The organism is Paenibacillus sp. FSL R5-0473 (genome assembly GCF_038004565.1).
Taxonomy (GTDB): domain Bacteria; phylum Bacillota; class Bacilli; order Paenibacillales; family Paenibacillaceae; genus Paenibacillus; species Paenibacillus amylolyticus.
Window position 1 is genome coordinate 1,326,445 of the sequence record NZ_JBBORL010000001.1, and the last position, 115,343, is coordinate 1,441,787.

At 44.9% G+C, this 115,343-nt stretch carries 91 protein-coding genes and 1 pseudogene (2 of these 92 only partly in view); 72 read left to right on the forward strand and 20 right to left on the reverse strand.

Annotated features, from left to right (window positions below; all coding sequences use genetic code 11):
- The 5 genes from MKY28_RS05790 to MKY28_RS05810 all read left to right on the forward strand — a co-directional run.
- A protein-coding gene (locus tag MKY28_RS05790) for a DAK2 domain-containing protein (protein WP_340935286.1) crosses the window boundary here: on the forward strand, positions 1 to 911 show its 3' portion. The gene continues 901 nt to the left of window position 1, outside the view; only the last 911 of its 1,812 coding nucleotides appear in the window; the start codon falls outside the window, past its left edge; its stop codon occupies positions 909 to 911.
- Positions 912 to 987: 76 nt separating this feature from the next.
- Positions 988 to 1,851, forward strand: coding sequence for a DegV family protein (locus MKY28_RS05795; RefSeq protein ID WP_036674905.1), 864 nt, complete (start codon positions 988 to 990; stop codon positions 1,849 to 1,851).
- 10 nt (positions 1,852 to 1,861) lie between these two features.
- On the forward strand, positions 1,862 to 3,907 hold the full coding sequence (gene recG, locus MKY28_RS05800) for an ATP-dependent DNA helicase RecG (protein ID WP_076250891.1): 2,046 nt from the start codon (positions 1,862 to 1,864) through the stop codon (positions 3,905 to 3,907).
- Positions 3,908 to 4,022: 115 nt separating this feature from the next.
- Positions 4,023 to 4,310 carry a stage VI sporulation protein F gene (locus MKY28_RS05805; protein WP_036614589.1) on the forward strand — a complete coding sequence of 96 codons (288 nt, stop codon included), beginning with the start codon at positions 4,023 to 4,025 and terminating at the stop codon, positions 4,308 to 4,310.
- A 627-nt stretch (positions 4,311 to 4,937) separates the two neighbouring features.
- The gene (locus MKY28_RS05810; RefSeq protein WP_340935287.1) at positions 4,938 to 9,395 is read left to right on the forward strand and encodes a glycoside hydrolase family 3 C-terminal domain-containing protein; all 4,458 of its coding nucleotides are present in this window, start codon (positions 4,938 to 4,940) and stop codon (positions 9,393 to 9,395) included.
- Positions 9,396 to 9,428: 33 nt separating this feature from the next.
- On the opposite strand, the gene MKY28_RS05815 is transcribed toward MKY28_RS05810, so the two are convergent.
- Positions 9,429 to 11,009: a response regulator transcription factor gene (locus MKY28_RS05815; protein WP_340935288.1), complete on the reverse strand. Its 1,581-nt coding sequence runs from the start codon at positions 11,007 to 11,009 to the stop codon at positions 9,429 to 9,431.
- A 7-nt stretch (positions 11,010 to 11,016) separates the two neighbouring features.
- The gene (locus tag MKY28_RS05820; protein ID WP_340935289.1) at positions 11,017 to 12,825 is read right to left on the reverse strand and encodes a sensor histidine kinase; all 1,809 of its coding nucleotides are present in this window, start codon (positions 12,823 to 12,825) and stop codon (positions 11,017 to 11,019) included.
- Between the two features lie 131 nt (positions 12,826 to 12,956).
- Between MKY28_RS05820 and MKY28_RS05825 the strand changes: the two genes are divergently transcribed.
- The 9 genes from MKY28_RS05825 (at position 12,957) to glsA (ending at position 24,142) form a co-directional block, all read left to right on the forward strand.
- Complete coding sequence (locus MKY28_RS05825; RefSeq protein WP_340935290.1) at positions 12,957 to 14,288, forward strand: ABC transporter substrate-binding protein; 1,332 nt, start codon at positions 12,957 to 12,959, stop codon at positions 14,286 to 14,288.
- A gap of 84 nt (positions 14,289 to 14,372) precedes the next feature.
- The gene (locus MKY28_RS05830; protein WP_036614579.1) at positions 14,373 to 15,251 is read left to right on the forward strand and encodes a carbohydrate ABC transporter permease; all 879 of its coding nucleotides are present in this window, start codon (positions 14,373 to 14,375) and stop codon (positions 15,249 to 15,251) included.
- Positions 15,248 to 16,084 carry a carbohydrate ABC transporter permease gene (locus MKY28_RS05835; RefSeq protein ID WP_127545475.1) on the forward strand — a complete coding sequence of 279 codons (837 nt, stop codon included), beginning with the start codon at positions 15,248 to 15,250 and terminating at the stop codon, positions 16,082 to 16,084. The genes MKY28_RS05830 and MKY28_RS05835 overlap by 4 nt, the downstream gene beginning before the upstream one ends.
- A gap of 13 nt (positions 16,085 to 16,097) precedes the next feature.
- On the forward strand, positions 16,098 to 17,651 hold the full coding sequence (locus tag MKY28_RS05840) for an alpha-L-rhamnosidase-related protein (RefSeq protein ID WP_340935292.1): 1,554 nt from the start codon (positions 16,098 to 16,100) through the stop codon (positions 17,649 to 17,651).
- Between the two features lie 784 nt (positions 17,652 to 18,435).
- Entirely contained in the window at positions 18,436 to 20,088 is a 1,653-nt protein-coding gene (locus tag MKY28_RS05845) for a sensor histidine kinase (protein ID WP_036660169.1), read from the forward strand.
- A 10-nt stretch (positions 20,089 to 20,098) separates the two neighbouring features.
- Positions 20,099 to 20,899: a LytR/AlgR family response regulator transcription factor gene (locus MKY28_RS05850; RefSeq protein ID WP_047843671.1), complete on the forward strand. Its 801-nt coding sequence runs from the start codon at positions 20,099 to 20,101 to the stop codon at positions 20,897 to 20,899.
- A 180-nt stretch (positions 20,900 to 21,079) separates the two neighbouring features.
- On the forward strand, positions 21,080 to 22,315 hold the full coding sequence (locus MKY28_RS05855) for an L-lactate MFS transporter (RefSeq protein WP_074096973.1): 1,236 nt from the start codon (positions 21,080 to 21,082) through the stop codon (positions 22,313 to 22,315).
- Positions 22,316 to 22,576: 261 nt separating this feature from the next.
- The gene (locus MKY28_RS05860) at positions 22,577 to 23,059 is read left to right on the forward strand and encodes a GNAT family N-acetyltransferase (RefSeq protein ID WP_091028682.1); all 483 of its coding nucleotides are present in this window, start codon (positions 22,577 to 22,579) and stop codon (positions 23,057 to 23,059) included.
- A 141-nt stretch (positions 23,060 to 23,200) separates the two neighbouring features.
- Complete coding sequence (gene glsA / locus MKY28_RS05865; RefSeq protein WP_017687474.1) at positions 23,201 to 24,142, forward strand: glutaminase A; 942 nt, start codon at positions 23,201 to 23,203, stop codon at positions 24,140 to 24,142.
- A gap of 216 nt (positions 24,143 to 24,358) precedes the next feature.
- Here the strand turns inward: glsA and MKY28_RS05870 are convergent, their stop codons facing one another.
- Positions 24,359 to 24,700 (reverse strand): YolD-like family protein, encoded by a 342-nt coding sequence (locus tag MKY28_RS05870; RefSeq protein WP_340935293.1) that lies wholly within the window; start codon positions 24,698 to 24,700, stop codon positions 24,359 to 24,361.
- Positions 24,697 to 25,941, reverse strand: coding sequence for a DNA polymerase IV (locus MKY28_RS05875; protein ID WP_340935294.1), 1,245 nt, complete (start codon positions 25,939 to 25,941; stop codon positions 24,697 to 24,699). The genes MKY28_RS05870 and MKY28_RS05875 overlap by 4 nt, the downstream gene beginning before the upstream one ends.
- Positions 25,942 to 26,797: 856 nt before the next feature.
- On the opposite strand from MKY28_RS05875, the gene MKY28_RS05880 reads away from it, so the two are divergent.
- The 7 genes from MKY28_RS05880 to MKY28_RS05910 all read left to right on the forward strand — a co-directional run bounded on the left by MKY28_RS05880 (position 26,798) and on the right by MKY28_RS05910 (position 35,889).
- Positions 26,798 to 29,026: a hypothetical protein gene (locus MKY28_RS05880; RefSeq protein ID WP_340935295.1), complete on the forward strand. Its 2,229-nt coding sequence runs from the start codon at positions 26,798 to 26,800 to the stop codon at positions 29,024 to 29,026.
- Between the two features lie 26 nt (positions 29,027 to 29,052).
- On the forward strand, positions 29,053 to 30,261 hold the full coding sequence (locus MKY28_RS05885; RefSeq protein WP_036614555.1) for a HEAT repeat domain-containing protein: 1,209 nt from the start codon (positions 29,053 to 29,055) through the stop codon (positions 30,259 to 30,261).
- A 22-nt stretch (positions 30,262 to 30,283) separates the two neighbouring features.
- On the forward strand, positions 30,284 to 31,684 hold the full coding sequence (locus MKY28_RS05890) for a glycosyltransferase family 2 protein (RefSeq protein WP_179088526.1): 1,401 nt from the start codon (positions 30,284 to 30,286) through the stop codon (positions 31,682 to 31,684).
- A gap of 276 nt (positions 31,685 to 31,960) precedes the next feature.
- Positions 31,961 to 32,764, forward strand: coding sequence for a response regulator transcription factor (locus MKY28_RS05895; RefSeq protein ID WP_340905823.1), 804 nt, complete (start codon positions 31,961 to 31,963; stop codon positions 32,762 to 32,764).
- Between the two features lie 153 nt (positions 32,765 to 32,917).
- Positions 32,918 to 34,285, forward strand: coding sequence for a nucleotide sugar dehydrogenase (locus tag MKY28_RS05900; protein WP_036674926.1), 1,368 nt, complete (start codon positions 32,918 to 32,920; stop codon positions 34,283 to 34,285).
- An 8-nt stretch (positions 34,286 to 34,293) separates the two neighbouring features.
- Positions 34,294 to 35,214 carry a hypothetical protein gene (locus MKY28_RS05905; RefSeq protein WP_340935297.1) on the forward strand — a complete coding sequence of 307 codons (921 nt, stop codon included), beginning with the start codon at positions 34,294 to 34,296 and terminating at the stop codon, positions 35,212 to 35,214.
- Between the two features lie 333 nt (positions 35,215 to 35,547).
- Positions 35,548 to 35,889 (forward strand): DUF3139 domain-containing protein, encoded by a 342-nt coding sequence (locus MKY28_RS05910; RefSeq protein ID WP_340935298.1) that lies wholly within the window; start codon positions 35,548 to 35,550, stop codon positions 35,887 to 35,889.
- A gap of 661 nt (positions 35,890 to 36,550) precedes the next feature.
- On the opposite strand, the gene MKY28_RS05915 is transcribed toward MKY28_RS05910, so the two are convergent.
- Positions 36,551 to 37,423 (reverse strand): helix-turn-helix transcriptional regulator, encoded by an 873-nt coding sequence (locus MKY28_RS05915; RefSeq protein WP_340935301.1) that lies wholly within the window; start codon positions 37,421 to 37,423, stop codon positions 36,551 to 36,553.
- Between the two features lie 734 nt (positions 37,424 to 38,157).
- On the opposite strand from MKY28_RS05915, the gene MKY28_RS05920 reads away from it, so the two are divergent.
- The 6 genes from MKY28_RS05920 to MKY28_RS05945 all read left to right on the forward strand — a co-directional run bounded on the left by MKY28_RS05920 (position 38,158) and on the right by MKY28_RS05945 (position 45,122).
- Positions 38,158 to 39,342, forward strand: coding sequence for an LLM class flavin-dependent oxidoreductase (locus MKY28_RS05920; protein ID WP_340937844.1), 1,185 nt, complete (start codon positions 38,158 to 38,160; stop codon positions 39,340 to 39,342).
- A gap of 266 nt (positions 39,343 to 39,608) precedes the next feature.
- Positions 39,609 to 40,883: an ABC transporter substrate-binding protein gene (locus MKY28_RS05925; protein WP_340935302.1), complete on the forward strand. Its 1,275-nt coding sequence runs from the start codon at positions 39,609 to 39,611 to the stop codon at positions 40,881 to 40,883.
- Positions 40,884 to 40,886: 3 nt separating this feature from the next.
- Positions 40,887 to 41,759: a carbohydrate ABC transporter permease gene (locus tag MKY28_RS05930; RefSeq protein ID WP_017687487.1), complete on the forward strand. Its 873-nt coding sequence runs from the start codon at positions 40,887 to 40,889 to the stop codon at positions 41,757 to 41,759.
- A 49-nt stretch (positions 41,760 to 41,808) separates the two neighbouring features.
- Positions 41,809 to 42,624, forward strand: a complete 816-nt coding sequence (locus tag MKY28_RS05935) for a carbohydrate ABC transporter permease (protein ID WP_036674932.1) — start codon at positions 41,809 to 41,811, stop codon at positions 42,622 to 42,624.
- Between the two features lie 113 nt (positions 42,625 to 42,737).
- Entirely contained in the window at positions 42,738 to 43,955 is a 1,218-nt protein-coding gene (locus MKY28_RS05940; RefSeq protein WP_036614537.1) for an MFS transporter, read from the forward strand.
- Between the two features lie 279 nt (positions 43,956 to 44,234).
- On the forward strand, positions 44,235 to 45,122 hold the full coding sequence (locus MKY28_RS05945; RefSeq protein ID WP_340935304.1) for a cell wall hydrolase: 888 nt from the start codon (positions 44,235 to 44,237) through the stop codon (positions 45,120 to 45,122).
- A gap of 157 nt (positions 45,123 to 45,279) precedes the next feature.
- On the opposite strand, the gene MKY28_RS05950 is transcribed toward MKY28_RS05945, so the two are convergent.
- Entirely contained in the window at positions 45,280 to 46,050 is a 771-nt protein-coding gene (locus MKY28_RS05950; RefSeq protein WP_340935306.1) for a hypothetical protein, read from the reverse strand.
- Positions 46,051 to 46,280: 230 nt separating this feature from the next.
- On the opposite strand from MKY28_RS05950, the gene MKY28_RS05955 reads away from it, so the two are divergent.
- The 11 genes from MKY28_RS05955 (at position 46,281) to MKY28_RS06005 (ending at position 61,913) form a co-directional block, all read left to right on the forward strand.
- Positions 46,281 to 46,565 (forward strand): DUF3139 domain-containing protein, encoded by a 285-nt coding sequence (locus MKY28_RS05955; protein WP_339782812.1) that lies wholly within the window; start codon positions 46,281 to 46,283, stop codon positions 46,563 to 46,565.
- Entirely contained in the window at positions 46,558 to 46,686 is a 129-nt protein-coding gene (locus MKY28_RS05960) for a hypothetical protein (protein WP_340935307.1), read from the forward strand. Before MKY28_RS05955 ends, MKY28_RS05960 begins: the two co-directional genes overlap by 8 nt.
- Positions 46,687 to 46,871: 185 nt before the next feature.
- A complete protein-coding gene (locus MKY28_RS05965; protein WP_340935308.1) occupies positions 46,872 to 47,303 on the forward strand; it encodes a hypothetical protein in 432 nt (143 codons plus the stop codon).
- A 704-nt stretch (positions 47,304 to 48,007) separates the two neighbouring features.
- A complete protein-coding gene (locus tag MKY28_RS05970) occupies positions 48,008 to 48,886 on the forward strand; it encodes a prohibitin family protein (protein ID WP_081746030.1) in 879 nt (292 codons plus the stop codon).
- Positions 48,887 to 49,100: 214 nt separating this feature from the next.
- Complete coding sequence (gene yaaA / locus MKY28_RS05975; protein WP_340935309.1) at positions 49,101 to 49,853, forward strand: peroxide stress protein YaaA; 753 nt, start codon at positions 49,101 to 49,103, stop codon at positions 49,851 to 49,853.
- Between the two features lie 146 nt (positions 49,854 to 49,999).
- Positions 50,000 to 50,320: a transposase gene (locus tag MKY28_RS05980; RefSeq protein ID WP_076319340.1), complete on the forward strand. Its 321-nt coding sequence runs from the start codon at positions 50,000 to 50,002 to the stop codon at positions 50,318 to 50,320.
- 23 nt (positions 50,321 to 50,343) lie between these two features.
- Entirely contained in the window at positions 50,344 to 51,180 is an 837-nt protein-coding gene (locus MKY28_RS05985) for an IS3 family transposase (RefSeq protein ID WP_235193718.1), read from the forward strand.
- A 342-nt stretch (positions 51,181 to 51,522) separates the two neighbouring features.
- Complete coding sequence (locus tag MKY28_RS05990; protein ID WP_340935310.1) at positions 51,523 to 54,819, forward strand: hypothetical protein; 3,297 nt, start codon at positions 51,523 to 51,525, stop codon at positions 54,817 to 54,819.
- A gap of 31 nt (positions 54,820 to 54,850) precedes the next feature.
- The gene (locus tag MKY28_RS05995; protein WP_340935312.1) at positions 54,851 to 60,043 is read left to right on the forward strand and encodes a polymorphic toxin-type HINT domain-containing protein; all 5,193 of its coding nucleotides are present in this window, start codon (positions 54,851 to 54,853) and stop codon (positions 60,041 to 60,043) included.
- Positions 60,044 to 60,063: 20 nt separating this feature from the next.
- Complete coding sequence (locus MKY28_RS06000; protein WP_062835327.1) at positions 60,064 to 60,579, forward strand: hypothetical protein; 516 nt, start codon at positions 60,064 to 60,066, stop codon at positions 60,577 to 60,579.
- A 455-nt stretch (positions 60,580 to 61,034) separates the two neighbouring features.
- Positions 61,035 to 61,913, forward strand: coding sequence for a prohibitin family protein (locus MKY28_RS06005; protein ID WP_340935314.1), 879 nt, complete (start codon positions 61,035 to 61,037; stop codon positions 61,911 to 61,913).
- A 475-nt stretch (positions 61,914 to 62,388) separates the two neighbouring features.
- Here MKY28_RS06005 and MKY28_RS06010 read toward each other — a convergent pair whose 3' ends face one another.
- Positions 62,389 to 62,952 (reverse strand): DUF4879 domain-containing protein, encoded by a 564-nt coding sequence (locus MKY28_RS06010; RefSeq protein ID WP_338706519.1) that lies wholly within the window; start codon positions 62,950 to 62,952, stop codon positions 62,389 to 62,391.
- Positions 62,953 to 63,604: 652 nt separating this feature from the next.
- Here MKY28_RS06010 and MKY28_RS06015 point away from each other — a divergent pair.
- The 3 genes from MKY28_RS06015 (at position 63,605) to MKY28_RS06025 (ending at position 66,014) form a co-directional block, all read left to right on the forward strand.
- Positions 63,605 to 64,927 (forward strand): WXG100 family type VII secretion target, encoded by a 1,323-nt coding sequence (locus tag MKY28_RS06015; protein ID WP_340935316.1) that lies wholly within the window; start codon positions 63,605 to 63,607, stop codon positions 64,925 to 64,927.
- A 22-nt stretch (positions 64,928 to 64,949) separates the two neighbouring features.
- Positions 64,950 to 65,324, forward strand: coding sequence for a ribonuclease toxin immunity protein CdiI (gene cdiI / locus MKY28_RS06020; protein WP_340935318.1), 375 nt, complete (start codon positions 64,950 to 64,952; stop codon positions 65,322 to 65,324).
- Positions 65,325 to 65,654: 330 nt separating this feature from the next.
- Positions 65,655 to 66,014: a hypothetical protein gene (locus MKY28_RS06025; RefSeq protein ID WP_340935319.1), complete on the forward strand. Its 360-nt coding sequence runs from the start codon at positions 65,655 to 65,657 to the stop codon at positions 66,012 to 66,014.
- Positions 66,015 to 66,487: 473 nt separating this feature from the next.
- Here MKY28_RS06025 and MKY28_RS06030 read toward each other — a convergent pair.
- Positions 66,488 to 67,006: pseudogene (locus MKY28_RS06030) on the reverse strand (GNAT family N-acetyltransferase).
- 970 nt (positions 67,007 to 67,976) lie between these two features.
- Between MKY28_RS06030 and MKY28_RS06035 the strand changes: the two are divergent.
- The 9 genes from MKY28_RS06035 (at position 67,977) to MKY28_RS06075 (ending at position 76,154) form a co-directional block, all read left to right on the forward strand.
- A complete protein-coding gene (locus MKY28_RS06035; protein ID WP_340935320.1) occupies positions 67,977 to 69,314 on the forward strand; it encodes a PIN-like domain-containing protein in 1,338 nt (445 codons plus the stop codon).
- Between the two features lie 538 nt (positions 69,315 to 69,852).
- Positions 69,853 to 70,761, forward strand: a complete 909-nt coding sequence (locus MKY28_RS06040) for a DUF6731 family protein (protein ID WP_340935321.1) — start codon at positions 69,853 to 69,855, stop codon at positions 70,759 to 70,761.
- Positions 70,762 to 70,773: 12 nt separating this feature from the next.
- Positions 70,774 to 71,307, forward strand: a complete 534-nt coding sequence (locus MKY28_RS06045) for a hypothetical protein (RefSeq protein ID WP_340935322.1) — start codon at positions 70,774 to 70,776, stop codon at positions 71,305 to 71,307.
- Positions 71,308 to 71,485: 178 nt separating this feature from the next.
- Complete coding sequence (locus MKY28_RS06050) at positions 71,486 to 72,430, forward strand: hypothetical protein (RefSeq protein WP_340935323.1); 945 nt, start codon at positions 71,486 to 71,488, stop codon at positions 72,428 to 72,430.
- A gap of 304 nt (positions 72,431 to 72,734) precedes the next feature.
- A complete protein-coding gene (locus MKY28_RS06055; protein WP_340935324.1) occupies positions 72,735 to 72,968 on the forward strand; it encodes a hypothetical protein in 234 nt (77 codons plus the stop codon).
- A 118-nt stretch (positions 72,969 to 73,086) separates the two neighbouring features.
- A complete protein-coding gene (locus MKY28_RS06060) occupies positions 73,087 to 73,389 on the forward strand; it encodes a hypothetical protein (protein WP_340935325.1) in 303 nt (100 codons plus the stop codon).
- 236 nt (positions 73,390 to 73,625) lie between these two features.
- Positions 73,626 to 74,435: a hypothetical protein gene (locus MKY28_RS06065; protein ID WP_340935326.1), complete on the forward strand. Its 810-nt coding sequence runs from the start codon at positions 73,626 to 73,628 to the stop codon at positions 74,433 to 74,435.
- A gap of 200 nt (positions 74,436 to 74,635) precedes the next feature.
- Complete coding sequence (locus tag MKY28_RS06070; RefSeq protein WP_340935328.1) at positions 74,636 to 75,394, forward strand: hypothetical protein; 759 nt, start codon at positions 74,636 to 74,638, stop codon at positions 75,392 to 75,394.
- A 223-nt stretch (positions 75,395 to 75,617) separates the two neighbouring features.
- Entirely contained in the window at positions 75,618 to 76,154 is a 537-nt protein-coding gene (locus MKY28_RS06075) for a hypothetical protein (protein ID WP_340935329.1), read from the forward strand.
- A 240-nt stretch (positions 76,155 to 76,394) separates the two neighbouring features.
- Here the strand turns inward: MKY28_RS06075 and MKY28_RS06080 are convergent, their stop codons facing one another.
- Positions 76,395 to 76,613: a helix-turn-helix domain-containing protein gene (locus MKY28_RS06080; protein ID WP_315372765.1), complete on the reverse strand. Its 219-nt coding sequence runs from the start codon at positions 76,611 to 76,613 to the stop codon at positions 76,395 to 76,397.
- A 113-nt stretch (positions 76,614 to 76,726) separates the two neighbouring features.
- Here MKY28_RS06080 and MKY28_RS06085 point away from each other — a divergent pair, with 113 nt between their 5' ends.
- A complete protein-coding gene (locus MKY28_RS06085) occupies positions 76,727 to 76,996 on the forward strand; it encodes a DUF6809 family protein (protein ID WP_340935330.1) in 270 nt (89 codons plus the stop codon).
- 142 nt (positions 76,997 to 77,138) lie between these two features.
- Here the strand turns inward: MKY28_RS06085 and MKY28_RS06090 are convergent, their stop codons facing one another.
- Positions 77,139 to 78,518 carry a right-handed parallel beta-helix repeat-containing protein gene (locus tag MKY28_RS06090; RefSeq protein ID WP_340935332.1) on the reverse strand — a complete coding sequence of 460 codons (1,380 nt, stop codon included), beginning with the start codon at positions 78,516 to 78,518 and terminating at the stop codon, positions 77,139 to 77,141.
- 553 nt (positions 78,519 to 79,071) lie between these two features.
- Positions 79,072 to 80,664 carry a catalase gene (locus tag MKY28_RS06095; RefSeq protein ID WP_445670886.1) on the reverse strand — a complete coding sequence of 531 codons (1,593 nt, stop codon included), beginning with the start codon at positions 80,662 to 80,664 and terminating at the stop codon, positions 79,072 to 79,074.
- A gap of 188 nt (positions 80,665 to 80,852) precedes the next feature.
- On the opposite strand from MKY28_RS06095, the gene MKY28_RS06100 reads away from it, so the two are divergent.
- Positions 80,853 to 82,835 (forward strand): ATP-dependent DNA helicase, encoded by a 1,983-nt coding sequence (locus MKY28_RS06100; protein WP_340935334.1) that lies wholly within the window; start codon positions 80,853 to 80,855, stop codon positions 82,833 to 82,835.
- Positions 82,836 to 83,323: 488 nt separating this feature from the next.
- Here MKY28_RS06100 and cysK read toward each other — a convergent pair whose 3' ends face one another.
- The 4 genes from cysK to MKY28_RS06120 form a co-directional block, all read right to left on the reverse strand.
- Positions 83,324 to 84,280: a cysteine synthase A gene (gene cysK / locus MKY28_RS06105; RefSeq protein WP_340935336.1), complete on the reverse strand. Its 957-nt coding sequence runs from the start codon at positions 84,278 to 84,280 to the stop codon at positions 83,324 to 83,326.
- A 163-nt stretch (positions 84,281 to 84,443) separates the two neighbouring features.
- Complete coding sequence (locus MKY28_RS06110; RefSeq protein WP_036674948.1) at positions 84,444 to 84,827, reverse strand: hypothetical protein; 384 nt, start codon at positions 84,825 to 84,827, stop codon at positions 84,444 to 84,446.
- A 479-nt stretch (positions 84,828 to 85,306) separates the two neighbouring features.
- Positions 85,307 to 85,540, reverse strand: coding sequence for a hypothetical protein (locus tag MKY28_RS06115; protein ID WP_017687536.1), 234 nt, complete (start codon positions 85,538 to 85,540; stop codon positions 85,307 to 85,309).
- Positions 85,537 to 86,574, reverse strand: coding sequence for a nucleotide-binding protein (locus MKY28_RS06120; protein WP_051447360.1), 1,038 nt, complete (start codon positions 86,572 to 86,574; stop codon positions 85,537 to 85,539). The genes MKY28_RS06115 and MKY28_RS06120 overlap by 4 nt, the downstream gene beginning before the upstream one ends.
- A gap of 948 nt (positions 86,575 to 87,522) precedes the next feature.
- On the opposite strand from MKY28_RS06120, the gene MKY28_RS06125 reads away from it, so the two are divergent.
- Positions 87,523 to 88,257 carry a YitT family protein gene (locus MKY28_RS06125; RefSeq protein WP_036614465.1) on the forward strand — a complete coding sequence of 245 codons (735 nt, stop codon included), beginning with the start codon at positions 87,523 to 87,525 and terminating at the stop codon, positions 88,255 to 88,257.
- Positions 88,258 to 88,379: 122 nt separating this feature from the next.
- Here MKY28_RS06125 and MKY28_RS06130 read toward each other — a convergent pair whose 3' ends face one another.
- Positions 88,380 to 88,850, reverse strand: a complete 471-nt coding sequence (locus tag MKY28_RS06130; RefSeq protein ID WP_340935337.1) for a DUF2188 domain-containing protein — start codon at positions 88,848 to 88,850, stop codon at positions 88,380 to 88,382.
- A gap of 391 nt (positions 88,851 to 89,241) precedes the next feature.
- Between MKY28_RS06130 and MKY28_RS06135 the strand changes: the two genes are divergently transcribed.
- From MKY28_RS06135 to MKY28_RS06145, 3 genes are all read left to right on the forward strand, one after another.
- Positions 89,242 to 90,042 carry a lipid II flippase Amj family protein gene (locus MKY28_RS06135; RefSeq protein WP_036614460.1) on the forward strand — a complete coding sequence of 267 codons (801 nt, stop codon included), beginning with the start codon at positions 89,242 to 89,244 and terminating at the stop codon, positions 90,040 to 90,042.
- Between the two features lie 136 nt (positions 90,043 to 90,178).
- Positions 90,179 to 90,787 (forward strand): TetR/AcrR family transcriptional regulator, encoded by a 609-nt coding sequence (locus MKY28_RS06140; RefSeq protein WP_340935339.1) that lies wholly within the window; start codon positions 90,179 to 90,181, stop codon positions 90,785 to 90,787.
- 81 nt (positions 90,788 to 90,868) lie between these two features.
- Positions 90,869 to 92,104, forward strand: a complete 1,236-nt coding sequence (locus MKY28_RS06145; RefSeq protein WP_340935340.1) for an MFS transporter — start codon at positions 90,869 to 90,871, stop codon at positions 92,102 to 92,104.
- A gap of 103 nt (positions 92,105 to 92,207) precedes the next feature.
- Here MKY28_RS06145 and msrA read toward each other — a convergent pair whose 3' ends face one another.
- Complete coding sequence (gene msrA / locus MKY28_RS06150; protein ID WP_340935341.1) at positions 92,208 to 93,170, reverse strand: peptide-methionine (S)-S-oxide reductase MsrA; 963 nt, start codon at positions 93,168 to 93,170, stop codon at positions 92,208 to 92,210.
- A 181-nt stretch (positions 93,171 to 93,351) separates the two neighbouring features.
- Positions 93,352 to 94,041 carry a TVP38/TMEM64 family protein gene (locus MKY28_RS06155; RefSeq protein WP_143781418.1) on the reverse strand — a complete coding sequence of 230 codons (690 nt, stop codon included), beginning with the start codon at positions 94,039 to 94,041 and terminating at the stop codon, positions 93,352 to 93,354.
- Positions 94,042 to 94,162: 121 nt separating this feature from the next.
- On the opposite strand from MKY28_RS06155, the gene MKY28_RS06160 reads away from it, so the two are divergent.
- Positions 94,163 to 95,101, forward strand: a complete 939-nt coding sequence (locus MKY28_RS06160) for a Gfo/Idh/MocA family protein (RefSeq protein ID WP_100527167.1) — start codon at positions 94,163 to 94,165, stop codon at positions 95,099 to 95,101.
- 32 nt (positions 95,102 to 95,133) lie between these two features.
- Positions 95,134 to 95,448: a hypothetical protein gene (locus MKY28_RS06165; protein ID WP_036674958.1), complete on the forward strand. Its 315-nt coding sequence runs from the start codon at positions 95,134 to 95,136 to the stop codon at positions 95,446 to 95,448.
- Positions 95,449 to 95,473: 25 nt separating this feature from the next.
- Here MKY28_RS06165 and MKY28_RS06170 read toward each other — a convergent pair whose 3' ends face one another.
- Positions 95,474 to 96,292 carry an AraC family transcriptional regulator gene (locus MKY28_RS06170; RefSeq protein ID WP_017687546.1) on the reverse strand — a complete coding sequence of 273 codons (819 nt, stop codon included), beginning with the start codon at positions 96,290 to 96,292 and terminating at the stop codon, positions 95,474 to 95,476.
- Between the two features lie 190 nt (positions 96,293 to 96,482).
- Here MKY28_RS06170 and MKY28_RS06175 point away from each other — a divergent pair, with 190 nt between their 5' ends.
- The 6 genes from MKY28_RS06175 to MKY28_RS06200 all read left to right on the forward strand — a co-directional run bounded on the left by MKY28_RS06175 (position 96,483) and on the right by MKY28_RS06200 (position 101,983).
- Positions 96,483 to 97,595 (forward strand): Gfo/Idh/MocA family protein, encoded by a 1,113-nt coding sequence (locus tag MKY28_RS06175; RefSeq protein ID WP_036614448.1) that lies wholly within the window; start codon positions 96,483 to 96,485, stop codon positions 97,593 to 97,595.
- Positions 97,596 to 97,796: 201 nt separating this feature from the next.
- Positions 97,797 to 98,765: a sugar phosphate isomerase/epimerase family protein gene (locus tag MKY28_RS06180; protein ID WP_036674961.1), complete on the forward strand. Its 969-nt coding sequence runs from the start codon at positions 97,797 to 97,799 to the stop codon at positions 98,763 to 98,765.
- Positions 98,766 to 98,789: 24 nt separating this feature from the next.
- Positions 98,790 to 99,518 (forward strand): ThuA domain-containing protein, encoded by a 729-nt coding sequence (locus MKY28_RS06185; RefSeq protein WP_017687549.1) that lies wholly within the window; start codon positions 98,790 to 98,792, stop codon positions 99,516 to 99,518.
- Positions 99,519 to 99,849: 331 nt separating this feature from the next.
- A complete protein-coding gene (locus MKY28_RS06190; RefSeq protein ID WP_074096966.1) occupies positions 99,850 to 100,146 on the forward strand; it encodes a winged helix-turn-helix transcriptional regulator in 297 nt (98 codons plus the stop codon).
- A gap of 194 nt (positions 100,147 to 100,340) precedes the next feature.
- The gene (locus MKY28_RS06195; RefSeq protein ID WP_051450045.1) at positions 100,341 to 101,072 is read left to right on the forward strand and encodes a hypothetical protein; all 732 of its coding nucleotides are present in this window, start codon (positions 100,341 to 100,343) and stop codon (positions 101,070 to 101,072) included.
- Between the two features lie 197 nt (positions 101,073 to 101,269).
- Positions 101,270 to 101,983, forward strand: a complete 714-nt coding sequence (locus MKY28_RS06200) for a hypothetical protein (protein WP_017687552.1) — start codon at positions 101,270 to 101,272, stop codon at positions 101,981 to 101,983.
- A gap of 87 nt (positions 101,984 to 102,070) precedes the next feature.
- Here MKY28_RS06200 and MKY28_RS06205 read toward each other — a convergent pair whose 3' ends face one another.
- Complete coding sequence (locus MKY28_RS06205; RefSeq protein WP_101313605.1) at positions 102,071 to 102,787, reverse strand: Crp/Fnr family transcriptional regulator; 717 nt, start codon at positions 102,785 to 102,787, stop codon at positions 102,071 to 102,073.
- A gap of 430 nt (positions 102,788 to 103,217) precedes the next feature.
- Here MKY28_RS06205 and adhE point away from each other — a divergent pair, with 430 nt between their 5' ends.
- The 8 genes from adhE to MKY28_RS06245 form a co-directional block, all read left to right on the forward strand.
- On the forward strand, positions 103,218 to 105,830 hold the full coding sequence (adhE, locus tag MKY28_RS06210; protein WP_074095716.1) for a bifunctional acetaldehyde-CoA/alcohol dehydrogenase: 2,613 nt from the start codon (positions 103,218 to 103,220) through the stop codon (positions 105,828 to 105,830).
- Positions 105,831 to 106,468: 638 nt separating this feature from the next.
- Positions 106,469 to 108,727, forward strand: a complete 2,259-nt coding sequence (gene pflB, locus MKY28_RS06215; RefSeq protein WP_036614438.1) for a formate C-acetyltransferase — start codon at positions 106,469 to 106,471, stop codon at positions 108,725 to 108,727.
- Positions 108,728 to 108,816: 89 nt separating this feature from the next.
- Entirely contained in the window at positions 108,817 to 109,569 is a 753-nt protein-coding gene (pflA, locus tag MKY28_RS06220; RefSeq protein WP_340937847.1) for a pyruvate formate-lyase-activating protein, read from the forward strand.
- A gap of 190 nt (positions 109,570 to 109,759) precedes the next feature.
- Positions 109,760 to 111,127 carry an ABC transporter substrate-binding protein gene (locus tag MKY28_RS06225; protein ID WP_340935345.1) on the forward strand — a complete coding sequence of 456 codons (1,368 nt, stop codon included), beginning with the start codon at positions 109,760 to 109,762 and terminating at the stop codon, positions 111,125 to 111,127.
- A 51-nt stretch (positions 111,128 to 111,178) separates the two neighbouring features.
- On the forward strand, positions 111,179 to 112,063 hold the full coding sequence (locus tag MKY28_RS06230; protein WP_211085311.1) for a carbohydrate ABC transporter permease: 885 nt from the start codon (positions 111,179 to 111,181) through the stop codon (positions 112,061 to 112,063).
- Entirely contained in the window at positions 112,063 to 112,893 is an 831-nt protein-coding gene (locus tag MKY28_RS06235; RefSeq protein ID WP_036674968.1) for a carbohydrate ABC transporter permease, read from the forward strand. Before MKY28_RS06230 ends, MKY28_RS06235 begins: the two co-directional genes overlap by 1 nt.
- A 32-nt stretch (positions 112,894 to 112,925) precedes the next feature.
- The gene (locus MKY28_RS06240; RefSeq protein WP_036674969.1) at positions 112,926 to 114,761 is read left to right on the forward strand and encodes a cache domain-containing sensor histidine kinase; all 1,836 of its coding nucleotides are present in this window, start codon (positions 112,926 to 112,928) and stop codon (positions 114,759 to 114,761) included.
- Positions 114,758 to 115,343, forward strand: partial view of a response regulator transcription factor gene (locus MKY28_RS06245; RefSeq protein WP_047843637.1) — the start only. 1,046 nt of this gene lie beyond the right edge of the window; only the first 586 of its 1,632 coding nucleotides appear in the window; it begins with the start codon at positions 114,758 to 114,760; its stop codon lies off the right edge, out of view. The genes MKY28_RS06240 and MKY28_RS06245 overlap by 4 nt, the downstream gene beginning before the upstream one ends.

Genomic DNA, 115,343 nt, shown 5'->3' on the forward strand with positions numbered 1-115,343 from the left:
TCATCATCATTGCCGACGATGAAGTCATCAAAGTTCATGTCCATTCCAAGACACCAGGCGATGTATTAAACCTGGCGCTGCATTATGGTGAGATTACACAGATTCATATTCTCAATATGCGTGAACAGCATCGGGATCTCCTGACAGCAGGCATGGACATTGCTCCATCACCTGAATTGTTTGCAGAGATTCCACCTGAGGCAGCGCGCAGTATGGAAGAGGCTGTGCTTCCTGCAGATGAGATGGCACCGTATGGTTTTATTGCGGTATCCTCCGGTGACGGTATTGCAGAGATTTTCCAAAGTCTTGGCGTTGATGTTGTTCTGTCCGGTGGACAGACAATGAATCCGAGTACTGAGGATTTTGTAAAAGCCGTTCGTTCCATTGCTGCGGAGCAGGTATTTATACTCCCGAATAACTCGAATATTGTACTGGCTGCGGAGCAGGCTCGTGAATTGCTTGAAGATGAGCGCCGGATTACGGTTATTCCAAGCAAGACCATTCCACAGGGAATGGCTGCTGCTTTTGCTTTCCAGGAAGATGAGTCTGCGGAAACAAACCGTGACCAAATGTTGGAGGCCATCAGCCGGGTACAGTCCGGTCAAGTGACTCATGCGGTTCGTGATACGCAATATGATGAATTGGATATCAAGGCGGGGCACTATATCGGTATTCATAACTCCAAAATTGTAGCGACGGATGAAACCATGCTTCAAGCATGTGAAGGTCTGCTCAAACAGATGATGGAGAGTGGAGATGAAGTGGTGACGATCCTTGAAGGGGAAGAAGCTGACCCTGAGGTTACTGCTGCCCTCGCTGCATGGCTTGAAGTACAGTATCCTGATGCTGAGGTAGAGGTACATCTTGGAGGACAGCCTGTGTATTATTATTTGTTCTCCGTAGAGTCCTAATAAAGGTTGTTCAAAAAGTCTCTAGTTGACTTTTTGAACATGTACTTATAGCACTCTAGCGAAGAGGAGGAGAGTCATGAGCCACAAGGTTACGATAGTAACAGACAGTACGGCAGATATTCCCGAAGAACTCATTCGCAAATACGGGATTCATATTGTTCCGCTACGTGTTCTGTTCGGTGAAGAGACCTATGCAGATGGCGTTGATCTGACTTCGGAACAGTTCTACGAAAAGTTGAAGAAGGTATCTGTGTTGCCTACAACTTCACAGCCATCTCCAACCGATTTCATGGATGTGTACCAATCACTTCTTGATGAGAACCCGGAACGCCCGATTGTATCGATCCACCTGTCATCCGGCATGAGTGGTACCTATCAATCGGCCATGCTTGGCAAGTCTTTGCTTGAGACTGAGGGTGACATCACCGTGCTGGATTCGAAGTCAGCATCTTATGGATACGGTCTAATGGTGGTACAGGCTGCTGAACTTGCCGAACAGGGCAAGTCAGCAGTCGAAATCGCTGCGGCTATTGAAGGGATGCAACAATCTCGCAAGTTGTTCTTTCTTGTAGATACTTTGGAGTATCTGCAAAAGGGCGGTCGGATTGGCAAAGCTTCAGCCATCTTGGGAACGTTGCTTAACATTAAGCCGATCCTGTCTATTGATGAAGAAGGCGTTATCTACGCAGTTGAGAAAGTCAGAGGTCATAAAAAAGCAATGGCACGCATTATTGAGCTGTTTCAGAAGGATCTTGCAGGCAAACGGGTGAACCTGGCGGTAGGTCATACCGCTGACCCGGGATCAGCGATCGCTTGTGCAGAGCAGCTACGGGGTCATTTTACACTGAATGAAGTGATCTATACCAATATTGGAGCCGTAATAGGCAGTCATGTTGGACCTGGTGTCATTGCGATCTTTATGTGGCCTGTTCCGGAATGAGGGATTAGACATGAAATTGGAAGAAATATCAGTTAAGCAAATTAACGGCGTGAGTGCTCTCAAAGAGGGAGAGCTTCACGCCTTTGGCATCTCTACTGTTAAAGACCTGCTTGAATATTATCCGTTCCGTTACGAGGATTATCGTCTGCGTTCACTTAGTGAAGTGAAGGATGGGGACAAGATTACGGTCCAGGGACAGGTGATGGGTATTCCTGTATTACAACGATACGGTAAAAAGTCCCGTCTTACCTGTAAGATCATGACGGAAGAGTGGATGATTACAGCCACCTGGTTCAATCGCCATTTCCTCAAAGAACAACTTACACCCAATCGGGAGATTGTGATTACGGGAAAATGGGAACAAAAACGCATGCAGATGACCGTGACTGACTCGGAGTTCCCTGATAAAGGCGATGGGCGTTCAGGTACACTGCAACCTGTATATTCGGTAACCGGCAAACTGACGCAACAATGGATGCGGAAAACGATCAATCAGGGATTAATTCAATTCGGAGATATGATTCCTGAGATTCTGCCTCAGTCCTTGATGAAGAAATACAGCTTGATGCCTCGTAAACAAGCGATTGCTGGAATTCATCGTCCACAGGACAACCGGGAAGGTCAGCAGGCCAGACAGCGGATGGTGTATGAAGAGCTGTTTCTGTTCCAGTTGAAAATGCAGGCGTATCGTGCGCTCAACCGAAATCGCATGGATGGTGTAGTGCATACCACGGACAATACGACGATTCGTGAGTTTGTACGCAGTTTACCTTTTGAATTGACAGATGCTCAGAAAAAGGTGGAGCTTGAAATTCTGCATGATATGCGTTCCCCCTATGCAATGAATCGGTTATTGCAGGGTGATGTAGGATCGGGCAAAACGGTTATTGCGGCAATTGCACTATACACGACTGTTCGATCTGGATTCCAAGGGGCTCTGATGGTGCCTACGGAGATTCTGGCGGAGCAGCATATGCGGTCACTGCAAAAGCTGTTTGAACCGTTTGGGGTAACCGTAGGGCTGTTAACGGGCAGTGTAAATGGACGCAAACGTAAAGATCTGATCGCCTCATTGCAAATGGGCATGATTGATATCGTGGTGGGTACACACGCCCTGATTCAGGAAGATGTTTTCTTCCGTGATCTGGGTCTTGTGGTGACGGACGAGCAGCATCGCTTCGGGGTGAATCAGCGCAGCGTTTTACGACGCAAAGGATATAATCCGGATGTGTTAACGATGACGGCAACGCCTATTCCGCGGACACTGGCCATTACAGCTTTTGGGGATATTGAGGTATCCACGATCTCAGAGCGTCCGAAAGGGCGGATTCCCATCTCCACGTATTGGGTCAAACACGATATGATGGAGCGGGTGCTCGGTTTTATCTCGAGAGAAGTGGATCAGGGACGTCAGGCTTATCTGATCTGTCCGCTCATTGAAGAGTCGGAGAAGCTGGATGTGCAGAATGCCATTGATCTGCATGTGCAGATGCAGCAGAACTTTCCAAAATATCGTGTAGGTCTGTTGCATGGCCGGATGACGGCTGCGGAGAAAGAAGAGATGATGCGGGACTTTTATAGCAATGATATTCAGTTGCTTGTCTCCACCACCGTTGTCGAGGTTGGGGTCGATGTGCCAAATGCCACGTTGATGGTCATTATGGACGCGGATCGTTTCGGTCTCTCCCAGCTGCATCAGCTTCGTGGTCGGGTCGGTCGTGGTGCGCATGCTTCCTATTGTGTACTCATTGCTGATCCCAAGACGGAGGTTGGACAGGAACGCATGAAGGTCATGACGGAAACTGAGGATGGATTCGAGGTATCCCGGCGGGATCTGGATCTCCGGGGTCCGGGGGATTTCTTTGGTACGAAGCAGAGCGGATTACCCGAGTTCCGTCTTGCCGATATGGTTGCCGATTTTGCTGTGCTCGAACAAGCCAGAGATGACGTGACCCACTTAATTGAGGATGCGACCTTCTGGACCTCTATGGACTATGCACCTCTGCGTGATTTCCTACAGCAACAGCAAGTATTCAAGGGTGATTTGATTGACTAGAGCTTGCCATAATAGCGAGTTTTTCGTATTACCTTTGTAAAAAAAGACAAGTGTACAAGCCCTCCCGACATATGAATAAGAAGTGAGTTCATTCTTTTGGGAGGTGCTATGTGTTTTGGGTTATCAACAATATGGAATTAGTCCGCAGCTGGTGGAGCGGATCAAATTAAAGATGAAAAATCCCGCTGTCAAAGAGCGTATCAAAAAGTTGATTGATGGCGTGACCAAGTCTGATCTGCAAGATAAGGCCAAGGTCAGAAGGTTGGTCAAGTCTTCGGCAGTTATTATGAATGAGAATTTCTCTCCGGCGCAGGAGGAGCAGTTTGTTGCTTTTGTGCTCGCGCAGAAGATTGATCCAAACAATACGTTTCATTTGATTAAGCTGTGGGGGATGTTTAGGTAGGGATTCGATGTAATGTTGGGTGGGGTAAAATGAACTACAGGGTGTTACACGTGGCCACTACGAGTGCAGTACCATCTTTCGATCGCTGTTATCCCCGGATTTTTTTGAATCACCCTTTGAAAGGGTAAAATCCGGGGATAAAGGCGAGCGCTTCGCTTCTTCAGATTGGTTCTGCACTCTCCGTTACTGTGTAGCTGGAGTTCATTTTATAAAAAACCAAATTACATCGAATGTTTATGAAGTAATTTTAGTGGGTGGGGCGTTCTATAAGTCAGGAAGATGACTTATGGAACGCCCTTTTGATTGAATAACCAGGGACAAGCCTTGTGGCAGTACTCGGTTGAATATTCGTTGTAGTTATCGAAATGACCCATGACCTGGCTTGTGTTACCGCAAAAACAAAATTTTTCATTGAGTAGTTTTGTTGGTTAAATCGAGCATCTTAGTACAGTGATGGGTGGAGTATGAGGCTTATATTTAATATGAATCCAAATTTATCCTTTAACGATACATAACCGTAATATCTAAAAATACTGTACCTCAACCCATAAACAAAATGTACCATTCCTCCAACTATAATGAGTGAGTACCAAATTGTAAGCGATTACAAATAGGGGAGGGTTAACATTGACTTTGACTAGAGGTTTCAAGCAGAAGATTGGCGGTAAAGTGATTGCCATCATCACCGTGGTCAGTCTGACATGGGGGTCCTGGGGAGCGACGCCACTATCAGCATCTACGACAAGTACTTTAAAGTTCCAAACTCAGCAGGGAGGTGTCTTTGACGGGATGCCATTATTTGATGGCGTGCCAGCGCATCTGGATGCATACGTAGACACCTATTTCGAATACACTGGCCTCGAAGGTCCAGCCGTTTATGTGACGGGTTCGCGAAACCATTACACATTGAAGCAGGGGAAACATGCGGGCAAGGTCATTCCCGGTGCGTTATCTGCTGCAGATAATGTTCAGGGTGTCTCGACCGATTTTCCTGCTCTGATTGGCATGGGACAGAGCTGGAACAAAGAACTTTTGTCCGATATCGGTGAAGTGATGGGGAACGAGAAAATCAGCAAATTAAAGGTCAAGCAGGGCGAATCCAACATTCATGGGGGCAATGATCCTTCCCTCAGCGTGGCGTTCAGTGTGGTCAGTGATATGCGTATCAATCCGCTTAGCGGTCGCTTCGATGAAGGATTCTCTGAAGATCCCAATATGGCCGGAGTCTTGATCGACAAGATGGCTTCGGGTCTTAGCGGAATTGATCAGTCCACCAGCGAAGATGGATTCTGGATGAGGGCTGCGGTGGGGACAAAGCATTACTCCGTATATAACGCGCAGTGGTTCAGGCAGACAGCGAATAACAGTGCAAGCGCGCGTTCATTGTTTGAGTACCAAACCAGAGCTGCGCTCCCTGGATTTGAATCAGGTGCGCTGGCGGGCACAATGACATCTTATGGCCGGACTAACGGCATTCCAAACATCCTTTCCCCGCTACAATTATTAGCCAATTTGGACGCCAAATATGGCGTATACAGCTCGCCCGATTTCAATGGAGATGCAATTGTATCCAACGCGAACCAACTCGGAAATGGATATGACGACCGCTATGCCGTGGACCGCGGTCATGCAACCGTTCTCATGGCGCTTGCTCAGGCGAATGCGGGTCGGCCGTCAGGGACGACACCTGCGGATGTGACCGATCTGGTGGCGCTTGTAGAGCAAGGGGAATATGGAATCACCGAGGAAGAACTTATAGAAGCAGCCAGACCACATGTAAACCAGCTGGTACGTTTGGGGATTTTTAATGAAACTGATGAGCAGGGCATACCGAAAAACTATCCTTTTGCCCAGGAAGCAAGGGATGTCAGGACGTCTCCGCCTTCCGATTATAACCAAGTGAACCATCAGGAAATAGCACTTCAAGCGGCACAGGAGAGCGTTGTTTTGTTGAAAAATGACGGCACACTTCCGCTGGAAAAAGGAAATGACGCTGCTGTTTCTGGGGTGTATGCCGACGCACGCTTCAAGACGACGTATTCAGTTGGCGCGACACCTACGGTGGAAAACGCCGGTGAATCTCCACTGCTCTCAATCATTAAAATGAATGGCAGCAATAACGTAAACTATGCCCCAGGAAATGAAGTCATTGCACTAACCTCTAAAGCGAATCAACAAACGGTCACAGCGGACGTGTATAGTCCAAATGCAGGCACGGAGGGAGCTCAGCTCATCACAACGTCGGATGCCCCAGATGAGACCAGTTTCTCCCACTTGTTCCGAGTGTACGATTGGGGTCAGGCGGGTTCAAGTTTATTGTCGCTGTATAACCAGCGTTGGGTGACTTCCCCTGCGACCAATCATGCAGCAGTTGGCAATACGGATCGTACCAGCCTCAATCTGACGAACAATGATTGGAACCTTCCTGAGATGATGGGTGATACGAGTGCCATACCCCCAACATTACGAATGGAAACGAACGAGGATGGCTCAATGTCTATTGTTACCAATGGGTACCGTACAGGATTCTCTGGTGACTTTACAAATTGGTATTACGCCAACGGGCGCTTCATCCAGGTAGATGACGCTGGCAAGCTCGTAACAGCATCATCTCCACTGGGAAGCAAGGATAGCGCTGCGAATCGCCCGGACGAGGTGAAGTTTGAGAAGACCGTGGTGAAGAACGTGGGCGAAGAGGCAGTAGCAAGAGCCACGGAAGACGATTATGCCATCGTCTTTGTCGGCGCAATTCCACGACATAGCGCAGGAGAAGGTAACGACCGGTCTACCCTCGATATGGGCGAGTCTGATTATGAACTGGTCGACAAAGTATCTGCTGCCTTTGCAACCCAGGGTAAGAAAACCGTTGTCGTGGTTAAATCGAGCTTCCCTGTAAACATGGAGCGCATTCAGAACAACCCTAACGTCTCGGCGATCGTTTACCAGCCATATGGCGGTCAATACGATTCGTATGCTCTGGCCCAGGTATTGTACGGAGATTACGCGCCGACAGGCCGCCTGACGTCCACATGGTATGCAGGCATGGATGCTTTTCCATCTATTAGTTCTTATGTCGTACCAGAAGGGAATTCTACTGGTCTTGACGACATTGACCCCCGATTTACGGTTGATATGACGAATGCAGACCCCATTGAATCTGAGTTGACTTATATGTATACAGATGCCACAGTGACCTATCCGTTTGGTTACGGGTTATCATATGCTGATTTTACGTACGATTCCCTGACCGTATCGTCTTCTGTAACGGGAGATGAACCATTCACGGTGTCGGTCCGCGTAACCAATACAGGAGACGTAGCCACTTCCGAGGTTGTGCAGCTGTACACCCGTAACAGCAACTCTGCATACGGCGCACATGGGCCTAAAAAGAAGCTGGTTTCATTTGAGAAGATTCATCTCACTCCGGGTGAAACAAAAGAAGTCCTGTTGCAAGTTGATCCACAAACGCTGGCATTATGGGATGTGAATCGGAGTGAATGGATCGTTGAACAGGGCAGTTATGAATTCATGATTGGGACCTCGGCAGCGGATGCAGACGTGCAAGTATCGAAGGCATTAAGCATTGGTGGGAAGTCGATTGCGACCTTACCCCTTACCCAACCCATAAATGTATTTGATCATGCGTTTGCTTCAAATGAAGTCGTTTACCACGAAGTGTCCAAGGAACGCACGGCAGCTCAATTAAAAGCCAAAGCGATTGTTGGAGGTTATTACGCAGTTCGGTCCAAACAAAATGGATCGTGGATCGCGTTGCCTAAGGCTGACCTGACAGGTGCGCAGAAGGTTAGGGCAACTGTCGCATCTAATGTGCAAGGTGGCACGATCTCGTTGCATGCGGATGCGCTCGATACCGCACCGCTTGCTGTATGGAACGTACCAGTGACAGAACCTGTCTCCTACAAGATTAGCAATGCTAACGTAACGGTCAAGGAATTAGGGTACGTTGACGTAGAGGCGGATATTTCTGCTGCCGTGAGCGGCGTACATGATCTGTATCTGGTGTTTCATGAACCGGATCTTCGGATTGACAGTTTGTCATTTACGTTGAAAGAGCCGGGAACAAATCCAGGAAATCCAGGCACAAATCCAGGAACGAATCCTGATTCGCCAAGCACGCCTGGATCAGGTAGTGTTGGAACTCCTGTTAAGCCACCAGCATCCGGGTCCGAGACTGAAGGCGAAACGGATTCGGAGGGCAATGTTTCTACTGTCGTGACCGTGCAAACGGGGGATGTTGCTGATCAAGCTAAGGCAGCAAGTATCCGCTCATCTGGCATCCGGGTCATCGGTGATCCATGGAACGTATCCATCAAAGATAAGCAGAACACGTATGTCATTGCAGCGCTGCCTGTTAACGATGTCGTAGCTGCAAACTCCACAGCAATCGCATATGTTGGAGCAGGAGGCCAACTTACGCCGGTGCCTGGCGTGTTGACCAAAGACACAAACGGAAACAAGGTATGGAAAGTACTGCTAAACCAAGGGGGAACGTACGTTGCAATTCACTCGCTCCGCGAATTTGTTGATGTTAAGCCTTCAGCCTGGTATGCCAAAGATATAGCTAAAGCCAACAGCTTGCTGTTGATCAATGGCGTATCGGAACGCAGCATGCAACCCCAAGGAACGACAACATCAGCCCAAACGTTGATGGCTGCATTGAATGCGTTAGGAATTGAACCGATGGGAGCGGCAGCAAACGAGAAATGGTTTGATCCGATTTTGCGAGCCTCCAAGGAATATGGCCTGATGGAAGAAGGGCAGTACCTGCCAAATGCCCCAATGTCACGTGAGGACATGGCAATGGTGCTCGTTCGTGCGCTGAACTTGTCTGGAGTGGATACGAAACTGCCAGAAGCAGAGGTTGAATCATGGCTGGAAGATTTTAAGGATCAGGTCCAGCTGACACCAAATAACCGGGCAGTCATGGCAACGGCCATTCAGCTTGGTATATTCCAAGGTACGCCGGATAAACTGTTACAACCACAGAGCACCCTTACACGGGCACAACTTGCAACTGTTATTGTCCGTGTGCATGACCGGATAATAGAACGGTTGGATCACTAAGAACCAGAACAACGAAAACAAGGAACTGGGCCATCATACATGGCCTGGTTCCTTGTTGTTTGCGGTGAAGGATTTGTGTTGCTTTCGGTATTCCTCTGGAGTCCAACCGGTCAATTTTTTAAACACCCGAAAAAAATATTTTGGATTGTCGTAACCCAGCTGTTTGGCAACCCGATAGATTTTATCGTCTGTGCTCGTTAAGAGCTGCTTGGCTTGCCTGATCCGTAGTCTGTTTACGTAATCAGTGAAGTTCTCGGATGTCTTTTCTTTAAATAAATGACTGAGGTAACTCGGGTTCAGGTAGAACAGGGACGATACCCAATCCAGCGTTAAATCCTTGGTATAGTGATTATCGATATATGTCCTGACGTTGTCGATCACTTGATCTGATGCGTAGGGGTTGTCTTCCTTAAGCAGAAGAGCTGTTCCCGTCAGCACCTTTACCATGTAATGCCTAATGCACTCCATATCGAACGAGACGTTCAGGACGGCCTCCAAGCTGGAAGAGGCGCTACTGTTACCTCCGTTCTGGATATAGTTACTCAGCAGCCGTTTGGTTTCCGTGATAATGTCTCTGCACTGCTCTTTCAGGTGGGCAAGCAAAGCGTCAGGCTGGCGTATGTAGAAAGCAAAGAAATCGGTGATGAGCTCTTCCACCTTCGGCACATTCCCGCTCTCTATAAAAAATAACAGTTCATATGTTCGAGCCCACTTCAGTTGATGTAAAGGAAATTGCTCCCGTGAAAATACGTAACATTTGCCAAAATCGGTAATGGCTCGTTCGTCCAACGCAAGGATCGTTTGATGATGAGCTTCTCGGACCCCACCAATGCCTGTATGAGGCAAGCTGATCCCCACACAACAATCCGTAGTTTCGGATTTGGTCAAAATGATACTCGCAGTTTGTTCCGCCATTTTCTGCAAATCAAGCTGGCCTGAGCAATCCAGATCATGCATCAGGAAAAACAGTACTTGATCCGTTTGTGGATGAGGAATGTACAGGCCATTCGAAAAGGTAGGTAGTTGCTGTGCTGTAAGCGGTTGAGGACCATAAATCGTCAATAAAATGAACTGGTCAGATGCCATGATGGCGGCAAATTCCGCAGAGCGGAACACAGGTGTTTTGATGGATGAATGGGGAGCCAGCACATAATTCAGGAAGGCTTGCATGTCTGCATCCCTTTTCATCTGCTCCGTTTCTACTTCTCTTAGAACGACTTCCCGCTGAAGAGAGCGCTCCTGTTCGATGGCTTGGATGGCTTGGTGAAGCGTACCGTGGATCTCATCCCGGCTAAAAGGCTTCAGCAGGTAATTTACAACTTTCGCAGAGATGGCCTCCTGCATATAATCAAAATCGGTATGTCCGCTAATGACAATTAACTTGATACGCGGATATTGCTGGCATACTGTCCTGATCAACAGCTTGCCGTCGACCTCAGGCATGCGCATGTCCGTAAAGATAATGTCCGGCTTGAACGATTCAATCAAAGCCAAGGCATCTGCCCCGTTATCTGCTTCGCCTAAGAGTTCAAGCGAGTGCTCAAAATTCCCGATTTTTTTCAACAAACCTTTGCGGATCAAGGGTTCATCGTCCACAACGATATACGTATACATTTCTTGGTCACCTCTTTTCCCAATTGGCCGGAATTTCGAGTGTAATTCGAGTTCCTGTATTCAAATCGGTATGAAACGAAAGGCCGTAACCCTCTCCGTAATACAAAGCAATTCGTGAATGCACGTTTTTGATGCCGATGCTTTGTTTATGCCTTTGACCAACGGCGACGAATTCAGGTGGCTGCTGGAGCAATTGTCGAAGTTCTTCCGCTTGCGTTGAGGACATGCCCACGCCATCGTCCCAGATCTCGAACACGATGCTGTCCCCCTGAAACAACCCGGTAATGGTAACGGAACCCTTCCCACGTTTGTTCTCCAACCCGTGATAGATGGCATTTTCCACGAGTGGTTGCAACAGAAGTTTCAGCATGCGACGACTCCGAATTTCCGGGTCCAAATTCAGGTTGAACGCGAACTTGTCACCATACCGAATCTGCTGGATGGCCATGTAGTTTTCTACATGCTGAATTTCTTCGCTGACCGCGACCAGCTCGCTGTCCGTTTTGATGCTGTAGCGGAACATGTCCCCGAGTGACTTGGTCATCACCACAATACTCTCAACTTCTTCGATCTCGGCAATGCTATTAATCGACTCCAGCGTATTGTAGAGGAAATGGGAGTTGATCTGTGCTTCCAATGCCTTCATCTGGGAGTCCAGCATGAGGATTTTATTCTGGTAACTCTCTCGGATATGCGTATCGATGTCTTTCATCATTTTGTTGAACTCATGGTAAAGGATTCCAATCTCGTCGACTTGCCTCGTTACTTGAGGCTTGATGGTCACAAAACGATGAGATTTGGTTTTGCGCATCAGTTTGGTCAATTCGATGATGGGTTTGGTGATCAGATTGGACAAGAAAAAGGAAAGTAGAAGGAAAATGACGGCACAACTTATGGCCACGTATAACAGCAACTTTTGCGAGATGTTGTACTCCTCATACAGCCGATCCATAGAGATGTTGGCAATCACGTTCCAATTGCGGCCGGGAACCTTTTGAATTACCGTCATCATGTTATCTTGGATGAATTTGTACTGTGAACTGTTGCCGACTTGATGCGTTGCCGCAGCCAGAGTATCGGAGAGAGGCGTGCGAACTCTACTTCCGTCGCTGGAGTACAGGATCTCGCCAGCGTCGTTCGCTAGATATAGATTGGACAAGCTTGGTGCCGGATTACGTTTTAGACCGTCAAAAATGTTCATACTGCAATCCAGCATAAACACGCCTAGGAACTCGTTGTTGTTGGGATCGTAAAGAGCTCTGGAGAAGCCAATGGATTCCTTGGCGTTAATGATGTAAGGTTTGACGCCAACTTCACCAATATACAAATCGCCTTTACGCTGGATCGTATCCAGATACCACTCATCGCGAAGTGCGACATAATCGAGGCGTAGGTCAGTGCCGCTACTGCCATAACTTATCCATTTGCCATCAGGTGTGAAAAGGTACAAACCATTGATGTAATTGTAACCAAGCAGAATGTTTTCAAAGATCAGTTTCAATTTGCTGCGGATCATGAAGATTTCATATTGATCGTTGGTACCATTCAACTTGATTAGTTCATCACTCACAGTGCTGTAAGCGGTTGCATTGGAAGACTGCTGAAGGAGTGTGACAGAGATCCGGTCGATGTTCTGCAAAATTTCCTCCATGCTCTTGACCGAATTGCCTATAGTTGTCGACGTCACGAGAGAGGTCTGCTCATTCACCAGCTTCGTGTAACTGCGATAGGAACTGACAGAAACAACGATAATTGGCACGATCGATACGAGGACGAGAACCAGAAAAAGTTTAGTTTTGATGTTGAACAGAATCATACGTGCTCCTCCCGCCATTTGTCAATTCTAAAAATAGTGCACCATACGAGCCAAAGCAAATGCACTTTTGCCCACCGTATGATGAGAATGTGCACAAAGCAAGAATAAACATGAATCGGGGGAATGACAAGATGAAAAATAGAAAACGATTGTTGCCTTTAACTTTGGTACTCCTCATGATGTTTCTGAGCGCATGCAGCTCCGGTAGTCAGGAGGGGAGCGGTACGGATACTAGCAACGGGAGTTCAGATGAATCAGGAAAGCCGATTACGTTGACGATGATGCTATCGGGAAACAAGGCGTCTGATGGAGAGGATTTCGAGTTGGAAATCTTGCCGCGTCTGGTAAAAGAGAAGTTTCCGAACATTACCCTTGAAGTGCAGAAATTGCCTGATGATCAGTACAATACATCCGTACGTACCAAGCTTGCGGCTGGACAGGGGCCGGATATGTTCTTGATTTTTCCAAAGAATGCAGCTGGCGGCGTCAATGATTTCGCAAAGGCAGGATTTGCTGCTGATCTATCCGATCTGAAGTTCTGGGACAACATCAGCCAAGGTGCGAAGGCAGATATGTCCTATGAGGGAAAACCTTATGGAGTGGCCAAAGGACTAGACTTCCTCGGCGTTTATTACAACAAGGAGTTGTTACAGCAGGCCGGATATTCCGAGTTTCCGAAGGATTGGCCTTCGTTCCTGGACTTATGCCAAAAGTTGCAGGCAGCGGGCGTAACACCAATTGCAATGGGTGACAAGGACCCTTGGATGATCCAATTTGGTATGTATCCGATTGCAGCCAATGTCGTGTATCCGAATGAGCTGGATTTTGATGTCAAACTGCAGAACGGCGAAAAATCGCTGACTGATCCAAAGTGGGTTCAAACGATATCGAAATACAAAGAGCTCTATGATAACAACTACGTCGTTAAAAACTCGCTTGGTATTGGCAGTGCCCAATCTGCACAGTTGTTTATCGACGGGAAAGCAGCCATGACCTTTACGGGAACATGGGATTATGCCTCCATGACGTCCAAAGGCGCTGCCGAATTTACTCGCGGATTCGCTTCATTGCCAGGTAACGAGCCGGAACAGCCGGTGTTTGTATCTGCTGCAACATCTGCCGGATACGCTTTGAACGCCAAATCGGCAAACCTGGATGCAGCCAAGGAAGTACTGAACTACCTGTTCGATGGTGAATCCGATCTGTTCAAAGCATTTGTGGAAGCCAACAGTTCCATCAGCGTGTATAAGGACGTAGAACTTGAAAATGAATTGTTCAAGGAAGTGAATGACAATTATCAACAAACTGGAAATTCCATCTACTTCAGCAACCAGATGTGGCCAGCAGGAGTATCGGACGTCATGCAAGCAAAGTTTGCCGAGATTATTGCTAGACAGAAAACAACACCAGAAGATGTGGCAAACGCCATGGAAACCAAGTTTAGAGAGCTGTGGAAAAACTAGAACAAAACGATGCTGTCTGCTGTAAAGGGGAGAATGATTGTCCTTCTCCCTTGCCGCAGGCCCTCTTGGAAAGGATGGAGCAGGATGAGCTCTACTGTAATGAAAAAGTCCATGTACTGGTTTGCTTTGCCGGCATTGATCTTCTACCTGACCTTCTGGATCTTCCCGATCCTGCGGTTGTTCCAGTACAGTATAACGGACTATAACGGGTACGCCCAAGCCTATAACTATATCGGTTTCGACAACTATAAGGAATTGTTCCGGAGCGACATCCTAGGCATTTCTTTAAAAAATACACTGATCTATACATTCGTCACCGTCATAGCTGGCAATATCATCGGTTTGGCAATGGCTTTGCTGTTAAATATGAAAATAAGAGGAACCGGGATTTACCGTTCCCTGGCGTATATTCCCACATTGTTCAGTGCGATTGTCGTCGGCTTTTTGTGGAGCTACGTCTATATGCCGGATTACGGGCTGATTTCTTCCTTTCTCGATAAACTGGGTATCGCAAATGAACTGAATTTCCTGGGTGACTACTCGACCGCACTGTATTCTATTATCTTCGTGGAGATCTGGAAGACGATCGGAACGACAATGATTATCTTCCTTGCAGGACTACAGACTGTTCCAAGCGACCTTTTGGAAGCAGGACGGATTGATGGCTGCGGCTCATGGAGATTGCTGCGACATGTGAAGATTCCATTACTGGCAACAGCGATTACAATTAACGTGACGTTAAGTTTGATCAATGGACTCAAAGCGTTCGACTTCCCGTTTATCATGACGAATGGCGGTCCCGGCACGGCTACCAACACACTGATTTATACCATCTACAAGATGGCATTTACCGAACAACTCTTTGGTAAAGCTTCGGCTCTTGGCGTTATTTCCTTTGCCGTGATTATCGTCATTACCGCTGTTTTTGTCCTGAAAATGAACAAACGGGAGGTGTCGGCATGACGCTTCGTAAAGTTTTGGGGAAAGGGTCCGTTCAGGTCGTTGTGTTGTTGGTGATGGCGTTAAACCTGATTCCGTTAATTATTGCCTTTTCGACATCACTCCGAGATCCAAGCAACAACACAAATCCGCTGGTCCTGTTCCGGGAGATGTCCTTTGCAAGTTACAAGGCTGCCTTCGACCGCATGCACTTTCCGGAAGCGCTATGGAACAGCGTGGTGTTAACCGGCGTATCAGTCGTGTTCGTTGTCCTGTTTGCGGCGATGGCGGCCTACCCGATGGCCCGTTTGAAAACAAAGCTAAGCAAGTTCATGTATTTGTTTTTTTTGTCCGGACTCGTGGTACCTGCGCAAATGGTATTGATACCGATCGTGCAAATGATCAATGCACTGCATATTCCAACAAATCAATATACGCCTATTTTCATGTTCATTACGTGCAGTTTGCCGTTTTCAACTTTCCTGTACACGGGCTTCATTCGAAGCGGTGTGCCTGAGGAGGTAGAAGAAGCGGCGCACATCGACGGGGCGGGATTATTCCAACGGTTCTGGACCGTCGTGTTCCCCTTACTCATTCCGGTAACGGTTTCGGTCATTATTACACAAGGTGTCTGGATCTGGAACGATTATTTCTTCAATATGATCTTTATTTCCAGCGCAGGAGATTCACCGTTACCACTGGCCATGCTCGGATTTTTGGGCGATCAGCAAAATCCCACGCAGTGGAATGTCCTGTTTGCAGCGTGCTTTCTGTGCGCACTACCGTTGCTGCTGGCGTTCTTGTTCCTGCAAAAATATTTTATCGGTGGTATGACCGTTGGGGCGGTCAAAGGTTAAGGAGGACACTGCAATGAATGAAAAAGTGATAAACAATGCCTGGCTGGAAAAAGCACAGCGTCTAATGCCGGAGCTTCACCAGCAAAAGGTCTATCCGGAACATATCGTGAGCGCAGTTCCGGATGCGTCGGCTTTTCAGGGGTGGCGTATCGAACCACTCGGCTTAGCAGAACAACTATCTGATCAAGTGTTGTGCAAGGGAGACAGTGTTACGCTGGATTTCGGGGAGCATCTCGTCGGTTATCTGACCTTGTCGCTTCTTAACGAACGCAGCAATGCAGATGCACCTCTCAGGTTGAAGCTCACATTTGGAGAAATGCCCTGTGAGGTCGGTGAGAATTTTGCAGAATATTCGGGCTGGCTTAGCCGTTCATGGCTTCAGGACGAGATCGTGACTATGGATGTGTTACCTGGCACGCTAACACTGAACCGTCGATATGCCTTTCGGTATCTGAAAATCGAGGTGGTAGAAACGTCGATCCGTTACGATATTCGAATTAACGATATATATTGCTTGACGGTGACTTCAGCAGACATAGGGGCAGTACCTCAATTGCCTGAAGGTATCGACAAGGAGCTGCTGGAAATAGATCGCGTGTCCGTGAAGACACTCCGGGATTGCATGCAGACGGTATTCGAAGATGGACCGAAGCGCGATCGACGTTTATGGATCGGAGATCTTCGCCTTCAGGCCCTCGTCAATTATGAAACATTCGGCTGTAATGATCTCGTCAAGCGCTGTTTGTATCTCTTTGCCGGAACGAGACTGGAAGGCGGCCAGGTAGGAGCCTGTTTGTACGAACAACCAGAACCGTACGTGGACGACATTTACCTATATGACTATGCGTTGTTCTTTATTGCGACATTATGGGACTATTTTGAAGCTACCAAGGACAGGGAAACGTTGGAAGAACTTTGGCCGGTGGCTAGAGAACAGATTGAGATTGGGCTTAAACGACTTGATGAGCGGGGCATCGTAAGGGATGACGATACATGGTATTGTTTTCTGGACTGGCATGAAGAACTAAATAAACAGGCCGGTGCTCAGGCAGTTCTCATCTATAGTATGAAAAGGGGAAGGTCGATTGCCAAAGAACTAGAGTTGCCGGAGTATGAGCAATGGATTAACGCACACATCAAAGACGCTGAGCAAGCAGCCCACACATATCTGTGGGATGGTGAGCAGGGCTTTTTCGTCAGTGGTGAAAAAAGACAGGTATCCTGGGCATCGCAAGTATGGATGGTACTGGCTGAGGTCATGGATGCTCCAGCTTCCCGGCAATTACTTGATCGGTTAATGAGTAACGAAGAAGCTATTGGCATGACCACGCCGTACATGGTTCATCATTATGTTGATGCATTAATAATGTGTGGGGAAAAGGAGCAGGCACTGGAGCAGATCCGAAGGTATTGGGGCGGTATGCTGAAGGATGGAGCGGACACTTTCTGGGAGCTCTACGACCCGGACGACAAAACGTATTCTCCTTATGGCAGCAATTTGGTCAACAGTTATTGCCATGCTTGGAGCTGCACACCAAGTTATTTTATCAGGCGAAATTTTTCATGAATTTTGGACTTGAGGTCAATCAGGTACGTCTGGTTGGCCTTTTTGGATTAGTTTCAGGATTGAACTATAGAGCCAGCCATGCCTATTGTTTTTATTTATCTGTTTTTGTTCGTACCGTTAAAAGAACGAGTGGCTATTAATGAAGCGATAAATACGAATATTAAAATAAAGTTATATGGGTTTCCTTTAAGGTTGTAGACTTGAACGATGAGTGTCAGAGTTGAGATGCTTAAGATTATTCGCAGGACAATCGCCGATGAGCAATCGAGATGATGGCTTCGTTTGGAGATAAAGTATAGGGTAAACCATAGAAAACTAAAAAGCAGAAGCAAACCTAAAAGTAGAATTGCAAGCATGCATGAACACCTTTCTGTAATTAATTTCACTCAATAATTGGAATAACATGACAACTAATTATAACATAGGTTTTTCTGAAGTCGGATATTTTCATAGAAGTTAAGGTGAACTATGGTGTGCTTGGTGCAATATAGTTGATGTATTTTCACAGGATGGACTTTGCTTTCCTCCGGGGGGAGCGGTAAACTGTTGCATACGAGCATACGAGCATACGAGCATACGAGCATACGAGCATACGAGCATACGAGCATACGAGCATACGAGCATACGAGCATACGAGCATACGAGCATACGAGCATACGAGCATACGAGCATACGAGCCTTATGGATTAATGTCCTGGATTTTAAGTCAAAAAGGCGTGGCTGTGTCGGTATGCATTTTATTTTTCAAACAGATGTGGAGGAAGTACGATTGGAAATGTTTACGATGCTGCTAGGTTTATTTGAACGGGCGGCGCTGTTGATTATATTTTTATTCTTTCTGTCGAGGGTGCCAAGGTTTAGGCAGATTCTGCAAAAGGGGAAATTAAGGTGGCAGGAGTCTATTGCGGTTACCTTGTTATTCTGTGCTTTTGCCATTTTCGGGACATATACGGGCATTAATGTTGAAGGTTCACTGGTGAATGTACGGATCATCGCCGTGTTATCGGGTGGTATTTTGTTCGGAGCGCCTGTGGGTATTATTACGGGGATTGTTTCAGGGGTACATCGGTATTTGATTGATATGGATGGAGTCACAGCTATACCGTGTCTGATCACAAGTATCCTGGCGGGTCTGGTCTCCGGATATATACATAAGTACACGCCCAAGCCCAAGCGATGGATTATCGGTATTGGTGCCGGAATGATCTGTGAAGCGCTCACGATGTTATTAATCCTGCTATTTTCCTATCCCGATCCACTGGGTGCTGATATTGTGTCGCAGATTGCGCTTCCTATGATTCTGGGTGAAGTCAACATTGGGCTGATTGTGCTCTTGGTGCAGAGTGTTGAAGGGGAAAAGGAAATGATTGCAGCTCGTCAGGCGAAGCTGGCACTGGAGATTGCAAACAAAACCTTGCCTTATTTCCGTTCGATTGATGAGGATTCTCTGCGTAAAATCTGCCGGATTATTCAGGAGGATATTCAGGCCGATGCGGTTGCAATTACGGATACCCGGAATGTACTGGCGTATGTAGGATTTGGTGAGGAACGATATCATATCGGTAATGAGATTATAAGTGAGATGACCAAGAAGACGATATCCAGCGGGGAGATTACGATCAGTAATGATGTGATTGATGAAAAAACACCCGATATCCACTCGCTGTTAATCATTCCGCTCAAAGAACGAGGAGACATTACAGGTGCGCTGAAAATTTATTATCGCAAAGCGTACAAAATTACGTATCCATTACAAACAATGGCTGTAGGTCTATCGCAGATCATCTCAACCCAGATGGAAGTATCGCGGGTAGAAGAGATCAAGGCTGCTGCCAACAAAGCGGAGCTACGTGCGTTACAGACAACCATTCATCCTCATTTTCTGTTTAATGCGCTAAATGCGATTGCTTCGTCCATCCGAACCAAACCGGATCGAGCGCGGGAGCTGATTGTGAATCTATCGGGGTACATGCGTTACAATCTGGAGCTGTCGGATGAGTTAATTGATATTCATAAGGAACTGGAGCAGGTCCGTAATTATGTAGAGATTGAGAAAGCTCGCTTTGGTAGCCGACTTAACGTGATCTATGACATTGATGAGGTCGCGGTGCATATTCCGAGTCTTGTTATCCAGCCGCTCGTCGAAAATGCAATTATTCATGGCATTCTCAAGGTCAAAGGACCTGGGACTGTTCGAATTCGGGTACAGGATTATCCGGAGTTTGTGCGAATCAGTGTCAGTGATACAGGAGCAGGAATCAGTGCAGATATAATTGAACGTGTTTACCATGACCGCATGCCTGGTAACCAGATCGGGCTATATAATGTGCATCGCCGGGTCAAGCTTATCTACGGACAAGGTGTAACCATTACAAGGCTGGAACAAGGAACGGATATTTTATTTGATGTGCCCAAAGGAGATGTCGTAACAAGGTGATGATGGATCAATGAGAGCTCTTATTGTGGAAGACGAGATTCTGGCAAGTGAGGAATTGAATTATTTAATCCAGGAACATAGTCAGATTGAAGTTGTGGACCGCCTTGAAGACGGGCTGGATGTACTGAAATTTTTGCAGGAACAAGAAGTAGATGTCATTTTCCTTGATATCAATATTCCCTCGCTGGACGGTATGATGCTGGCCCATCATATTGGGAAGTTTGCAACGAAACCCTACATTGTATTTACGACGGCGTATAAGGAACATGCAGCGGAAGCCTTTGAGTTGGAGGCATTTGATTATATTCTGAAGCCGTATGACGAGAAACGAATTGCTGCAATGCTCCATAAGCTGGAGCTCGCATTCAAACGTGATCATGCGCCGGTGGAGCAACATGTTGAGGATGGACCAGCCCCTACGGCGGACGGATCTGCTGCGCATGGTGAACTGGTACGAGAACGAGATACGAATTCCCATACAGATAGAAGAATTAATTTGCTGCGGAATGACAATATTATTGTTACGGATACGGCAGATATCTACTATGCGGAAGCACAAGAGAAAGTGACGAAGGTATATACCAAAAATGGGGAGTTCACCATGCCAGTGAGCATATCGGATTTTCACAGCCGTCTGCCACAGGATACGTTCTTTCGCTGCCACCGTTCGTACGTCGTAAATCTGTCGCAAATCCGTGAAATTGTACCTTGGTTCAACAATACGTATCTGCTCCGTCTGCGCGATTTGGAAGCTGAAGTGCCCGTGAGTCGTGGCAAGGTCAAAGAATTCAGGCAACTCATGCGCATCTAGAAGCATTTCATTCCGCATCTGATGCAACTCATGCTCAAAACGGTGTAATGAATCCCCTTTCATGTATGATTAGCTTGTGAACGCATTCATGTATATGACATCGGCAAAGGGGAGATCACGATGAAAGCAACAATTTCATCCGTTTCATCAACACCTGAATCAACATCTGCACCTACAAAAATGAACCGCTGGCTTATTGTGTTGGGGACCATCATTGTACAAATGGGTCTTGGAACCATCTATACTTGGAGTTTATTTAATCAACCGCTGTCTGATCGTTTCGGATGGGACGTCAGCTCGGTCGCGATAACTTTTTCAATTACCAGTTTTGCTTTGGCTTTTGCCACATTGTTTGCAGGAAGATTGCAGGAACGTTGGGGTCTTCAGCGCCTGATCCGTGTAGCCGGGGTTGTGCTTGGGCTGGGTCTTATTCTGAGTTCCCAAGTCACCTCGTTAACACTGCTGTACATTTTGGCTGGATTTGTCGTTGGTTTTGCAGACGGTACGGCGTACATTACGTCGCTGTCTAATCTGATCAAATGGTTCCCGGAGCGTAAAGGTCTGATCTCGGGGATCTCGGTCGGCGCCTTTGGTACCGGTAGTTTATTGTTCAAATATGTGAATTCGGCATTGATTGGTGCTGTTGGTCCTGCTCAGGCATTTATGTACTGGGGTATTATCGTTCTGGTTCTGGTCGTTGCGGGATCATTCCTGATCCGTGAAGCGGTTGTTCGTGAACAGGCTCCGGCAAGCAAGGAAGGATCCAAACAAGTCGTAGCACGTCATGATTACACGGTGAAAGAGATGCTGCGTACAAAAGAAGCGTACATGCTGTTTGTTATTTTCTTCACGGCGTGTATGAGCGGTCTGTACCTGATCGGTATTGTCAAAGATATCGGTGTACAGCTTGCAGGTCTTGATGTAGCTACCGCTGCGAACGCAGTGGCCATGGTTGCAATCTTTAACACGGCAGGACGTATTATTCTCGGTGCGCTGTCGGATAAAGTAGGACGAATGAAAGTCATCGCTGGTGCGCTGCTGGTTACAGCCGTAGCTGTCATGACACTTAGTCTGGTTCCACTGACCTTCGGGATCTTCTTCGCCTGTGTGGCGGCCGTTGCATTCTGCTTTGGCGGTAACATTACGGTATTCCCAGCGATTGTGGCCGATTACTTCGGATTGAAAAATCAGAGCAAAAACTATGGCGTCATCTATCAGGGATTTGGATTTGGTGCTTTGGCTGGATCATTCATCAGCGCCCTGCTGGGCGGATTCCATCTAACCTTCATCGTGATTGCTGTACTCTGCGCTGTCTCGCTGTTGCTCGCACTGATCATTACCCCTCCAGGTGAAGGTCGTCGTGCACGTCAACGTGAAAAACAGATGAACCTTAACCCTTCATCACGGGCAAGCTAACAACATGTACTGGAAGTACGGAACTGAGGATATTTCTTCATCTTAAAAAGTAAATTAAAAAACAAAGTAAACAAAGCGGTCTCCAGTTGAGGCCGCTTTTTGGTATCTACAGTGGTCAGATTGCTGACTTAGTTGGCCTATCGGATCATCTGGCTGCCTGCAAGCGTGTTGCCTTGTGTGCATTCCATCATTCGCATCTGTTATACTCTAGGTGAATTCAACAAGACCAAGATAAGTTATGTACCCCAGAGGAGGCACATCATGAAGTTCATTAAATACACACAACCTGATTTTGATGATTATTATGCATTGGTTTCCAATATGGAAGTAATGAAACAGATTACAGAACGTGCAATACCTGAGCAAGAGGCGAGAACGCAATTTGAGTCCATGCTGGAGTTTAATGAGCGTTCCACTTGCGGACATTACCGGGTATTTAGTGAAGATGGTGCCGGTGTGGCATATGCCAAATTGATTCCGGATCAGGAGGACCCGACCAAGGCTGAGATAGGTTACATGATCCTGCCTGAACATTGGGGCAAAGGTCAAGGCACATCCATAGCGTCACGGTTGATTATTCAGGCACAAGCCGCAGGGATTGGATCCCTCTATGCAGTTATCGATCCGGGTAACGCTGCTTCCCGCCGGATCTTGACCAGACAGAACTTTGTATCCACCTGGACAGGTGATTACGATGGTCTTCCTGGTGAGATTTTGGAGTTAAATCTTCAAACGAAGCGGTAAAGGAACTGTTCTGAGGGTAATCAGATAACATAGGGCATCTTGCATGAGAGGGCTAGAACTCATTATCATCATGTACATGGGTTCACCATGCACATTTCATGCAAGATGCTTGCTTATATAGAGATGTGGAGGAGATGACATATGAGCAATTCAACCATGGAACGTCTGAATGCATTACTGCCGGAGTGGCTGGAGACCAGTCGTTTGCACACCGGGCAAGGTAAGGTGGCTTCTTATATCCCGGAGCTTGTCAAAGCCTCTCAGGATGAGCTTGGTATACATATCATGGACGCCGAAGGGAACCATGTGTCGGCAGGGGATTGCGGTGTCCCATTTACGATGCAAAGTATCTCCAAAGTATTTACCCTTATTCTGGCCCTGATGGATCATGGGGAAGAAGCAGTTTTCTTTAATGTAGGAAAAGAACCTACAGGCGACGATTACGATTCGATGATCAAGCTTGAATTGGTTGAACCCGGTATTCCATTTAATCCACTGATTAATGCGGGTGCGATTACGGTGTCCTCGCTTGTTGGAGGAGACTGTAAGGAAGAGAAATCACGCCGCATTCTGGAGTTTTTCCGCAAACTGGCGAATAATGATCAGCTGGGCTATAACGAAGAGGTATTCCAGTCCGAATCGGAGAGCGGTCATATGAATCGTTCACTTGGCTACTTTTTGAAGCACAACGGGGTCATTAAGGATGACGTTGAAGACGTGCTTGCCGTGTATTTCCGTCATTGCTCCATTGAAGTGACGTGTGCAGATCTGTCTCGAATGTCACTCGTTCTGGCCTATAATGGAACAGATCCAATTACGGGAGAAGAACTCATCCCTCGTCGCTATGTTCAGATTGCCAAAACCTTCATGACCACCTGTGGTATGTATAATGCATCGGGCGAATTTGCCATCGAGGTTGGTTTGCCCGCTAAAAGTGGAGTATCCGGAGGGATATTGACCCTTGTACCGGGACAATTCGGCATAGGTCTTGTTGGCCCGGCTCTGAATCGCAAAGGCAATAGTATTGCCGGCGTGCATCTGCTGGAGCGTCTGTCCAAGGAATTCGACTGGAGCTTTTTCTAAGAAGTTTTTCAGAAAAAAAAGTCATACCCTTATATGTAGCCGATGAATCACATATCTGATATTTTGCTTCTTTAGAACGAAGTGAATGGTCTGGATATGTCTCGTCGGCTGCTTTTGGTATTCACCTGGAAGTGTAGGAAGACAGTCCTGCATGGCAAATGGCTATGCTGCATCTATCATGGAATATCCACAACATCGGGGTGGGTATATCTCCCTTCAGTCATTGGCTAGGGACACATTTGTAATGAGGTTCATCTGAATATCCCGGGCCCGATCTTCCATCAGCAGTCTGAGGGTACGGGCCGGACGGTCCATTCGAAGCACTTGCCCCGTGTAACGGATATCGTCATGTTCGTGAAACACGGTAATGGTGACCCTATCTCCAAGCATCATCGAGTTGCTGAGCAAACGGGACATTTCTTCCGCGGCCTGGGCATCCAGAGATGGGCGGGTACGAGGAGCAAGTTGTTCCTGATGAAGGATGTAGGCTTCCCGGTGTTCGGGGAGCATCATACGTGAGGACTCGAAGATACCGTTTTGCTGCAATTTTTTACTCATTTATAATGACCTCCAATTTTATGAGAACGTTCATGGGCTTGCGCGGACGAGCAGAGGGAAGATGCCCGCATAATGGCGGTATCTCCGTACCTGCGCTTGATATCATCCGTGGCACGTTCCAGTTCTCTTTTGCGTTCACGATCATCGAACCAGGACAGCTGCACTTCGGAATCGGGTACAAGTCCGGTCAATGACACGCTGATGCGGCGGATGGGTAATCCGTCCCAATGGCGCAGGAACAGAGCTGCTGCCGCATCGTATACTTCATCCGTAATGTTGGTGGGTTCATTCACCTTCATCTGGCGGGAGAAACCGGTTGGTCGATCATAATCCTGTCCGCGACATCCAACCGAGACCACATGGCCCATGAGTGATTTGTCCCGGGAACGTCGACTGACGAGTTCCGCCAGTTCAAGCAGTACCACTTTGATATCTTCCCAGGAGTCATAGTCCCGGGGCAGCGTCATTTGATGTCCGATCCCCTGCTGCTGCTGAGCATAGGTCCCAGGTTTGACCGGGGAATCGTCAATACCACGGGCGATACGCCACAGTACCTCGCCATTCACACCCCAACGTTCTCTCAGTCGGGACAGAGGGGTCTGGGCCAGATCACCAATCGTATGGACCCCCATTTTATAGAGATGCTGCGCCATGCGGGAACCTACCATGAACATGTCTCGTACAGGCTTCTGCCAGATGGTGGACGGCAGATCTTTGCGAGGCAACGTGCAGATGCCGCCAGGGACTTTTTTGGCATATAGATCACAGGCCATCTTGCTAACGACCTTGGTATCACTGATACCGATTCGAATATACACACCCGTCTCATCCATCACCCTCGATTGAATGCTGCGCGCAATCGTCTCGGGACTGCCGAACAGATCCAGGCTTCCGGTGACATCGAGAAACTGTTCATCAATACTATAGGGTTCCACCAGATCGGTGTAAGACTGAAGGATACGCGTAATATGAAGGGACACCCGAATGTACTCGGCCATCCGGGGGCGAACAACAACAACATCCGGACATTTGGCGAGCGCTTCGCCCAGTCGTTCTGCTGTCGTAATTCCATAGGACTTGGCGAGTGGACAGGCCGCAAGAATAATACCCGAACGGCGCGCCGGATCTCCCGCGACTACGAGGGGGCGGTCCTTGTATTCGGGATGTGCAGACTTCTCCACACTGGCATAGAATGACTGGCAGTCTGCCAGCATGATGACACGTCTGTCTTGGCGGGGCATAAGACTTCTCTCCTTATTCGTGATGCTAAGCTCTTATGTTAAGAAGCAATTATTTTCATTTGAACATCGATAATTAACAGTTTATTTACAGTATGGAACAAGTGTTCTTGTTTTATAAGCATATCCGACAATTCGAAATGCGGCAACCGGAATTATTTTGCAAATTGGACACAATTATGGGTTAGCCATATTAGAGGCAGAAATTAGGAAATAAGATGTGCTTTTTTACATTTAATGTGAGAGATCCATGACTTCCGGGTGATGACCGGGCGTTCATTTGGGTTTTTGTAAAAGGGTTATAAATGGGCACAGTCCTATAGAGGGGGACTGATGTCCTTTTTTGATTTTCTGCATTTTTCAGAAAACCTTGATGTGACGCGGAATATCGCTGATGCGTTATCGGACTATAGTATCAATTTTGTAATCTTTATGGTTAATACTGTAAAAAGGTCCGCAACTTTAACATATGACTCGCGTTTAATGGGGTATGTGTTCAAACGGCAAACGTTGCCTGTACCCGCGTTGCACATAACAATAAAGGTTCCAGAAGTGCAAGATCAGCAGGCATCTAATCCATGCAATTCGAGCAATTATTAGTGTTTGGGAATCAGAGGTATCCCAGAGGCTTCCGAGTAGTAGTTGACGGACCTTTTTACGAATCATGGGCAGAATGTTCCATTTCATGTTTGCTTCCATCAGCCTAGATACAAATGCAGAGTCTTAGCGCTATAGTGAGAACTACACCGCTGACATCTCTACCAAGCGGACATCCGAAGCGGAATGATTCGTAAACTTCATGTTGGACCATTCGATGTTGAAGCAGGATGCATATTAGAGAGGTGAGCAATCTAAAGACATGAGCAGACAAAGACGAAGACGCTGGCTATTAACGGTGTTGACAGGAGCAGTGGTGGTGACCGGTGGGATATTTGCCGGATGGCACTATATGCAACCCAAGCTCGTTACGTACACAGCGGAGAACGGCACGGAGATGAAATTCAAGACCGATGGAGACCGGTTCATGGAATACGGGCCAGATGGAACGTGGAGGGAGATGTTCGTCAAAGGTGTCAACCTGGGCGCAACTTCACCGGGGCATTACCCGGGAGAATTCCCGCTGACCAAAGAGGATTACTTGCGGTGGTTCCAGCAGATCGAGGATCTGGGAGCCAATGTAATCCGGGTATACACGGTTCACGAACCGATTTTCTACTCCGCATTAGTCGAATATAACCGCGGCCGGGAGCAACCGTTATATTTTATACAGGGCATATGGTCACCTGAAGAAGAGCTGATTGAGAAACAGGATGCCTATGCATCCCATATTGAGCAGACGTTCAAGCAGGAGATTGAAAAGGCCGTATCTGCTGTCTATGGCGATGCGGACATTCCTGCCAAGCAGGGAGAGTCCAGCGGCAAATACAAAACGAATGCTGGAAAATACCTGATGGCCTGGCATGTGGGGACGGAATGGGACCCGGCGATGGTAGACAACACAAACGCAAAACATGCGGACGTACCGCAATACAAGGGAGTTCATTTCTCGGCGAGTCCAGAAGCATCACCGTTCGAGAACTGGCTCGCAGAGCTGCTGGATCATACGGCGGTCCTGGAGAAGAAGTATGGGTGGGAACATCCGATGACCTTCACCAACTGGGTAACGACCGATGTGCTGGATCATCCCGGCGAGCCGCTGTATGAAGAGGATCTCGTCAGTGTGGATGCCCGACATATTCAGCCGGAGGCGTGGCAGGGAGGTTATTTTGTAGCCTACCATGTGTACCCGTATTACCCGGATCTGTTCCATATTGATAAAACGCTCCAAACCATCAAGGATGAGAACGGTGAGTACAACACGTACAAAAGTTATCTGCGCAAGCTGAAAGCCGAGTTTTCCGATATGCCTGTAATGATTACAGAGTATGGCGTACCCTCTTCTCTTGGTATTTCCCATCTGGGTATGGGAGGACGGAATCAGGGTGGACATAACGAAGTAGAGCAGGGAGATATCGACGCGTCACTGACGCAGGATATCTATGATGAAGGATACTCGGGAGCAATTGTGTTCATGTGGCAGGATGAATGGTTCAAAAAAACATGGAACACGATGCCACTGGAAATCCCGGCTGATCGCCGTGCATATTGGTTGAACGTGCTGACAAACGAGAAGATGTTTGGTCTGCTTGCCATGGACCCGGGTAAACAGGAACAGTTGACCATCGACGGATCACTGGATGACTGGGATGATCTGAAGGTTGAAGAGGTCACGACCTGGCAGGGCCAAGTGGACGGCATTCAGGAAATGAAGATGACTCATGATGAAGCCTATCTGTATATTGGGCTGACCTTGGATCAACCGTTTGACTCGGAGAAGACAGTGCTGCGAATTGGCACAGATACACTTGCTGGAGGCAGTCAGCCTGACAAGTTACTCCCGGGCCGGACACTCAGTGATGGTCTTGAGACAGTGATTACACTGGGGCAGGATGAAGAATCACAGGTGGAGATTGCCAAGGATTATGACTTTAATCAGCGTCTGTACGGCAAAGAAGGATACGATATGCTGCCAGATCAGCAGTCAGATTCCGCAGATAATCCGTTCCACCCATGGAATCTGGCAGTCAGCCTGAGGATGACACCGCCGGATACCCGATCTGCTCAACCGTTCATGAATGAAAAGGTCGGAACATTGAAGCGAGGAACGACGGCTCCCGGCCAACCTGATACGGATTCATTAACGGCATGGCAGTATAATGGCAATCAAGTGGAGATGCGAATTCCCTGGATGCTGCTTGGGTTCGGTGATCCGAGTTCGCTGCAAGCGATCGACTATGGACCGCTCAAGAATGGACGTGAGTTCTCCACAGTTGCTGTGGAAGGCGTTACCCTCATTCCGTGGTTAACGGACCGCGCCACGAAGAAAGTATCTTGGCCTGGGGGTGAACAGACGACTCTGGATCTGAATACATTGCCGGTATATAGCTGGCAGCCTTGGGAGCAGGTGCAGTATAGTGAACGCCTGAAGCTAAGCTACGAAAAAATGAAGAAGAGTTATGAAGAAATTCCTAGTTTTCAGATCGAATAAATGAGTATAAAGGAGGACCTTTTCACATGTTTCCAAGTTTGGCTTTGGCCTATCTGTTTTTGTACATCTGTATCGCACTTGTTGTTGTAGGCGTCATCGTATTGTTTGCCATGAAAATGTCCCACAATGGCAAACGACGTAAGACGGCATTTTATGAATTGAAGCAGCGTGACTATTTCACCTATCTGCAAACAGCCTTGACTGAGAATAGTCCACTCAGATTGCCACCAGGCAAACTGGCTCCGCTGGAACGCAGAGTCATTCAGGACAGACTGATTGAATGGATCGACCAGTTCAAGGGTGAGTATCGCGACAAATTAATCGCACTGTGCCGTGAAGCAGGATTCGTAGAGCATGATCTGAAGGAACTGGGCCGTTTGCGTTATGGTCGCCAGATTGATGCAGCTTATCGCTTGGGTGGCATGCGTTGTCCCGAAGCCGTTCCGGGTTTGATGGAATTACTGAAGGATGAGAAACCGGGCCCGATGGCCATTATGATTGGTCGATCCATCTCCAGATGTACGACTCGGCAAGGTGAACTGAAAGACATGCTCGCCTTGCTGTTAACCAAAGGTAAGTCCATTCACCATCTGGCAGCAGATATTCTGCTCGAAACGAGTCTGGATACGAGCAGAATTCTAATTGAATTGCTGGAGGACCGGAATCCTGATTTTGTCAAAGTCGGACTGGTTGCCATGTGGGGACAGGCTGTACCTGAAGTGATGCCTGCACTCGACAGACTGGTAGGCGCAGAACATCAGGATGTACGTGCCGAGGCGGTGAAGCTGTATCTTAGCGCAAGTCCGGCACTCCGGGATGAGACAATCCTGAAGCTGATCCAGGACCCCGATCCGGAAGTTCGCGCCGAAGTGGTACAAGCGCTTGGTTACAAGCATGCATCTGGCAGCATTCCATTGCTGCGCAAAGCGCTTCGGGATGAAGACTGGAGAGTTCGATATAACAGTGCGGAGAGTCTGAGCAAGCTCGGTGAACCGGGATTCGAAGCGCTGTGTCAGGCTGCGGTGCAAGGTACAGTTGCTGAGCGCGAGATTGCGATGCAGCAGATTGAGAGTACCATGCAGCACACGAGAACCGATGACAGAGCTGTAGAGCAGATGATTGCACATAACAAAAAAAGACTGCTGTACGATCGCTATTTTGGCCCTGTACGAGAGAACAGAACCAGCAAGAAGCGCACAGGTGTCGCTACGGTAGGAGGGGATTACACTGCTTAGGGATCTACTATTAATCTACGGCATGGTCGCAATCTACTATGTTGTTTTTGTAAATACACTCTATTTTTCCATTCTGGCCTTATCGTTCCGTAACATCTGGACGATCTTCCGGCGGTCGCATTATTCCAAATACAATACATTGTCAGGCTCGGAACTGGTGCCTTCGGTTTCTCTGCTGGTACCGGCATACAACGAGGAACTGACGATTATTGAAAATGTGAACTGTCTGATGACGCTGAATTATCCAACGTATGAAGTCATTGTGGTGAATGATGGCTCCAGTGATGCGACACTGAATATCCTGTTGAAAGAATATCGTCTGAAGCCAGTACCCAATACGAAGATTCGGGGCAAGATCGCCTGTCAGAAAATTCGTGGGATCTACCATAATCCGGAGTTCCCGGATCTGTATGTCATTGACAAGGAAAACGGCGGGAAGGCCGATTCCCTCAATGCCGGGATCAACCTGTCCCACTATCCGTTGATCTCTTCGATCGATGCTGACTCGTTGCTGGAAAAGGATGCTCTGATCCGCATGGCACGGATGTATATGGAGAATCCGGAAGAGACGGTAGCCATCGGTGGAGATGTAAGGATCGCCAATGGCTGCAAAATTGAAAACGGAGCAGTGCAAGATGTATCGCTGCCACGCAAGATCTGGCCCATGTTCCAGTCGATTGAATATCTCAAAGCCTTCCTGGGCGGACGGATTGGCTGGAGTCACATGAACGGTCTGATCATTGTCTCCGGTGCCTTCGGTATGTTCCGTAAGGACGCTGTTATCGCCGTAGGTGGATACCGGGATGGTTATCCTGGGGAAGACATGAACATCATCATCAAACTTCACCGTTACATGCTGGAAAACAAATTGAAATATCGCATTGCCTTCTGCCCTGAGGCCGTATGTTGGACGCAGGCACCGGATTCCTACCGGATCTTGTCCAGTCAGCGTAAGCGCTGGGGCCGCGGGAATCTGAAGAACATGATCGAGAATCGTGGCATGTTGTTCAATCCGAAATATAAGGTTATGGGTATGGTGACCATGCCATATAACGTCCTTTTTGAAGCGCTCAACCCGTATTTCCGGATTACCGGACTTCTGGCTCTCGCTGGATATGTCCTTCTGGATATGACGCAATGGCCGATTCTGGTTCTGTTCGGACTGCTGAACTTTGTGAGTGGTTATCTGCTGAGTGTAGGCGCACTTGTCCTGGAGGAGATTGCTTTCAAGCGTTACAACAAACTCTCCGATCTGGTCAAAATGCTGGTCTACTCCGCGCTGAAATTCGTGGGTTACCACCAGCTCGGCGTATTGTGGAGGTTGCAGGGACATGTGCAGTTCATGCAAAACAACAACTCATGGGGTACCATGACACGTCAAAGCTGGTCCGAGGATGAGAAGAAAACAAGCGAAGCCGCTTGATTAAAGAATAATCAAAGCAATTATATGTCCAACTAGACATTTACACGATAACGGAGAGGGCAGAAAAAGCCTGAAGAAGCGAAGCGTGCGCCTAAAAGCTTTCCGAAAGAAAGCTGCATCGAAAGCATACGCTTATTCCCGGATTTCCCCTTGTATAAAGGAATCAACAAATCTGGGAATAACAGTGATCGAAAGGCTGTTCTGTCATCGGAGTGTCAGTGTAAATAATATTTTTTGGACTTATATAGATAATCGAGGAGAAGGGTGGAAAAGAACATGCCAAATACGGCGACATTGCAGCGTGAGGCTGCCGTTAATGTGTACCGAAGTGTAGAACAGGGATTGAAGGAAACGGGTGCCGAAACATGCGGCTTAATGTTCATCCATTGTGCAGGAAACTCTCAACCTGAGCAGCAGGTCAGGACACATCTGGAGCAAACGAGTGAGTCTGCCTTCCAGGTGTGGAAGGATGGGGCTACCCAGGCGATTGCCGTCCTGCTGCCAGGGTTGTCACTGGATGAAGTTCATTATGAAGGACTTCGGATCAAACATGAGTTGCAAGAGACTGTGCCCGGTGCCGATCCACAGATTACACTGGCCAGTTTTCCGGAAGGGGAGCGCCCTTCGAAGGCAACCATTCAACATATGGCTGAATCCTCGAAGCTCATAGATTCGTCGGAGATTCATATCTACACGCTGGACAATACGGCGGACGAGCCGGAACGAATTTTGATTGTGGATAACGATCCTACGGTACGCGAATTCCTGCAACTGCGTCTGAAAATGCAGGGATATGAAACCTATGAAGCCGTTGATGGACTGGCTGCACTGGAGTTGATCGAGAAAGTCACACCAGATCTGGTGCTCACCGAACTGAATCTGTATGGCATCGATGGTCTGCCGTTCATCCATCATATTCAGAACCTGGAGATGGAGCAGCCTCCCAAAATTGTCGTGTTGACCGAACAACGTGTCGAGCAGACGATTAGTCAATGTTTCCGCAGCGGAGTCGATGATTACATGACCAAACCGTTCTCACCTGTAGAGCTGGATGCCCGAATCAGACGCTGCCTGCATTAGAAGACGGCTTGAATAAGCTGATTGTGTGAAGTGCAAAGTAAGAGCTTTTTTACACTATGAATCAGATAGATTAGAGCAACATTTAGAGCACAGACACTCATCTATTTATATGGATTTTAAGCACCACCAAATACACTGCCCGGAGGGAATATCATGGAGAATCAACAATTCCACACATTACTGAATGCGATTGAAAATAAAGAAGCTGTACTCGGCGTTGTCGGGCTCGGTTACGTAGGACTTCCACTTGCCGTGGAAATGGTCAATCAAGGTTTCACGGTAATCGGAATTGATCTGGATGCGTCCAAAGTAGAAAGTATCTATCAAGGAGATTCCTATATTCACGATATTTCGTCTGATGAGTTGAAAAAAGTAATGCAAAGCGGTCGTTTCCAGCCAACGACAGATTACAGCATGCTGCGTGTGATCGACGCCCTCAGTATCTGCGTACCGACACCGCTTAGTGAGAATCAGGACCCGGATACGTCTTACATCGAGACCGTTGTAGATCAGATCAAACTGCACATGAAACCAGGCATGCTGATTACCCTGGAAAGCACCACTTATCCAGGTACCACCGAAGAACTGATCCAGCAGCAGCTGGACAAGATCGGACAAGAAGCAGGTAAAGACTATTTCCTCTGCTTCTCGCCTGAGCGTGTGGACCCGTCGAACGGACGTTTCACAACATTTAATACGCCGAAAGTAATTGGGGGCACGACTGAAGCCTGCCTGAAGCTCGGAACAGCGCTATATGGAAAATATGTAGAAACCGTAGTACCGGTATCTTCGCCGAAAGTGGCTGAGATGTCCAAACTGCTGGAGAACACTTTCCGCAGCGTGAACATTGCCTTTGTAAATGAAATGGCGATGATGTGTGACCGTATGGGCATTGATATCTGGGAAGTTATTGACGCGGCGGCAACGAAACCATTTGGTTTCATGCCATTCTATCCAGGCCCAGGCATCGGTGGACACTGCATTCCGCTTGATCCGATGTACCTGTCATGGAAGGCCAAAGGCTTCCGTTTCTATAGCAAATTCATTGAGCTGGCGCAATCTACCAATGACAACATGCCATATTATGTGCTAAACAAAACGTCAACGATTCTGAACGAATACGCTAAATCCGTACGTAAATCCAATATTCTGCTCCTCGGCATGTCGTACAAGCCTAATATTGCCGACCTGCGTGAATCACCAGGATTGGAAGTATATGAACTGTTCAAGGAAAGTGGAGCTAACGTAAGCTACTACGATCCACATGCGGATTCCTTCCAGGACAAACATGGCGAGACCGTACACAGCGAAGCGTTCAATCTGGAGCAGTTCAAGAAGTACGATTGCATCGTGCTGATCACCAACCACAGCGATTTGCCTTACTTTGATATTGCCGAGATGGGTGTGCCGATTCTGGATACACGTAATGCGTTCCGTTCGTACACACATCCGCATATCTACAAGATTGGTCACTCGGTACAGCATCCTGTGCTTGAGCCAAGTGAAGCGTTGCTCGTCTGAGGAAATATATGAGGCAACGGGGCAAACTGGTGGGTATGGCGAAATGGGCTATTCTGGCTGTGGTGTTGTGCCTGCTGCTTCTGTCCTGGATGTTCAAATGGTTCTGGGCAGAGGAACACAAAGCGACCTGGCTGTGGGACGCGTCCATTATTGCAGAGCAGACACCTGAGATTATTGCTTTCTCCAAAGAACAGGGCGTGGATACCATCTTCCTGCAAATCCAGGATGAGGTGCCTGACGCAACATACCGCAAATTCATTGCGGCTGCCCGACAGGCTGAGATTGAAGTGCATGGACTTAACGGTCATGCAGACTGGGCCTATGAGGAGAAGCGGGATGAAGGACTTGCTTTTATCGAGCGAGTAAGAGCATACAATGCAGCTTCGGCCAAGAATGAACGCTTCGAAGGCATTCAACTGGATGTGGAGCCGTATCAGTTGAAGCGCTGGGAGGACGAGGAGAGCAGCGTCATTGCAGAGTGGCAGAACAACATGAAGGCCTGGACAAAAGCCGGCGAGGATGCCGGACTGTACATGAGCGCTGCCATTCCGTTCTGGCTTGATGCCCGTCAGTCGGCTGAAGGAGGTACATTCAGTCGCTGGGTGATCTCCCACTTTGATGCGGTGGCCATTATGGCTTACCGGGATAGTGGGCAGCAGATGTATGATCTGTCCAAGGAAGAACTGGACGAAGCGGATGATCTCGGCAAGAAAGTCTGGATCGGAGCGGAACTCGCGGATACACACGAGGGGGATCACCTGACCTTTTTCCGTAAACCGGTTAGCAACATGAATGAAGAGATGGCAAAGGTGTTCGATCTCGGTACCTCTCATTCTTCATTTGCAGGTGTAGCTGTGCATCATTATGAAGCATGGTATGCAAAGGAGAACGGTATTCCGCTTGCGCGCAAGAATGAGGAGAAGGAATAGTTGTAAGCGATAATTCTATAAGCAAGGCATATAGCTGCAACATACAAGAGGAGTTTCAACGTTATTTATCTATCCCTTCTGAGCAAAAGGAATTCGTTCCTTGCGTCTGTAGCTCAGGAGGTTTTTTTTACATAAGACAATTAGTTGGGGGATAAATATTACCATATCATAATAGCCTGCACTTACTCAACGTTCACAGCTCATACCTCCAAATAAACCCTTGATTTAGGTGGTAAAACAGAGATTAATTTTCTTATATTCACAGTTAAGCTCCCTTTGGGGCTTAACTGTGAATTATTTCTAGTTTCAACTCTCATAATAGGAGGACTTTATATGACTAAAAGAATTAAAATCAGTTTGCTATCTATTCTAGCGTTAGTTGTAGTTATATCAGGATGGGGATATTTAAGTTTATTTGGTAATCCAATCAAAAAAAATGATGCTGAAGAGAAAGTGAGAGCCTATTTAATTCAACAAAAAGGCTATTCACCTGAGGAGCTTAAAGATATATCCGGCACGTATTCCTTCAAAAGCTCAGAAGCTCCTTATGGTGCTGCCGTAACATTCGCTGACGAGCCTAATGATAAGTATCAATACATCATTTTCAAAGACGGGAATATTGAACAGTTCAGCTCTTCAAGTGACAATCCAAAGTATCAAGAGCCTATGAACTAGATAAAATATTTGAAATATAGCAAAATTCACTTTTTTTTCTTACCCATTGAAAGTCACAAAGAAGGGAAAAATAGCGAATTATACAAATATAGTACAGATTAAAGTAGCGATTATTTTTTTTATAATGTAATTTATTGTGCTGGCATATGTGTTTTTAAGTGAATTCAGATTTTTTAAAGGGATACCACTTTATTAGGGGGAGATCCCTTAAATGTTTCTGTAATTAAGGGAGAACCTCAGGAATTTATTTTCTTACTTTAGTTCAGAAAATCGATCTAAATACTTTCAGTAAAATTTTTCCTTTAAATTACTAAGCACCAATTTGTGTTTCGTTATTGTCTCAACTATTTATACAGGGTAGTTCTGAACGAAAACGAATCTCCTATAGTTGAGACGCACAGGAACTTATTTTATACATATGAATGAAATGTGAATCTACCATCTGTAACTCCTAAACTTGAATTTTGTTTCATTTATGTAGGTTATATTCATTTTTCTTATATACACATATTGTTTAGTGTTGCTAACATATATGTAGGAGCGTTAATTACAATTAAATAGTTCAAAAAATAAGGCAAGTCCACGGTCAAATGATCGAAGGAACTTGCCTTTGATTGTTTCTAGCTATATCAATAAACAGATTCCACTTTTCTTTATGGACTTACTCTTTACTGCTCTCCGCTGTGCGATAGCGATTGGGCGGCAGACCGACTTGCTTTTTGAACGCTTTAGAGAAGGAGAACAAGTCCGGGTAACCTACGGAATGAGCCACTTCAGTTAAGCTTAGCGGCGTCTGCACGAGTAGACGTTTCGCCTGATTCATTTTCAATTGTTGGATATATTGCACAGGGGACAGACCATAGGCTTTGCGGAACTGTTTGGCAAAATGGGTTCGATCCACACCCGCATGAGCGGACACACCTTCCACGGAGATGCCGCCTGCAAAATGAATGTCCATGTATTCCTTGCCTTTCTGGAGCCAGGGTGTGGCTGAATCCGGTTGCAATCCTTTGGTAGCGGGGGAGCGGGCAATTCGGTCGAATAGAGTTAAAAACCGGGTTAGTCGTCCTAGATCACTCGCTCCGTCCTGCGGTTTGCGAACATCCTCCATAAATGCGCGCATGGCACTTGCGGTCTCCGGGGTCAGTACACCTGAACGGTATGGTGAGTCGGGTGTAAGTCCAATTCGGGAAAGCAGTTCGGCTGCATGTGCACCATCAAAGGCAATAAATATTTTCTGCAACGTATCCTCGGGGTCCGTCCAGTACTCATGGGTAACATGTGGAAACAGACAGAACGCATCCCTGGCACGAAGGGCGTGACGCTGTCCGTTCTGTATGAATGTACCTTCCCCCTCCAGCACAAATAGCAAATAATAATAAGGTGTAGTGCGCGGGCCAATATGATAGTTGGTCTTGGCTATATTACGGCCGATGCGGATCGGCCAGGCGCCACCAGCTTTCTCGAATTCAGATGGAGTGAAGAAAATAATATCCAAAAACTCATGGTGGTCCTCCTTCATGCTCTCGGTCATCAGGAACACCTCTTTATTGTATAAGTATCGTTTGTACATTCCAAAAGTTTCGCTTACAGATGTAGTTCAAAAAGTCCACTTTTGATTACGAATCATGCCTAGTGGCATCATCAACATCGAAGCTGAAATTCAGCCGAAATAAGCGGGAGGCTTACGAAGTATGTTTCCTTTGGAAAAATTGTGGTTGCTCACGTAGTTTTCCTACGCTCCACTACTCCATTTCTAGCTTCATTCCATCTTCTCGGTACTGAAAACCAGACTTTTTGAACATGTATTTAAACCTATTATACAGGTGGGTTTTATATATATTCAAGATCAGGAAGACCTAAATCTGAGAAAAGACCACAAAATGACAAAATAAAATTGCCGCGAAATGACATTGCTCACAGACAAATCAATTGTTATGATGTCCATACCTATTAAACCAAGTTAATTAATCGGTATTTGGAGCTTTCATACGAATAAAATGATCAGAAATTAGGCGCACTTTAAAATAAGTTTCAAGAGATGCCAACGTAGTGGAGGGGACGAAATCGATTCTGAAGAAGCGAAGCGGTCGCCTTTATCCTAGAATTTTTACCTTTAAAAAAGGAGAATCAAAAAATTCAAGGATAACAGTGATCGAAAGAACGATTCGTACCCGGAACGTCAAGGAGGCGTAACAGTAACTTTTTTTAACATGAGACTTTATTTATTCATAGAAGGGATTGACTTTTGTGAGCGAACACGAAGAGATGAAGTTTGGATGGTTTTTGCCTACAGCAGGGGATGGTAAGTATGTAGGGGTTGCCCCGGAGCGGGAGCCAAGTTTGGATTATCTGGTCGATGTGGCACAGACGGCGGAGAAGGCAGGATTCGAATTTGTACTGATTCCTACAGGGGGAGCCTGTCTGGACGCGTGGGTGGTCGGCTCAGCTGTGATGAGTCACACAAAGACATTGCGTCCCCTTGTCGCCATTCGCCCGGGATTGGTTACACCCGTACTCGCTGCACGAATGGGAGCGGCACTGGATCAGCTCTCTGGTGGTCGCGCCATGATCAATGTGGTGACAGGCAGTTCTGTTCGAGATCTGGAGGAACTCGGCGATCCACTGGCACATGCGCATGATGAGCGGTATGTGCGGGCGAGCGAGTATATGGAAGTCATGAAGCGTTCATGGACCCAATCGACGGGACTGAATCTGACGGAGTTTGCCGGAAATGGTTCAAAATCTGGTGCAGATGCATCCAGTGATCCCAATCCTGAATTCAACGGCCAGTATTACAACTTCAAAGGACCGGTAGGCATGCCGGAGACGGTGCAAAATCCGCATCCACCATTCTATCTGGGAGGAAGTTCTCCGATTGCGAAAAAGGTCGCTGTTGAACATGCGGATACGTTCCTCATGTGGGGCGAGCCTCATGACTGGATTCAGGAGCAGATCGAAGAGATTGAGGTCATTCGTCAGCAGGTGAAAGAGGAAACGGGACAAGATCGTCAGCTCCGTTACGGCATGCGTGCTCAGGTACTCATTCGGGATACCGAAGAAGAAGCATGGGCAGCAGCTTGGGAGATTATTAGCAAAGTACCACCAGAAGCGATTGAGAAAGCCAAAGCCGCTTTTGCCGAGACGGATGCAACCAACCAACGCAGACAGAACGAGTTACGTGAACTGTCAGAGAAGCAGCAGTTTGTTGTAGGTCCTAACCTGTGGACAGGCTTGTCCGTTGTGCGTTCCGGCGGTGCGATTCTCATTGTAGGTACAGCCGAACAGGTGGCAGAGCGTTTGATGGAATATGGAGATCTGGGCGTGACCACCTTCATTCTGTCCGGTTACCCGCATCTGGAAGAGGCCGAAATTTTCGGCCGGACCGTGATGCCCATCATTCGCGAGAAATGGAAAACAAGACAGAAGCAACACTCAGTTACTACTAACTAAGTTACTACCAACTAAAGTAAGAGCCCTTTTTTTACACTTTAACGGAGAGGGCAGAACCGATCTGAAGAAGCGAAGCTAAAAGCTTTCTGAAAGAAAGCTACTTCGTAAGCATCATCTTGCCTTTATACCCGGATTTTAACCATTGAAAGAAATGATTCAAAGAAATCCGGGGATAACAGCGATCGGAAGATGGTACTGCACTCGGAGTGCCCCGTGTAAAAACTTTCGTGCAACTTACATTAATCATCCTCAGGAGGTCGTCTTTCATGAAAAAAAATAAAAAATTGATCCTGCCGCTTGTCAGTATGCTGGTGATGTCCATCCTGCTGTCAGCTTGCGGCGGTGGGGATAACGCGTCATCTGGAGAGAACGGCTCCTCGGGTTCAGGTAAAGTTACGATCAGCTTCATGCACTGGCGTGGAGAAGATGTGGAAGCACTCAACAAGACTATTGACGCATTTGAAAAAGAAAACCCGAACATCAACGTGGAGATGCAGACACTGCCCTCCGATCAATACCAATCCACCGTACAATCCAAAATCAGTGACGGTTCGGTAGGAGATGTATTTGCCTCCTTCCCAGGTGCACAGTTCGAAGCTTTCACCAAAGCCGGCTTGTTCACGGATCTGACCGGATCATCGTTCCTGTCGGCCTACAATCCAAAGCTGATTGAAGCAGGACAGCATGATGGCAAACAATATGCGATCCCGTATCAACTCGTATATAACGATCCAATTTATAATGTAAAGCTGTTTGAACAATACGGCTTGACGCCGCCGACCGATTGGGAAGGCTTTCTGGCCCTTTGCCAGAAGCTGAAAGACAATGGCATCATTCCGATTGCCTTTGCCGGAGCGGACATTGGCCCAGGGCAATTCATGAATACAATGGTGATGAACAATGCACCGAGTGACGACATTTTTACCAAAGTAGAAGCGGGCGAAGCCAAACTGACGGATGAGTTTTGGGTGAAAACGTTGACTCAAATCAAGGAACTGAACGATAAAGGTTACTTCCAGCAGGATGCACTGGGTACGAAAGACCCTGCGGCTGGAGCGCTGTTTATTCAAGAGAAAGCAGCCATGCTGGCGAGCGGATCATATCAATTGGCACAGAACAAGCAGCAGAATCCTAATCTGGAGCAAAAACTGCTTGCACCGATTACAGTAAGTGCAGATCAAGCGAAGTATGAAGGAGTGCATACTACTACGTTCATGCTCGCGGTGAACAGCAAGTCAAAACATCCGGAAGAAGCGAAGAAGTTCCTCGAATTCCTTAGCAATCCCGATGTAGCGAGTGACTATGCCAACCAAACGGGACAAAATGTAACGGTGAATGATGTGAAGTACGATACGCCTGAGCTTCAGGTAGCCGGAGAATGGGCAACCAAAAAGACCGTGTTCCAGCCACGGTTCACCATCCTGAACGGAGATAATCAAAAAGCAGTAACCAACTCCATTCAGGCTGTACTGAGCGGCACTTCTCCGGAAGAAGCAGCACAGCAGGCACAAGCGATCATTGATCAGCATATCGGGAAATAAACGATGAAAAACCGTCTTCAGCTATCCCTGTTTCTGATCCCTGGGTTGCTGCTGTATGTTGGATTGTTCGTATTTCCTACATTGACGGGGCTGTTCTATTCCTTTACGGACTGGGATGGGGTATCCCCGTCGTATGCATTTGTAGGGCTGGATAATTACAAGGACAGTCTCAGCAGCATCGTATTCCGCAAAGCCTTTGGCAACAACGTGGAGTTCATGTTAACGGTTGTTATTGCACAAACCTTTATTTCACTTGTCCTGGCTCTGCTCTTGGTACGTAATACCAAGACACGCATTGTGCTTCGGGCCTTGTATTTCCTGCCTGCGATTCTGTCCTCCGTATCGGTTGGACTGATCTGGGCATTTATGTATGATCCATCCATTGGATTGATCAACTATGGACTGAATGAAGCTGGGATGAGCAGCATTGCTCGTAACTGGATTGGAGATCCCAAAATCGCCATCTATTCCATCGCTGCGGTACAGGTATGGGCCCATGCTGGACAGATGATGATTGTATTTATCGCGGGTCTGCAAGGTATTCCGGCAGAACTGTATGAAGCGGCTCGTATGGACGGCGGCAGCAAATGGCAGGTATTCCGTACCGTGACTTGGCCACTGCTGGCACCTTCGGCAACGATTGTTGTGGCCTATACGACCATTCAGTCGTTCAAGGCATTTGACCTCATTTTCACAATGACGGACGGAGGACCGAACTACGCAACTGAAATTTTGACAACATATATCTATCATACCGCCTTTGGCAGCTATTCATTTGGTCTGGCTTCTGCCGGTTCCATGATCTTCCTGGTGTTGCTCGCGCTCTTGACGCTGTTGCAGTTCAAGGCACTGCGTGCCGACCGGGTAAGCTATTGAGGTTGATGTTGGAGCATTCATCCTGCAATCGAGGCAGAAGGGAGTTCACATGTTTTTAAAATGGTTCAATCGCCTGATCCTATTGGTGTACGCGCTACTTATCCTCGTGCCGCTGTACTTTGTATTTGTATCCTCGTTCAAAACAAGCAGCAACTTCTTCACCAGTCCATTCAGCTGGCCGGACCCGTTTACGTGGGATAACATCACTGGCATGTTTCGCAATCAGCCGATGTGGCAATATTTCGGAAACAGTCTGGTCGTGACGCTTGGTACGGTTGCCATTGAGTTATTGCTGAGTAGCATGATTGCTTACGCCATTGTCCGCTGGGGCGGCAGTGTAGGAAAAATCGTGTTTGCTCTGTTCGTAGCAGGGTTGATCGTTCCATCCCAGGTGAGTATGCTGCCGATCTATTCCCTTACGCGTACCCTCGGCTGGTCGGACAGTCTCACGGGCCTGATTGTCGTATCCGCGGCTATGCTGATGCCTGTCTCAGTATTTATGCTGACAGGTTTCATGCGCATGCTCAATTCGGAGATTCTGGAAGCGGGCAGTATGGATGGGGCCAGCGAATGGAGACTCTATACGCGGATTGCACTGCCACTGGCTGCACCTTCGCTGGCGGCAACGGCTACGTTCCTGCTCGTCATGGTCTGGAATGACTTGCTTATTCCGATGCTGATGCTCAGCAGTAAGTCCAAGCTCACTTTACCGCTCGCGCTTATGCAGTTCCGCGGGGAATACGTGACGAACTACCCGATGATGCTTACAGGTGTGCTGGTAACGGCCATTCCGATGATTGCGTTGTTCCTTCTACTCCAGCGTTACTTTGTAGCAGGTCTGACAGCGGGTTCACTCAAGGGGTAAGGTATCGCAGAAATCGGAAGGAAAAGCTTATTTTGCATTGATTTCTGGAGCATTCTGCATAATAATGATTTAGTGTCAGAATGACTACATAGAGATCAAGGGAGCTATAAGTGATGAGCAAACTGGAAGTATTGCGGAATCCCAAGCAGCGCAAGCTGCTGTTCAGTGCCGGCATGAGCTGGCTGTTTGATGCGATGGAAGTGGGTATGATCTCCTTTATCGTGGCTGCACTCGCCAAGGAATGGAGTCTCAGTCCCGGACAAGTCGGTGTGCTTACGAGTATTAACTCCATCGGTATGGCATTAGGTGCGTTGCTTGCAGGTGCACTTGCGGACCGTTTTGGACGGAAGGCCATTCTGATGTGGACCTTGTTAATCTTTACGATTGCAAGCGGTCTATCTGCACTGGCGACCGGATTCGCCGTATTGTGTGCACTGCGCCTGGTTGCGGGTATCGGACTTGGCGGAGAGTTGCCCGTGGCATCCACACTGGTATCGGAGTCGATGCCTACAGCGGAACGGGGACGTGCCGTTGTATTATTGGAAAGTTTCTGGGCAGGGGGCTGGATTGTATCAGCACTCATTGCCAACTTTGTTATCCCGGAGTACGGATGGAGAATTGCTTTTGCCATTGGTGCGCTTCCGGCGTTCTATGCACTGTATCTGCGTCGTGCCATTCAGGACCCGCCGCGGTACAAGAATCATACCAAGCTTCATAAAATCACGTTCCGCGAGAAAGTGGCTACCGTCTGGTCAGCACCACATCGCCGTACAACGTTGATGCTCTGGATTTTGTGGTTTACCGTCATTTTCTCTTATTATGGAATGTTTCTGTGGCTACCTTCGGTTGTGATGGCAAAAGGATTCACGTTGGTTAAAAGCTTCCAATACGTGCTGATCATGACGATTGCACAGTTGCCAGGTTACTTCACAGCAGCGTACTTCATTGAACGTTACGGGCGCAAGTTCGTACTGGTTGTGTACCTTACCTTGACTGCATTCAGTGCGATTGCGTTTGGATTGGCTACAACGGAAGCCACGATCCTGACCGCAGGAATCTGTCTTTCCTTCTTCAATCTGGGAGCCTGGGGTGGTCTGTACGCCTACAGCCCGGAATTGTATCCGACTTCCGTTCGTTCGACAGGTGTTGGACTTGCCACATCGGTTGGTCGGATCGGTGGTGTACTTGCCCCATTAATGGTCGGTATGCTGGTTCAACGCGAAGTGGCAATCAGCCTGATTTTCACGATTTTCTTCGTGACAATCCTCATTGGCGCAGCAGCTGTACTGTTCTGGGGCCGGGAAACGAAGGGTCAGGAGCTGGCCGAGTAATTGTCAATAAATTCAGGCGCAACTTTTGTACGGGTCTGCCTGCCTATGGAAATGATGGGTTGGACAAGCGGTATATGGTTGATACAAGAAGGGGCATGACCATGGTGTGACCATGGGCTCATGCCTCTTTTTGTTATGTTCAGCGTCGTTTTTTCACTGCGTCATCGGTCCGATAGACTTCATTTTTTCTATATCCTATAATGACACTCGGGATGTCCAACCGTGAGGATTCAGGAGGAAGATGTGGGATCTGGATTCAGAAAAGTGGAGGTTAATGGAATGATGAAGAATAATATTGGAATGGATCAACCGAATGAAATCATTGAAAAGAATATGATAAGTGAATTAGATAGCGTGAGTGAGATGAAAGAGATGAAGGTGGGAAGCCATATGATCAGTAATGAACGGACTACAGTTGATAGCACAAATGAGGGGCTGGATCAATTAACGTTTGCTGACAACATGGAACCTATCACTGTCAGTCGGAAATTCACTCATGGGAAGGGGAACACGGCTGGCAAAAGAGCAGGGCGGGTCAGCATGCTTCTCGGTGCCTGCGCATTGACTCTGGGATTAACCGTGGCAGCTCCTTCAGCGGGAGCACAGAAGCTGGAACAAGGCGTTCGTAGCGAGCATGTGCTGCAATTGCAGGAGCAATTAAGCGATCTGGGGTACTTCGACGCCGGAATGACTGGATATTATGGTACCATCACCAAAGGTGCTGTCCGCAAGTTCCAGCAGGCGCAGGGACTAAGTGCAGATGGAGTTGCAGGTCCGGCGACACTGAATAGGCTGAACAAAAAGGCCAAAGCCGAGGGCGAGACGCTGCGCCAGTTGGCGAAGCTGATCCACGGTGAAGCGCGCGGGGAGTCTTTTGAAGGGCAAGTCGCTGTAGGAGCGGTTGTGTTGAATCGGGTACATTCGAGTGAATTCCCGTCGTCTATTTCGAAGGTTATTTTCCAGAAAGGGCAATTCACGGCTATAGATGATGGGCAGTTTAATACCAAGCCAACCCAGACTTCTTACAGGGCTGCTCGTAAGGCATTGAATGGCGCTGATCCGACGAACGGAGCACTCTATTATTACAATCCGAAGATTGCCACTTCGGTGTGGAGTAAGAGCAGGCCGACGTTGCTAACGATTGGGCAGCATGATTTTACGAGATAGGATAGTTTGAGTTTATAGATAGAACAAATGTATTTTCTTAATACAACAAGGAACCCCGGCTGTATGCTGCTCATCTGCAGGTACATGGCCGGGGTTTAATAATTATTATATCGTGGAAAAATGGTATCTTAAAATTGAAGCAAATATAAGTTTAATATTACTTCTGGAACGTGAAAGGGATATTTAATGAAGTAGGCTCTACAATGGTTTCTCCAGTGTCATAGTCATAGATTCTATTGAAAACCAATTCAATGGATTCCAGCTTGTCGGGGTCATCTGTATATACTAAACCATAGCCCATATTATCCATGACTACGCCGTCATATTGATGATAAACATAGGGTTTTCTCATGAAATTACGATCTGCTGAGATAGGTTTACCTGTGTTTGGATGGATGGAATTCAAACCGTAAAATCCGATATTTTGATCCGTTGTATTTTCCACACTGTAGATGATTTTGATATAAGTTATATTAGGACCGATATCTTCTTGATTCAGAATAGAAATGTTTTTACGGGTATCATCTGGAATATCACTAGCCTCTAATAATTGAGCATCCATCATATGAATAGTTAATGGGCCGAATTCAATACTTTGCTTCAGAGGGACAGTTTTTAACAATTTTAATTGTCCGCCGTAATCAAATGTACCTGTATCTCCGGATTTGGATAGAAGCGGTGGTAGTGCGCTTTCCAAAAGCTTGTCCTGAAGAATTTTAGCGGCCTGCTCAAATTGATTATAGTCTGGTTCAAGTCCTTTGTATGTTAGTTCAGAACGGAAAGGCTTTAAACTGGATTCCAAGACAAGTTCAGAATATGCAGGGTGAGGCTGTAACGGATTGACTTCCAGTTGTGTAGATGTGGCATCATTGGAGCTGTCTGAACCGCCCAAAAGTGCGAGAGCGAGCAGTAGTTGAACAATAAACATAAGAAGCGACACCCTTTCTCTTATACTCTATTAATTTTAATACATTTTATTTATAATCATAACAAAACAGATCATGGTGACTCATGAGAATATCGACCCAACTTCAGGTAATAGCATATTGACAAGTTTTGATCTGATATAGTAGCAAGGGCCTATTCCAAATAAGCGGGTTCAATCAGTTTGGTGAATTTCGGATCATTAGAATATAAATTAAAGTTAGGGTGAGCAAAATGAAGTTGCTAAAGACCTCCTTAGTTATACTGGTAGTAGTGGTCATTGCTTCTTTTTCATGGTATGGCTCTTATAAGAGTGACATGAAGAAGCTGGAGGATGATTTGAGAACATATTTAACCGCCGAGAAAGGAATAGATGAGAACACGATTATAAGCATCACCGCTCGGCGAAGCAAAATGCCGATGTATCCTGTTGTCGTCAAATTCAAGGACAATCCGCAGGAATATATCTACAACTATACAGATGAATGGATTCAGCTGACGCCTAATCCGAATGAATAAAGCAATCATACTTACTAAGACAAAAGAAGATATTATGCTTCACCATTGGATTCGCCTGTCCAATCCTGAACAATGGATAACGACAAAAAAAACGGAGATTAAGGATGGATTAGCACGATGAGAATTATCATATCACCAGCTAAAAAGATGAAGATCGACACCGATCTTATGGCTATCGCGCAGATGCCGCAATTTATAAATTACTTGTATTCAAACACGAAAATACCTCAGCAGATCAAAGATTGGCTAACTAAAAAAGGGATTGGATTCAAGGGATTTTTAGATTAAAGATAAGGGGGATTTTGCATGTCTGTTTCAATATCCATTGAAATAAGTTTATCAAAGCAAATCTCAAGAATGTCTATTCTTCGCAAACTCGAAGATTTCGGTTGGTCTTATAACGATCAAGGAAAAGTAACTTATCTACCGATTGGAGATGATAATTACTTTAATTGGCAGAATAAATCAATTCCTCTAGAGGAGTTACTAAAGATTTTAGTCATAAAGGATAATCAAAAAGAATTAATTGGAGTGGCAATGACTTGGAAAGATACTGATGTAGGGGGAACATTTTTAATTGAAGAGAATGGTACCATACTTATGAGTCCTGATATCAATCGAAAAGTCCTTGATGTAGAAAGTTATAACAGTATAACTGACGTAAATTGGTATGTAACTAAACTAATACCTGTATTTGGTCAATTATTTGAGTCTATTTCTTATAATGAACATGTATAATATAATTTCCTACGCTTAAACCTTGGGGCAATGTCCTTAAGGTTTTTTCTTTTTGGCCGATAGAATTGAAGTTTCTAAAAGGATCACTGATTGTACTATATTAGTTGTCATAGCTTCTGTCACATTGGTACGGCTCATATAAAAAGGATATGAAGGAGCTTGAAGATGGTTTAAGAAACGTATTTAATCGTTGAAAAGAGTATGGATGAAGATGATATCATTAGCATCGCTGCTCGTCGCAGTAAAATGCCACAGTATCCTGTAGTCGTCAAATTAAAGGACAATCCACAGGAAGTTGTATACACCTACAGAGAAAAGCAATGGGTGCAACTATGGCCTAATCAATCAATAATACGCCGATGAATTGATGATCACTTTCGTGATAGGAATAACCGGGTACTTGACGTCACTGACTCACCAGTTTCTCCACTACTTAACCTAATAGTAGTTCAAGCGCTAAACATCCTTGAAACCTAATACGAATTTACAAAGTATATATAAAGAAGGATATAATTAGTTACCATTTATAAATTTTTACTCGGTTACATCCATAGAGGGGAGGACGGATATGCCATTTATTGGGGGAATCATTTTAATTTTTATCCTAGCATTTATTCTATGGTCATTAATGTTCCCGCTATTCAATAAAATAGGTAGTAGAATTTTGAAGAAATACAATAAATTCAAACAAGAGGAGAATGGTGATGAAAAATTCAAAGACGTTTAGGGTAGGGGCAATTGCGGTTGCATTAGTTATTATTGTGGGCGTGCTAATGGTGACCTTCTTTTTAACACGAATTCCTAATGGATATGTTGGGGTCGTTTATTCACCAAATGGAGGCGTAAAAGATAGCACACTGAGTCAAGGGTGGAAACTCGTTGGAGCGTTTGATAAAGTGACGAAATATCCGATCCGAATTCAAACGGTTGAATACAGAGATATTCAGATTGCTACTTCTGACGGGAAAAACATCACAATCGATTTTGCTTACAACTACCAAGTAGAACCAAGTAAAGTATCTTCTATATTCAATACATTTGGGCCAATTAGCATTCAAGAAATTGAGGATACATATCTCAAAACACGTTTCCGTGACGCAGCTCGTAAAGGTATCTCCAAGTTTACAGTCATTGATGTGTATGGTGAAAAGTCATCCGAAGCAGGGGTAGACGTGCAACAACGTTTTTCTGATGACGTTAAAGAGTTAGGCTTTATTGTATCCAACGTTACTGTAGGTGTTCCTCAACCTGACGCTAAGACTCAGGAAGCAATCGATAAGCGTGTTGAAGCTTCTCAAGAACTGGAACGTAAAACGACTGAACTGGAGATCGCCAAGAAAGAAGCAGATCGCAAGCGCGTGGAAGCGCAAGGTAATGCAGACAAACTATTGATCGAAGCAGAAGGTCAGGCTAAAGCAAATAAAGAGCTTCAACAATCATTATCGAGTCAACTCGTTGAATATGAAACCATCAAGAAATGGGATGGAGCACTTCCATATGTAAGTGGGTCAAATACGCCAATGATTCAATTGCCGACTACAAAAACAGAGCAAAATAGCGGCGCGGGGAGCGTATCTCCCTAATAGCGGTTTGAGTTGCACGCCTTGCTTTCTCACCAATTGAATGTGTTGAATTCTAATGAACAAGCCGGTCCAATCGTGGGCTGACTTGTTCATTTTGAGTCTTTTCAAAGGTACCATGAGGGATTTAGTTAAGCCTTGGCATTGGATTCGCCTGTCCAATCCTGTACAATGGATAACGACAAAAACAACGGTAGATTAAGGATGGATTAGCACGATGAGAATTATCATATCACCAGCTAAAAAGATGAAGATTGATACCGATCTTATGGCTATCTCACAGATGCCGCAGTTTATAAACGAGTCAGAACAGCTATTGCGTCTGCTTCAAGAGTTATCCTATGACGAACTCAAAGCGATGTGGAAGTGTAACGATGCAATCGCTGAACAGAACGTGGAACGGATTCAGAATATGAATATAAAAGCAAATCTTACGCCAGCCATCTATGCCTATGAGGGCATTCAGTATCAATATATGGCTCCGGGTGTTTTTCAAAATGAGGAACTGGCGTATCTTCAGCAGCATTTACGTATATTATCCGGTTTTTATGGCATGTTACGGCCTTTGGATGGGGTTACCCCTTATCGGTTGGAAATGCAGGGCAAGCTGCAAGGTCCAGGCTTCAAAACGCTCTATCAATTCTGGGGTAGCAAACTCGCAGATCAGCTTCAATCAGAAAGCAACTACATCCTAAATCTGGCTTCCAAAGAGTATAGCAAAAATATTTTACCTTTTCTGAGTGAGGAAACCCGGTTCATTACTTGTGTATTCGGACAAATGGTCAATGGGAAGCTTGTTGAAAAGGCAACCTGGGCTAAAATGGCCAGAGGTGAAATGGTACGTTATATGGCAGAACATAAGATTACAGATGTGAGGGATGTAAGAAACTTTGATCGGTTGAATTTCGCTTTTTCAGAAGAACGATCCGACGAGAGTACGTATGTATTCATACAAGCAGAGGGAAAGTAGCCTGCTGTGCGCTGATCATGTACCAGAATGATAACTATTTGATTCACTTAAAAGTCGCCAACTGGTATTATCCCCTTTAAGTAGACACTTGAAAAAACCTTCATGTTATCATGAGGGTTCAAGTGACACTTGGAGGGGATATTTTTATGGCCAAAAAAGGACAAACATTTCACACGTATACCGAAGAATTTAAATTGAATGCTGTTAGATCCTATGTCGAAGGTTCTTCAAGTTACAAGGTGGTCGCTGATCGCGAAGGAATTCGAAACTGTTCACAACTGAAGGTGTGGGTAAAAAAATGGAAAAACGGGGAAGCATTCGATGAGCGAAAAAACAATGTTCCGAATCCACTGAAAGGACGGCCTCGTACTGCCTTTAGCAGTGTAGAAGAGGAACGGGACTACCTTCAAGCACAGGTAGATTATTTAAAAAAGCGGTATCCAAATCTAGTAAAGGAGAAGCACTAAGCCAACGGGAGAACTACGATATCATAGACGAATTGCGTTGCTCGCATGGCATTACACGCCTATTATCGATTACAGGAATACCCCGTTCCAGTTACTACAAATGGCGAGCAACACAGCCACAGCGAGACGCAAGACAAGACCGTGAGCGTGAGATCAAAGAGCACATGATGGCTATTCATTTTGCAAATCGAGAGTTTGGTTATCCTCGCATGACAACGGCGCTCTGGGAGTCTGGTCTGAACGTTAATCACAAGAAAGTATGGCGAATCATGCGGGAACTATCGATCCAATCGGTAATTCGCAAGAAGCGGAAGAAGTCCAGCTATACGCCATCTGTGATTTATCCGAATCGCCTAAAGCGCAAATTTCATGCCACAGCACCTCAGCAAAAAATGGTGACGGATATAACTTATATTTCGGATGGAAACACATTCGTTTACCTGTCTGTGATTCAAGACTTGTTCAACAACGAAATTGTCGCTTGGCAATTATCTAAACGGAACGATGTTCAGCTCGTATTGGATACGGTGGAACAATGGACACAAAAAAGAGACGTTTCGGAAGCCGTGCTCCATTCGGATCAGGGCTTCCAATACACGTCTCAGGTGTACAACTCACGATTAGAAGCATTCGGCGTCAAAGGCAGCCACTCTCGCAAAGCAACCTGCCTGGATAACGCATGCATCGAATCTTTCTTTTCGCATCTCAAAACAGAGAAGCTGTACCTTATCCAGTGTAATTCAGAAGCCGAGATTCGACAAGCCGTGGAAGATTACGTGTACAATTACAACTACCGACGCTTTCAAGCCAAACTCAAACAGCGCGCACCGATTGAATATCGATGCGCGCTGGCAGCATAGCTTTTTTCATCTGTCTACTTGACAGGGGTATGACCAAACTGGCGGCTTTTTTATTTTTCAAATATTAAATCTAAGTCCTAATCAAAATAGGAAAGACGATTAACTCAGTTGAAATAGCATTTGAACTGCATCTAATCTATTATTCTATTTTGTATCAGGATAATGACAGGTTATATTTTAAATTGTTATCTGAGATATAAAAGGAAAAAAGTCCCTGAATTTAGGGACTAATTTACTATGTCCTAAAATAAGGAAAATGACGATAATGATTTATTAGGCTCCATTTATACATCTGTTGAGGGAGGAAATGGAGAAAAAACATAAAGGAGGAATATGAATTCCATGAGTTTAAGAAAAGGTTTTATTGTTTTTCTGATGGCTTTGTTGTTGATTGGAACCATGTATCCGACTAGCGGTTATGCGCTTTCGGATCAATCGGATGCCATAATAACAAGTGAAAGTAGCGCGGAGAATGTTGATGTTTTTATGGAGGAATCAGCTTTAACAGACGGCGAGAATCTGGATGTTATTGATCCGGATGTCTACGAAGAACCAGAAGGTGTAGACGAAGTTATCGAAGAAGCAGAAGATGAAGCGACGGTAACTGATGATACATACGGGGAAAACTCTTTCTCTCCTCAAGCTATGGCCATGGCAGATGGAACTTTGACCATGAGTCCCGGAGATTCCTATACGTTCACGAATAACGGAAGTGCCGCAAGATCGTTAAGTACCAATGCCGCGACTTCAAGAAGCAGTGCATACGATTACGTTATTTATAGACCAGATGGCAGCATCATGAGCGAAAACATGAACTCTATTAGCAGTTTATCAGTAGGCTCAGGCTATACAGCTGTAATTACCTCTACGGGTCAGAATCCGTTTACAGTGACAATCCGTTCAGAATTTTCTTACAGTGTATCAGCTAACCCAGCCATGCTTAGGGTTACGTTATCCAAAGGAGAGAGCTATCGATACTTTAATGAAGGGACACAGTCAAGAGTTCTAAGTGCCGATACTTCCACAGCTCAGGACAGGAAGATAGATTACGCTTCATACAAAGAAGATGGTAGTCTTGTAGCTTCCAATTTCGAAACGACTGGGAAACCTTCACTTGCGGGAGGGAACGAAATCATTATTACTGGAGCGGGTTCACAGCCTGTTAGTGTTGGTTTTCCCTATGAAGTCTATACCGGTGAATGGAGCGATGAGCCAGCCTATACGCGTACAACGCTATATCAGGGAGATAGCTACCAGTTCACTAATATCAGTTCCAAATCCGATGCACTCCAAACGGATGGAACGACCAAAGATAAGCATGATTACGTTGTTTATCTTCCGGATGGAACGGAAAGTTCTACAGGGACGAATACGACCACTAAACCTACTGTAGCAGCAGGAAGAACCGCCGTTGTAACTTTGGTTACAGCAACGCCTGTAACATATGGTGTGCCCTATCGGACATTTGATGTCCAAAAAGCCGGTGGCGATGCAATTACTCGAATCACTGTATATCCTGGAGAATCTATGATTTTCAGTAATAATGGTTCGTTGGCCAATCCGATAAAAAACAATGCCAGCAGTACCAATGGAGCCCTTTTTGACTATGTTCTTTATACAGCAGAAAACGTCGTTCATTCGGATGGATTCAACAAAAATACCAATCCGATCATTCGTTCACAAGGTTACGCAGTCGTGACTGTAGTTGGGCAAGTCCCAATTGAGTTTAGTTATACGGATGATTTCTCGGTTGAAGAAAGCATGGAACCTGCGTACCATCGCGTAACACTCAAACAGGGAGAAAGCGTGACATTTTGGAATAACACTACTGATCGGGAATATCTCGACAGTGATGCGTCCACCACCCAAGGGCGGATTTTTGATTACGTCACCTATTATCCAGATGGTACAGAACGCAGTACAAGAAAAGCAACAACGGTTGAACCAGTTGTTTACTATGGAAATAAAGCAGTAATTACAGGTGTATCTGCTCAACCTGTAACCATAGGGGCGATTTACACCATTTTTGATGTAGAGGATCGACCAAATGAAGCACTAACTAAGATTACGGTATCACCGGGTCAATCGGTCAAATTCCATAATGGAGGCTCACTCAGCAACCCAATACGGAGTAACGCCAAAAAATTAGGTGCACTGTTTGATATTGTGGTGTATAAGGCAGACGGTAGAGCACATAGTGACAAATTCAATAGCAATGTAAGTCTCGCTACCATTCCTTCTGGTGGTGAAGCCGTCGTTACCGTAGGGGGAAGTACACCTGTAATATTTGAATACACGGATGATTTCTCTGTAGTGGATAGCCAGGAACCAGCTTATCTGCGCGTAACGTTGAACAAAGGCGAGAGCTATGCCTTCACCAACATAAGCTCAGATCCAAAAAGGCTTCGAAATGATGCTTCCAGCAGCGCGGGACGGGTGTATGATTACACGATTTACAACGTAGATGGGACAGTGTCAAGCAGTAGAACAGCAACAGCGATCGAGGCGTATGTCTTGGGTGGTAAAAAAGTTGTTGTTACCAACATCTCGGATCAACCCATAACGTATGGTGGGATTTACCGCGTTTTCCGTGGACAAGATGATCAAGTCCCTTCACCAGAATCGGAAATCACTGTTAACCAAGGGCAGAGCGCAGTATTTACAAATCCGGGTTCGGAACCTGCTCAGTTGAATCGGATTAGAGCAACCAATTCCATTGTGGATTTTGTGGTCTATGAAGGAACAGATAAATATCGGTATCTAACAGAAGGTTCAAGTCTTGAAACATGGGAAGTTCCAGCGGGTGGAACGCTTGTCTTAACCGTAGTATCTTCAGAGCCGGTAACGATTGAGTATGACATTCCTGTGACAGCTAGTCCTAGTCAAGAGCCTGCACTCATCAAACGGAGTTTGGCTCCAAATAACACGGTGTTATTCTCCAACACATCATCTTATTCAGCACCGCTCATTACATCTCATGTAGAAGGGTTGACCTATGATTACGTTATTCGGAATCAGAATCAAGGGGTTGTTAGGGAAGGGAAGAATGCGATAGGATCACAAAACATACCTGGGAAGTTTGACTTTCAGGTGCATAATGTGTCATCCCAATCGCTGAGATTTGTAGGTCCTTACCGTAACTTTACGGTCAAGGAAGTGGAAGTGGAGTTTCTGACTTTGTATGAAAATACAGAGACGGCGCTTCCCACAGTTCAGCAAGGGAATGTGTACTACCGTTTTAGCCCCTATAGCTCTGACAAGTATCGGATTGCGATAAAGGAATCAGGTGATTTTTCTATTGAGCCTCGGATCGAATTGTATTCAGATAAGGAATTGAGCATTCCGGTAGCTGCTTCAATAGAGCAAGAACAGGTATATGGTGAGCAATATACCGTTCTTGAATGGGAGCTTGAAGGTGGACAGAATTATTATCTCAAGCTAAGTGAAAAAGAAGGAAAACCGATTCAGGGAGCCATAAAAGCAGCATGGATGAACATTCGTAATGACAATAGCTATGAGTACGGCTATGGCAATCAATTGCTTAAAGTCGTTCTATTTACAGGAGATCAAATTGTGTTTGAGTATGATCGCAACGGTAATTTAACGAAACGAACGAAAAAGATTTTCCCATTTAATTAATGATTGTCTAAATCTAGGTTGAGGTGATGGAGTGTTTAAGAAAATAACGATTATTTGGTTATGCGTCATATTGGTTCTTAGTGGGTTCGGTTCCTTTGGATATGGAGGACAAGCAGCAGCGGCGGCAGAAGGTAGGGATTCCCTCCCTTCCGCTACCTACATTACAATCCATACTTTAAAAGAGCAATTTGGTATTAAAGAAGATTGGATTGAGAAAAAACTAGATCAAGGTTACTCGCTGTACCAATTGTATAAAGCTTTACAGACAGATCGCACAGGCGGCGAGGCTGCTGAAAAATGGCTAGAAGCACAAGAAATAAGCGAACCGATTCAAATGGAGGGGCTACGCCCTTCCGGATCATCACAGCAAAATAACTTCTCGATTAATGCTCTTAATGAGGATGCTTCAGGTACAGGAACAACCGTGGACGAAACTGGACTTAACCATGTAGATATCCGAGATGACGCATCGCTTTATATGACGTCTTATGGAGCGGAATCCATCTCAACTGCTACAGGGGAAATGATGATTCAGAGTACTGACCTTTCTCTACCTGGTCTCATTCCGTTTGATCTGACACGCGTCTATGACAGCGCTCGAGCGAGTGGACAGCTGGGAGTTGAATATGACGAAACGACACAAACGTATTCCAATATGGTTACGCCACGCAAGGAAGAACTCTCTGCTGGATTGGGGCAAGGCTGGCGTTGGGACATTCCTTTCATGGAAAAGCGTGGCGATAATCAGTATATTCTTATTCCAGGCGTGGGCTACTACCGCTTAAATGCGAATCTGGAACTGGAAGGTTACGTATGGAATGACTTAACCGTTAAGCGAGATGCGACCGTGACTGTTAATGGCGTATCTAGCAGTTATCGTCTATCCATCCGAAACGGCTACGATTATCTATTTAATGAAGCCGGAGAACTGTTGCAAATTACAGATGGCTACCGGAATAGCGTGAATTTTCACTATACGACATTGAACGGAAACCAAGCTATTGCACGAATTGAAAACAGCGAAGGTCAGGCGCTGACATTTGCTTATGACAACCTGAAGGTTACTGTACAGCTGGCCGGAACGGATCGGAAAGCAACATACACGCAACGCGAGGACGAAGGCATTCGCATTTTGCGAGAATACACGGATGCTCTCGATCGGACAACGACGTATACGTACTATTATCCGGAATCCAAATTCAATTTCCTGCCTGACTTGCAAAGCAACCAAAATGCTCAAGGTGTGATGCATACAGCGTTGCTATCGCGCATTACAAGCCCTTCATCAGCTATAACGGATTATGCATATATTCCAGCGCTGAAGCAGATTGGCGAAGCTTCCTCCCATTTTGTATTCAAAGTAAGAGAGCGCAAGAGCCAGTTTAGTACAACGGATGGCGAAGGCGTTCTGGACAAGGTTAACTTTGAATATTCTGGAGAAGACCTGGAAGCATACGGTCAATCCACATCATGGACAACGAAAGTGAAAGCAGAGAACACTATAGATACTTGGACGTTCTCCAAAACGTTTAGCGCTGCAGCGCATCCAGATTTGGTTTACGCAGATAAGCACACGTTAACTGGAGATGAAGTAACTTTTTCCACGGAGTTCCAGTACGACAGTCAAACGAAGCGAAACCTTCCGACTCAAATGACGGAGTGGGTAAGCGAGGGTGGCCGTTCGGGCGAAAAGCTGATAACGACTATCGCTTATGATGCCAACGGCATGGTGACTTCCGAGAAACGTAGCACGGGGCAAGAATCAACCTATGCTTATGAAACGGGCAAAGCTCCATATCACTGGATCAAACCTATACGATTCACTACCAAAGTAAACAGTACGTTGGAAAGGTACGCTGAAACAACATACAACAATCAAGGTGATATGTTGCAGACCTCCACCAAAAATGGATATGGCGGACAATTGCTCTCTGATTCGGAAGTGAAACTTGATGATAAAGGACGTATCATCAGCTCAACCGACAAAGGCGGTACGCTGGCCAAAGATCGTATTGTTACATTCAGCTATCAACCAAATGCAGGGCATTTAATGGAAACGACATCAATGGTTGTGCATGATGCTGCTGGTAAAGCAGAATCTCTTGAGGAGTCTTATAGTTATACGCCTGCAGGTGAACTGGAGACAACGACAAACGCTGCCGGAGAACAAGAAGCGAATCGATATGACCTTGCAGGGCGTCTTCTTCAGACCAAACATGCAGATGGAACACATTCAACGACAGCATATGATGACAAAAAAAACATCATTACAAGCACATCGCCAGACGGCATTGTGACTACACAGCGGTACAATCCGTTAGGTTTGCTCATGGAAGAACAAACTGCGTACGCGACATATAAATATGCCTATGATGGCGAAGGAAACGTGAAGGCTTCGGAAGATGCCGAAGGTAATGTGACGAGATATGTGGTCAATGCGTTTGGGCAAGCCACGGAGTCTCAATATCCGGATGGAACTACAGATAAAACAACCGTTGATCCTGTCGGAAAAACCGTGACGTATCAGGATGCTTCCAATTACAAAACTCGTGTGAAAGTGGACTTGCTGGGACGTACTACGGCGCTAGAAGAATACCGAGAGGGAGCCTTTGTACCATTGCAACAAAGCGAGTATGACCTAAGCGGAAACGTGACTGCATCCATTGATGGGAATGGGGGGCGGACGACGTATACGTATGATGCGCTTGGTCAAATCGCAACTGCAACAACGCCAAAACAAGAAACCAGCCGTTATTTCTATAGTTATCAGGGCCAGGTAACCCGAATTGTATCTGCCAACGGACAAACAGTTACCAAGCAGTTTGATGAATTGGGCCGCATTATTAAACAGATACCACCGATGCTGGATGGATCTGCGACAACCTTTTATTATGATAAAAAGAGCAATCTGATCAGAAAGCAGGATCGGCTCGGAAAAATCACGGAATACACATATAACAGCGACAATATGCTTACAGGCTTCAAAGGTCCGGATACGTCCGTATCGTATACGTACGACGAAATGGGACGTAGAACGTCAATGACAGATAATCACGGCAAAACGACTTATTCTTACCGTGATACGGACGGTATGCTCAATGGATTGACCTTCCCGGATGGAACCCAGTTGGGATATGAAAACAATACCCAGCAGCGGTTGGGATATACACTGACCGATGCACAAGGACAATCTTTGCGGATACATGGTGAACTGGATACGATGAACCGAGTTACTTCCATGGATATCATCTCAGGAGTGGGAGGTGCTTCGACACTCGCAGTATCGGCTCAGACGCCTGTAGACCGGATGACTTTTAGCTACGCGTCGAATAGTTTGCTAGAAAACGTATCGTTTGGCAAAGGCCTCAGCACAAGTTATCAGTTCGACGGTTATGATCTGTCGGGAATCACCGTTTCCCAAGGGACGACTGCAGTTCATCAGTTTAACTATGAGTATGATGGAAATAAAAACATCATGTCTCGAACTCAAAATGGGTCAACCGATCAGTTTACGTATGATGAACTCAGCCGTATTCAAACGGAATCAGGCACGCAGCAGGAGACATATACGTACGATTCCAATGGCAACCGGTATAGTACCGGCAGTGGTAAGATATATGGACTGAAAGATGCGGAGTATACGTATGACAGTCAGAATCGATTGGTCAAAGCGACGGGGGAAGGCAAGACCATTACGTATAACTACAACGGGGATGGACTGCTGTATGAACGGACCGAAGGCGAACAAACTTTCCGTTATTACTACGATGAAGAAGCCAAACTCATGGCGGAAGCACTAGTTACGTCTGGAAAAGCAGAACTGACCTATGTGTATATCTATGACATGTATGGTCAACTGTGGGCACGTCAAGCCAAACAAACTGGAAAATTGGAATATTACCAGTTTAATGGTCATGGCGATGTAGTCGGACTTGTGGACGACGCTGGTAAAGTGTTGAACGAGTATACGTATGACATCTGGGGCGGACCACTCACAACGAAAGAAACCGTGCCGAATGTACTTCGCTATTCGGGTGAGTATTGGGATCAGACAGTCGGACTTCAATATTTGCGAGCACGTTGGTACGACCCAGGCATGGCAAGGTTTATTGGTGAAGACACTTATGAAGGTGAACTGAACGATCCGTTAACTTTAAATTTGTATTCGTATGTAAGTAACAACCCCCTTAAGTATGTAGACCCAAGCGGGCATAGACACGAGTCAGGTTCAGGAGGAAGTGGAGGCAATGATTTCGGTTTCTGGCAAAAAGAATGGAATGCGTTCAAGGGAGCACACTCCAGTTGGTCCGGAGCAATCGACTTCTGGACGATGGGAACCGTCAGCTCATTAAATGAATATTACCGGGTGTCCATGGAGAACCCCTGGTCATTGCAACAATTTTTCACAGCGGGTTATTTGGTTATGGAGCTGAATCCTTATGGAAAGGCTACAGCAAAGCTTTCTAAAAAAGGTGGAAAATTCGTAGACAATGCTATTAGTAAAGCATGTAATTGTTTTACAGGGGGTACTAAAGTTCAAACAGAAGAAGGGGAGAAACCTATCGAGGAAATCGAGGTAGGGGATAAGGTGCTCGCCAAGTCTGATGAAACCGGAGAAGTTGGATACAAAGAGGTTATAAAGCTATTCCAAAAACAGGCTGATGAAATTTATTACGTCCGTATAGGTGATGAAGTCATTGAGACAACTGGATTACATCCTTTTTGGTTGGATGGAAAAGGTTGGACTCTTGTACAAGACCTAAAGGTTGGAGATTTGCTTGTTTCAAGTGATGGTACTAAACTAGCAATAGATAGGATTGAAATAGCGCCACAACAAACCACTGTTTACAATTTCATGGTTGCTGATTATCATTCTTATTTTGTATCTAACCTTGGCATATGGGTTCATAACTGTACAATTCTTTCAGCAGGTAAAAATTTCAAAAAGCATTATCTCGATCATAAAAAATTACTCGAAAACGCACTTGGAACTAAATATAAAAAGTATGATGACGAAACAACTGCAAGATTTTTAAGTGATCTTGGAAGTCTGATTGATAATGGTACAGTCAAATTTGTAGGGGACGCTACTTTACAAAAAGGTGGAGACGTATATAAGGTTTATCGAGGTAATGGTTTGACAATGACTACAAAACAAAATGGTGAATGGCATACTCTTTTGGAGTCCGGAAAAGGGATGGATGGGAAATTCATATTTAAATAATATAGAGACGGGGGACACATATGTATTTAGAAGAACTTAAAAACATAGTTCAAAATAACTTATTAAGTAGTGTTTATGTAACAGGTATTGTTCTATCATCAGAAAGAGAAAATGAACTTGCTGAGTTCGTACCTTATAGAAGTTATCTGTTTTTTGAATTTGGTGATCAACTTGTAAAAATTGAAGCGATTGAGCAGTATTCAAAAATTTCAATTGCGTTAACTCCAACTTTTATTGTAAGGGTTGAGGTAGAGGATGTTATTCCGGCTAAATCCAATATTAGCGACATTATTTTGGATAATAGCTTGATAGACAACAAGGTTAGCCAAATTGAGTTACTTAATATGGAAGTAAAAAGCAATGAGATTATTTGCGACGCTCTAAAATTATCAATAACAAATAACACTAACAAACAGGAATTATTTTTAGATCCTCAATTTTTCGGTATAAATATAGGAGGATTTGGTGTAGAAGAATTATGGAAGTACAATCAATTGGAAGAATACAAATCAATATCAACGATTATTGAATTTTAAATGATCAAATGTAAGTTCATTGACCTTGGGGCGGTAATCCTCAAGGTCTTTCTATTGTCCCACCCAGAGCCTAATGAGTCTAGGGGCATCTCCCAAAAGAACTTAACTCTCAATAGTGGTTCGATCTTAAGAGTCTCACAGCCTTAAAACAAGCCGGATCGCATATCCATTTTCGATGTAGAAATTCTAGGGCTATAAGAAGCGGTGCTGGATATCATTGAAACCTAATACAAATTTACAAAGTATATATAAAGGAGGATATAATTAGTTACCATTTATAAATTTTTACTCGGTTACATCCATAGAGGGGAGGACGAATATGCCATTTATTGGGGGAATCATTTTAATCTTTATCCTAGCATTTATTCTATGGTCATTAATGTTCCCGCTATTCAATAAAATAGGTAGTAGAATTTTGAAGAAATACAATAAATTCAAACAAGAGGAGAATGGTGATGAAAAATTCAAAGACGTTTAGGGTAGGGGCAATTGCGGTTGCATTAGTTATTATAGTGGGAGTGCTAATGGTGACCTTCTTTTTAACACGAATTCCTAATGGATATGTTGGGGTCGTATATTCACCAAATGGAGGCGTAAAAGATAGCACACTGAGTCAAGGGTGGAAACTCGTTGGAGCGTTTGATAAAGTGACGAAATATCCTATCCGAATTCAAACGGTGGAATACAGAGATATTCAGATTGCTACTTCTGACGGGAAAAACATCACAATCGATTTTGCTTACAACTACCAAGTAGAACCAAGTAAAGTATCTTCTATATTCAATACATTTGGGCCAATTAGCATTCAAGAAATTGAGGATACATATCTCAAAACACGTTTCCGTGACGCAGCTCGTAAGGGGATTTCTAAATTTACAGTCATTGATGTGTATGGTGAAAAGTCATCCGAAGCAGGAGTAGACGTGCAACAACGTTTTTCTGATGACGTTAAAGAGTTAGGCTTTATTGTATCCAACGTTACCGTAGGTGTTCCTCAACCTGACGCCAAGACGCAGGAAGCAATCGATAAGCGTGTTGAAGCTTCTCAAGAACTGGAACGTAAAACGACTGAACTGGAGATCGCCAAGAAAGAAGCAGATCGCAAGCGCGTGGAAGCGCAAGGTAATGCAGACAAACTATTGATCGAAGCAGAAGGTCAGGCTAAAGCAAATAAAGAGCTTCAACAATCATTATCGAGTCAACTCGTTGAATATGAAACCATCAAGAAATGGGATGGAGCACTTCCATATGTAAGTGGGTCAAATACGCCAATGATTCAATTGCCGACTACAAAAACAGAGCAAAATAGCAGCGCGGGGAGCGTATCTCCCTAATTTAACGGTTGAAAATGCACGCTTTGCTTTCTCAACAAATTAATATGTTAAATTCGAATGAACAAGCTGGTCCAATCGTGGGCTGGCTTGTTTATTTTTGATGCATTTCAGAGGTACGACAAGAGGCACTGGATTCATTTAGTCTAAAATGTGGATTCAAGAGTAGTACGAACGTGGCATTGTTGGGCTACAAGTTCAGGCTTGTTGTGGCAAAAAGATACTCGGCATTGCCTTGGCATTTTTGCTCGGCTACTGCTCTTAGGGTAACGTCACAATGAGAAAAGACGCAGGGAAGCGTGTCCCTGCGCCTGATCAAGCTAACGTAATTGTTAGCAAAAGAATGAGCTATTATTTCCTATTAGGGTGCGATCCGATTCGTATCCGAAGCTGATGAGTTTTTGGGCTTACTTTCCGTATTCCTCAGGATAGAACCAGGATAGCCAAATCCTCCAATATTCATATTACATCCTTCCTGTTAACGAACATTAATCCAAGCGGTCCACTGTGTTGGAATATTAATGGAATAGACCGTACCTACAAATTGTCCACCTGTAGTAGGCGCTTCATAAACCCAAGAATAGGCCCAAGCATCTACGACACGATCACCGTCCAGATCAATAGCTTCAGACCAGTTGTTTGTCATTGTATTGCCGGCGAGTGTGCCGTAGTGACTGCTGTCATAACCGATCTGGAAAGTAATACACTGAATCCAAGCCCCACCGTGATCATTGGTTGTGGAGAGCGGGTTGTTATTGAAGCCGTAAATTTCTTGGCCGCCATTCGGAGATACGACACCATATACATTAATGTGAGATACTTTCGGAGCAGGCGCAAACAGAACTGGACCACCCGCATTATCTGCCTTCTGCGATTCAAATTCAGCCTTAGCCGCTTTCACAGCTTCACGGAATTCTTTGGAATTAATAATTTCTTCCTTTGTCATAGGTTTGGCTTGAGTCACATCACCGTCTGCATAGGCAGCTACATTAAATGAAAGCACTAGAACAAGAATAAGAGCTAAACTAATCAATTTTCTCATAGCAATAAATTCCACCTTTCTTGATATGGGTATTCTTTTACAAAAACATGCGGATACGACAAATAGACCTGCTTGCAGCTTAAAGCCTCTTGCCCTCCTCTCTTTTAAAGATGGTTCTTCCCCTTTTTTCTTTACTGAAAAAGAATTTAAGGAGGTAGAACTCTACAGGCTAGAAAACTCTATGAAGTAGGAATGTATATGTAAAATGAATGCCTGCCAATGATTATGTGTTGCAGACAAAATGTAAAACTCATTTATACGCATTGATATCTTAGTTATGATAGGCTCTGATACCCATCTTGATAATATAAGATTCCAAAATAAATATTTAAATTGTAATATATTCCATTTATACAAACATATAGTACACCTATTCGTCGGCACAAGTCAAGTTTATTCATTAATGCCATGAATTGTTAAAGTCTGCTGTTGATCGCAGTAAAATGCCGCAGTATCCTGTAGTCATCAAATTGAAGGACAACCCTCAGGAACATGTATACACCTGCAGAGAAATGTTATGGGGCTGAGGGACGGATATAAATCATTCTGAGCGTGGATTCATGCAGTGAAATCAGGAGGTTAGCCGGATGTAATTGCCATTAAACTTCTGCTAACATAGTTGTATCATATCTTAGATGAGCGGTGAAAATGGATGAATACCATTAAAGTTACCCTTGAACAGTTACATCACGTATCGAATCAGGTGGATCAGGCCAGACAACAGTTGGAGCATATTCGCAGTGAACTGACGAGACAGATCATGTTCGTTCAGATGATGTGGACGGGGGCGACGCAGGAGCGATTCTACTATGAGTTTGAACAGTCGCGCCCTATATTGGATAAAGCACTGGAGAGTATGGTGGGCATCTCCAAGGAACTCAAGGAGATCGCTACGCGATTTGAGAATGTCGATGCTGAAAAGGTGAGTCTTGGAAGTGCTGTTGGCGCTGTGGGTGCGGGAGTAATGATGAAGACCTTGGGTAATGATGCGAGTACGGAGGATAAAGGCTACCGGATGGCGCAAGTCAATGTGTATGGGAAGCTGATGTGGATGCCTGTGAACGAGAATGGTGTTACGGATCAGGCAGCCCTTCAGGCATATAAGAAGGATCAGGGGCATTTGGATATCAATCGGATGCAAGCTACGGATGCTGAAGCGCCAGGAGAAGATATTTATGCGATGCAGATCAAAGCCTTTGAAAATGGAATTCATCCCTTCACAGGCGAGCCTGTATCCGATAAATATGCTCAGATGATGTTGACTTCTCTGAAGTTCAGCCAGCTATTTATGGCATTTCAGATGGTTCGTGGGAGTATGCCGGGTGGCAAAGGGCCGTTTCGCTTGCCTGCCTCTGATCCGGCTGTGGCGAAGATTAAAAAGAATCTGGAAGCGAGGAAAGCGAATGAGCAGAAGAAGGGTTCTGAGGGCAAGGGACAAGCAACTAAGACAGTAATAAGTGAACATGTAAGTGATGCGGAGAAATTGCAAAGGCCATATGCTCACCTAGTAAACGTTGATGGATTTAAGAGAGGTAGCAGATCTGGAGTATCTGGCGGTCATAATATGGACAAATTTAATGGGGCCTTACAAGAAGACGCAAATAAGTATGGACTGAGTGTTAAAAAGGATTATTTTATAGGTGAACCCAAGAAGCACAATGTCGAGGGGATTTACGAGGTAGAGTATCAAATTCCGTCCTTGAAACGAAGTGAATCAGATAAAAGTATTTTTGAACCGATAACGGACCCAAATGGAAATGTGCTTGGGAAGAGAGTGAATGATCCCAAAACAGTATACGATCCCAATATAATTTCTAATGAAAAAATGTATAATTGGGGAAAAGCAGCATTAGAGCCACAGATACAGGCTGGAAACGTGAAAAACGGGATAGTTAAAGGAGAACTAAATGGGCTGAAATTTGTGGGGTTCGTAGATGAAAAAGGGAACATAAAGAACTTTTATCCTGCTTTTTAATTAATATCGGAGGAGAGATATGATGTACAAAATTTTGACAACAAAAGCTGAAATAGATAGATTAGTCGAATCTTATTTCTGGATTATTGATTTTCCGAGAGCTTTAACATACTTCGGAGATCATGAGAGATATGGTTATGGTTCAGGTCCACTGGAGGTACAATTTTCATCCTATCATATGCCAGAAGAGGAAGAGTATATTGGTGATCAGAAAGTGTGTTTTATTGGAGAGCCTCCAGCATACGATGAAGATGTAATGGCAGTGATGGAGCATGATGAATTTTATAACTATTTGATGATTTACAGTGAGAAGTACGTGGAGGAGCACCCAGAAGCTAAACCGGAGATTTATAATTTATTAGATATGGTAAAAAAAAGATTGGGTTTACATTCTTAACTCACTGATTGTGAATCATAAATCATTTGGAGGAACAACGAAAGTTCGTTTATCTTATATGTCCATAGTACTCATAGTCCAAGTATTGGGTGTACAGTTGGGAAGATATGCAAGCACTAAAAACGTTGCCGTATGACCCCGATTGATGTTATAAAAATCCGAAAGCTCTTCCCACCTGAATGTTGTGAGGAACGAGCTTTTTTGTATGCAGAAAATAAACCAAAGAAGGTGAGAGGACAGCAAATAGAGGTGCTGAATAAATTATTGTAGGCTATATTGATATGATTACATCCGCCTATCCGTTGTATTAAAAAGATTGGAGATACGAACATGATTAAATACAGGTATACAATCGAATATAAAGAAGATTTCAACGAAGTTATCGTGGACCTAGGCATCGATTCATCATTAAAGAATGGTTATCTGATTAGTAATTCTTTGGGATCGGATATATTTGGAGACTTCGCCACGATCCAGGAAGAGATCGGAAACTTAATCGAATTACTGAAAGGGGAAATAACGTTATACGAAGGTGGAGGGAATGTGAACTTAATAAGATCTGACCAGTCTTTTACAACTTTTGAAGATATCTTTGCAGAAGAAGATGAAGAGGACAGTATATGTGAAATTGAGACGTTAGAATATGTAAAGATACTTATTGTTATGGGCAAAAGAGAACTTTCAGTATAAAAGCCAGCGAGGCGTTATCTTGAAAGAAGAAGGGCAAGTAGCATTAGAGTGGTTAAACGAAAAATATATTGAGGTTTTAGTTTTGGGTCAAAAGATCGAGCGTATCAACAATTTGAAATTGATTGAATGAATGGTATGAACAATAGATCTGTAATATTTTGCGGAGAAAAGTGAAACTTTTCATTGCTCAAAAGTTACTGCAGTATAGCGAATTCGGAAAAACGTGTGCGAGTCAATACTATATCAAGTAAGTAATTAATAGATCCATTACATATACCTAGTTTGTTTCACTAAATGCGCGTAAGAACCAATTCATCTGCAATACTCAATGAGTTTCCCAATGGAATAACATCAAGAACGCGAAATTCACAATATAAGGAATATTAAAAGACAAAAAAGCCTAACCCCTCAGTATCTTGAACGAGGAATTTGGCTTATGGTCTTCAGCTTAAACAGTCGCGTCCGATGGGTGATTAAAATAATGATTTATTTATCCATGTATAATTAATGAATTTTAACATTTGCCCATTCATTTCAAATTCTTTATCGCTAGTTTCTGTATGCTCGAATCCGTTTTGCTCTAAAACTTTTTGAGATGCTATATTGTTGGTGGTTGTTTTTGCCTTAACTTCTTTTATATCTAAATCAACTATTGTATTGAGTAATAATTTTAATGCTTTTTTAGCAACACCTTTTCCAGTGTGGATTTGTCCCACTCTATAGCCGAGAAATCCTATTTTATCGGAATCAATATCAACTAAATTTATTCTTCCAAGAATAGAGTTATTTTCGTCTTTTATTAAATAAAAAAAGGAGAGTCCTTTGACTTGTTCATCAAGCAGAGATTAATTCCTCACTTTAAAAACCTCAGGTATGTAATAATCATCTCCTCGAGACGGTACCATTTCCTCGAAAAAAATTCTGTTTTCAATTTCGAACTCATACAAGCTTTCAATATCTGTGACTTTTAACTTCTCAATTACTATATTCATGATCTTCCTCCAATCAAATTTAATGCAATTAAGTTTTTGTAAAGCAAGTATAACATTCCTATTTCGTTATTCAGCATTATGGGCGATTAATGGATATTCAAATCCCTAGTAAATTTTTAGCAATCATTAGATGAACATTATGGAAACTTAGGCTCGAAGATGTGGGCGTATATTATGGGACTTTTTGAACACATGAGCTATTATATTAACAATGGATCTGCGGTACCATAATTACCTAATGATGATACGTTGACTTCTCAATTGACCGCAAGGAAATGGTCAATGACCAGTAAGAGGAAAGAAAGTAAGAAAGATTAGAAGAAGCGTGGATTAAAGTCATCTGACAGAGCTGACGCATATGTTCTCACCTTCGGTGAATATTTGCTGGGATCATCTCAGTCAATAATGATTCCATCGATAAAAAGTGTGTCAATAAAAAGATAAACTGAAGATCCGATGTCCCAGAACTATGGTGGGGATAATATAAAGAGCAGAGCTAACGCAGTAAAGGATTGTGGAATGTTTTGGCTCTCTGAACAATGATGGTGGAACAGCAATATACTAGGCTAATAGTGAAGAAAAGATTCATATTCGGTTTGCCCTTCGCAATTTTTCATAGGAGACTAGGCTATGCTGTTGGAAATTCATTAGTGATACCCAAGAGGGTTAACTGCGGTGGTACAGTGTGAGGTGGGGTTTGATGCCCTGAACCGCGAAATCTTAGCGGGATATAAGAATGGATAACTTTTTTAGCAGGCTCTAATGGGCCTGCATCATGGTCTGAAAGCTACAGTCTGGGGGCAGCTCTTGGCCGGACCAACGAACGGGTTTGTCTATGGGTACTCCTTTTTATTTCCATCCTTAATGGATGGTTTCATTTTTTGTAATAACTTTTATATACAAAAGAGGAAAATGGAATATGCTGTCGAATTTTCAGTGAGATAACTTTCCAAAGAAAGGGAACAACGTCTTGAAAAAAAATTTCCCAGGCTTTTATAAACTTACTGATGCTGAATTGAATAAATTGTGGGGAGAGTGTCATTTTGTACTTGATGCCAACACTCTACTTAATCTTCTCAGATATCCAAAAGAAACAAGTAATGCGATGTTAAAATTGCTTGAAAGTATACAAGAGAGGATTTGGATTCCTCATCAAGTAGCCTTAGAGTATCATAAGAATTTGGAAACGGTAATATACGAACAAAAAAATGAGTATGAAACTCTTGAAAAAGAATGTATGTCGGAACTTCAAAAGCTTATCTCCAAACTAAAAAAGCTAAGACATTCCAACATAAGTACAAATACTATGGTACAAACACTTGAAAAAAGTAGTGAAATAATTAAGAAAGAATTAGCAAATCAACGAGAGAAGCAACCGGATTTACAAGAAATTATAATAAGAATTAAAAATTTGGTTGGAGAAAACATTGGGTTAGCGTTTGATCAAGCTGAGTTGGACAAAATATTTACCGAAGGAGCTCTTAGGTACGAAAACAAAGTCCCTCCTGGATATATGGATGGTAAGAAGAATTATTCCTACTTTCATAACGGTGTAAAGTACCAAGCTGCATACGGTGATTTGGTTTTTTGGAAACAGATTCTAAGATACGCTCAAACCAAAGAGGTCAATTCGATCATCTTAGTAAGCGATGATCGAAAAGAGGATTGGATTTTCGAAGTATCTGGTGAGAAAAAAGGAATACATCCTTACTTGATAAATGAATTTAATAATCAAACTGAAGGTAAGTTATTTAATTCATATAACTCGGTCCAATTTATTAGTCATGCTGAGAAGGTTTTAGGATTTAAGAGTAGTGCTTCTGTAAGTGATGTCATTAAGGAAATTGAAACTGTTTATAACAAAGAGGATTCTACTTTAATTAACGATTATTTTGTTTATAATCATGATGAAGGAAAGTTATACGATAAATTCCAAGCAATGGTTCAGAAAAAATATTTTGATTCTGTAGAAGATGTAACGGCGAAGGCAAAGGAATCAGAGCATCATTTTTACAAAATCTTTTTTGACATAAGTGATAATTTTATAAAAATGGAGAAAGAAAATGTAAATAAATCAGTTTATGCAGATAAACCGGCCTTCCATATTGTTATGGATAAAATTCTTAATGATGTGCATGTTCACGCCCAAATAGCGGAAATTGAATACGAAGGTGAATTTCTTACTCTAGTATTCTCTATGCCATACTCTTTTAATGCATTAGCTGAACTGGGGAAAGCAATAAATAGAGAATTAAAACTGTACTATTCTCAAAATGATATTAAATTATTGAGGATATTCAATAAATAAGTAGTAAACGTGCTTCTCATGCAGTATGGATGACTAATTATGTCCCAGAATACTGATAAATAACAAGGTGGCGAATAAACTTCGTTACCTTGTTATTTTTTTATCCATATAATATCAAGCAATTGGAAAGATGAGAGGAGGTGATTAAAATCCATTGATTAGAAGTTCTAGTTTCGTAGCGATTATGGAACCGCCTATACCTTACATATCCAAGTTACAACCTGCTAAGTGTAGGGGATGCGTTAGGGGAGAATGGGCTGGATCAGTTCAGATGTTTAAAATTATAAATTGCAAGAAGAAGTAGGAGGGTGAGATGCCAAATGTGTAGTCCAGTTTAGCAAAAAATATAGATAAGAATAAATCAATCTAACTTAAACATCCTAATTATTCAGTTAGCAGAGGTACAATTAACTCCCGCTGCATTATGAATATACCTAAATGTAGTTTCGATTATTTAGGAAAATCCTTTCTTTAAATTAGGAGGAAAGCCCTGGATTTTGTCGAATACCCCTAATAAGACTTATAGGGGGACTACATAATGCCAAAACATGTTAGATTTGATTATTTCAAAGTTTATGCTAGAAGAAACATTCCTGAAACAAACAGAGCAGAGGAGAGGCCATGTGATTTAAGTGTTTTGTTACAAACGCTTAAAGAAATGGAGCCCAAAAGTCGAGTGTTTGCTGTCAAGAATGATGTGGCTCGACTTCAGAGCATAAAATTAAATAATGATAAGTGGGAGATGCATTTCATCAGAATAAGGAAAGAGCATTTCCCGCTTAAAACAAACGACAATGGAGAATTCGGTTATTTCGATGATTTGACTAATGCAGAAGGGTTCGGAGAAGAGGTTTCGGCTCTGTATGACCCAACGAACAGTGCGATAATGATTAGAAGGAATGCCAGTAGCCTAGCCCCTTCAGCAATAACCAATTATTTTACCAGAGTAATTAATGAAGAAGGGTATACAATCTTTATGAAGCCGCTTGTTCACCCAAGTTCTCTGGAATTGATAAAACAAGACCATCTTATAAAAAGTGCTGAAATCGCAGTTGCTGATATTAAAAATGCAAGACCTCGGACAAAAAAAGCACTGGGTAGTATTGTGGCAAAGGCACAAAATGTAAAAGAAAGTGTGGATGTAGTATTTAAGATTTCCATAGCTCAGAAAGGCTCTAAAAAGTACAGCAAGCTACCTATCTATGACGATATCATGGATCTAGTGAGTGATGAGAAAGTTAAGCGAGCAGAAGTCAAAGTCAAAGCGGATCAAGATGCTTCAGTTGAACCCTATGATTTGCTTCAACATAGGTTGATTGATTACCATTCCTTCCCTGATACAGATATTAACACTGAATCAAGAAACATTCTGCATACAACCGTGATGGGACAAATGCAACGTATTTACCGTAATAGAGTCGAACAAATTAATAGTGTTTATGAATAGGAGGTGGGAAAATTGCCTAGATGGCTAGAGATTTCTTATCCTTATATTTTTTCAATCATAATAGGAGGGGTTTCTTTCTTTTTAAAACTTGAAATTAATAAAATTAGTAAGTTTGATATGATCTTAAGTTCTTCTGTAACATTAAGTTCAATCATCATTGCCTTTGTAGCAACAATGATCTCAATTCTTATTTCAATCTCTAATTCATCAGTTATGAAGAGAATAAACAAGAATAATGGTGAGCATGATCTTATTACCTACATCAATACGACTGTTATTTCTGGATTGTTATTGGTAACGTATTCTCTGATTTTGAATGTCTTTATTGAAAGCACAGGATATACATCTAGAATATTATTGAGTTTATTTGTAACATTACTTGTCTTCTTTCTGCTCTCAACTTACCGAATAATAAGGATAGTAACAGTAATCTTAACGGACGTTTTATCAGAAAATAAAGAAGCACAACTTGCCCCGAAAGAGGTATTTACTCCAACTATTAAAGCAAATAAAAGTGAACTGAGTGAGCAATCCGCTGGTGATTAATTAATCTTATGACTATTAATTGTCTAATTAACTAAACTTATATTTATCATTTTCGGGTCATCCATGATGGATGGCTTTTTTATTCTAATAAACTAAATAAAAGAATTTAGTGGTTATCTTTATTACTATTTTATATAATGTCCGATATAGTGAAAACATGTTCGGGAGTGTTGTACATATGATTGATAAGTTTAAAAAGTTCTACGAAAAACATATCGTTGAGGATTTAGAAAAAAAATATGAAGAGGAAGAAAATGCTCAGGAAGAAATCAAAGACAAAGGAGAAAACAAAAATGATGAAGAAACGAAAAATGAAGAAGTTAATAAAAGTAATCAAGTCGATAGAAGTAATGAAGTAAAGAAAGGGAAATTTGTTGTTTGGAAATTAAGTTCAATAATTTTGGCATTCTTCTTGGTTTGGGCACTGTCAGGTGTGTTGGTATATTTTCTATTTTGTAGTTGGAGCGACAGAGGGACTTTCGGGGATATGTTTGGCGCTGTAAACGCTCTTTTTTCCGCACTGGCATTTGCTGGTCTGGTTTATACCTTATATGTTCAGCGCTATGAATTAAGCCTTACCAGGAAGGAGTTAGAGTTGCAAAGAAATGAGGTTAAAAGAAACGGTGATCAACTTGAGGAACAAAAGAACGTAATGTTGCAGCAAAGCTTCGAGAATACTTTCTTTAAAATGATTGAATTGCATCATAACGTATTGAGTTCAGTGACTGAATCATCTGGTCATAAAGGCAGAGTAGTTTTGAATTCTATCCGTAATAGATTGACAAACAAATTAAATAATCTGAAATATGATTATGAGTTAAGAGAAAATATAATTGAATTCATGGGAAATGAATCTGGTAAGCAGATCTTACAATATCTTAATAATTTCCATTGTATTCTTTTGTTAATAAGTCAACATTACGAAAATACGAGCGAAAATTTAAGGAAAAGTAATTATACAACAATTGCTCTCTCGCAGTTATCAGATGATGATAAATATATAATGTTCTATGCTTTTGGCTATAAAAAAGAAACAAGATTGCTTTTGGAAAAGTTTATCTCTCTTGAAGAACTTAATTCAAAAGCTACTCAGCACTTGAATTGGATGCGTGTGATGAACTAAACTAGCGGCTAAGGTGGCGAGCATTTCGTCGCCTTTTTTTGTTTTGCGAAATTATTAAGCGATAGCGATTGTGGTTGTGAATTGAGGTGATTTTCATTTAGTGATTAAAATCCTGAGTTTCATAATTATCAAAAAATCCTGTATTTTAAAGATCGATATTGAAGCTAGATAGAGAAGTGCAAAGGTTGTATGGGGCGCAGATGGGATGGAGTGAAGCAGTTTTGCCCAAAACCTCCTAATTGTTGTGTGAGAAAGGAAAAACCTTTCTAAATGTCGAAATATGAATTTTAAGGGGGGAATGCACATGGCTTTAATAACTAAACAAAGCGAAAAATTTGCCAATGTTCTAGAACAATTAGGTTCGTCATTCACTCATGATGAATTTGTTGAGAAATTTAAGGAACTGTATCCTAAAGATTGGGTGAAGGTCTCTAATCGATACACAGAACATGAACAGAGAGATAAGAAAGGGCATCCGATGCCTAATCCTAGGCAGTATATCTTAAACGTTTCTCATAAATTGAGAAAAGAGCCGTAAGCACCTATCGTGGTGCTTTTTCTTTATCTCAACCGAATTTTGATTTTTTGCGACCAAAATCTCCCAAGGACGTATATCATCTCTAGCACGTTGTTATAGTGTTAGGGGAGGTTTTAACATGTTGGAACAACTTATTATCGATGGTGAGGCTTTAGAAGGTGAGACACAAGGTAAATCAGGTAACGTTAGTCTGAGTGAAGAATTTGAGAAATGGGCCTTTTTATCTGCAGAAATCTTAGATACTAAATTCCAAAGTCAGATGGTTAGACATGAGGCCGATGTCGCTTTCAAAACGCGTAAGACAAATCCTGACAGTAAACGTAAAACTATCCTTGGTTGCCTTAGGGCGCTCAAAGAGATTCAGGACACAGAAAATTCGTTCGCGAGTAAAATTTGGGCATTGAATAAGAAAACTTATTAAGAGAGGCACCCACCGTGGTGCATTTTCTTTTACCTTTATATGATGGAATGTGAGTCGATTTAAGCTTCTAAACATGAGAACGTCCGTTTGCAGGGATCAGTCCATTGAAGAGAGGAGAACAGCGTCTGAGTGAGCCTACGCATGCATATGAAGGTCACCCAAACCGACTCAACACAATAATGTAAATATTCATGTTATAATGATATATAGCTATGTTGAAAGGGAGGAAGTTCTAGGTGGGAAACGAGAACATTAAATACAACAAAGAGCTAGAAAAAATGTTTAAACACAATGCTAAAGTATTTAATTCTTTAAAGCCACTGATTGAAGGAATTCAGAAATCGACTAGAGATATATCTAAAGCTATGTTTCCGTCTCAAGAAGCTTTAGAACAGTTAAGTCAAAGATTTAAGTCTCTCGAACTAAATCCTAATTCTTTCATTGATAATATCAATAGAGCGTGTGACCAGAACACAAAGTTCGGTTGGTGCATCTCAGGTCATATGACTATTAGATTATACTGCGAGATAGGTAGTAGCGAGGATAGTCAAGAAGAAAAAGATCGGTTGTTTGTGAATGAATTTGAAACGAACAATTTTTATTTGTATGAGAAAGAAAAGCAATCAATTCTTTTGTCATCCAAACATGGGTGGAACACTTTCTATAAAGAATGTTTTTTCTTAATTGACCATCAAAAATATCAAGCAGTTGTTCCTTCCTTGCTCTCTGCTATCGAGCACGAACTATCTTATGAGCATACTAATGACATAGGGAAAGGCCTTATAAGAAGAGTTCGTTCTTCGCTTGAAAGGGATGGAGATACAACCACAATTTTATATGCCATAAGTACTTCTGTACTCAATCTACTAAATAACATGATCTTTGAAAGATATAACTTTGATGAGGACAGACCTCCTATTATAAATAGGAATTGGGTGCTGCACGGTCGTGATACTCCATCTCTCTGGGGAAAGCAGGATGTTTATAAATTGATCTTGTTAATTTCAGCTTTGAGAATGTTAAATAAGCGAATTTTAAATGAATAGGTAAATAATGAAGGAAGGATCGGCATTCTCAGCTGGTCTTTTTTTGTGATCCAATCCATTGTTTATTTCAAATTCTTTTGTCGAATGATTCAATAGATTGGAGAATCGAACATTGAGATGCGTGAATTAATCCTTGACCACCGTCACTCATTGTCTGATACTGGAAGATATTCTTTCAGAATTATGTGAGGAGTGGACAGATGAAAAGGCATATCATCTTAGGATTAGTAGTTGCAGCAATCATATTTTTGTGGGGAGCTTCTTGGTACTTCATACCGCAATGGTATGACAAACAAGATTTAGAAGCGGGAACATTTGGGGATATGTTTGGAGCGGTCAATGCGCTGTTTTCAGGTTTGGCATTCGCGGGGCTAATTTATACAATTGCAGTACAGCGGCAAGAGCTACAGGAGCAGAGAAACTCTATCAACATGCAAACTGAAGAACTCACTTTACAGAGAAAAGCTATACAGATGCAAACAGAAGAACTTGCACTCCAAAGAAAAGCTATTGAGATGCAAACTGTAGAAACTGCTCGATCAGCAGATCAACTTGAACGCCAGAAGCAATTAATGGATTATCAACTTATGCTTTCTACAGTTAACGATTTGATCAAACTAAAAAACAGTATAGTAGATAAACTTAGTCTTCAAATTTACGACAAAAAACATAATGGATGGGAATTGATTAAAGAGTTATCAATAATGATGGAGAATCAGCCCAATAGATACTTCGATAATGAATTAATCGTATTAGGGCGATATCGCTCAACCTATTCAATATTGATCGAATTTATCTCCAAAGCGGACCTGAGCAAAGTGCAAAGTCAGAACTTGAAAAGAATTGTAATTGCGAATACATCACAAGATGAACTGAAGGTATTAGAACATTTCTCGATAATAACTAATGACCGTAAATTACTCGAATTTCTAAAAATTTTTGGATCACATAACTTTTAAATTACATATTTATCGAAATTGATATTTTATTTTATTCGAAAGTTTAGGCTGATTGATTAAAAGTAATTTTAATTAAGTATTTGAGGGTATGAAGCTATGAAGCATAATCCGTAGTAACTACGTACAAAACGAATGATATTATAAATCCATAGAAGTATGAAGAACTTTAGGAGGTAAGGAAACTTTTCCTCTGCCTTCTATTTTTATGTCTGGAGGTGAAACATTGAAATCGTATCATAAAGCCGTTTATTCATTTGCGAATTCGGTTCTTCCGGCTGCTGTAAAGCGACAGATGATGGGTTTTGGCAGGATGACATCACCAAGATCATCAAACGGATGGGATATATTCAATTGGCTTCCGAAAAAGTACCAGAGTGCCCATAATATCGATCTAACCAAGCTGCAGAATCATACAGCTGAGGAATTACTTGAAATTCTTGTGTCTGTCCATCCTGATATTTCGCATGCGCTCTACAACTTTCTGCGTATGGGAGACATGCCACTTACATTTACAGCAAAGAAGCAGAGTGGTAGTGACGATAAAAATGGGCAGAGATCGTTAGATGAAATCAAGAACTTACTGGATTCTCCACTTCCCTCACCTAGTTATCAGCATGGAAGGTCGCTGGACAAGCTTGATACGATTCAGCGGATGATGATCATGGTACGTGTGGTTTGTTCTGGTGAAATAGTTCTGAATCAGCGTTATAACATCTGTTTGATATCGTGCCTGTTTGGTTCAGGAGAGAAGAGGATATGAATCGACTTGTTCCTTGGAAATACATCAAAAAATCCACGTCCCCGTGCTTTTAAGGAATGGTTGGTCAATAGAAAAAGATTAATACGCCGATATTCATCTATAGAGAGTTCGATCTTATGGTTGATGATCCTTACGGACGAACGCCCATAGCAAGTTTGAAAGGGTGAATACATTACCAGGGTACTAGTTTGGCGTTGCTTTCAACATGAGAGGACTTATTTATGTAAAACTCAAGCCGAATCACTTTGATGGATATGGTCTTCTTACATCCGTCCGATTCAAAAGATAATCTGTACTGGTCTGGTGATAGTCGGCCAGTTTTATCAATATAGCGGTTGGAATGTCCAACTCGCCACGTTCATAGTTGCTATAAACACGTTGGCTACAGCCAAGATAGGTGGCCATCTGTGTTTGGGATAAGTCTTTGTCTTCACGCAAATTGCGTATACGAGCGTACATTATCATCACCTCACCAATATCATACTTTAGCGTGTTATCCGCTATTGATTTTTAGCGGAAAATCCGCTAAAGTATAGTGAGAATAGTTGGTAAAAAGACTAGGTGGGGATAACATGTCAAACCTGATCGAAGATTTGTTTCACGGAAACCTGCGGTTGGACGAGTCGATTCATCCTGAGCAAGCTGAGTATCAGGAGATCAATCGCCAGATATCAGACCTGATGCAGGCCTACAAAACACAGCTTACCGAGAATGAATACGATGCTCTGGAACAACTGATAGACTTGATCGGACAATCCACGTCGATGTATGTGGAAGCGGCGTTCGAGCAAGGTTTTCGCACAGGCAGCAGACTCATCATTGAGGTTTTAGGCAAAACGTGAGTGTGAGTATCTTTCAACCTAGAAGCCAGCGGCAGACAATACACAACAATTCAAAAATCCCCTCCTCCATTACCACCGATCAGGCTGGAATGGGAGAGGGGACTTTGCTATTAAATCATTCTTTTATCATATTACCTACCGCTTACCGCGCACCAATATTCTTACCCGCTGGTGTACCCGATCCAATCAAATCACTGCCACCCGCAAGCTTAAGGAAATTACCCAGGACAGGCGTTCCGTCCGCGCTACGCGTTACCGAAGGCACGAGGGAGACAAAGTCGGCTGCGCTGGCGAGCAGGCCTTTGGCGTTCTCGCTTTTTTTGTTCTTCCACCAGACGTTGGTGCTGCTGACATCGGTTCCGCTTGTTTTGTCACTGGCGCCGCCTTGGAAGGACAGGTTGTTGGTGAAGATGTGGGTGCCTACATCAAAGGCAAAGTTGCTTTGCCCGTTGTTCCAGGAGGTGTTATTTTTCATCTGGATGGAACCGGGATTGCTGTTGTAGGTGAAGCCGTGCTTTTTATTATTAAACGCAATGCTGTTCTCAACGATATGATTCACTGCAATCTTCTCACCGCCCAGCTTGAAGCCGTTGCCATCGCTGTTGGAGGTGGAGGTGCCGTCTGATGTTGCCCCGTTCGCGTAGGCAATGCTATTGCGGATCGTAACCGCGCCGATGGCACCTGTGTCCGTTTTACTATAGAGATCCCAGCCATCGTCCACGTTATAGGCCGCAATACAACCGTCGAAGACGTTGCCCGGGCCTACGGTCAGTTTGGCCGCAAAACCGTCGGCATCCTCGCCGTCATCCGGGTCATAGTTGTTGTGGGAGTACGAACGAATCACTTCATTATATGCAGGCCATTCACTCTTGGCGGCTGTGGAAGCATAACGCCCCATTTGAATACCCGTATCCCGGTTGTGATGAGCCTCGATCTGCTCCAGGCGGTTGTAGCTGCCCCCGATGAAGATGCCGTTATCGCCTGCACCCTTCACCTCAAGCCCTTTGACGAACCAGTAGTCTCCGAACATTTGCAGTCCACGATTGGTGGAGGCGAAGGCTTGGGCTGAGAAATCAAAGACCGGTTTTTCCGATCCATACGCCACCAGGTTTTTACGTTGGCTCGATGTGCCGCTGTTGCCACGTTCAATGGTAATGGTCTGGGAGAAGCTGTAGTTGCCGCCGCGCAGATAGATGGTCTTGCCTGGGGCGATCTGGGTTAATGCGTTAGCGAGTGACGTTGGACTGTTGAGGGTGCCCGGATTGCTGGCTGAGCCGTTAGGAGCGACATAGAGATCACCCGCAGCAAGTGTCACACTTGAGGTAGCGGCTGCTTCTGATGGGTTATTTTGCAAGCTACTCTCGATCAGTTCCGCCGCACCAACCGACCCACCACCAATCAATAATAGAGGGAACGCGGCACTCAGACAGAGTTGGGCCATTTTGGATTTGAGGGAACGTTCCTTCAGAGAACGGGCAGATCGTGCAGATACATGAGTAGATGTGGATGGGAATAATTTCATTACGTAAGCCTCCTTGGTTAATTGGGAATAGAATGAAGAGCATGTGGTATCCGTGTACCAGACCGTTACCTATGAGATAGGTCATGCCGGCTGGTTAGATGTAATCTCTAGGACACAGCTTTATGGTAAATGTTGTAAGCGTTATCATCAATAATCATCTGATCAGATGGAGGTACATGCAGGCAGGTCAGGCCTGCAAGCTTCCAATGCCTTTAATATCACGTGAATTATGTAATCTTTCCATTGGGTGATAGCTCTCATTTAACGAAGAATCATCTGAAATGAACGTAGAGAAGTGCGCCTTTCCATCCCCAGAGCACAAGTCTTACCTTCGATCCACTCATATGAACTTCATTTAATTTAAAATACATAGATGCATGCATCCTGAAGTGGAGATTACACTCCAGTTGGTCATGAAAAAGCCCTGATAGTAGCTGCAACTGGCAACTTGACGATCAGGGCTATGTTTAATTCAGAACGTAATCTGCTTACTCAAAATACTCGAATGTACTAACAGTGTCAGACTTATCAGTCTAAACGCTGTCCAGCTATTTTAATATCCGTCCGTCTCACGACTGCGTTTCTCTGCTTGCTCGACACTGGGTTCATGTTTCGGTTGGACTGTGGCACTATCATCGGTTGGTACAGAGGCCAACCCTTCAGAGACGCGCCGACCGTAATCCGCATCCGCTTGGGTGAAGTAAGAGATCATACGCTCCCGGATATCCGGTTTGCATTGCGCCAAAGCCCCGACCATGTTGCTGATCAGCTCATCCCGCTCCCAATCTTCGAACGCCCGGTACGTATCACCGGCTTGACCAAAATCATTCGTACGTTCGATCTTCTCACGCACTAGCCTGCCCTCCACCAATGGTTCATGCTCCTTACCACGTGGCGCCGCTTCCTTTAGTCCACCGAGCGAGGAAGGTTCATAGTTCACATGTGGATTCTGACCCGGTGCCCGATCGACCTGACACTGCATCTGCCCGCCGCTCTGATTGGTTGCCACCCGGTTTTTCGGCGCATTCACAGGCAGTTGCAGATAGTTTGCACCCACCCGGTGACGCTGGGTATCTGAATAGGAGAAGGTCCGTCCTTGCAGCAGTTTGTCATCTGAGAAATCCAGCCCGTCTACCAATACACCTGTGCCAAACGCTGCTTGCTCCACTTCATTGAAATAATCCTCGGGATTACGATTCAGCGTCATTTTGCCCACGGGTAGAAAAGGAAACTGCTCCTGCGGCCACAACTTGGTCGGGTCCAGCGGGTCGAAGTCTAACTCTGGATGCTCGCCGTCCTCCATTACTTGAACGCACAGCTCCCATTCGGGATACTCCCCTTGTTCAATGGCGTGATACAGATCCAACGTTGCATGATTGAAATTCTGTCCCTGAATCTCGCTTGCGTCTTTTTGCAGCAGGTTGCGTATCCCTTGATTGAGCGGTTCCCAGTGGTATTTGATGAGTACGCCCGTGCCTTCCTGATTGACCCATTTATATGTATTGACGCCCGAGCCTTGCATCTGCCGATAATTCGCTGGAATGCCCCATGGAGAGAAGAGGAATGTCACCATATGGGTAGCTTCAGGACTTAATGATACAAAATCAAAAAAACGCTCCATATCCTGTGCATTGGTCAACGGGTCTGGCTTGAAGGCGTGTACCATATCCGGGAATTTAAGCGGGTCGCGAATGAAAAAGATTTTCAGATTGTTACCCACCAGATCCCAGTTGCCATCCTCGGTATAGAATTTTACAGCAAATCCGCGCGGGTCCCGCAGGGTCTCCGGTGAATGTCCACCATGTATAACGGTAGAGAAGCGAACGAACACGGGCGTTAGTTTGCCTTTTTCCTGAAATAGACGTGCACGTGTGTACTTCGATACCGGTTCATCCCCGGCCGTTCCATACGCTTCAAATACGCCATGAGCACCAGCACCACGGGCATGGACCACACGTTCCGGAATACGTTCACGGTCGAAGTGAGTAATTTTTTCGAGAAAATGATAGTTCTCCAGCGTAGTCGGTCCCCGGCTGCCAACGGTTCGTACATTCTGATTGTCCGTAATGGGATGACCTTGTCGATCCGTTAATGTCTCAGGGTCTTTGTCTGAGGAATGCTCTGATTGTGAAGACTGATGATTCATGGAGTGGAGCACCGCCTTTCCTTAAAGTGGATTCCTGTATATATTTTCCCTGAAAATTGGTTCTATACATTAAACCTCGCAAATAATCTCGTAAAAAAAGCTTGTCACCCGCTTCATCGCGTGAGATAATTAACTTTTGCCCTGCGGCCTTTTTTGAACGGAAAAATGAAAGAGGACCGCGTCTAAGAATGGAGGCTGACCTAGGATTGTCTACACAACGTTATCCTTTTGCATATGATCCGGCTGAACCTTTTGTATCCCGTCTCGGGGAATGGGTTGCCGATGTTTTTTACGATATTTTGCCAGAGTTCGGCTTCGAGGTACGGGATGAACAGATTTTTATGGCGTACCAGCTCGAACGGGCCTATGGAGATAAAAAGACCATTATGGCGGAGGCTGGTGTCGGAACAGGCAAGACGTTAGTCTATCTGCTCTACGCGGTCTGTTACGCACGTTATACGGGCAAACCGGCAGTGATCGCCTGTGCCGATGAGTCCTTGATTGAACAGCTTGTGAAGCCCGGCGGAGATATTGCGAAGCTGGCTGCACATCTGGACTTGGAAGTGGACGCACGTCTGGGCAAGTCACCGGACCAATACGTCTGTCTGAACAAATTAAGTGCGGTGCGATTTGCGGATGAGGATGCGCCTGTTATTGAAGAAGTGCATGAGAGTCTGCCGGATTTTGTGAACACGCCAGGTACACTTCAGGCCTTCCATCCGTATGGTGACCGCAAACAGTATCCACATCTGAATGATCGTCAGTGGAACAAAATCAACTGGGACCCGTTCCAGGATTGTTTTGTTTGTCCTAAAAGACAACGCTGCGGCCTGACGCTGTCGCGTGACCATTACCGTCGTTCTAAAGACATCATCATCTGTTCCCATGATTATTACATGGAGCATGTGTGGACGTATGATGCGCGCAAACGTGAGGGACAATTACCACTGCTGCCCGATCACAGCTCAGTTGTATTTGATGAAGGACATTTGCTGGAAGAAGCAGCCCTGAACGCACTGAGCTACAAGCTGAAACACCGCATCTTTGAGGAACTCGTCACTCGCCTGTTAGAAGGAGAGATTCGTGAATCCCTCGCGGAGTGTGTGGATGAAGCGATTGAGAGCAGTGAGCGACTGTTTGCGTTGCTGGATACGTATACGGTCGCGATCCCTGGTTCGGAACGGAAAGAAGTTCGGGTAGAGCCGCCACTGCTACGTGAGATTGAACGTCTGACGAGTGTGCTGGATGCAATCGGTGAAGAATTGGTATTTGAGAGCGGATTGTTCTCGCTGGATGGTTACCAGATGCGTGTCGTGGAAGAACATCTCGATATGATTCAGTCTGCGCTTGCTTTGTTCCGTAAGGAAGATGGTTACATCTGTTGGGCGGAAGAGAGCGAGGATGAGACGACCTTATCGATCATGCCGCGTACCGTGAAGGAAATGCTGAACGAGCGTGTGTTCAACACAGGTATTCCAATCGTGTTCTCCTCTGCCACGTTATCTGTGGACAGTTCATTCCGTTATGTGGCGGACAGCCTGGGCATTGATGATTTTGTATCATTCTCGGTGGCTTCCCCGTATGATTATGCGGACAAAATGAAGATGAAGATTACAGACGAAGCTGTGCCGGGTCACCCGGAGAACGAAAATCGTATGCGGAACGCGGTGTCCATGCTTCAGGAGAGTGGAGGACGTGCGCTGGTTCTGTTCCGTACGATGGAAGAACTACGGGCGTTCAAACAGGACATCGTTCATGTACCTGAAGCAGAAGGTTTGCGCTTTATGTATGAGGGCGACCGGGAGATCAGTGATCTGATCGCGGCGTTCCAGCAGGATGAGGAGAGTGTGCTGTGCTCCGTTAATCTGTGGGAAGGTCTGGACGTTCCAGGTCCGTCATTATCCAATGTCATGATCTGGTCGCTTCCGTATCCACCACAGGACCCTGTCTTCAATGCAAAACGCAGTGCGTCGGCAGCACCATACGAAGAGATCGATCTTCCGTATATGCTCTTGCGTGTGAAGCAAGGTCTCGGACGTCTGATTCGGACAAGCACAGATTCTGGTTCCGCGGTCATTCTCGATGAATCGCTGTATACCAAAAAGGAAGCCAAAGACCGCATTGCGGCCCTGCTTCCTGAAGGTGTGGAATGGACAACCCTGACACACTAACCAGCTTACGTTAAATGTTCTTGCTTTATTTTCGATGATAAAGTTTCTTGCCAAAATAAGTTCTTGTTCTCTGCGGATACACCATCCGTAAGTGAGCAAGGGCTTTTTTTGTTTTGATGGTTCCTTCAATGTACTTCGCTTCCCTTTTTTCAAGGGATTTTCCCTCGCTCCTCGCTACCAATCGCTTCAACATTCTAACGAACCTACCGCACCTTATTAGGGTGATAATGAAGTGATGTAAATTCTAACGAATCTCAGTAACGTTATCCCGGCGAAAATAGCTCTTAAGCCTGTAAATCGACCGAATTTGGAGAAATAACGTCGCTGTGATTCGTTACACGTCAGACCTGCGCAAATAGGAGCGAATAGCGTGTGCTCGGTTCATTAGAACCAATGACCAATGAGCGCTAATAAGGGAGGGCCTCTGTCATACTTATGACTTTTGGGACATGGAAGCCGCTTTTTGATGTGTGCAGATTTTAGCTGTGTTAAAAAATACCCATGCTCAGATACCGTTCCCCGGTATCCGGCGCAATGCAGAGCACGCGGTGCCCCGGACCCAGTTCCTTCGCAATGCGAAGGGAGGCCCACACCGAAGCCCCGGAGGAAGGGCCGAGCAACAGCCCTTCCCGAGCAGCAAGCTGCCGCATCGTATCCAGTGCGTCCTCATCGGACACCTGGATGATGGCATCCCACACGTCGGTATTCAGGATGTCCGGAATGAACCCCGGACTTGTACCGACGAGCTTGTGTGGTCCGGGCTCGCCACCGGACAACACCGGAGAACCTTTGGGCTCCACCGCATAGATGCGGATGTCAGGTAACTGCTTGCGCAGTTCTTCTCCCGTTCCGGTAATGGTTCCGCCGGTTCCCGCCGTCGCGATGAAAGCACCCAGCCTGCCTTCCATCTGCTGCATAATCTCGGGAGCTGTCGTGATCCGGTGAATGTCCGGGTTCGCCTGATTTTCGAATTGCTGCGGAATGAAACTTCCTGGAATGTCTGCTTGAAGTTCTTTCGCTTTGCGAATTGCACCAGGCATCCGCTCCGCAGCGGGAGTGAGCACCACATCTGCGCCGTAGGCTTTCAGAATGTTGATGCGTTCCTTGGACATATTGTCCGGCATAATCAGAATGGCTTTATATCCTTTGGCGGCGGCATTCATCGCAAGACCAATCCCGGTATTGCCGCTCGTCGGTTCAATAATGGTAGCACCAGGGAGCAAGTGTCCCGCAAGTTCAGCCTGAACGATCAGGTTGTAGGCGGCACGGTCTTTGACGCTGCCACTTGGGTTGAAGTATTCCAGTTTCACGTATACATCAGCAGAGTTGCTGCCTGTGAGTCTGTTCAGTTTAACGGCAGGTGTCTGGCCGATCAGTTCTGTTACATCTGCGGCAATGCCTGTATGTGCAGGTGTTTGTTTAATCGAATGTGTATTCAAATCCATGAAGTACAGCTCCTTGATTGATAAGACGTTGAGAGTATATCCGGTTGAAACTATATCATGCCTTATTGGAATGGTTGGATATCTCTATTCCATCTTAATGAACGTAACCTTCCGTGGTCAACTTGTTTTGCTGGGGAATGGGTTCTATATTGTCAGAGTTGTATCAAGTCTGCGCCAAGTCCATCTGCAGATGCCGACTGAGTTCTTTTTTGACTTCATTACGTGCGAATGTCCACAGCATATAGAACCGTTGCCAATACCCTCTGCACATATACAGAGTTTCGATACCCTCGGCTTCCCGTTTCTCTTCCAGTACTTTGACACCGCGGGTTCTCATCTGTTTACGAAGGGCCAACATCTCCTTGAGCACATTGTTTTGAATGCGGGTCAGCGACAGAATGTAGACTTCGGGCATCTTCAGCAGCAACGTATCCAGTGTGTGAATATCTCGTTCAAGTACATCCAGCAAAAGCGTGCGCACAACCAGACCTTTAATCAGACGATGGTCTTCATCCGCAGGGGATGGGGCGGAAGTTGAGGATGTCATATGTTCACTTCCTTAACCTTTAATTGGAATTTTATATTTACAGAACACGTGTTCCTATATTATAATCAATATATGTAATGGAGATACACAATACAACCGAGAAATATTGGAAGCACACATTATCGCATTTTCCTAAAGGTACAGATAGTGAGTGAGGCTAGGGATTTAGGGACAAGCCTGCTCCAAAATAAGGTATAATTTATGGGTTTTGCAGGAAACCTAAGGCCATAAACCAAATAAGCCTTATGCAATGCAGTCTGCTACAGAAGTAATTACAAGCAATGAATTACTGCAATGAATTGCTATTACGATTATGATCATGATTCAAGGAGGTCTTGCCGCAACACGATGGCACCAGGTCAACGAGTAGAAGCAGTTTTATTTTAGCGAAAATGAGCAACAAAAAAGCCCCTGCCTTGGGCGGCGGGGCCTATGGAATACTGCCGATTCAGCGGCAGGTTTGATGATGTGTTCAGGAATTATGCAAGATATTGAGGCTTTTCGTAGAACGCCTCTTTTTCAAGGATGACCTTATAAGGTCTTTCCTTGCCCTTCAGGGAGGGCCCAATGGTAGTTAGCGGTACGGCCGGCTTGTGGAAACGATCTTCTTCCTTGGGTTCCGGAACCGGTCGTGATGATTCGGGCGCAGAACTGAGGCGTACCTTTTTTTCGCTGCCCCAGCGCTTGCTTATTTTTTTCGTTTCCGGTTTCATTCCGGTTCGCCTCCTAACAAATCGTTGATGGCGTTGAACAGTTGACGATTCTGTAGGTCAATCTGCTGAAATACCGCCTCATCCGCTTCAATATGTCCAATAATGTGAACGGTGATAACATACCTCTTGGCTACAGGATAGCATAGCAGATACTCTTTCTCAAGGTAATCATCATACAGGTTAATCTTGATTTTATTCTCCCGGTAAGAATCAATCACCAGGATGCGCTTGGGATCATCCGGTTGTTTGTCGTCGTTAGCGGACAAGTCATACTTTCTCCCCGGTTCTCCAACATTACCACATAATTGCTCGATGTAACCACTGTCATCTGTACGGTATATGGCTGTGCCACGTACAGCGAATGGAGGATGAGAGACAAAGGCAGTACGTAAGGCATCGCTCATTCGCTCCAGCATCTTGGCATCTGCTTTGCGGGTACGCAGCAATTCCCTAAAGAACCGCAGCAACTTAAGCAGTTGTAACCTTGCTTCTCCCTCAGTGCGTTTATGCTTCTCAATGATGTTCTCCAATTCTGGATCACTCCAGCGTCCTTGTTCCTCAATACTGTCTGCGATTTTGGAACATGCCACGGACACGGCTGGTGCCCACTTTCCGTCAGAACGGATTTCATATACGAGTGGATTTAACCCCAGCAGATCTGTGGGCATACGCAATCCTTCGACCTTGGTTGTGTCCTTGATGTCTGTAATATCCTCAGGAAGAATGAAAAAAATACGTTTTCGTCCCAGACGACCCATAAACAGACCCATTTCCAGCATTGTATTATCCCGGACTGACGCGTAGTACTTCCCGCGGATTTTGGATATATCATCCGGATGAAAAATAAAAATGGCAAAGTCAGTCGTACGGACCTCTACTTCCAGATCGTCCATGGTATAGCTACTTGGATTAAAAACCCCGGAATACCAAGGGGTAACTTCGGCTGAAAAACGTAAGTTTTCGTGTACTGCGGCTGCAATCGGCTTCGCTTCCAGCGAGCAGCCAATAAAGACTCTTGGCTTTAACGTTTTCATCAATCCGCCTCGCTTAAACGGTAGTGGGATTCAATTGTTATATTATACCATAAACAGCAGAGTAAGTCTGGAAACGTCTGAACTGGACAAAGAATAAGCCGATTACGTTTGCTATAGTGTATGTGTGAAAGGAAAATGATTCCTTTAAAAAGCGCAAGAAAATAAAAAAAGGCCCCAATTTGTCACAGTTGGGTGACTGACAGTTATTTTTGGAAGCTTTGGTCATAGAATAAAGGAGCAGGTTGCACCATTAGCAAGCATTGCTTATCCTGGTGTTGCCGTATGACTGCTGGAGCAGTCCAAAGGCTGCTTTATGCCTGTTTTTGAGGGGTCTACTGTTTAGACCCGGTCACGTTGGTGTTATATAATAGAAGAACAAGCAAGTTAGCTTTGGTGTTTAAACTGAATGAACTTGCAACTGCTGTAAGTTGGATTTACAATTTACACAGGAACGAAGAGTGCAGAACCCATCTGTAGAAGCGAAGCGTTCGTCTGAAAGCTTTTGAATGAAAGCAGATTCGGAAGCATAAGCTATCACCGGATTTTCCCCAGAGGGAAAATGGAATTCCAAAAATCCGGGGATAACCACGATCAAAAGAGGGTACTGTAATCCAAGTGTAAGTGTACAATTAAATGTTCAAGCTTATGCATTGTAGTTATTTTTCAGTTTAACTGAGCACAGCTAACCACAACAGAACAGAAAGGATCAGGATACCATGAGTTCCCGAAGGACAATCTCCCCAAGGACGATCTGGAAACGTTACGATCTCTCATACACATAGCGCCCCTTGTAGAGTACACCAACCGGTTCAAAAAAACGGCTGACTCTGCGAAAGAGGGGATTGGAATGAATATTCGAAGGACGTACACGATGATTTCTTCCAGGCTTACCTTTTGCAGGGTACGGTCGGTCTAAAAAACCAACCTACAAACTGCGAGGGAACCTGAATGAAGAGAACATCGTTAACCTTACAACACGTTAAAACAGAGGCGATCAAATTCGCGATTATGCTACTCGGTACATTTATTTTAGCTTTTGCTTATTATCACATTAACTTTCAGAATCATTTATCGGAGGGCGGATTTGTTGGTCTGGCCCTGCTCGGAAAATACGCAACAGGCTTATCACCTGCTATCGGTATGTTGTTACTGGACATTCCGGTCATGATCCTGGCTTGGTTCCTTAAAGGCTGGAAATTCATGATTCAGGCATTGCTTGGCGTCGGTGCATTTTCCCTATTCTATGACGGCTTTGAACGATACTCCACACTGGTATTGTCGTTTAACGGAAATCTGTGGATTCCGGCAGTTCTATCCGGTATATTGACAGGGGTAGGCGCTGGGATCGTGCTTCGATTCGGTGGAGCGACAGGTGGAGACGATATTCTCGCCGTGCTGGTTAGCCGCTGGAAGGGATGGAAGCTGGGAACAGTTTTCTTTGTCAGCGATGCTTTTGTATTGGGATTGTCGCTTTTCTTTCTTCCGGTAAAAGAAACTTTATATACGATTCTGGCCGTATGGATTGCCAGTAAAGTCATCACGTACGTCGTCAGTGTTCCGGCTCGCGGAACCGTGGTTACAACTTCGGCTGTGAAATTGCCGATGCCATCGGCTGCAGCCAAGGCAGTTAACGCTGCTGCTATTTCACAACGGACTACGGTGGCTAGAGGGGTATCCAATTAACCATACGTTTCAGAACAACCATAACCTGTATGCACATTCAGGTCTTGATAGTTAAAGTTCATACAAAATCCCTTTTGACTGCTCTTCAGCAGCAAAAGGGATTTTGTTGTTTTCCGATTCATTCAAGACTTGATCGAAGAAGCAATCTGACCATCCTGATTATGGATAATCGCTCGAATATTTTGTTTGCTACTCAGTTCTTTGGCCTTATCTACAGCTTCTGCCTTAGTATCAAATGTGGACAGATAGGTAGACTTTCCTTCTTCCTTGATCGCCCAACCGGAGTCGGTAGGCACGACATGGATGTTGTCATGACTTTTGGACGAAGAAACGGGCTCGGAATGACGACGATCCGTGGAAGACGACTTTTTAGGGTTGGAATTATCGGAAGAAGATGTGGAGTCCGATTTCGAACTTTCCGGTGCGGGATGATTTTCATCCCATTCTTCGGCCTTAGTTGTCGCTATGGCAATCGAGCGTCCTTCCTCATACCCGTCATCGAGCAGAGCATTGGCAATCTCAATTGCTTTATGTCTAACACGTGGTTCCAAGTTCTTCATGGATACCGGATAATCCTGTTTGTTCCAAGGCATATGAACCCCTCCTGTACAATAATGGATTAATTGTATATTACCCTGTGAGGAGAGGGATAAACGATGAACATCCGAGGTCGTAAGTGCATTTACCGATGATCTATATAAATTGAAATAAACATTCACACGAAACGGAGAGGACAGAAAAAACCTGAAGAAACGAAGTGTTCGCCTTTATCCCCGGATTTGCCCCTTTCTAAAAGGAATCAAAAAATCTGGGGATAACAGCGATCGGAAGGTTGTTCTGTCATCGGAGTGTCCCAGTGTAAACATTCTTTAGTTCAACTTATATAAAAGGATCTCGTTCCTATACTTTTGCAAGCCAGAGGAGTATAATGCTGTCCATGAAAGAAATAAGTTCAATAACAGGAATATAAAGGAGTACATACATATGTTTAGTCTTAGTCTGGCAATCCCTATGCTGTTCACTATGCTGATTCATGCCGCAGACAGCTTGTCATACGCGCTCCGCCTCGGTGGATTACGCACCCGCAGAATCGCGTTGGCCATTTCATTGGCAGGTATCTTGTTGTTGGTTTCTCGAACCTCGAATATGGCCCAGGGTCCGATGGTAGGTAATCTAGTGGATACTGCAACACGTGGAACCAATCCACACTTTGCGGCGCAGCTGCACTGGTTAATGGGTGCGGCAACAATTGGAACGGCATTAGCCATATTGTGTTTTCCAACCATGGTGAAGCTCTCATCAAGAATGGTTGTACATTTTGAAGCAGCCGGTTCCATCCCTGCGATGGTTCGCGGTATGCTGAAGCGAAGCAAGATTAGAAATGCAACGTATTACATCACCCCGCCATCCTGGAAGATGGCCAAACGATTAGTACAACATGGGATGCCAAGACGGTTAATGCTGCTGAATGTAGCGGTAACCGCAATCTACACCACGGGTGTCCTGTCCAGCTTGTACGCAGCGTATCTTTACCCAGGGCAGGCTGTAGCTGCATCCCAATCAACAGGGCTGATTAACGGAATAGCAACGATTTTGCTGACCATCCTGATTGATCCGCGGATTTCCCTGCTCAGTGACAAATCATTACGTGGCGAGATCCGTTTGGATCGCATGAATCAGATCTATGGTTGCATGCTCGTGTCCCGTCTATTCGGTACACTGTTGGCACAGTTGTTATTAATTCCATTTGCGTATTGGATCGGTTGGATTGTAAGTATGATGTGACGACTTCTTTCCTGAATTGTAGCCAGGCGCTCTCTTGTACTTCTTTTGAAACAGCAAATGAGAGGGTGCCTGTGCAAAATGAATTGACGGAGTATTTGTGCTGTGATACTATTAGACCGAATAGTCGGTTTAATTTATGGAGGTTTTTCCAATCGAAGTTAAACGAAGAAAAGATGTTGCCCAGATAAAAAAAGACATTGCACGTAATACCAAGGAACTGTTTGCCCAAAAGGGATATAGTGCAACTTCCATGGAAGACATATGTACGATTAACAATCGGAGTAAAGGCAGCATCTATTATCATTTCAAAAGCAAAGAAGAGTTATTCATGTATCTAATTAAGCTTAACAATGAAGATTGGATGGATGCTTGGCTGGACAAAGAATCCGGGTATAAGACTGCCATAGACAAATTGTACGGACTTGCTGACCATTACGTGGATGATTTGGCTAACCCGCTGAATCACGCCATTAACGAGTTTGTCTCGGGTCAGGTCGTCAGTCAGGAGATGCTTGATGAGATGCTTTCCCTGATCCGTATTCCGTATGCGACATATGAGTCCATTATTACTAAAGGAATGAAAGATGGGGAGTTAAAACCGGATGACCCACAGGATGTAATGCACATTATCTACGGTCTGTTTAGCGGATTGACTACACTCTATTATGAGAAGGACCTGACGGATATTCGTCGTATTTACCACAAAGGCATGGCCGGTCTACTGGCAGGCATTCAACAACGTTAACCATGAAAAGCTGATGTAACGTCAGTTTTTCTTTTTAAATATTAATAAACCGGACAGTCGGTTTAAAAGAGGAGATGGCGAATGAACACATTGTTCAGAAACAAAGCTTTTTTAATCGTGACAGGGTCTGATCTGCTGCAAAATCTGGCGATATGGATCCGAAATATGGCGATCCTCTATTATGTGATGGATCGAACTCAAGGAAGTCCAATAGCTGTCTCGCTGATTACCGTACTTGAATATGCCCCGATTTTTGTTTTCTCCATCATAGGCGGTGCACTTGCTGATCGCTGGAATCCCAAACGTACGATGATACTGGGGGATATTCTGAGTGCGTTGTCTATTGTCATGATTATTGGCGTTTTATCTTCTGGGTATTGGCAGATTCTATACGTAGCCACGTTTGTATCCTCTATCGTTAGCCAGTTTTCTCAACCATCCTCTCTAAAGATTGTGAGGCGAAATGTAAAGGGAGAACATTTGCAATCTGCAATTGCTATTACCCAGAGTGGTCAATCGTTGTTTTTAATTCTGGGACCGATCGTCGGAACGTTTATATACACTGCAATGGGAATTCAGGCATCCATGTACGCATTACTCATTCTATTCCTGATCTCTGCGCTTCTACTCACATTTCTGCCTAAAGACGCCACTCAGCGGGTAACAAGTACCTCATTATTAGCGGATATCAGAGAGGGCTGGCAATATGTTGCTCGATCTCGCTCGTTAAAAATGCTTAGTCTGGTATTCATCTGTATAGGGCTTTCAGCGGGTCTCATCAGTCCACTTGGAATATTTCTAATCACTGAACGTCTGGGACTTGAAGCAACGTCGTTACAGTTCCTCTCTGGAGCGTCCGGAATAGGTTTATTGATTGGAGGAGGTATTGCGGCTGCTGTAAGTGCTAAGCTGAACCAGACCTTAACTCTGCTTGTAGGTGTGCTGTGTCTGGCTGTAGCCACGATGGGGGAAGTGTTATCCAGTTGGTTCTGGCTGACCCTTTTGATCAGCTTCTTAAGCTCAATCAGTATGGCATTCATCAACGTCATCATCTCCACGTACTTGGTCACTCGGATCGATGAGCATTTGATCGGGAGAGTGAATGGCACCATCACACCTTTATTCATAGGAAGTATGCTTCTTGGATCTTCCATGGCAGGTGTACTGATGAACAGCACATCCATTTTTATCGTCTACGCAATTTCGGTTACCGTGATGATCCTGGGTATCGTTCCAGCGATGCGAATTCAATTTCGTAATGATCAGACGGCTTCTGCCAGCCAATTAAATTCGGAAATCTCTTCGAGCCAAACCTAATCAATGCATTCTCATGCAACAATAGTTCGTCTATGAAAAAAAGAATGTACAACAAAAAAGCAGCGGGATCATCCCACTGCTCTTTTTGTATTTGCATTATAACTTATTGGAAAAGGACGGCGTACTCACCGTATCCTTCTTTTTGCAAGTCTTCTTTGGGTACAAAACGAAGTGCCGCAGAGTTGATGCAATAACGCATTCCACCTGCTTCGGCAGGACCATCGTTGAACAGGTGACCCAGATGGGAATCGCCCTCACGACTTCTCACTTCGGTACGAATCATGAAGTGGCTGAGATCAGTTTTTTCCTTCACGTTGTGGTCACGCAATGGACGTGTGAAGCTCGGCCAGCCGCAGCCGGAGTCGTATTTGTCGGTAGAACTGAACAATGGCTCGCCAGATACGATGTCCACATAGATACCATCACCGTGGTGATCCCAGAATTCGTTATGGAATGCAGGCTCGGTCGCGCTGTTCTGCGTAACTTCATATTGAATCGGCGTCAAACGCTCTTTCAGCCCGTCTTTATCCACGTTACCGGTCCAGTTGCGTTCGATGTAATCTACACGTCCAGAACCTTTGCTGTAGCGTTTGTAATGGGCAGGGTTCTTCCGGTGATAATTTTGGTGATGTTCTTCCGCTTCATAGAACGGTTTGGCTGGCAAAATCGGAGTGAAGATTGGTTTATCAAAACGTCCGCTTTGTCCCAGCTCCGCTTTGGAAGTTTCCGCAATCTGGCGCTGTTCTTCGCTGTGATAGAAGATGGCCGTCTGATAGGAAGATCCACGGTCATGGAATTGCCCGCCTGTATCCGTAGGATCAATCTGCTGCCAGAACAGTTCAACCAGTTTCTTATAAGGGAAGATGGCAGGGTCAAACGTAATTTGCACAGCTTCTACATGTCCTGTTGTCTCCGAGCAGACTTCTTCATATGTTGGATTCTCGGTATGTCCTCCTGTATAACCCGATACGATCTTATGAATACCGGGCAGTTCTTCAAAGGGGGATACCATACACCAGAAGCATCCGCCTGCAAAAGTTGCTAACTCACTTGAATGTTGTTCCATGCTATAGTCACTCCATTTCTGATGAAGATTTAGCGCTCGTGTTCGAGCTCCAGCAATCTACCGTTTTATTAAAACTTGTTACACAAGCATTAGGCTTGCTCTTCTATTATATCCTGAATTGGCAAGCCAACCAAGCCGGAATGAAAACAAGCTGAATCTGAACGGTTTGCGAACTCTGAATTCAGGCTTTGTTGCGTGACCGAAAGCGAAATAAGAGCAATACAATGGCCATGAACACCAGATATCCGGCAAGGATGGCCAAGCTCAGCCAGATTGAGGTTTCAGCTTGTGCACCTGCATAGGCAAATACAAAAATCGCTGGCATTTTCCCAATGGCCGTGGCAAGCATGAAGACCCAGAATGGCGTGTACGTTATACCTGCGTAAATATTAACGGCCATCTGAGGCACGATCGGCAACAGTCGCATCGACATGACACCCATGAACGGATGTGCTTCCATCCATGTGGTAAAACGGTTCAGACCCCGAATACGTTCGAGGTACGATCTCGCCTGATGTCTGAAGATGGTTCTTGCTCCGCCGTAAACGAGCATGGCTGCAAGTGTGGTGCCAAGCCAGCATATCCAGGCTGCTGTGGTGGTACCGTAACTGTAACCAAAGGCGATAATAACAAACTTATAAGGAATTACAGGCACAAGAGCAAACAATGTTGCCATGGCGAGTAACAGCGGAATGGACTGATGAAGATCGGTCCAGGCCAGCAGTTCATATCTGTAAATAAACGTGACTCCTGCAAGTAAAACATATAACAGAAGCCATAACCATTTTCGCAAAATCCCAAACGCTCCTTTCAGATCAGGCAGGTCTGGTCGTGTCCCGATCTGTACTGCTGTTCCTCCTAAGTTTACCACGTTCGCCCATTGTCTGAACAATTCGTGCGAAGTGTGCTGCAATCACTGGCAAGTTGCTGTCCGAAGGGTTACACTATAGGACGTGGAAATATAGAACCGAACTGAAGGTGGAATGATCATCATGGAAACAACCCAACGTAAACGAGTTGCAATTATCGGCCTCGGCGATATTGCACGTAAAGTATATTTGCCGCTGTTAACAGCTCATCCGAACGTGGAGATTGTAGGCATTATGAACCGATCTCCGGAGCCGGTCAAAGCCGTTCAGGAGGCGTATCGATTAGAACGGGGAACAACGGATTTGAAGGAACTGTTGTCCTGGGATCTGGATGCGGTGTTTGTACATACAGCAACGGAAGCGCACTTTGACATTGTCATGCAATGTCTGGAACAGGGATTAGCCGTGTACGTAGACAAACCGTTATCCTATACGATTCGGGAGTCGGAAGAGATGACTGCTTTTGCCGAGGCACAAGGGCTGCTACTCGCAGTAGGCTTCAACCGCAGATTCGCACCGATGTACCAAAAAGCGAAAGAATGGATGCAGGGTGGAAAAGGTTTTGAATCCTTGACAGTGACCAAACATCGTACAGGCATTCAGGATCGTCCTGCGGCAGAAACTATCTATGATGATCTCATCCATATACTGGATCTGATGTTGTGGTACTCGGATCATAATGTGGAGTTGCTTCATCAATGGATTCGGAAGAATGATCTGGACAGACTGCTGCATGCAACCGGAACGGCCAAGCTGGGCAGAACAGCCTACGGTCGATTCGATATGGTGCGTGAAGCTGGGGCAGATCTGGAGAAGATCGAATTGCATGGTGGTGGACGATCTGTTGAAGTGGTGAACATGGACACGATCAGCTACATGGAACAGGGGAGTCTGGAAACCAAAGAAACGTTCGGGAGCTGGGACACCGTGTTAGCACGCAGAGGTTTTAGCGGAGCAGTTGACAATTTCCTGGCTTGTCTGGACTCACCTGATGATTGCCTGATCAGTGCAAGTCATGTCATGGACAGTCATGAACTGGCGGAACAATTGATTCGCAAATAATTGCAGAATACACATACGGAGGAATACAAGTCATGGATGAATATGAAAAGGAACGTAATAAACAGATCGAGGAAGCTGTTGTAGAAACCTATAAACAGGAAGAAGAGATGATGATCCTCGTATTTGCCCAGTGGTGTGTCAATAATGGTTTGGACCCGGAAGAGATGTACCGGCAAGCCTACCCGGATCAGCAGAGCAACGAGCGTTTGCAACAGGTGCAGAAGCTGATTGTATCCAAGGAGGAAGCCGGTGAAATCCCGGATGATACGGTACTTGGCGTGTTGTCCATGTTTGGCAATGAAGATCTGGCGATGGTTGTATCCGAGGCCATAGCCGCGCGCAAATAAGTTCAACTTACGTATACTAATATGATTACATCTGTTCCCGGTGAATGACGCGGAATTCCTTCGGGGACATGCCGAACCGGGAACGGAATACCCGATGAAAATAGGTATAGTTGTTAAAGCCGGATGACTCAGACACTTGCTCCAGAGTCATTGGACTGAAAATAATCCGTTCCCTGGCCATGTTCAGCCGTACGTCAAGTGTGTATTGCATGATGCTTTTGCCAAACGCTTCTTTGAAGAGATGTACACCCCGTGAGACACTAATGCCAATATGTGTTGCCACATCATCGAGCTTGAATAAAGAGGAAGCGTTTTCTTCAATGTAGTTTTTGATCTCATAAGCCACATAATTGGTGTTGGTTATCGTTGGATGCTCCGCGAGCAGACGATCCACTTCGAGACATAAAATTCGCATATAATAACTTGAAATTTCCGGATAAGGATTGGAGATGCGGCGCTGTTCCAGTACGAGCTGTCGAAACAGGACCAAAAGACTTTCCGTCAGTTCGACTTTGATCCGGGTCGGCCGTTTGTGCCGTTTCCACCACTCATCCACCCAGGAACCATTAAAGAAGATGTGATAGTCACCACTCTCCACCAGTCGTTCTCCCATCGGATTGGTTTCATTGTCTATTCTCAGCTCATAGGGTTCGTCAGGATCAAAAAGAAGCAGATCGCCCGCATCCACCAGGGACATGTCCCCGTCTATGCGTGCACGGCAACGTCCGTCTGTTTGCAGTCTTAACAGGTAGTTCTTCACCCCTTCAGGCTGCACCATAGCGTAGGGTTTACGATGAAATGAAAAGCCTGCTGTAAGAACTTGGCAGGATTGATCTGTCGGCATGGGCATACTCCTTGCAATTTGAAAATTATGACCAGATAGTTCATGTTTCAATCATATTATTCATTTTAATTGAAGCTGAAACGGAATACCATAGTATTAGATTTAAGGAACAGGAAACATCCAACAAAACATATGTATCTCAACCATTCAAACGCAGATTTTCACCATGCGTAAGGAGATGAACATCACAGTGGAGAAAATGAAAGCAGGCATCATCGGGTGTGGTAACATCAGCGCCATCTACTTGGAAAATCTCAAAAACAACCCGGTCATTGAAGTCGTGGCTGTTGCGGATTTGATTCGTGAACGCGCTCAGGAACGGGCAGATGAATTTAATATCGCAAACGTTTACAATGTAGATGAGTTGCTGCAAAATAACGAAATTGAACTTGTGTTGAACCTTACGGTTCCTGGCAGTCATGCCATGACCGATCTGGCTGCACTCGAAGCAGGCAAACATGTGTATGCCGAGAAGCCGCTGGCCATTTCTCTTGAGGATGGTCGCAAGGTTGTTGAGTTGGCTGAGGAAAAGGGATTGTATGTTGGTTCTGCACCGGATACCTTCCTAGGTTCAGGCATACAGACAGCTCGTAAAGCCATTGAGGATGGGCTGATTGGCAAGCCCGTTGCAGCGACTTCATTCTTCATGGGTGGAGGACCAGAAGCTTGGCATCCTAATCCGGAGTTCTTTTATGTCGCAGGTGGCGGACCGATGTTTGATATGGGACCTTACTACCTGACCGCTCTGATTACGCTGCTTGGACCGATACGCAGAATCAGCGCCTCGGCAGGCATACAGATTGCAGATCGCAAGATTGGCTCTGGGCCGAAGGAAGGCACAGCACTGCAAGTAGAGACGCCTACCCACTTGGCAGGAACCATTGATTTTGCAGAGGGTGCCATTGCAACCATGATCACCAGTTTTGATATTCGTGGAGCTTCGGATCTGCCACGTATTGAAATCTATGGTACAGAAGGTACGCTTAGTGTACCGGACCCCAATTATTTTAACGGGGAAGTGAAGGTTCGCAGATACGGTCAAGACACTTGGGAGACGGTCAAACCAGTCTTCGAAAGTGGACAAAACGAACGAGGCATCGGCGTAACGGAAATGGTTGAATCCATTCGTGCCGGACGGGAACACAAAGCCAGTGGCAAGCTTGCTTATCACGTACTGGAAGCCATGCATTCATTCCAGCGTTCTTCACTTGAAGGCAAGCACATACATCTGGAAAGCAGCTATGATTCTTTTGCAGTAACTCGCACAGTTCAAACTGAGATTGAAACCGTGGAATCCCACTAGTCTGAGCAATAAGTGTTCGAAGCTTGATGCTCTTACGAGTGAAGCAGAATAACCAGTATTCTTACGTTCAATTTCAGGATAGAAACACTCTCGATTTTCCACACTAATCAAACAGGCATGTGATCTGAACGGTAATTGTATACAGTTCAATATTCATGAATTCAGCAATCATACGATATCTAATCCAGGGAGGAATCGCACTTGAAACTCGGCGTATTTTTGGTACTATTCGGAGGACGTAAATTGGAGGATGCTCTTGATTATGTAGCATCCAAGGGATTAAAAGCAGTAGAGATCGGAACAGGCGGACATCCAGGCAATGCACATTGTAAGCCAGATGAGTTATTAAGCAATCCTACAGCATTGAAAAACTTCAAAAATGCAGTGGAATCACGTGGTTTGACGATCAGTGCACTCAGCTGTCATGGTAACCCGCTACATCCGCAAAAGGATATTGCCAAAGGATTTCACGATGATTTTGTTAAAACGGTAGAACTGGCTGAGAAGCTGGAAGTACCTGTAGTGAATACATTCTCCGGTTGTCCGGGAGACCATGAGGATGCCAAATATCCGAACTGGCCTGTTGCACCATGGCCAAATGACTTCCAGGAGATCCTGAAGTGGCAGTGGGAGAACAAAGTGATCCCTTACTGGACAGAGTGGGGTAAATTTGCAGCAGATCGTAACGTAAAAGTTGGATTGGAGCTGCACGGTGGATTCTCCGTTCATACACCAGCAACCTTGCTGAGACTGCGTGAAGCAGCAGGTGAAGTGATCGGAGCCAATCTGGACCCAAGTCACATGTGGTGGCAAGGTATTGATCCGGTTCAGGCAATTCACATCTTGGGACGTGAAGGGGCTATCCATCACTTCCATGCAAAAGATACAACAATTGATCCGGTAAACGTGAACAAACACGGTGTAACGGATATGCAGGACTATACCAATATGCTGGATCGGGCTTGGCAGTTCCGCTCGGTCGGTTATGGACATGATAACAAGACTTGGGCAGATATTATGAGTGCCTTGCGTCTGGTCGGATATGATTATGTAGTAAGTATTGAGCACGAAGACGGTCTGATGTCGGTTGAAGAAGGATTCTCTAAAGCTGTGCAAAATCTCCAGCAAGTATTAATCGAAGAACCGCTGGGCGATATGTGGTGGGTTTAGAGCTACACTAGGGGGAAATTGAATATGATCAACGTCACCATTTGGAATGAATTTGTCCATGAGAAAATTCACGATGAAGTAAGGGAAGTCTACCCGGATGGTCTGCATCGAGCACTGGCTGACGGACTTGGCGGCGAAGGCTTTGCTATTCGTACAGCTACACTGGATCAGCCTGAACACGGATTAAGTGATGAAGTGCTGAATTCCACAGATGTGCTCATATGGTGGGGACATATGGCACATGATCGCGTAAGCGATGAGATCTCACAGAAGGTTGCGCAGCGAGTGCTGAACGGGATGGGAATGATTGTGCTCCATTCAGGTCATTTCTCCAAACCATTCAAAGCGCTGATGGGAACAAGCTGCGATCTGAAGTGGCGTGTAGCTGACGAGCAGGAAATTGTATGGTGTGTTAACCCATCTCATCCGATTGCGGATGGCATCGAAGGCAAGATTGTATTGGAAAAAGAAGAGATGTACGGTGAATTCTTCGATATTCCAGTACCGGATGAACTGGTGTTTGTGAGCAACTTCCAGGGTGGGGAAGTATTCCGGAGCGGATGTACGTTCCGGCGTGGTGAAGGTAAAATCTTTTATTTCCGACCAGGTCATGAGACATATCCGACCTATTACAAACCGGAAATATTAAGAGTGATCAGCAACGCTGTGAAATGGGCATATCCTGCCCGCAGCTTTAAGCCGGAATTTGGCAAGAGCGAACCTGTAAGACCATTTGGTGGCGTGCTGGTCTAATTCACTAACTCAATCGTGTAATGGAAATTATAAGTTTTATTCAAAAAGAACCCTTCTCCGAGTCATTGATGACTGTGGCAGCTGGGTTCTTTTTGGGTAAGATAGTACTATGGGGAAGTTATACGATATTTCCCATGGTGACGACGTAGCGTGTAATGTATACTGGGATGTATGATCCATTTTGGATGATATGCTTCTAAAATTTAAACTTTTTAGTTGCAGGCGTTTTCTTTGAAGCTTAAATATGTTATTATGAAATATACTAACAAAATGTAAGTTGATTTGAGTGATCTCTAAAGAGGTGATTAATGTGGAAGGTCAAGACTTGCGGATGTGTCCGCGTTTTGAGACGGCGTTTTCTTTTTTGGGCAAGCGCTGGAATGGTTTAATTATTCAAACATTGATGAGTGGTTCGAAGCGATTCAAGGATATCTCCAATCTGATTCCATCCATGAGTGATAAGATGTTATCCGAACGGATGAAAGATCTGGAGAGTGAAGGTATTCTGGTTCGTCACGTCTATCCCGAGACGCCAGTTCGTATTGAATATGAACTGACGGATAAAGGTAGAGCGCTCCAGCCTGTCATGAATCAAATTCAAGACTGGGCTGAGCAGTGGGTTGACTAACGCATAAGCAATATCACCCACTTTTGTTGCATGAATGACATAGACTCCTGATTTCTGTGGAAATCAGGGGTTTTTGTCTTAAGTACTATGTTGTTCGGCGTTTTTCTCTTGGGCTATGCACATGTTGTCATGAGTTGTAGTATAATCTATAGAAAATGGCCACAGACGGCCGGAGCGAAGGAGGCCCACTTGTCATGAGAGAAGAAAGCTTATCCCGTGAAGTACGCTACGGCAAAAAAGATATTGCAGAACTTGAGAGCGCATCCATTCAGGTCCATCTAATTTACAAAAAAGCTGCAGAGTTGTTTAAGCGCACAGCATATTCCCGTTCGGTTAAGGATGATCTTGCCGAAGTGAATACGCATTCTGTGAACAGCGATGGTCCGAAATTAGCTCCGGCGGTGCTGCAAAAATGGATTCAAACGTCCAGGGGCTGGAAGTGTATCGGATGTGAGCTGGGACAACCTGATTCAACGATGTCTCAGATGGAAGAAACTATGCATGCTAAGCAATTGGCTTTAGATGTGGGAGAAGGTCGGTTGGTTGAGGCAGAAATGCTGATTCAGGCGGTTGTCTGGTCTCAATATGAGAAGATTCGAATGTTTGCACCATGGCTTGGTGATGAACCCTTTTATAGCGTGCAGGAGCTGGATGTCATTGCCCGTTACATTGTGCCTACCTATTTCTCGGAACGCCCTTTGCATGAGCAAGGGAAGGTATTTAAGGTCCATCAACAATATGGGCAGATTCCGTTGTATCAGGAGTATGTAGACGCACCTTCATGCTGCGTACAGGTGGATGGTGGATTACTTGAAGGGCGATTGCTGACAGGGGTCTATGTGTCTGAGGAGCAGTTCTTCGGGCTTAATCCATATCTGAAAGATGGAGATGGAGGACGGACATACATGCAGGCTTGTGTCCAATGATAACGTAACCAATGATAACGTAAAAATAATTTAGATTGGAGAGCCTGTGTGCAGGCTCTCTTTCTTGTACAAGCCTTATTTGCAGGCGGTACCCTATAAAAGTAACGGCTTTGACACTTTTTTTTGCCGAAGGTTGTGCCATAATAGAGGTTATGGACAACAGGGTGAATGATTTTACGCAGGGTGGTGTTACCTACATGATGAAGAAAATCCCCGGTTACATAGGTGTATGTTTGCTCCTACTGGCGATCTTGGCTGGTTGTAGTGAGACACAGCCTTCTGAGCAGCCAATTGTCAAAGAGACAGAAACAGCGAATACAATCACAGTGGCTGTAGATGGCAGTACGTTTTTGCCTGATGCAACAAAGTCCATTAAGCGAGATTTTAGTGAGGGTTTGACACTCAAAAAAGCATTACTCAATAGCGGACTGGTTGATTTTACGGCAGATGGCAAGCGGATTCAATCCGTGGGTGAAGTTTCTCTGGATTCTTCGCTGAGCTGGGCTGTCAAATTAAATGGCAAGGATATTGAACAGGAAGATTGGGACATGGAGCTTCATGCCAAAGATGAAGTGATCATTTACGTGAAAGCCGCTGACAGTGGGGGGGATGGCGTTGCATATCAGACAACGTTACTCAAGGTTAGCGGTGGAAACATTATGCCAACCCTTAATCGTCAATATGCCGGCGTCTACGTTCAAGAGTGCACAGTTCGCGATGTGTTGAAGTCCAGCGGCATTGTAAGAATGTCGGAGAACAACAAATTTGTCGTCTCGGTCGAGAATGTCACGCCTCGTATGAATGAGCGTTGGGTCATTATGGTGAATGACAAAGAATTAATGGAAAATGGTCTGGACATGAAATTGAATCCACGTGATGCGGTAAAGCTCGAATTAACCAATGCATCCTAAGTATACCAAGAAGCCCAATCTCTTTTTAGAGAACTGGGCTTTTTTTCATTAAATATATAAACAAGATCCGATCAGCATAGTCAAATATTAAATACGACAGATCTCGTTCGGGCAAAGCTCACAGTGACAGATTCCTTGCAGCATCTTCAGATCTTTGATGACAATCATTCCATTGTCATATTCAATCCCATCTTTCTTACGCAGGTCGCTTAACATGCGGTTTACACTTTCACGAGTGGCTCCAATCATATTGGACAGGTCCGTGTGGGTAATTTTTTTGTGAATAATGACATGCTCTCCATGAGGCTCACCATACGAATTCGACAACCGAATGAGGGTGGAGCAAAGTGCACCCGGTTTGCCATATAACATGAGATCCCGGAATTTGGTCTGTGTCAACCGGTGGTGGATGCCCATCCATTTCATAAAATCGATCGCGAAGTCACAATGCTGGCAGATTAACATTTCCAGGTCTTTATGTTCCAGTACACCGATCTCACTGTCCTCCAATACTTCCGCTGAGAAGCTGTGTTTAGAGCCAAAGAAGGGATCAGCCTGCCCAATCATATCACCGGATTGATACATGTACATGATCAGTTCCTTGCCTTCATCCGTGGATTTGGTGATCTGGGCACGGCCCCGTTTCATATAATAAAGTTTGTCAGAGATGTCGCCTTCCCAGTACAGATGTGTACCTTCCGGATAGGTTCTATCTTTCATGGTAACCAGCAGATGGTTGAAATTTGCTTCCGAGAAACAGTTAGTATTACCGCGCGTTTCCAGTACAGTTGTTAGTTCTCTCATAAGTCTATCTCCCCTTTATGTCCATCGGACGACCTTCTGTAGTAAGCAGTAGCCTCCGAGGTTCGCCGCAAACCGTTGCCGTCCTGATCAGGGTCATCTCGGCCGGGAGGAAGGACGGTACAAATTGCGGTGGTTCAATTTTTAAGTTCAGTATATACCTAATCTTACCGTTTGAGGGGGAAGGAAAGGGGGCAAAAATGACGAAATTTCAAACATTGTGATAAAATTCACTTTTAATGAAGAAGATGAATTTTACAGCTCTATATTTTAAATAGGAAGTGAAAATGGTCGTATGAAGGACACTACAAAACTTAAATTAAATTTGTTATACTTTGTGAAAAAAATCACATAATTAAGTTTATTGTCATGTTACGATGTGAATGTAAACGAGAGAGACAAACTAATACGAACCTTTAGGAGGATGAGGGAGATGGCTGTAAAGAACGAAGTCGCCCCAGCAAAAGAACCGACAGCAGGTCAGTATATTCAAACGTTAATCGACAAAGCGAATAAAGCACACGCCGCATTCATGAAGATGGACCAGAAGCAGATTGACCGGATTGTGCAAGCAATGGCGCTTGCGGGTCTGGATAAACACATGATGCTCGCCAAGATGGCCGTAGAAGAAACAGGCCGCGGAGTGTATGAGGATAAAATCACCAAAAATATATTTGCAACAGAATATGTGTACCACAGCATCAAGTACGATAAAACCGTAGGTGTGATTGAAGATAACGAGTATGAAAGCTTCCAGAAAATTGCGGAGCCGGTCGGCATCATCATGGGTATTACACCAGTTACCAACCCAACATCAACGACGATGTTTAAAGCATTGATTTCCATCAAGACGCGTAACCCAATCATCTTTGGCTTCCACCCATCTGCACAGAATTGTAGCCGGGAAGCTGCCAAAATCCTGCTGGAAGCGGCTGTGAAACATGGTGCACCAGCAGATTGTATTCAATGGATTGATGATCCTTCCATGGATCGTACAAACGAACTGATGAATCACAATGATGTGGCTCTTATTCTGGCAACAGGTGGATCCGGCATGGTACGTGCAGCGTACAGCTGTGGTAAACCTGCACTGGGCGTAGGACCGGGTAACGTACCTTGCTTTATCGAGAAAAGCGCGGATATCAACCAGGCAGTAACGGATTTGATCCTGTCCAAATCTTTCGATAACGGCATGATCTGTGCTTCCGAACAAGCGGTCATCATTGAAGAACCGATCTTCGATCAAGTGAAGAAAAAAATGATTGCAAATGGCTGTTACTTTGTTAACAAAGATGAAGCAGCAAAATTGACAGCAGGTGCGATTAATGCCGAGAAATGTGCGGTGAACCCGGCGATTGTTGGTCAATCTGCGGTGAGCATTGCCAAATTGTGCGGTATTGAAGTTCCAGCAGGCACCAAAATTCTCGTGGCCGAAATTGAAGGGGTAGGTACCAAATTCCCATTGTCGGCTGAGAAATTAAGCCCGGTACTGGCTTGTTACAAAGTTAAAACGGCAGCAGAGGGAATTGAACGTGCAGCAGAAGTGGTTGCTTTTGGCGGCATGGGTCACTCCTCGGTTATCCACTCCACAAATGAAGAAGTGATCGGCAAATTCGCAGATCGTCTGCAAACTGGACGGATTATTGTGAACTCACCATCCACACACGGTGCCATCGGGGATATCTACAACACAAACATGCCGTCATTGACACTGGGCTGCGGATCATACGGACGTAACTCGACTTCTTCCAACGTAACCGCTGTGAACTTAATCAATGTGAAAAGGGTGGCTCGCCGTACCGTGAATATGCAATGGTTCAAAGTGCCGAACAAAGTCTACTTCGAAAAAGGGGCAACGCAGTATCTTGCTAAAATGCCTGACATCACACGTGTGGCCATTATTACGGATGCCATGATGGTGAAACTTGGATATGTTGAAAAGGTAGAACACTATCTGCGTCAACGCCAAATGCCAGTAGCGATCGAAGTATTCTCTGATGTAGAACCCGATCCATCCACAACGACGGTAGATCGCGGAACCGAAATGATGCGCCGCTTCCAACCAGACTGCATTATCGCACTTGGCGGTGGATCACCGATGGATGCTGCCAAAGCCATGTGGTTGTTCTATGAATATCCGGACACGGACTTCAATGATCTGAAACAGAAATTCATGGATATCCGCAAACGGATCTACAAATATCCACGTCTCGGCGTAAAAGCGAAATTTGTAGCGATCCCAACCACATCCGGTACAGGTTCTGAAGTGACATCGTTCGCGGTTATCACAGATAAAAATCAAGGTAACACCAAATATCCATTGGCCGACTATGAGCTGACACCAGACGTAGCGATTGTCGATCCGGAGTTTGTATACTCCCTGCCGAGAACAGCCGTTGCCGATACAGGTATGGACGTACTGACGCATGCGATTGAAGCTTATGTATCTGTTATGGCAAATGATTACACGGATGGACTTGCGATCAAAGCAATCCAACTGGTGTTCCAATACCTGGAGCAATCTGCGCTGCAAGGCGATAAACTGGCACGTGAGAAAATGCATAATGCTTCCACAATTGCAGGTATGGCGTTTGCCAACGCATTCCTGGGCATTAACCACAGCTTGGCGCACAAATGGGGCGGTCAGTATCACACCGCACACGGACGCACCAATGCGATTCTTATGCCACACGTCATTCGTTACAACGCGAAAAAACCGACCAAATTTGCATCGTTCCCGAAATATTCGCACTTTGTAGCGGATGAGCGGTATGCCGAAATTGCCCGCATCTTGGGATTGCCTGCTCGTACGACAGAAGAAGGCGTAACCAGTCTCATCAATGCGATTCGCAAACTGAACAAAACACTGGGTATTGAAGAATCGTTCCAAGAGATCGGATTCGATGCCAAAGACTTTGAAGCACATGTCGATTATCTGGCAGACCGTGCCTTCGAAGACCAATGTACAACCGCCAATCCGAAGTTGCCGCTGGTAACTGAACTGGCTGATGTGTACCGCAACGCTTTCTACGGAAAGTTTGAATAATAAATTTAGAACAAAGCGTGCTTTACGGCAAGAAGATCAGGGTTCCCCGAGAGGGGAGCCCCGATTGCCGTCTTTCACACAATAACGAGAGGGCAGAAAAACAGAAGAGCGAAGCATCTGTTTTTCAGGATTTATTCTAAGATTTGGTTTGCTCCGAGCGTAGAGGAGCAAAAGGGTTCTATAGAGGTTACACGTAATCCGTGATGTGGCTGTTTGAGCCAGATGTTCACACAATAACGGAGTGGGCAGAAAAAACTGAAGAAGCGGAGCGTTCGCCTTTATCCCCGGATTTTCCCCTTTGAAATATAAAATTGAAAAAATCCGGGGATAACAGCGATCGGAAGTTGTTCTGCCCGCGCAGTGGCTAAGTGTGAATTTACAGGGGTCAATGGGACACAGCGCAGGTGGAGTGAGTTAGTTCACTGGCTTTGTGACAAAAATCACAGATGATGAAAGCCCCAAGTCGTATACTGAAAATGTAAGAAAAACATTCATCCCGCGGTTCCGGTTCCCAAGTAGAGAGAACATGTTCCGGTTTATGTGAAACAATTCACATTAATCGCGGCTCTGGGCACACAATGCTACGAATGAAGCAAGATGTTATGTGTCCAGAAATCCAAATTAGTGGAGGGATTACGATGTCGGTGATTGAAAAAGATGTCAAACAACAAACAGGCTGGAGAAACTTTACCAAAGGAACATGGACCAAATCCGTAGATGTGAATGATTTTCTGGCACACAACTTGTCTCCGTATTACGGCGACGAAGCATTTCTCGCAGGTGCAACCCAGAATACCAAAGAATTATGGGAGATCGTATCTGATCTGACCAAAAAAGAACGGGATAACGGCGGTGTCCTTGACGTTGATGTGAACACACCAGGTACTATTATTTCTCACCAACCCGGTTATCTGGATCAATCCAAAGAGCAGATTGTCGGCGTTCAGACCGATGCTCCGTTCAAACGTTCCATTCAACCAACAGGCGGAATTCGCATGATGATTGACGCATGTGAGGCATATGGCTTTGAAATGCCACAGGGCGTCATTGATATATTTACAAACATTCGCAAAACACACAACCAGGGTGTGTTCGATGCTTATACTTCCGACATGCGTGCAGCGCGTAAAGCAGGAATTATTACAGGTCTGCCAGATGCTTACGGCCGTGGCCGGATCATCGGTGACTATCGTCGTGTAGCTTTGTACGGGGTAGACTTCCTGATTCGTAACAAAAAAGGCGAACTGAATGCACTCGAAGTTGATGTTATTGATGAAGATGTCATTCGTCTGCGGGAAGAATTGTCTGAACAGATTCGTGCATTGCAAGAATTGAAACAATTGGGCGATATGCACGGGTTCGATATTTCCTTGCCAGCGACAACAGCAAAAGAAGCGTTCCAATGGTTGTACTTCGGTTATCTCGCTGCGATCAAAGAACAGAACGGTGCTGCGATGTCACTGGGACGTGTATCTTCTTTCCTGGATATCTACATTGAACGTGACCTGCAAGAAGGGATTCTGTCCGAAGAACAGGCTCAGGAATTGGTTGACCATTTTGTAATGAAACTGCGGATCGTCAAATTCCTGCGTACACCGGATTACAACGAACTGTTCAGTGGAGATCCAACATGGGTGACTGAGTCCATCGGTGGTATGTCCGTGAATGGCGAAACACGTGTAACCAAAAACAGTTTCCGTTTCCTGCATACACTGCACAACCTGGGTCCTGCACCAGAACCAAACTTGACTGTTCTCTGGTCAACGAAACTTCCAGAAGCTTTCAAAGATTATTGCAGTAAAGTATCCATCGAAACCAGCTCAATCCAGTATGAAAATGATGATCTGATGCGTCCGATCTACGGTGACGATTACGGTATTGCTTGCTGTGTGTCGGCGATGAAGATCGGGAAACAAATGCAATTCTTCGGCGCTCGTGCCAACCTGGCAAAAGCTCTCCTGTATGCGATCAACGGTGGTCGTGACGAGAAATCCGGAGCACAAGTTGGACCTGAGTATCCTGCCATTACTAGCGAAGTGCTGGATTACAATGAGGTTATGAAACGCTTCAAACCAATGATGGAGTGGCTGGCTAAGCTGTATATGAACACCCTCAACGTCATTCACTACATGCATGATAAATACAGCTATGAGCGTATCGAAATGGCATTGCATGACCGTGACATTGTACGTACGATGGCTTGCGGTATCGCTGGTCTGTCGGTTACAGCAGATTCACTGAGTGCGATCAAATATGCCAAAGTAAAACCAATTCGGAACGAACAAGGCATCGCTGTTGATTTCGAAATCGAAGGAGACTTCCCTTGTTACGGTAACAATGAAGACAGCGTAGACAGCATTGCTGTTGAACTGGTCGAGAACTTCATGGGCATGATTCGCAAGCACAAAGCTTACCGTAACGCAGTTCCAACACAATCCGTTCTGACGATCACTTCCAACGTGGTATATGGTAAGAAAACAGGGACTACACCGGATGGTCGTAAAGCAGGTGAACCATTTGCTCCAGGTGCAAACCCAATGCATGGTCGTGACAAAAAAGGTGCACTGGCATCCCTTGGCTCGGTAGCCAAATTGCCTTATGAACACAGTCTTGACGGGATTTCCAATACCTTCTCCATCGTGCCAAAAGCATTGGGTAAAGAGGAGACTACACGTAAATCCAATCTGACTGCGATGATGGATGGTTACTTCGGTCAAAACGCTCATCACCTGAACGTTAACGTATTTGATCGTCAGCAATTGATTGATGCGATGGATCACCCGGAAAACTATCCACAACTGACTATACGGGTATCCGGATATGCTGTTAACTTCATTAAATTGACTCGTGAACAACAGTTGGATGTCATCAACCGTACGTTCCATGGCTCGATGTAAGTAATTTGCTAGTAGAAGACCGCTAGAGCAAGGTATTCCAAATCATATTAAACGCACAGCGGATGCGGATACAGAAAGGAAGAGGCAGCATGGTTAACGGACATATTCATTCACTCGAAACTTTCGGGACGGTTGACGGCCCAGGCATCCGCTTTGTGCTTTTTATGCAAGGATGTCTACTCAAATGTCAGTATTGCCACAACCCTGATACATGGGCGCTGGATGGTGGAAAAGAAATGGCGCTTGAGGAGGTACTGGCTGAAATTGAGCCTTACCTGTCTTACTACCGCAGCTCCGGAGGCGGGCTCACGATATCTGGCGGAGAACCAACGTTACAGGCCCACTTTGTAGCCGAGATCTTCAAGGAAGTGAAGCGGCGCTGGGGATTGCATACGACACTGGATAGCAACGGTTTTAACGAACCGGAACGGATTCACGATCTGTTGGATCAAACAGACCTGGTTCTGCTGGACCTCAAACATATTGATGATGAGAAACATATCAAGTTGACAGGCAAATCCAACGAGAGAACGTTGAAAACAGCCAAGTGGTTATCGGAGCAAGGTCGGAAAATGTGGATACGCCACGTGTATGTGCCTGGTATTCATAACGAGGAAGAGGATCTGCTTAACCTCGGACGGTTTATTGGAACATTAAATGGCGTCGAGAAGTTCGAAATTCTTCCATACCATCAGATGGGGATCTACAAATGGGAGGCGCTCGGTAAAGTATATCCACTGGATGGAGTTCCTTCACCAAGTGAAGAAGAAGTGGAGCGGGCGTATCGCCTGATCGAACAAGGTCGCCAGGAAACAGCTGGCGTGGCTTGTTCAGGTAAGTGATCTAACCTTTATATAGTAAAAACAATCAACCCAAGCAGTCCTTGCGAACATGTTTCGCAGGGGCTGTTTTTTGTCCAGTGAAGGATTTTATCCCTCCATTGATGAATTGTCATCCTTACGATGTAAGCTCCGGCTTTTTATAATCAGAGTGTAAAGCCAAACGCTCAATATCTTGAGGAGGGTCAACCAGATGAAAAAAAGAATGACATTACTGCTTTCATTATTGCTTATCACTTCATGGACTTTGGCGGGATGTGCAAGCTCAAGTAACGAGCCACAGCAAGGCGCAGGCAATACACCTGTGGAAGAGACAAGTAAGGAACCGGTTGAAATGCTTCTCCGCCACACGCAGGTGGGAGCCGACAAACAGAAAAGACTGGCCATTCTGCAGGATGTTGTGGACAAAGTTGAGGGAGAGATACCCAATCTGACCTTTACGCTGGATGGTGTCGAATCCGATGTGAATCGTAAGGAAAAGCTTCGCGGAGAGATGGCGGCAGGCAACCCGCCGGATATATTTGAACTGTTCGGTAGCCCGGATTCCAAAGTTTATGCCAAGGAAAGTATGTTGCTTGATCTGACCCCAATCCTGCAAGAGCTGGGCATTCAAGACCAGTTTACATCCCTTGAACCGTTTACGTATGAAGGCAAAGTATATGGACTGCCGATTGGCGGTTCGGGCGAAGGTTTTTTCTATAATAAAGAGTACTTCGAACAAAAAGGATGGAAAGCCCCAACTACCATGGCTGAACTGGACAATATACTGGCTGAGATCAAGGCTGATGGCAAAGTGCCGCTTGCTTCCGCATCCAAGGCAGGCTGGGTTCCGCTCATGTTAACCAACCATCTGTGGTCCCGGTATGCCGGGCCGGAGATTACCGCAAAGTTTGCAACAGGTGAAGCGAAGTGGACCGATTCGGGTGTTGTGCAAGGTTTTGCCAAACATAAGGAATGGGTGGATAAGGGTTATTTCAAAAAAGGTGAACTGGGCTTTGAGTATGCCGAATATACCACGCAATTTACAAGTGGAGAAGTGGTATTAATGTATGACGGAACATGGAAATCATCTGTATTTAAGGAAGGTCAGAGCGGTGAATCGCTCATTGGCAAGGTTGGATTCTTCAATATGCCTCCGGTAGAGAACGGAGCAGGAGATCAGACGTCTTTGATGCGTGATGTGAACAATGGATACGGATTCTCGGCAGCAGTGGCGGATGACCCGCAGAAGCTGGACGCAGTGAAAGCTTTTATCAAAAATTTCTACAATGAAGATATGCAGATCCGCGGCCTTGTGGAAGACGGTGTGTTGCCTGCCATGAAGCTGGACGAGAAAGTGCTGACCGATAGCATTACCGATGATCTGATGAAAGAAATTGTGGCTGTGCTTAATGCGTCCAAGACGTCGTTCCCGGCATTTGATGCACTTGTTCAGGCCGATGTGACGACAGAGATCAGCAATCTGCAGATTCAGAAGTTGATTGGTGGGCAGACGACGCCAGAGAAAATGGCAGAAGAGTTGCAAAAGGTGCAAGAGGAAGCAAACGCCTCAGTGGAATAAACGAATTCAAGTCGAAACTGCGATCGTTGAAGTGACTGAAGGAGGCTGACCATGAATACTTCACTCCGCAGCCCGTTAATCTATACGTTGTTTGTAATGCCAGCCCTAATTCTGTTTGTAATGTTCTTTCTATACCCTATTGGTAGCTCCCTGTATTACAGTCTGACGAGTTGGAATGGGGTATCGGCTGAGCCACGTTTTGTGGGTTTATCCAATTATGTGAAGGCACTGACCGATGAACGTTTTTGGATTTCCACACGTAATAACGGCTTTTTCATCGGATTTTCGGTACTGATTCAGGTACCCCTAATCGTCCTGTTTTCGCTTCTGATTGCCAATGTGAAAAGGCTGAAAGGTCTGTATAAAACCGCTGTTTTTTTACCATCCATCATGTCGACAGCCGTTATCGGTATCTTGTGGGGGTTCATCTATGAACCCAATATCGGACTATTAAACAAAATACTTCATGTGCTGGGAATCGATCCAATCTACTGGTTATCGGATAACCGATTTGCCATGTTGTCCATCTTGGTGACCAATGCCTGGCAGTGGACGGGATTTTACATTGTCATGGTGCTGGCGGCCATACTGGCGATTCCCCGTGATCTGGATGAAGCGGCTGCAATTGATGGGGCAACGGCGGTACAACGTGCAATGCGAATTACGTTGCCGCTGATCCGGCCGATCATTTCGGTGGTGATCATGTTGTCCATCGCAGGTGCCATGAAAGCAGCCGACATCGTGATTGTCATGACCAAAGGTGGGCCCGCTGGGTCCACTGAGGTTCTGGCGACATATATGATCAAATATGCAATTACCAACTTCAAATATGGTTATGGTAATACCATTGCAGTGCTGATCTTTGCTCTGACGCTTGTGCTCACTGCGGTGTATCAACTGCTGGTGGCGAGGCGGGGCGAGAAGGTGGAATATTGATGGCGAAAAGCATAAAAAGCAGTATACCTCATGTGTTGTTAATGTTGTATTTAATCGCGATTTTGTTTCCCTTTTTATTTGTGATTTTCTCTTCCTTCAAGCAGGATAACAATGAAATCGCCCTGAATCCATTCGGTTTGCCTACAACATGGGAGTTTAACAATTACGTGGAGGCTTGGGTGAATGCCAAGATTGGTACGTATTTCTGGAACAGCCTGTACATTTCGGTTTTATCGTCGGCGTGTACGATTGTCCTCGGCGCCATGTTTGCTTTTGCCGTAACCCGGATGAGACACCGGAGATGGAGCCTGTTTCTGTACAGTTTAATTCTGGCGGGCATGCTTATTCCCAACAATGCACTTATGCTTCCGATCTATCTGCTTGTTCGCAAAATGGGCATATTGGATACACATCTGGCATTGATCGTGCCCTATGTGGCCAATGCGATCCCCTTTACAATTATTATCCTGGCGGCTTTTATGCGTTCTCTGCCTGGGGAAATTGAGGAAGCGGCGGTCATGGACGGCTTGAGGGCCCCGGGTATCTTTGCTAAAATAGTGATACCTCTTACAGTTCCAGCCATTGTTACGGTTTTTATCGTTAATTTCCTCGGCAACTGGAACGAATTTTTACTCGCCAACTATTTTTTATCCACCGATAAATTGCGTACGCTGCCAGTGGGCATGGTCCAGTTTCGGGATCAATATCAGATGAATTATGCTCAGATGTCGGCAGGTATTGTATACAGCGTTGTACCTGTACTTGTGATCTACGCTATACTCCAGGAGAAAATTATAGAAGGAGTAACTGCAGGTGGTGTCAAAGGTTAATACCATGAACCAGTTAATAGGGAGAACGGGATATGAACTTGCGAATGAAGCTGGCCTTGGCATTTCTGCTGCTGATTATTGTACCGATGTGTGCGCTAGGCATTGGCATGTTTCTGGTCACATCACATACGATTGAGAAAAAATACAATCAACAGGCCGAATATGCGCTTCAGGCCATCAGCTACAATATCGAGAATGTATTTCAGCAGATTAATAATGTGACCGACAACGGGATAGCGACATCGGTTTTTCAAATGGCGTTGAATGCCAAAGATCCGACCAAGCAGGATCTGGGAACCGGTAATCAGTTATCTCTGAATGCCAGCCAGCGCAATTTCCGTTCCCTTCTATATAATTATCCATTCATTAGTTATGCCTTTTTATATGATTTGCGTTCTTCCGAGAACAACCAGATTGTCTCCATTTTCACCAAAGAAAATTTTCAAGCCCTTCCTTTTCAGCAATTCAAAGTGCATCCCTTATTCAACGAAATTCAGCAACTTAATGGCGTGCCTAAATGGCTCGCACCTCTGGAATATCCCGAATTAACCGGGGTAGAGCCTGTCTTCACCCAGATCAGACTGGTCAAAGAACTCAGTTATTTTCAAAATATCGGCGTGCTTGTTGTTCAGATCAAAAAAGGAGAGATCGACCGGATCTTCCGTCACCTGCAAATCAGCGATTCGGCACAGGATACATCATTCCTGTTAATTAATGAAGAAGGGCTGATTGTCTATGATCCTGCAGGTATATATAACGGTGAGAACATGCAAAACCTTGGTGCTGAATCCAGCCGTTACGGTCCTGGCTTTAGTAGCGTCAGAACGGTCTTTGACGGCAAGGAGAGCATCATTTCACAATATCATCTGAAGAACTATAACTGGAGTCTCGTCAGTGTGACTTCATGGGAAGCCTTATCTGCGGAAACCAATGCCTTTGCAGGTTGGTCTGTCATCATTATTCTGTCATGTCTGCTCGCAGCGATGATCTTTAATCTTTTTTTCATGAATCGCATTACGGGTAACATTGCTGTACTTGTAAGGTTTATGCGTCGTGTGGATGATGGTGATTTTAATGCAAGGGTGGAAGGAAAAGGGTTCGATGAAATGCAGCTGCTTGCGCAAGGGTTCAATGAACTATTGGATCGGATCGGGGGATTATTCCGTCGTGTTCGTGCAGAGCAAGAGCAGAAGGCCCAAGCGGAACTACGTGTATTACAGGCCCAGATCAAACCTCATTTTCTGTTTAACACATTGGAATCCATTAATGGATTAGCGCTGCGTGGGGAGGGCCGTAAAGTAAGCGAGATGGTGACCAGACTTGGCAATATGCTTCGTATCAGCATTCAGGATCAGGAGGAGATTCCGCTGGGTGAGGAAATAAGACATTTGCAGAGTTATCTGGAGATTCAACAGTACAGGTTCAGTGATTTGTTCACCTATGAGATTGACATTCCACCCCATCTATACAGCTCAATTCTGCTTAAGCTTACCCTTCAGCCTCTGGTGGAAAATAGCATTCAACATGGGTTTGAGGGGATCACCTATCCAGGTGTACTGCGGATAAGCGCATATGCAGAACGGGGTCATCTGGTGTTATGTGTTGAGGATAATGGGATCGGTATTCCCCAGGAAATGCTCGCACGATTTGAGTATATGGCAGAAGATCCACCGGAAGATATGCTCGCGGAAGGGGCGGAATCATTATCGTCCATAACGGAACGCAGGGGATTGGGATTACGAAGTGTGGCAGATCGAATTCGTATTCAATACGGGGCCGGGTATGGCATATTTATATGTTCAGCACCGGGGTATGGCACAGTTATTCGATGCATCATTCCATTATATGAGCAGGAGGAAGCCGGATGAATCTGACTGCAATGCTGGTCGACGATGAGCTGCCGATTCTGGAGAATCTGAACTACATTTTACCCTGGGAAGAGATGGGGATTGAAATCACAGGTACAGCGAGAAGTGGTGTAGAAGCGCTGGGGAAAGTAACAGAAAGTCATCCGGACATTCTCTTGTGTGATATTCGAATGCCGTCTATGGATGGATTGGAACTTATTCGTTTGCTGCGAGAGCAGGGTGAAACGTGTGAGATTATTTTGCTGACCGGGTATCAGCAGTTTGAATATGCTCGAACTGCTATCAAGTATAACGTACATGAATACATATGTAAGCCCATTGATTATTTGAATCTGGAACATAAACTGCGTGAACTTGCCGGACAGATCCAGAAGAGACGTCTGGAAAACGAATCGCAACGTTATCGCAGCCAAGAGATGGAAAGCTGGATCAGACACAAACAGTTGATTGACCTGTTGCGAGGAGAAGCACCGTTGAAGGTTGCCTATCCTGCCTCTGTTCCTGAATTCATAACAACTGCTACACCGTATACGTTGCTGCTGGTGGATGCGGTCGGTTATTTTCGCCATTCTATCGGCTGGT

Bases quoted from the DNA above. Each gene is read 5' to 3' on its own strand.
- MKY28_RS05795 (WP_036674905.1), top strand. From the start codon at position 988: ATGAGCCACAAGGTTACGATAGTAACAGACAGTACGGCAGATATTCCC.
- recG (WP_076250891.1), top strand. From the start codon at position 1,862: ATGAAATTGGAAGAAATATCAGTTAAGCAAATTAACGGCGTGAGTGCT.
- MKY28_RS05815 (WP_340935288.1), bottom strand. From the start codon at position 11,009: ATGTATACGTATATCGTTGTGGACGATGAACCCTTGATCCGCAAAGGT.
- MKY28_RS05820 (WP_340935289.1), bottom strand. From the start codon at position 12,825: ATGATTCTGTTCAACATCAAAACTAAACTTTTTCTGGTTCTCGTCCTC.
- MKY28_RS05825 (WP_340935290.1), top strand. From the start codon at position 12,957: ATGAAAAATAGAAAACGATTGTTGCCTTTAACTTTGGTACTCCTCATG.
- MKY28_RS05830 (WP_036614579.1), top strand. From the start codon at position 14,373: ATGAGCTCTACTGTAATGAAAAAGTCCATGTACTGGTTTGCTTTGCCG.
- MKY28_RS05835 (WP_127545475.1), top strand. From the start codon at position 15,248: ATGACGCTTCGTAAAGTTTTGGGGAAAGGGTCCGTTCAGGTCGTTGTG.
- MKY28_RS05840 (WP_340935292.1), top strand. From the start codon at position 16,098: ATGAATGAAAAAGTGATAAACAATGCCTGGCTGGAAAAAGCACAGCGT.
- MKY28_RS05845 (WP_036660169.1), top strand. From the start codon at position 18,436: ATGCTGCTAGGTTTATTTGAACGGGCGGCGCTGTTGATTATATTTTTA.
- MKY28_RS05850 (WP_047843671.1), top strand. From the start codon at position 20,099: ATGAGAGCTCTTATTGTGGAAGACGAGATTCTGGCAAGTGAGGAATTG.
- MKY28_RS05855 (WP_074096973.1), top strand. From the start codon at position 21,080: ATGAACCGCTGGCTTATTGTGTTGGGGACCATCATTGTACAAATGGGT.
- MKY28_RS05860 (WP_091028682.1), top strand. From the start codon at position 22,577: ATGAAGTTCATTAAATACACACAACCTGATTTTGATGATTATTATGCA.
- glsA (WP_017687474.1), top strand. From the start codon at position 23,201: ATGAGCAATTCAACCATGGAACGTCTGAATGCATTACTGCCGGAGTGG.
- MKY28_RS05870 (WP_340935293.1), bottom strand. From the start codon at position 24,700: ATGAGTAAAAAATTGCAGCAAAACGGTATCTTCGAGTCCTCACGTATG.
- MKY28_RS05875 (WP_340935294.1), bottom strand. From the start codon at position 25,941: ATGCCCCGCCAAGACAGACGTGTCATCATGCTGGCAGACTGCCAGTCA.
- MKY28_RS05880 (WP_340935295.1), top strand. From the start codon at position 26,798: ATGAGCAGACAAAGACGAAGACGCTGGCTATTAACGGTGTTGACAGGA.
- MKY28_RS05885 (WP_036614555.1), top strand. From the start codon at position 29,053: ATGTTTCCAAGTTTGGCTTTGGCCTATCTGTTTTTGTACATCTGTATC.
- MKY28_RS05890 (WP_179088526.1), top strand. From the start codon at position 30,284: ATGGTCGCAATCTACTATGTTGTTTTTGTAAATACACTCTATTTTTCC.
- MKY28_RS05895 (WP_340905823.1), top strand. From the start codon at position 31,961: ATGCCAAATACGGCGACATTGCAGCGTGAGGCTGCCGTTAATGTGTAC.
- MKY28_RS05900 (WP_036674926.1), top strand. From the start codon at position 32,918: ATGGAGAATCAACAATTCCACACATTACTGAATGCGATTGAAAATAAA.
- MKY28_RS05905 (WP_340935297.1), top strand. From the start codon at position 34,294: ATGAGGCAACGGGGCAAACTGGTGGGTATGGCGAAATGGGCTATTCTG.
- MKY28_RS05910 (WP_340935298.1), top strand. From the start codon at position 35,548: ATGACTAAAAGAATTAAAATCAGTTTGCTATCTATTCTAGCGTTAGTT.
- MKY28_RS05915 (WP_340935301.1), bottom strand. From the start codon at position 37,423: ATGACCGAGAGCATGAAGGAGGACCACCATGAGTTTTTGGATATTATT.
- MKY28_RS05920 (WP_340937844.1), top strand. From the start codon at position 38,158: ATGAAGTTTGGATGGTTTTTGCCTACAGCAGGGGATGGTAAGTATGTA.
- MKY28_RS05925 (WP_340935302.1), top strand. From the start codon at position 39,609: ATGAAAAAAAATAAAAAATTGATCCTGCCGCTTGTCAGTATGCTGGTG.
- MKY28_RS05930 (WP_017687487.1), top strand. From the start codon at position 40,887: ATGAAAAACCGTCTTCAGCTATCCCTGTTTCTGATCCCTGGGTTGCTG.
- MKY28_RS05935 (WP_036674932.1), top strand. From the start codon at position 41,809: ATGTTTTTAAAATGGTTCAATCGCCTGATCCTATTGGTGTACGCGCTA.
- MKY28_RS05940 (WP_036614537.1), top strand. From the start codon at position 42,738: ATGAGCAAACTGGAAGTATTGCGGAATCCCAAGCAGCGCAAGCTGCTG.
- MKY28_RS05945 (WP_340935304.1), top strand. From the start codon at position 44,235: ATGATGAAGAATAATATTGGAATGGATCAACCGAATGAAATCATTGAA.
- MKY28_RS05950 (WP_340935306.1), bottom strand. From the start codon at position 46,050: ATGTTTATTGTTCAACTACTGCTCGCTCTCGCACTTTTGGGCGGTTCA.
- MKY28_RS05955 (WP_339782812.1), top strand. From the start codon at position 46,281: ATGAAGTTGCTAAAGACCTCCTTAGTTATACTGGTAGTAGTGGTCATT.
- MKY28_RS05960 (WP_340935307.1), top strand. From the start codon at position 46,558: ATGAATAAAGCAATCATACTTACTAAGACAAAAGAAGATATTATGCTT.
- MKY28_RS05965 (WP_340935308.1), top strand. From the start codon at position 46,872: ATGTCTGTTTCAATATCCATTGAAATAAGTTTATCAAAGCAAATCTCA.
- MKY28_RS05970 (WP_081746030.1), top strand. From the start codon at position 48,008: ATGAAAAATTCAAAGACGTTTAGGGTAGGGGCAATTGCGGTTGCATTA.
- yaaA (WP_340935309.1), top strand. From the start codon at position 49,101: ATGAGAATTATCATATCACCAGCTAAAAAGATGAAGATTGATACCGAT.
- MKY28_RS05980 (WP_076319340.1), top strand. From the start codon at position 50,000: ATGGCCAAAAAAGGACAAACATTTCACACGTATACCGAAGAATTTAAA.
- MKY28_RS05990 (WP_340935310.1), top strand. From the start codon at position 51,523: ATGAGTTTAAGAAAAGGTTTTATTGTTTTTCTGATGGCTTTGTTGTTG.
- MKY28_RS06000 (WP_062835327.1), top strand. From the start codon at position 60,064: ATGTATTTAGAAGAACTTAAAAACATAGTTCAAAATAACTTATTAAGT.
- MKY28_RS06005 (WP_340935314.1), top strand. From the start codon at position 61,035: ATGAAAAATTCAAAGACGTTTAGGGTAGGGGCAATTGCGGTTGCATTA.
- MKY28_RS06010 (WP_338706519.1), bottom strand. From the start codon at position 62,952: ATGAGAAAATTGATTAGTTTAGCTCTTATTCTTGTTCTAGTGCTTTCA.
- MKY28_RS06015 (WP_340935316.1), top strand. From the start codon at position 63,605: ATGAATACCATTAAAGTTACCCTTGAACAGTTACATCACGTATCGAAT.
- cdiI (WP_340935318.1), top strand. From the start codon at position 64,950: ATGTACAAAATTTTGACAACAAAAGCTGAAATAGATAGATTAGTCGAA.
- MKY28_RS06025 (WP_340935319.1), top strand. From the start codon at position 65,655: ATGATTAAATACAGGTATACAATCGAATATAAAGAAGATTTCAACGAA.
- MKY28_RS06040 (WP_340935321.1), top strand. From the start codon at position 69,853: ATGCCAAAACATGTTAGATTTGATTATTTCAAAGTTTATGCTAGAAGA.
- MKY28_RS06050 (WP_340935323.1), top strand. From the start codon at position 71,486: ATGATTGATAAGTTTAAAAAGTTCTACGAAAAACATATCGTTGAGGAT.
- MKY28_RS06055 (WP_340935324.1), top strand. From the start codon at position 72,735: ATGGCTTTAATAACTAAACAAAGCGAAAAATTTGCCAATGTTCTAGAA.
- MKY28_RS06060 (WP_340935325.1), top strand. From the start codon at position 73,087: ATGTTGGAACAACTTATTATCGATGGTGAGGCTTTAGAAGGTGAGACA.
- MKY28_RS06070 (WP_340935328.1), top strand. From the start codon at position 74,636: ATGAAAAGGCATATCATCTTAGGATTAGTAGTTGCAGCAATCATATTT.
- MKY28_RS06080 (WP_315372765.1), bottom strand. From the start codon at position 76,613: ATGTACGCTCGTATACGCAATTTGCGTGAAGACAAAGACTTATCCCAA.
- MKY28_RS06085 (WP_340935330.1), top strand. From the start codon at position 76,727: ATGTCAAACCTGATCGAAGATTTGTTTCACGGAAACCTGCGGTTGGAC.
- MKY28_RS06090 (WP_340935332.1), bottom strand. From the start codon at position 78,518: ATGAAATTATTCCCATCCACATCTACTCATGTATCTGCACGATCTGCC.
- MKY28_RS06095 (WP_445670886.1), bottom strand. From the start codon at position 80,664: ATGAATCATCAGTCTTCACAATCAGAGCATTCCTCAGACAAAGACCCT.
- MKY28_RS06100 (WP_340935334.1), top strand. From the start codon at position 80,853: ATGGAGGCTGACCTAGGATTGTCTACACAACGTTATCCTTTTGCATAT.
- cysK (WP_340935336.1), bottom strand. From the start codon at position 84,280: ATGGATTTGAATACACATTCGATTAAACAAACACCTGCACATACAGGC.
- MKY28_RS06110 (WP_036674948.1), bottom strand. From the start codon at position 84,827: ATGACATCCTCAACTTCCGCCCCATCCCCTGCGGATGAAGACCATCGT.
- MKY28_RS06115 (WP_017687536.1), bottom strand. From the start codon at position 85,540: ATGAAACCGGAAACGAAAAAAATAAGCAAGCGCTGGGGCAGCGAAAAA.
- MKY28_RS06120 (WP_051447360.1), bottom strand. From the start codon at position 86,574: ATGAAAACGTTAAAGCCAAGAGTCTTTATTGGCTGCTCGCTGGAAGCG.
- MKY28_RS06125 (WP_036614465.1), top strand. From the start codon at position 87,523: ATGAAGAGAACATCGTTAACCTTACAACACGTTAAAACAGAGGCGATC.
- MKY28_RS06130 (WP_340935337.1), bottom strand. From the start codon at position 88,850: ATGCCTTGGAACAAACAGGATTATCCGGTATCCATGAAGAACTTGGAA.
- MKY28_RS06135 (WP_036614460.1), top strand. From the start codon at position 89,242: ATGTTTAGTCTTAGTCTGGCAATCCCTATGCTGTTCACTATGCTGATT.
- MKY28_RS06140 (WP_340935339.1), top strand. From the start codon at position 90,179: ATGGAGGTTTTTCCAATCGAAGTTAAACGAAGAAAAGATGTTGCCCAG.
- MKY28_RS06145 (WP_340935340.1), top strand. From the start codon at position 90,869: ATGAACACATTGTTCAGAAACAAAGCTTTTTTAATCGTGACAGGGTCT.
- msrA (WP_340935341.1), bottom strand. From the start codon at position 93,170: ATGGAACAACATTCAAGTGAGTTAGCAACTTTTGCAGGCGGATGCTTC.
- MKY28_RS06160 (WP_100527167.1), top strand. From the start codon at position 94,163: ATGGAAACAACCCAACGTAAACGAGTTGCAATTATCGGCCTCGGCGAT.
- MKY28_RS06165 (WP_036674958.1), top strand. From the start codon at position 95,134: ATGGATGAATATGAAAAGGAACGTAATAAACAGATCGAGGAAGCTGTT.
- MKY28_RS06170 (WP_017687546.1), bottom strand. From the start codon at position 96,292: ATGCCGACAGATCAATCCTGCCAAGTTCTTACAGCAGGCTTTTCATTT.
- MKY28_RS06185 (WP_017687549.1), top strand. From the start codon at position 98,790: ATGATCAACGTCACCATTTGGAATGAATTTGTCCATGAGAAAATTCAC.
- MKY28_RS06190 (WP_074096966.1), top strand. From the start codon at position 99,850: ATGTGTCCGCGTTTTGAGACGGCGTTTTCTTTTTTGGGCAAGCGCTGG.
- MKY28_RS06195 (WP_051450045.1), top strand. From the start codon at position 100,341: ATGAGAGAAGAAAGCTTATCCCGTGAAGTACGCTACGGCAAAAAAGAT.
- MKY28_RS06200 (WP_017687552.1), top strand. From the start codon at position 101,270: ATGATGAAGAAAATCCCCGGTTACATAGGTGTATGTTTGCTCCTACTG.
- MKY28_RS06205 (WP_101313605.1), bottom strand. From the start codon at position 102,787: ATGAGAGAACTAACAACTGTACTGGAAACGCGCGGTAATACTAACTGT.
- adhE (WP_074095716.1), top strand. From the start codon at position 103,218: ATGGCTGTAAAGAACGAAGTCGCCCCAGCAAAAGAACCGACAGCAGGT.
- pflB (WP_036614438.1), top strand. From the start codon at position 106,469: ATGTCGGTGATTGAAAAAGATGTCAAACAACAAACAGGCTGGAGAAAC.
- pflA (WP_340937847.1), top strand. From the start codon at position 108,817: ATGGTTAACGGACATATTCATTCACTCGAAACTTTCGGGACGGTTGAC.
- MKY28_RS06225 (WP_340935345.1), top strand. From the start codon at position 109,760: ATGAAAAAAAGAATGACATTACTGCTTTCATTATTGCTTATCACTTCA.
- MKY28_RS06230 (WP_211085311.1), top strand. From the start codon at position 111,179: ATGAATACTTCACTCCGCAGCCCGTTAATCTATACGTTGTTTGTAATG.
- MKY28_RS06235 (WP_036674968.1), top strand. From the start codon at position 112,063: ATGGCGAAAAGCATAAAAAGCAGTATACCTCATGTGTTGTTAATGTTG.
- MKY28_RS06240 (WP_036674969.1), top strand. From the start codon at position 112,926: ATGAACTTGCGAATGAAGCTGGCCTTGGCATTTCTGCTGCTGATTATT.